Origin of the sequence: Magnetospirillum sp. WYHS-4, from assembly GCA_039908345.1 — a bacterium.
Classification (GTDB): domain Bacteria; phylum Pseudomonadota; class Alphaproteobacteria; order Rhodospirillales; family GLO-3; genus JAMOBD01.
This window is the reverse complement of sequence record JAMOBD010000002.1, coordinates 56,503-157,366: the sequence shown is the minus strand read 5'-3', so window position 1 is coordinate 157,366 and position 100,864 is coordinate 56,503. Positions and strand designations below refer to the sequence as shown.

Annotated in this window: 103 protein-coding genes and 1 tRNA gene (1 of these 104 cut by a window edge); 44 read left to right on the top strand and 60 right to left on the bottom strand. The window is 65.8% G+C overall.

Annotated elements, in window-relative coordinates; genetic code table 11:
• On the bottom strand, positions 1-1,022 hold a 1,022-nt coding region (argJ, locus tag H7841_02025), incomplete at its 3' end, for a bifunctional glutamate N-acetyltransferase/amino-acid acetyltransferase ArgJ (protein MEO5335661.1).
• 22 nt (positions 1,023-1,044) lie between these two features.
• Positions 1,045-1,815 carry a peptidyl-prolyl cis-trans isomerase gene (locus tag H7841_02020; GenBank protein MEO5335660.1) on the bottom strand — a complete coding sequence of 257 codons (771 nt, stop codon included), beginning with the start codon at positions 1,813-1,815 and terminating at the stop codon, positions 1,045-1,047.
• Positions 1,816-2,003: 188 nt separating this feature from the next.
• On the opposite strand from H7841_02020, the gene H7841_02015 reads away from it, so the two are divergent.
• From H7841_02015 to H7841_02005, 3 genes are read left to right on the top strand one after another with little or no spacing between them, the layout of a single operon-like run.
• Positions 2,004-2,993: a cytochrome C biogenesis protein CcsA gene (locus H7841_02015; GenBank protein ID MEO5335659.1), complete on the top strand. Its 990-nt coding sequence runs from the start codon at positions 2,004-2,006 to the stop codon at positions 2,991-2,993.
• Positions 2,990-6,247, top strand: coding sequence for an EAL domain-containing protein (locus tag H7841_02010; protein ID MEO5335658.1), 3,258 nt, complete (start codon positions 2,990-2,992; stop codon positions 6,245-6,247). The genes H7841_02015 and H7841_02010 overlap by 4 nt, the downstream gene beginning before the upstream one ends.
• A complete protein-coding gene (locus H7841_02005) occupies positions 6,244-7,272 on the top strand; it encodes a hypothetical protein (protein MEO5335657.1) in 1,029 nt (342 codons plus the stop codon). The genes H7841_02010 and H7841_02005 overlap by 4 nt, the downstream gene beginning before the upstream one ends.
• Here H7841_02005 and H7841_02000 read toward each other — a convergent pair.
• From H7841_02000 to truA, 16 genes are all read right to left on the bottom strand, one after another.
• Positions 7,267-8,211, bottom strand: coding sequence for a response regulator (locus tag H7841_02000; protein ID MEO5335656.1), 945 nt, complete (start codon positions 8,209-8,211; stop codon positions 7,267-7,269). The two genes, H7841_02005 and H7841_02000, sit on opposite strands and share 6 nt — an antisense overlap.
• 138 nt (positions 8,212-8,349) lie before the next feature.
• Positions 8,350-9,180: a dihydropteroate synthase gene (gene folP, locus H7841_01995; protein MEO5335655.1), complete on the bottom strand. Its 831-nt coding sequence runs from the start codon at positions 9,178-9,180 to the stop codon at positions 8,350-8,352.
• Entirely contained in the window at positions 9,180-11,105 is a 1,926-nt protein-coding gene (gene ftsH / locus H7841_01990) for an ATP-dependent zinc metalloprotease FtsH (protein ID MEO5335654.1), read from the bottom strand. Before ftsH ends, folP begins: the two co-directional genes overlap by 1 nt.
• Positions 11,106-11,146: 41 nt before the next feature.
• Complete coding sequence (gene tilS / locus H7841_01985) at positions 11,147-12,226, bottom strand: tRNA lysidine(34) synthetase TilS (GenBank protein ID MEO5335653.1); 1,080 nt, start codon at positions 12,224-12,226, stop codon at positions 11,147-11,149.
• Complete coding sequence (ybgF, locus tag H7841_01980; protein MEO5335652.1) at positions 12,223-13,287, bottom strand: tol-pal system protein YbgF; 1,065 nt, start codon at positions 13,285-13,287, stop codon at positions 12,223-12,225. Before ybgF ends, tilS begins: the two co-directional genes overlap by 4 nt.
• A gap of 175 nt (positions 13,288-13,462) precedes the next feature.
• Positions 13,463-13,978: a peptidoglycan-associated lipoprotein Pal gene (pal, locus tag H7841_01975; protein ID MEO5335651.1), complete on the bottom strand. Its 516-nt coding sequence runs from the start codon at positions 13,976-13,978 to the stop codon at positions 13,463-13,465.
• A 178-nt stretch (positions 13,979-14,156) separates the two neighbouring features.
• On the bottom strand, positions 14,157-15,500 hold the full coding sequence (gene tolB, locus H7841_01970; GenBank protein MEO5335650.1) for a Tol-Pal system beta propeller repeat protein TolB: 1,344 nt from the start codon (positions 15,498-15,500) through the stop codon (positions 14,157-14,159).
• A 43-nt stretch (positions 15,501-15,543) separates the two neighbouring features.
• Positions 15,544-16,449 (bottom strand): TonB C-terminal domain-containing protein, encoded by a 906-nt coding sequence (locus H7841_01965; protein MEO5335649.1) that lies wholly within the window; start codon positions 16,447-16,449, stop codon positions 15,544-15,546.
• A 5-nt stretch (positions 16,450-16,454) separates the two neighbouring features.
• Positions 16,455-16,931 carry a protein TolR gene (tolR, locus tag H7841_01960; protein ID MEO5335648.1) on the bottom strand — a complete coding sequence of 159 codons (477 nt, stop codon included), beginning with the start codon at positions 16,929-16,931 and terminating at the stop codon, positions 16,455-16,457.
• The gene (gene tolQ / locus H7841_01955) at positions 16,931-17,662 is read right to left on the bottom strand and encodes a protein TolQ (protein MEO5335647.1); all 732 of its coding nucleotides are present in this window, start codon (positions 17,660-17,662) and stop codon (positions 16,931-16,933) included. The genes tolR and tolQ overlap by 1 nt, the downstream gene beginning before the upstream one ends.
• 13 nt (positions 17,663-17,675) lie before the next feature.
• Complete coding sequence (gene ybgC, locus H7841_01950) at positions 17,676-18,083, bottom strand: tol-pal system-associated acyl-CoA thioesterase (protein MEO5335646.1); 408 nt, start codon at positions 18,081-18,083, stop codon at positions 17,676-17,678.
• Positions 18,076-19,125 carry a Holliday junction branch migration DNA helicase RuvB gene (ruvB, locus tag H7841_01945; GenBank protein MEO5335645.1) on the bottom strand — a complete coding sequence of 350 codons (1,050 nt, stop codon included), beginning with the start codon at positions 19,123-19,125 and terminating at the stop codon, positions 18,076-18,078. Before ruvB ends, ybgC begins: the two co-directional genes overlap by 8 nt.
• Positions 19,122-19,751 (bottom strand): Holliday junction branch migration protein RuvA, encoded by a 630-nt coding sequence (gene ruvA / locus H7841_01940; GenBank protein MEO5335644.1) that lies wholly within the window; start codon positions 19,749-19,751, stop codon positions 19,122-19,124. The genes ruvB and ruvA overlap by 4 nt, the downstream gene beginning before the upstream one ends.
• Entirely contained in the window at positions 19,748-20,242 is a 495-nt protein-coding gene (ruvC, locus tag H7841_01935; GenBank protein ID MEO5335643.1) for a crossover junction endodeoxyribonuclease RuvC, read from the bottom strand. The genes ruvA and ruvC overlap by 4 nt, the downstream gene beginning before the upstream one ends.
• A 38-nt stretch (positions 20,243-20,280) precedes the next feature.
• On the bottom strand, positions 20,281-21,033 hold the full coding sequence (locus H7841_01930; GenBank protein MEO5335642.1) for a YebC/PmpR family DNA-binding transcriptional regulator: 753 nt from the start codon (positions 21,031-21,033) through the stop codon (positions 20,281-20,283).
• A 142-nt stretch (positions 21,034-21,175) separates the two neighbouring features.
• Positions 21,176-21,913 carry a tRNA pseudouridine(38-40) synthase TruA gene (gene truA, locus H7841_01925; protein ID MEO5335641.1) on the bottom strand — a complete coding sequence of 246 codons (738 nt, stop codon included), beginning with the start codon at positions 21,911-21,913 and terminating at the stop codon, positions 21,176-21,178.
• A gap of 78 nt (positions 21,914-21,991) precedes the next feature.
• Between truA and H7841_01920 the strand changes: the two genes are divergently transcribed.
• A complete protein-coding gene (locus H7841_01920) occupies positions 21,992-23,056 on the top strand; it encodes a hypothetical protein (protein ID MEO5335640.1) in 1,065 nt (354 codons plus the stop codon).
• Positions 23,053-24,330, top strand: a complete 1,278-nt coding sequence (locus tag H7841_01915) for a DUF3422 domain-containing protein (GenBank protein ID MEO5335639.1) — start codon at positions 23,053-23,055, stop codon at positions 24,328-24,330. Before H7841_01920 ends, H7841_01915 begins: the two co-directional genes overlap by 4 nt.
• A gap of 6 nt (positions 24,331-24,336) precedes the next feature.
• Here H7841_01915 and H7841_01910 read toward each other — a convergent pair whose 3' ends face one another.
• From H7841_01910 to H7841_01900, 3 genes are read right to left on the bottom strand one after another with little or no spacing between them, the layout of a single operon-like run.
• A complete protein-coding gene (locus tag H7841_01910; GenBank protein MEO5335638.1) occupies positions 24,337-24,861 on the bottom strand; it encodes a gamma carbonic anhydrase family protein in 525 nt (174 codons plus the stop codon).
• Between the two features lie 3 nt (positions 24,862-24,864).
• Entirely contained in the window at positions 24,865-25,557 is a 693-nt protein-coding gene (locus tag H7841_01905) for an alpha/beta hydrolase (protein ID MEO5335637.1), read from the bottom strand.
• A complete protein-coding gene (locus H7841_01900; protein ID MEO5335636.1) occupies positions 25,557-26,099 on the bottom strand; it encodes a hydrolase in 543 nt (180 codons plus the stop codon). Before H7841_01900 ends, H7841_01905 begins: the two co-directional genes overlap by 1 nt.
• 197 nt (positions 26,100-26,296) lie before the next feature.
• On the opposite strand from H7841_01900, the gene H7841_01895 reads away from it, so the two are divergent.
• Positions 26,297-26,635, top strand: coding sequence for a hypothetical protein (locus tag H7841_01895; protein MEO5335635.1), 339 nt, complete (start codon positions 26,297-26,299; stop codon positions 26,633-26,635).
• 37 nt (positions 26,636-26,672) lie between these two features.
• Here the strand turns inward: H7841_01895 and H7841_01890 are convergent, their stop codons facing one another.
• The 6 genes from H7841_01890 to H7841_01865 form a co-directional block, all read right to left on the bottom strand.
• Entirely contained in the window at positions 26,673-27,053 is a 381-nt protein-coding gene (locus tag H7841_01890) for a DUF86 domain-containing protein (GenBank protein ID MEO5335634.1), read from the bottom strand.
• Complete coding sequence (locus H7841_01885) at positions 27,046-27,339, bottom strand: nucleotidyltransferase family protein (GenBank protein MEO5335633.1); 294 nt, start codon at positions 27,337-27,339, stop codon at positions 27,046-27,048. Before H7841_01885 ends, H7841_01890 begins: the two co-directional genes overlap by 8 nt.
• 17 nt (positions 27,340-27,356) lie before the next feature.
• Positions 27,357-27,707, bottom strand: a complete 351-nt coding sequence (locus H7841_01880; GenBank protein MEO5335632.1) for a rhodanese-like domain-containing protein — start codon at positions 27,705-27,707, stop codon at positions 27,357-27,359.
• Between the two features lie 136 nt (positions 27,708-27,843).
• The gene (locus H7841_01875) at positions 27,844-29,634 is read right to left on the bottom strand and encodes an ABC transporter ATP-binding protein/permease (GenBank protein ID MEO5335631.1); all 1,791 of its coding nucleotides are present in this window, start codon (positions 29,632-29,634) and stop codon (positions 27,844-27,846) included.
• 145 nt (positions 29,635-29,779) lie between these two features.
• A complete protein-coding gene (locus tag H7841_01870; GenBank protein ID MEO5335630.1) occupies positions 29,780-30,517 on the bottom strand; it encodes an OmpA family protein in 738 nt (245 codons plus the stop codon).
• Positions 30,514-31,344, bottom strand: a complete 831-nt coding sequence (locus H7841_01865; protein ID MEO5335629.1) for a MotA/TolQ/ExbB proton channel family protein — start codon at positions 31,342-31,344, stop codon at positions 30,514-30,516. Before H7841_01865 ends, H7841_01870 begins: the two co-directional genes overlap by 4 nt.
• 125 nt (positions 31,345-31,469) lie before the next feature.
• On the opposite strand from H7841_01865, the gene H7841_01860 reads away from it, so the two are divergent.
• Positions 31,470-32,300 carry a hypothetical protein gene (locus H7841_01860; GenBank protein MEO5335628.1) on the top strand — a complete coding sequence of 277 codons (831 nt, stop codon included), beginning with the start codon at positions 31,470-31,472 and terminating at the stop codon, positions 32,298-32,300.
• Here the strand turns inward: H7841_01860 and H7841_01855 are convergent.
• On the bottom strand, positions 32,279-34,645 hold the full coding sequence (locus tag H7841_01855) for a hypothetical protein (protein MEO5335627.1): 2,367 nt from the start codon (positions 34,643-34,645) through the stop codon (positions 32,279-32,281). The genes H7841_01860 and H7841_01855 overlap by 22 nt on opposite strands.
• 215 nt (positions 34,646-34,860) lie before the next feature.
• Here H7841_01855 and H7841_01850 point away from each other — a divergent pair, with 215 nt between their 5' ends.
• From H7841_01850 to H7841_01820, 7 genes are all read left to right on the top strand, one after another.
• Positions 34,861-36,138, top strand: a complete 1,278-nt coding sequence (locus tag H7841_01850; protein ID MEO5335626.1) for an FAD-dependent oxidoreductase — start codon at positions 34,861-34,863, stop codon at positions 36,136-36,138.
• A 31-nt stretch (positions 36,139-36,169) separates the two neighbouring features.
• Complete coding sequence (locus H7841_01845; GenBank protein MEO5335625.1) at positions 36,170-38,449, top strand: FAD-dependent oxidoreductase; 2,280 nt, start codon at positions 36,170-36,172, stop codon at positions 38,447-38,449.
• A 3-nt stretch (positions 38,450-38,452) separates the two neighbouring features.
• On the top strand, positions 38,453-39,061 hold the full coding sequence (locus H7841_01840) for a 4Fe-4S dicluster domain-containing protein (protein MEO5335624.1): 609 nt from the start codon (positions 38,453-38,455) through the stop codon (positions 39,059-39,061).
• Between the two features lie 3 nt (positions 39,062-39,064).
• Positions 39,065-39,967 (top strand): CoB--CoM heterodisulfide reductase iron-sulfur subunit B family protein, encoded by a 903-nt coding sequence (locus H7841_01835; protein ID MEO5335623.1) that lies wholly within the window; start codon positions 39,065-39,067, stop codon positions 39,965-39,967.
• Positions 39,968-40,125: 158 nt separating this feature from the next.
• Complete coding sequence (locus H7841_01830) at positions 40,126-40,593, top strand: hypothetical protein (GenBank protein MEO5335622.1); 468 nt, start codon at positions 40,126-40,128, stop codon at positions 40,591-40,593.
• A gap of 137 nt (positions 40,594-40,730) precedes the next feature.
• Positions 40,731-44,210 (top strand): DNA polymerase III subunit alpha, encoded by a 3,480-nt coding sequence (gene dnaE, locus H7841_01825; GenBank protein ID MEO5335621.1) that lies wholly within the window; start codon positions 40,731-40,733, stop codon positions 44,208-44,210.
• Position 44,211: 1 nt separating this feature from the next.
• On the top strand, positions 44,212-45,312 hold the full coding sequence (locus tag H7841_01820; GenBank protein MEO5335620.1) for a PAS domain S-box protein: 1,101 nt from the start codon (positions 44,212-44,214) through the stop codon (positions 45,310-45,312).
• Between the two features lie 39 nt (positions 45,313-45,351).
• Here the strand turns inward: H7841_01820 and H7841_01815 are convergent, their stop codons facing one another.
• From H7841_01815 to H7841_01795, 5 genes are all read right to left on the bottom strand, one after another.
• Entirely contained in the window at positions 45,352-45,720 is a 369-nt protein-coding gene (locus H7841_01815; GenBank protein MEO5335619.1) for an Mth938-like domain-containing protein, read from the bottom strand.
• Positions 45,717-46,655: a protein translocase subunit SecF gene (secF, locus tag H7841_01810; protein MEO5335618.1), complete on the bottom strand. Its 939-nt coding sequence runs from the start codon at positions 46,653-46,655 to the stop codon at positions 45,717-45,719. The genes H7841_01815 and secF overlap by 4 nt, the downstream gene beginning before the upstream one ends.
• An 8-nt stretch (positions 46,656-46,663) precedes the next feature.
• Positions 46,664-48,241, bottom strand: a complete 1,578-nt coding sequence (gene secD, locus H7841_01805) for a protein translocase subunit SecD (protein ID MEO5335617.1) — start codon at positions 48,239-48,241, stop codon at positions 46,664-46,666.
• Positions 48,242-48,269: 28 nt separating this feature from the next.
• Positions 48,270-48,713, bottom strand: coding sequence for a preprotein translocase subunit YajC (yajC, locus tag H7841_01800; GenBank protein ID MEO5335616.1), 444 nt, complete (start codon positions 48,711-48,713; stop codon positions 48,270-48,272).
• 394 nt (positions 48,714-49,107) lie between these two features.
• Positions 49,108-49,581 carry a CreA family protein gene (locus H7841_01795; protein MEO5335615.1) on the bottom strand — a complete coding sequence of 158 codons (474 nt, stop codon included), beginning with the start codon at positions 49,579-49,581 and terminating at the stop codon, positions 49,108-49,110.
• 415 nt (positions 49,582-49,996) lie between these two features.
• Here H7841_01795 and H7841_01790 point away from each other — a divergent pair, with 415 nt between their 5' ends.
• From H7841_01790 to H7841_01775, 4 genes are all read left to right on the top strand, one after another.
• Entirely contained in the window at positions 49,997-50,293 is a 297-nt protein-coding gene (locus H7841_01790; GenBank protein ID MEO5335614.1) for an ETC complex I subunit, read from the top strand.
• A gap of 16 nt (positions 50,294-50,309) precedes the next feature.
• Positions 50,310-50,386 (top strand) — tRNA-Arg (locus H7841_01785).
• Between the two features lie 149 nt (positions 50,387-50,535).
• Positions 50,536-50,934 carry a hypothetical protein gene (locus tag H7841_01780; protein ID MEO5335613.1) on the top strand — a complete coding sequence of 133 codons (399 nt, stop codon included), beginning with the start codon at positions 50,536-50,538 and terminating at the stop codon, positions 50,932-50,934.
• Complete coding sequence (locus H7841_01775) at positions 50,931-51,443, top strand: hypothetical protein (protein ID MEO5335612.1); 513 nt, start codon at positions 50,931-50,933, stop codon at positions 51,441-51,443. The genes H7841_01780 and H7841_01775 overlap by 4 nt, the downstream gene beginning before the upstream one ends.
• Before the next feature lie 1,008 nt (positions 51,444-52,451).
• On the opposite strand, the gene H7841_01770 is transcribed toward H7841_01775, so the two are convergent.
• From H7841_01770 to arfB, 4 genes are all read right to left on the bottom strand, one after another.
• Positions 52,452-54,455, bottom strand: a complete 2,004-nt coding sequence (locus tag H7841_01770; GenBank protein MEO5335611.1) for a hypothetical protein — start codon at positions 54,453-54,455, stop codon at positions 52,452-52,454.
• Between the two features lie 4 nt (positions 54,456-54,459).
• Positions 54,460-54,972, bottom strand: a complete 513-nt coding sequence (gene pal / locus H7841_01765) for a peptidoglycan-associated lipoprotein Pal (protein ID MEO5335610.1) — start codon at positions 54,970-54,972, stop codon at positions 54,460-54,462.
• Positions 54,965-56,071: a radical SAM protein gene (locus H7841_01760; protein ID MEO5335609.1), complete on the bottom strand. Its 1,107-nt coding sequence runs from the start codon at positions 56,069-56,071 to the stop codon at positions 54,965-54,967. Before H7841_01760 ends, pal (H7841_01765) begins: the two co-directional genes overlap by 8 nt.
• A 79-nt stretch (positions 56,072-56,150) precedes the next feature.
• Positions 56,151-56,573: an aminoacyl-tRNA hydrolase gene (gene arfB / locus H7841_01755; GenBank protein ID MEO5335608.1), complete on the bottom strand. Its 423-nt coding sequence runs from the start codon at positions 56,571-56,573 to the stop codon at positions 56,151-56,153.
• Positions 56,574-56,718: 145 nt separating this feature from the next.
• On the opposite strand from arfB, the gene H7841_01750 reads away from it, so the two are divergent.
• Together H7841_01750 and H7841_01745 are read left to right on the top strand one after the other, a co-directional pair.
• On the top strand, positions 56,719-58,056 hold the full coding sequence (locus H7841_01750; GenBank protein MEO5335607.1) for a GH1 family beta-glucosidase: 1,338 nt from the start codon (positions 56,719-56,721) through the stop codon (positions 58,054-58,056).
• The gene (locus H7841_01745) at positions 58,053-59,135 is read left to right on the top strand and encodes a DNA polymerase III subunit delta' (protein ID MEO5335606.1); all 1,083 of its coding nucleotides are present in this window, start codon (positions 58,053-58,055) and stop codon (positions 59,133-59,135) included. Before H7841_01750 ends, H7841_01745 begins: the two co-directional genes overlap by 4 nt.
• A gap of 25 nt (positions 59,136-59,160) precedes the next feature.
• On the opposite strand, the gene H7841_01740 is transcribed toward H7841_01745, so the two are convergent.
• Positions 59,161-59,745 (bottom strand): hypothetical protein, encoded by a 585-nt coding sequence (locus H7841_01740; GenBank protein ID MEO5335605.1) that lies wholly within the window; start codon positions 59,743-59,745, stop codon positions 59,161-59,163.
• Between the two features lie 187 nt (positions 59,746-59,932).
• Between H7841_01740 and metG the strand changes: the two genes are divergently transcribed.
• Positions 59,933-61,498, top strand: coding sequence for a methionine--tRNA ligase (gene metG / locus H7841_01735; protein ID MEO5335604.1), 1,566 nt, complete (start codon positions 59,933-59,935; stop codon positions 61,496-61,498).
• Positions 61,499-61,523: 25 nt separating this feature from the next.
• Here metG and fmt read toward each other — a convergent pair whose 3' ends face one another.
• The 3 genes from fmt to H7841_01720 all read right to left on the bottom strand — a co-directional run bounded on the left by fmt (position 61,524) and on the right by H7841_01720 (position 63,389).
• The gene (gene fmt / locus H7841_01730; protein MEO5335603.1) at positions 61,524-62,432 is read right to left on the bottom strand and encodes a methionyl-tRNA formyltransferase; all 909 of its coding nucleotides are present in this window, start codon (positions 62,430-62,432) and stop codon (positions 61,524-61,526) included.
• 8 nt (positions 62,433-62,440) lie between these two features.
• Positions 62,441-62,965, bottom strand: a complete 525-nt coding sequence (gene def / locus H7841_01725) for a peptide deformylase (GenBank protein MEO5335602.1) — start codon at positions 62,963-62,965, stop codon at positions 62,441-62,443.
• A gap of 67 nt (positions 62,966-63,032) precedes the next feature.
• Positions 63,033-63,389: a metalloregulator ArsR/SmtB family transcription factor gene (locus H7841_01720; GenBank protein ID MEO5335601.1), complete on the bottom strand. Its 357-nt coding sequence runs from the start codon at positions 63,387-63,389 to the stop codon at positions 63,033-63,035.
• Positions 63,390-63,640: 251 nt separating this feature from the next.
• On the opposite strand from H7841_01720, the gene H7841_01715 reads away from it, so the two are divergent.
• The gene (locus H7841_01715; GenBank protein MEO5335600.1) at positions 63,641-64,570 is read left to right on the top strand and encodes a histone deacetylase family protein; all 930 of its coding nucleotides are present in this window, start codon (positions 63,641-63,643) and stop codon (positions 64,568-64,570) included.
• Between the two features lie 53 nt (positions 64,571-64,623).
• On the opposite strand, the gene aroC is transcribed toward H7841_01715, so the two are convergent.
• From aroC to H7841_01675, 8 genes are all read right to left on the bottom strand, one after another.
• Positions 64,624-65,691, bottom strand: coding sequence for a chorismate synthase (aroC, locus tag H7841_01710; protein ID MEO5335599.1), 1,068 nt, complete (start codon positions 65,689-65,691; stop codon positions 64,624-64,626).
• Entirely contained in the window at positions 65,688-66,509 is an 822-nt protein-coding gene (fabI, locus tag H7841_01705) for an enoyl-ACP reductase FabI (protein ID MEO5335598.1), read from the bottom strand. The genes aroC and fabI overlap by 4 nt, the downstream gene beginning before the upstream one ends.
• A 136-nt stretch (positions 66,510-66,645) precedes the next feature.
• A complete protein-coding gene (locus tag H7841_01700; protein ID MEO5335597.1) occupies positions 66,646-67,386 on the bottom strand; it encodes a TlyA family RNA methyltransferase in 741 nt (246 codons plus the stop codon).
• Between the two features lie 234 nt (positions 67,387-67,620).
• Positions 67,621-67,911 (bottom strand): helix-turn-helix domain-containing protein, encoded by a 291-nt coding sequence (locus tag H7841_01695; GenBank protein ID MEO5335596.1) that lies wholly within the window; start codon positions 67,909-67,911, stop codon positions 67,621-67,623.
• Between the two features lie 82 nt (positions 67,912-67,993).
• A complete protein-coding gene (dxs, locus tag H7841_01690; protein MEO5335595.1) occupies positions 67,994-69,916 on the bottom strand; it encodes a 1-deoxy-D-xylulose-5-phosphate synthase in 1,923 nt (640 codons plus the stop codon).
• A 13-nt stretch (positions 69,917-69,929) separates the two neighbouring features.
• Positions 69,930-70,763 (bottom strand): polyprenyl synthetase family protein, encoded by an 834-nt coding sequence (locus H7841_01685; protein MEO5335594.1) that lies wholly within the window; start codon positions 70,761-70,763, stop codon positions 69,930-69,932.
• 64 nt (positions 70,764-70,827) lie between these two features.
• Positions 70,828-71,079, bottom strand: a complete 252-nt coding sequence (locus H7841_01680; GenBank protein MEO5335593.1) for an exodeoxyribonuclease VII small subunit — start codon at positions 71,077-71,079, stop codon at positions 70,828-70,830.
• A 203-nt stretch (positions 71,080-71,282) separates the two neighbouring features.
• The gene (locus H7841_01675; GenBank protein ID MEO5335592.1) at positions 71,283-72,248 is read right to left on the bottom strand and encodes a substrate-binding domain-containing protein; all 966 of its coding nucleotides are present in this window, start codon (positions 72,246-72,248) and stop codon (positions 71,283-71,285) included.
• A gap of 78 nt (positions 72,249-72,326) precedes the next feature.
• Here H7841_01675 and H7841_01670 point away from each other — a divergent pair, with 78 nt between their 5' ends.
• On the top strand, positions 72,327-73,106 hold the full coding sequence (locus H7841_01670; GenBank protein MEO5335591.1) for a transporter substrate-binding domain-containing protein: 780 nt from the start codon (positions 72,327-72,329) through the stop codon (positions 73,104-73,106).
• 183 nt (positions 73,107-73,289) lie between these two features.
• On the opposite strand, the gene H7841_01665 is transcribed toward H7841_01670, so the two are convergent.
• Complete coding sequence (locus H7841_01665; GenBank protein ID MEO5335590.1) at positions 73,290-74,531, bottom strand: methyltransferase domain-containing protein; 1,242 nt, start codon at positions 74,529-74,531, stop codon at positions 73,290-73,292.
• A 1-nt stretch (position 74,532) separates the two neighbouring features.
• Complete coding sequence (locus H7841_01660; protein ID MEO5335589.1) at positions 74,533-75,381, bottom strand: carbohydrate kinase family protein; 849 nt, start codon at positions 75,379-75,381, stop codon at positions 74,533-74,535.
• Between the two features lie 114 nt (positions 75,382-75,495).
• Here H7841_01660 and H7841_01655 point away from each other — a divergent pair, with 114 nt between their 5' ends.
• The 3 genes from H7841_01655 (at position 75,496) to H7841_01645 (ending at position 77,836) form a co-directional block, all read left to right on the top strand.
• Positions 75,496-76,626, top strand: coding sequence for an MFS transporter (locus H7841_01655; GenBank protein MEO5335588.1), 1,131 nt, complete (start codon positions 75,496-75,498; stop codon positions 76,624-76,626).
• 335 nt (positions 76,627-76,961) lie between these two features.
• Positions 76,962-77,387 carry a hypothetical protein gene (locus tag H7841_01650; protein MEO5335587.1) on the top strand — a complete coding sequence of 142 codons (426 nt, stop codon included), beginning with the start codon at positions 76,962-76,964 and terminating at the stop codon, positions 77,385-77,387.
• Positions 77,384-77,836: a DUF192 domain-containing protein gene (locus tag H7841_01645; protein MEO5335586.1), complete on the top strand. Its 453-nt coding sequence runs from the start codon at positions 77,384-77,386 to the stop codon at positions 77,834-77,836. Before H7841_01650 ends, H7841_01645 begins: the two co-directional genes overlap by 4 nt.
• Before the next feature lie 42 nt (positions 77,837-77,878).
• Here the strand turns inward: H7841_01645 and H7841_01640 are convergent, their stop codons facing one another.
• The gene (locus H7841_01640) at positions 77,879-78,544 is read right to left on the bottom strand and encodes a hypothetical protein (GenBank protein MEO5335585.1); all 666 of its coding nucleotides are present in this window, start codon (positions 78,542-78,544) and stop codon (positions 77,879-77,881) included.
• A gap of 104 nt (positions 78,545-78,648) precedes the next feature.
• On the opposite strand from H7841_01640, the gene H7841_01635 reads away from it, so the two are divergent.
• A complete protein-coding gene (locus H7841_01635; protein ID MEO5335584.1) occupies positions 78,649-79,497 on the top strand; it encodes an ATP-binding protein in 849 nt (282 codons plus the stop codon).
• Between the two features lie 23 nt (positions 79,498-79,520).
• Here the strand turns inward: H7841_01635 and H7841_01630 are convergent, their stop codons facing one another.
• Positions 79,521-80,396 carry a DMT family transporter gene (locus tag H7841_01630; GenBank protein ID MEO5335583.1) on the bottom strand — a complete coding sequence of 292 codons (876 nt, stop codon included), beginning with the start codon at positions 80,394-80,396 and terminating at the stop codon, positions 79,521-79,523.
• A 136-nt stretch (positions 80,397-80,532) separates the two neighbouring features.
• Between H7841_01630 and H7841_01625 the strand changes: the two genes are divergently transcribed.
• Positions 80,533-80,901 carry a rhodanese-like domain-containing protein gene (locus H7841_01625; protein ID MEO5335582.1) on the top strand — a complete coding sequence of 123 codons (369 nt, stop codon included), beginning with the start codon at positions 80,533-80,535 and terminating at the stop codon, positions 80,899-80,901.
• Between the two features lie 348 nt (positions 80,902-81,249).
• Here H7841_01625 and recR read toward each other — a convergent pair whose 3' ends face one another.
• Both recR and H7841_01615 read right to left on the bottom strand, forming a co-directional pair.
• The gene (gene recR / locus H7841_01620; GenBank protein MEO5335581.1) at positions 81,250-81,843 is read right to left on the bottom strand and encodes a recombination mediator RecR; all 594 of its coding nucleotides are present in this window, start codon (positions 81,841-81,843) and stop codon (positions 81,250-81,252) included.
• A 9-nt stretch (positions 81,844-81,852) separates the two neighbouring features.
• Positions 81,853-82,176, bottom strand: coding sequence for a YbaB/EbfC family nucleoid-associated protein (locus H7841_01615; protein MEO5335580.1), 324 nt, complete (start codon positions 82,174-82,176; stop codon positions 81,853-81,855).
• 55 nt (positions 82,177-82,231) lie between these two features.
• Between H7841_01615 and H7841_01610 the strand changes: the two genes are divergently transcribed.
• Positions 82,232-83,062: a 3'-5' exonuclease gene (locus H7841_01610; protein ID MEO5335579.1), complete on the top strand. Its 831-nt coding sequence runs from the start codon at positions 82,232-82,234 to the stop codon at positions 83,060-83,062.
• On the opposite strand, the gene H7841_01605 is transcribed toward H7841_01610, so the two are convergent.
• From H7841_01605 to H7841_01595, 3 genes are read right to left on the bottom strand one after another with little or no spacing between them, the layout of a single operon-like run.
• The gene (locus H7841_01605) at positions 83,059-83,718 is read right to left on the bottom strand and encodes a DUF4276 family protein (protein ID MEO5335578.1); all 660 of its coding nucleotides are present in this window, start codon (positions 83,716-83,718) and stop codon (positions 83,059-83,061) included. The two genes, H7841_01610 and H7841_01605, sit on opposite strands and share 4 nt — an antisense overlap.
• Positions 83,718-85,055 carry an AAA family ATPase gene (locus H7841_01600; GenBank protein MEO5335577.1) on the bottom strand — a complete coding sequence of 446 codons (1,338 nt, stop codon included), beginning with the start codon at positions 85,053-85,055 and terminating at the stop codon, positions 83,718-83,720. The genes H7841_01605 and H7841_01600 overlap by 1 nt, the downstream gene beginning before the upstream one ends.
• A gap of 58 nt (positions 85,056-85,113) precedes the next feature.
• A complete protein-coding gene (locus H7841_01595) occupies positions 85,114-85,608 on the bottom strand; it encodes an ankyrin repeat domain-containing protein (protein MEO5335576.1) in 495 nt (164 codons plus the stop codon).
• Positions 85,609-85,841: 233 nt separating this feature from the next.
• Between H7841_01595 and rpsB the strand changes: the two genes are divergently transcribed.
• The 15 genes from rpsB (at position 85,842) to lpxB (ending at position 100,026) form a co-directional block, all read left to right on the top strand.
• Positions 85,842-86,639, top strand: coding sequence for a 30S ribosomal protein S2 (gene rpsB / locus H7841_01590; protein MEO5335575.1), 798 nt, complete (start codon positions 85,842-85,844; stop codon positions 86,637-86,639).
• A gap of 63 nt (positions 86,640-86,702) precedes the next feature.
• Entirely contained in the window at positions 86,703-87,599 is an 897-nt protein-coding gene (tsf, locus tag H7841_01585; GenBank protein MEO5335574.1) for a translation elongation factor Ts, read from the top strand.
• A gap of 96 nt (positions 87,600-87,695) precedes the next feature.
• Positions 87,696-88,415 (top strand): UMP kinase, encoded by a 720-nt coding sequence (pyrH, locus tag H7841_01580; protein MEO5335573.1) that lies wholly within the window; start codon positions 87,696-87,698, stop codon positions 88,413-88,415.
• A 49-nt stretch (positions 88,416-88,464) separates the two neighbouring features.
• On the top strand, positions 88,465-89,010 hold the full coding sequence (gene frr / locus H7841_01575) for a ribosome recycling factor (protein MEO5335572.1): 546 nt from the start codon (positions 88,465-88,467) through the stop codon (positions 89,008-89,010).
• Between the two features lie 8 nt (positions 89,011-89,018).
• Positions 89,019-89,753: an isoprenyl transferase gene (locus H7841_01570; GenBank protein ID MEO5335571.1), complete on the top strand. Its 735-nt coding sequence runs from the start codon at positions 89,019-89,021 to the stop codon at positions 89,751-89,753.
• Complete coding sequence (locus H7841_01565; protein ID MEO5335570.1) at positions 89,734-90,432, top strand: phosphatidate cytidylyltransferase; 699 nt, start codon at positions 89,734-89,736, stop codon at positions 90,430-90,432. Before H7841_01570 ends, H7841_01565 begins: the two co-directional genes overlap by 20 nt.
• Positions 90,423-91,607, top strand: a complete 1,185-nt coding sequence (locus H7841_01560; protein MEO5335569.1) for a 1-deoxy-D-xylulose-5-phosphate reductoisomerase — start codon at positions 90,423-90,425, stop codon at positions 91,605-91,607. Before H7841_01565 ends, H7841_01560 begins: the two co-directional genes overlap by 10 nt.
• A gap of 12 nt (positions 91,608-91,619) precedes the next feature.
• Positions 91,620-92,774, top strand: a complete 1,155-nt coding sequence (gene rseP, locus H7841_01555) for an RIP metalloprotease RseP (protein MEO5335568.1) — start codon at positions 91,620-91,622, stop codon at positions 92,772-92,774.
• A 32-nt stretch (positions 92,775-92,806) separates the two neighbouring features.
• Positions 92,807-95,074, top strand: coding sequence for an outer membrane protein assembly factor BamA (gene bamA, locus H7841_01550; protein MEO5335567.1), 2,268 nt, complete (start codon positions 92,807-92,809; stop codon positions 95,072-95,074).
• Positions 95,075-95,100: 26 nt separating this feature from the next.
• Positions 95,101-95,724, top strand: a complete 624-nt coding sequence (locus H7841_01545) for an OmpH family outer membrane protein (protein MEO5335566.1) — start codon at positions 95,101-95,103, stop codon at positions 95,722-95,724.
• Positions 95,725-95,729: 5 nt separating this feature from the next.
• On the top strand, positions 95,730-96,755 hold the full coding sequence (lpxD, locus tag H7841_01540; GenBank protein ID MEO5335565.1) for a UDP-3-O-(3-hydroxymyristoyl)glucosamine N-acyltransferase: 1,026 nt from the start codon (positions 95,730-95,732) through the stop codon (positions 96,753-96,755).
• Positions 96,756-96,758: 3 nt separating this feature from the next.
• The gene (gene fabZ, locus H7841_01535; protein MEO5335564.1) at positions 96,759-97,217 is read left to right on the top strand and encodes a 3-hydroxyacyl-ACP dehydratase FabZ; all 459 of its coding nucleotides are present in this window, start codon (positions 96,759-96,761) and stop codon (positions 97,215-97,217) included.
• Positions 97,218-97,221: 4 nt separating this feature from the next.
• Positions 97,222-98,028: an acyl-ACP--UDP-N-acetylglucosamine O-acyltransferase gene (gene lpxA / locus H7841_01530; protein MEO5335563.1), complete on the top strand. Its 807-nt coding sequence runs from the start codon at positions 97,222-97,224 to the stop codon at positions 98,026-98,028.
• On the top strand, positions 98,015-98,848 hold the full coding sequence (lpxI, locus tag H7841_01525; GenBank protein MEO5335562.1) for a UDP-2,3-diacylglucosamine diphosphatase LpxI: 834 nt from the start codon (positions 98,015-98,017) through the stop codon (positions 98,846-98,848). Before lpxA ends, lpxI begins: the two co-directional genes overlap by 14 nt.
• The gene (gene lpxB / locus H7841_01520) at positions 98,845-100,026 is read left to right on the top strand and encodes a lipid-A-disaccharide synthase (protein MEO5335561.1); all 1,182 of its coding nucleotides are present in this window, start codon (positions 98,845-98,847) and stop codon (positions 100,024-100,026) included. The genes lpxI and lpxB overlap by 4 nt, the downstream gene beginning before the upstream one ends.
• Here the strand turns inward: lpxB and H7841_01515 are convergent.
• Positions 99,967-100,476 carry a hypothetical protein gene (locus H7841_01515; GenBank protein MEO5335560.1) on the bottom strand — a complete coding sequence of 170 codons (510 nt, stop codon included), beginning with the start codon at positions 100,474-100,476 and terminating at the stop codon, positions 99,967-99,969. The two genes, lpxB and H7841_01515, sit on opposite strands and share 60 nt — an antisense overlap.
• An 11-nt stretch (positions 100,477-100,487) precedes the next feature.
• Positions 100,488-100,864, bottom strand: the 3' portion of a protein-coding gene (locus tag H7841_01510) for a hypothetical protein (GenBank protein ID MEO5335559.1). The gene runs 82 nt beyond the window's last position; the window shows 377 of its 459 coding nt (coding positions 83-459); its start codon lies beyond the right edge, outside the window; its stop codon occupies positions 100,488-100,490.

The window sequence follows — 100,864 nt, the reverse complement described above, 5'->3', positions numbered from 1 at the left end:
CGGTCGGCGCGCTCGCCGGCCTTGCCGACGGCGGCGACGATGCGGCCCCAGTTGGCGTCCTCGCCGGCGATGGCCGTCTTGACCAGGGGCGAATTGGCGATGGCCTTGGCGATGCGCCGGGCGGCGCCGTCGTCGGCCGCGCCCGATACCGAGATGGCGACGAACTTGGAGGCCCCTTCGCCGTCGCGCACGATCTGCTGGGCCAGGTCGATCGACAATTCCTCCAGCTTGGCCTTGAAGTCGGCCAAGCGGGGATCGCCGACGTCGGCCACCGGGGCGTTCCCGGCCTGGCCGGTGGCGAACAGGATCAGGGTGTCGCTGGTCGAGGTGTCGCTGTCCACCGTGATGCTGTTGAAGGAACGGTCGGCGGCCGGCGCCAGCAGCGCCTGCAGGACGGCGGCGGGCAGGGCGGCATCGGTGCAGACGTAGCCCAGCATGGTCGCCATGTCGGGGGCGATCATGCCGGAGCCCTTGCAGATGCCGTTGATCGTCACCGTCGTGCCGTCGATGCAGGCCGTCCGGGTGGCGCCCTTGGGGAAGGTGTCGGTGGTCATGATGGCCCGCGCCGCGTCCGCCCAGGCTTCGGCCTTGAGAGCGTCGCGCAGGGCGGGCAGGCCGGCGATCAGGCGCTCGACGGCCAAGGGCTCGCCGATGACCCCGGTGGAGGAGACGAAGACCGTGCTGGGGCGGCAAGGCAGCAGGTCGGCCACCGCCTCGACGGTGGCCTTCACCGCTTCCTCGCCCAGGCGGCCGGTGAAGGCGTTGGAATTGCCGGAATTGACCACCAGGGCGCTGGCCACCCCGCCCTTCAGGTGTTCGCGGCAGGCGAGCACGGGGGCGGAGGCGGTCAGGGACTGGGTGAACACCCCGGCCACCGTGGTGCCGTGGACGAATTCCATCAGCATGACGTCGGTGCGGCCCTGGTAGCGGATGCCGCAGGCCCCGGCCGCCAGGCGCACGCCGGCGACGGGGGGCAGGTCGGGGAAAGTCGCGGGTGCCAGAGGCGATACCTTGCCGCCCATGTTCATGTCTCCCTGTTCCGGTTCAGCGTTCGCCGTTCATCACCTTGATTTCCGCCTTGGCCCTGAGTTCACGCAGCAGGGCCGCGCCAACCTCGCGGGTCATTTCGGTGCGCAGTTCCTCCTCCACCTCGGCGAAGGGCTTGGCCTTGGCGATGCGGCGGTCTTCGACGCGGATCACGTGCCAGCCGAAGGCGCTTCTCACCGGGGCGGCCGAGACCTTGCCTTTTTCCAGGGCGAAGGCGGCGCGGGCGATGTCGGGGTGGACCTCGGCCTCGGTGAACCAGCCCAGGTCGCCGCCACCGGCCAGTTCGGCGAAATCGGCGCCCTTGGCGAGGCGCTCCAGGATGGCGCGGGCCTCGCTTTCGCTGTCCGCCACGATGTGGCGGGCCCGTACCTCGGGCTTGCCTTCCCGTTGGGCGTTGTGACGCCGGTAGCGGTCCTTCAGGGCCTCCTGGGTGACGTGGGCGCGGATCTGGCGATCGAGGAACAGGCGTTCGAGGATGCGTTCCTCCAGTCCCGCCATCTGGTGCTTGAATTCCGGGTCTTCCGCCAGACCGGCCTTGCGGGCCTCGGCGGCCAGCAGATGGGTGTCGATCAGGCTGCTCAGGATCAGGGGCGTGATGGCCTTCTCGGGCATTTCCCGCAACTGGTCCGGCAGGCGGGGGCGCGCTTCCTCGATCTCGCTGCGCAGGATTTGGCGGCCATTCACCACCGCGACGACGGGATCGGCTGCCACCACCGGGCTTGCGGCGACGAGGCCCAGGATGAATGCCCAGGCATGCTTCGGGATCATGGCGGCCTCCCTTGTTCAGCGATGGCATCAGGGATAAAGGACTCGCCGCCCGTCGACAAGGGGGGGCGCACCATTGCGGCCTTGCCCTGTCCACGCCAAAGGCTTTACAGTCCACGACAAAGAGCGGTCGGGGGGCCGTCTTAAGTCAAGCTGGGAAGCTTGCGGCACGACAGAAGGCCGGAGGAGCAATGATCGGGAGGATTTCGCGCCACCTGTCTGTGGGGGGGCTTGCGAGTGTCGCCGCCGTGGTGCTCGGTGTCCTGTCGGCACCGGCGGCGGGGCAGGTCGAGTTGCGTCAGGAGCCCATTCGGCCGATCCCGCTCAACCACGACGAAGACCAGGGAAAGGTGGACCTTGGCCGTCGCCTGTTCGCCGATAAGCGTCTATCGACGGCCGGCGATTTCAGTTGCACCCAATGTCACGATTTCAGCCTTGCCGGAATCGATGGCCGGGCGCGCGCCCGCTTCCGCGAGAAGGAGGGGGAGCGCAACGTCCCCACCATCTTCAACACCCGCTATAACGTGGCTCAGGTTTGGGACGGCCGATTCCTCGATGTCGAGGCCGATATCGAAGCCACCGTCGCCTCGCCGCATAGCTTCGCCTCCCATTGGCCGAGCGTGGTGGACCGGCTGCGGGGGGTTCCCGAATATGCGGAGGTCTTCTCGAATCTCTACCGCGAGGGCTTGACCAAGAAGACGGTGATCGACGCTGTGGCCGTCTACCTGCGGGCATTGACCACGCCCAACTCGCGCTTCGACCGCTACCTGCGCGGCGACGAAGGCGCCATCGGGGCCGAGGAAAAGGAGGGCTATGCGCTCTTCAAATCCTACGGCTGCATCGCCTGTCACCAGGGGGCGGCGGTGGGCGGCAACATGTTCCAGCGCTTCGGGGTGCTGGGTGACTATTTCGCCGACAAGGCCGGCGAGGCAGTCCCGGACCTCGGGCGCTACAATGTCACCGGCCATCCCGACGATCGCTTCGCTTTCAAGGTGCCCAGCCTGCGGCTCGTGGTAAGGACGGCGCCCTATCTGCACGACGGCAGTGTGGCGACCCTTGAGGAAGCGATCCGCATCATGGCCAAATACCAGCTTGGACGGGCCATTCCGGCCGAGCACATCCATCTGATCGTCCGCTTTCTGGAAAGCTTGGTGGGCGAGCACGGGGGAAAGCCCCTGTGACCGGCGACAGGTCTCTCTTCGCTGGGTTCGTCTTGCTGGTCGGGCTGGTGGCCGGAATGTTCCTGGCCGACCGCTCCCACGTCGCGGACCTTGGCCGCTACGAGGAGGCGGTTGTCGTCTTCCGGCGGGTGGGCGAACTGGAGAGCGATATGGAGCGCAGCATGCTGCTGCTGCGCGGCGGCCACACAAGCCACTATGACGACATGGTGACGCTGGTAGGGGACCTGCGGCGCGAACGCCGCCGTCTGGAATCGGCCGTCCACCGTGGACCTTCCGACATCTTGCCGCTGCTGCGCCGTTACAGCCAAGCCAGCGAGGAACGCATCGCCATCCTGGAACGCATCAAGGCGCGCAAGGCCCTGATCGCCAATTCCCTAACCTATTTACCGGTGGTCGAGCGCGATCTGCGGGACGATCCCGGCGCTTCCGGTGACTTGCGCCGCTTGGCCGAGGAAGTCTTGCATCGCGTCGTCGTCTTCGCCGCCGGCAGCGATGCCCGGTCCCGTTTCGAGTTGGAGGACAGCCTGGCCCGCCTGTTCGCGGCGGTCGGCGAAGCGAGGGAGGAAAGCGCCGCCTCGTCCGTCTTGCGCCACGGACGGGTGGTGATGGAGGAATTCCAGGCACTGCTTGCCGATGTCGATTCCTTCCTGCAAGGCCGTCCCAATGCCCTGCTCGACGCGATCGGGCAGAGCCATCAACGCCATCTGCGGCACCGCATGGATGGCGAGGAGACCATCCGCCAGGGTCTCATCCTTCTCTCTGCCCTGCTGGTGATCGGGATGGGCTATACCTTCCTGTCCCTGCGCCGGGCCCGGCAGGCGGAGGCGCGCGGTCGCGGCCGCATGCTGGACGCCATCGAGAATTTCGCCGAAGGATTCGCCCTGTTCGATGCCCAGGACCGGCTCTTGATGTGGAACGACAAGCTGCTGCAGTTCTTTCCCGGCGGCCGCGCCGCGTTGTCCGGAGCGCCTACCTTCGAGACCTTCATGCGGGCGGCGGTCGGCGCGGGGGACATCCTGGTCGGCGAGGACGGCACCGAATCCTGGATGCAGGAACGGCTGCGCCGCCATCGCAATCCCAGCGGCATGATCGAGATATGCAAGCGGGACGGCCGCACCGTGGAAATCCGGGAACGCCGCACTGCCGAGGGCGGCGTGGTGGTGACCTATGCCGACGTCTCGGAGCGGGTCGCCATCGCCGAAAAGCTGAAGCGCCACCGCGCCGACCTGGAACGGGCCCAGGAACTGGCCCACATGGGAAGCTGGAGCTACGATCTGGCCACGGCCGAGTTTTCCTGGTCGCCGGGGCTCTATCGCATCTTCGGCCGCGATGCCGCGACCTTCCATCCCACGCCGGAAGCGGTCCTGGAAAGCGTCCATCCCTTCGACCGGCAACGGGTGCGTGAAGACCTGGAACGACAGGTGGTAAGCCCCGGCACCCATACCGCCGAATACCGGATTTTGCGGCCGGACGGCACGCTCTGTTACCTCCGTTCGGTGCGCGAAGTGCTGGCCGATGCGAATGGCAAACCGGTCATGATCACCGGCATCGCCCAGGACATCACAGGGCGCCGGCGGTCCGAGGAAACGCTGGACCGCCTGTTCCAGGCCATCGAGCAAAGTCCCGTCTCGGTCGTCATCACCGACGCCCACGGCAATATCGAATACGTCAACCCGGCCTTCGTGCGGGTAACCGGCTACACGCCGCTCGACGTGATCGGTGCCAATCCGCGGGTTCTCAAGTCGGGCTACAATTCGCCATTGGTCTACAAGGAGCTTTGGGAGACCATTCTGGCCGGCAGGGAATGGCGCGGGGAACTGCATAACCGCCGGAAGAACGGCGCCCTGTTCTGGGAGTCCGTATCCATTTCGCCGATCAAGGACCCGGATGGCGCCATTACCCACTTCCTCGCCATCAAGGAAGATATCACCCAGCGCAAGGCCATCGAGGATAAGCTTCTGCGCCAAGCGAACTTCGACGACCTGACCGATCTGCCCAACCGCGTCCTCGCCATGGACCGCCTGTCCCAGGCCCTGGCCCAAGGGTCCCGCGAGCGGCGCCTGGTCGCCGTCATGGTCGTCAACCTGGACGATCTGAAGAAGATCAACAACACCCTGGGCCTTGCCGCGGGCGACACGCTTCTGGTGGAGGCTTCGCGGCGATTGGCCGCCTGCGTGCGCGACGGCGATACCATCGCCCGCCTGGAAGGGGACCAGTTCCTCATCGTCCTGCCCGACTTGACACTGACGGTCTTCGCCGAGGTGGTGGCGCAGAAGCTCCTGGCGGTCTGCAACCGGCCTTTCGTCCTGGACGGCCAGGAGGTTTTGGTGACCGCGCGTCTGGGGCTTACCATTTCGCCGACCGACGGCAGCGATCCGCAGGTGTTGCTGCGCAATGCCCAGGCGGCGGTGAGCCGGGCCAAGGAGATCGGCGGCAACACCTATCGCTTCTTCACTCCGCGCATGAACGAGGTGGCGATCCGTCGCTTGGCCGAGGAGAACCTGCTGCGCCAGGCGTTGGACCGCAACGAGATGTACCTCGTCTACCAGCCTTTGATCGAAACCGGTACTGGCAGGGTGGTGGCGGCGGAAGCCTTGTTGCGGTGGAACAATCCGCAACTTGGCTTGGTGCCGCCGGATCAGTTCATCGCCACCGCCGAAAAGACCGGGATCATCGTGCCGGTCGGCGAATGGGTGCTGCGCCGTGCCTGCCGGACGGCCAAGGACTGGAACGACCAGACTGGACGTTCGGTCCGCATCGCGGTCAACGTCTCCTTCCGCCAGTTCAAGGGCGGTACCCTGGTGGATATCGTGGCCCGTGCCCTGGAGGAGACGGGGCTTCCCGCCGAATGCCTGGAACTGGAAATCACGGAAAGGGTTCTGATCGAGGACGATCCGGAAACCGGCGTGATCCTGAACACCCTGCATGAAATGGGCGTGCGATTGTCCATGGACGATTTCGGCACCGGATATTCGTCGCTCAGCTACTTGAAGAAGTTTCCCTTCGATACCATCAAGGTGGACCGGTCTTTCGTGCGCGACGTCAACGACGATCCGGACGACGCGGCTCTGGCGTCGGCGATCATTGCCATGGGGCATAGCCTGGGGCTCCGGATCATCGCCGAAGGCGTCGAGACGCCGGCACAACTCCAGTTCCTCAAGGAACGGGGTTGCCACATCATCCAGGGCTACTATTTGAGCCGTCCCCTGGCCGAAGTCGATTTCGCATCCTTCCTGCGGCGGAGCGATGGATGATAGATCGCCTGCCCGCCGTCCCGCCTCACGTCGATGTCGATGCCCGCACGCGCGAGACCCTGATCGGAGCCGTCAAGCTGGTGCTGGGACGCATGAAGCAGGCAGGCCTGCTCGACAACTCGATCGAATATCCCCATTTGCTTGGGGATGCCCGGCGGATGGCTGACTTTATCCGTTTGTTCAAGAACAACCGCCGGCTGGCGCAGGACCTCGCCCTCGACATCAAAGGTCGGGCGGTGGAAGCGGACGACGAAAGGCTGGTCTGCGGCGTCACCCTGGCCCAAGTCGAACGCATGCTGGTCTTCACCTGCGCCAAGCGGGTCTTTCAGGACGGTGGCAAGGAGACGATTCCTCCCGGCATCGAAAGCTACATCGCCTTCGCTTGGCAGCTTCCCCTGCTGGAGGCCTACAAGGTTTTATTGTCACCCGCCCACATCAAGATCCTCGATGCGAATCTCCTGCTGCTCCGCGATATCCGTTCGATCCGGGCGGTGGCCGTCGGCGACCCGTCGCGGTTGCGCCAAGCCATGGATGTAGCCGGGCCGCGCTTCGCCGAGGCCATCGCGGCCAATCCTGACTGTTTGGCCGGCCTGGGAAGGGTGGAGAAGGCGGTCTTCGACCGCCTCGCCCGCTACGCGGGGCCGCGCATCTGGGACACTTTGGCCCATGAAGCTCAGGTCGTCGCCGAACTGGCCGGGCGGCCGCCGGAACGCCTCAAGGCCCTGGGGCCAAGCATGGGCGACATCTGCCTGGCGGCGCTGCTCTTGCTGGACGACGTGCCGTCCCACCTGTTCGAGCCCTTCATGGAATCCTTCCGGGCCATCCTGGGACCGGAGGGTGGCGCGCTGCTCGGCGACGAAGCCTTCGTTCGGGAAATCCTGCGGGAGGTGGTGGAGCGCTTCCGCAGCCTGAAGGACATGCCCGAAAACAAACGAGGCAACATCGCCGAGATCGCCGATCTGAAATGGAGCGCCCTGGCACCTAAGATCGACGCTTGGCGGGCCGGACGTCCGGCGGCTTCATGACGCGGTGACGGGCGGCGATTCTTCGGCATCGCAGCGGTTCTCCAGCGGAGCCCGCATCTGGTCTCCGGGCGGCAGGACCAAGCGGCCGATCAGGCCGGGCAATTGCTCCAGGTGCCGAAGATCGTCTTCGTGCGGCGCATCGAATTCGGTGAGCACGCGATCCACCAGATCGATCAGGCTCAGGCACATGGCAGCTGCCGGCAGATGGCGGGTGGACTTGATGCGCCGGCCGATGTCTCGGGAAACCTGCGCCAAGTGCTGGAGGTATTCCCGCGCCTCCGTCTTGTCGCCGGTGCCGTTCAGGCCGGGCAGGATGCGGTCGACCAGATAGCCGATCTGGTAGGCATCGCGTTCCACCTTCTGTTCGTTGATGCGCGCCGCCGCGCTTTCGACCATTCGCTTCATGCGGAATGGGTCGACTTGCCCCATGGCCCGGCATTGCAGCGGATTGGGCACGTCGAAGACCTGGACGACCTGCGTGCCCGGACGTGCCTGGAGCCGGCGGTCCGGTCCAACATATTCGCTGGTCACGACGAATCTCTTGCGCTTCTCGATCAACTGCATGATGCGGTCGACCAGTTGCTCGGGCGTGAAGGGCTTGGTGAGGACGGCATCGGTTCCGGAATCGATGATCCCGCGCATCATCGGCAAACTCGGGTTGGACGCCAGGGTGATGGCGACCAGGAATGGATTGGACCCCAATACACCGTGCCGCACATCTCGGATGACCTCGCTCAGATTTCCTTCCGGCAGGATGGTGTCTCCCACGAGCAGATCGACCGTGCCCTGCTCGATCGCGTTACGGATGGCGAGGAGATTGCCGGTGGATTGGATGGTATGGAAGCCGTGCTCGTGAAGCGCTTCTTCCAACTGCCGGCGAACGGTGACGTTGGGCTCCGCCAGAAGCAGGCGGATGTTGGCCAGATCGTATGTCAGCATACGCTTTCCTCTCGCCCGGCCCCATGTCCGGCTACCGAAAACCGGAACCTTGCCACCGGGACGGCGACCCCATAGATCGTTTCGGTATTTGATTGATGCAATGTCGCCGCAAGGAGCCGTGAAGTCAATGGCCGCAGGTTAGGAGCCAGTGGCGGCCAGTCGGGTCCAGACGGCCAGTGCCTGGGCCGTGTCGGCCACATCGTGGACCCGCAGCACATGGGCGCCCCGGGCCACTCCGGCCAGGGCGGCAGCCAAGGAGCCGGGCAGGCGGTCGGTGGGAGGTTCCCCGCGGCTGAGGCGACCGATGAAGCTCTTGCGCGAAACCCCCAGCAACAGGGCGCAGCCGAGTTCGGCAAAGCGCTCCAATCCGGCGACCAGCGCCAAATTGTGATCGACCGTCTTGCCGAAGCCGATGCCCGGATCGACGGCAATGCGTTCGGGCGGGATGCCCGCCGACCGACAGGCATCCACCCGGTCGGCCAGGTAGCCGAAGACTTCCGCCACCACGTCGTCGTAGCGGGGATCGTCCTGCATGGTGCCTGGTTCGCCCCGCATGTGCATGAGCACCACCGATGCGCCGCTCCCCGCCACGGCGGGCAGCGACCCCGCGTCGCCCTCCAGGGCGGTGATGTCGTTGACGATACGGGCGCCCGCGGCCAAGGCTCCCTTCATGACCGCCGCGTGGCGAGTATCGACGGAAACCAGGGCGCCTTCTGCCACCAGGGCTCGGACGACCGGAATGACGCGGCGGAATTCCTCCTCGACGGAAACCGGGGCGGCACCGGGCCGGGTGGATTCGCCGCCCACGTCCAGGATGTCGGCCCCCTGGGACATCAAGGACCTTCCGTGGGCGATGGCGGTCTCGGGCCGGAAATACAGCCCACCGTCCGAGAAACTATCCGGGGTGACGTTGACGATGCCCATCAGTCTCGGGCGATCAAGGGTCAGTCCGGCGAAGCTCGACGCCATCAGCCGCCCGGCTGCGGCTCCGCCCCGAAAGGCGGCGACGGCTTCTTGCCGCTGGAAGGCACCGAAGATTTGCGGCCACCCGGCGGCATGTCCTTGGGCCAGCCGTTTTCTTCCGGCCGGGTGATGGTCTCGCCGCGCAAAAGGGCCTGGACCTCGTCGCCCGACAGGGTTTCGTATTCCAGCAAGGCGTTGGCCAGGATATCCAGATCGCCGCGACGTTCCGTAAGGATGCGCCGCGCTTCCGATTCCGCCTCGTCGATCAGGCCGCGAATTTCCTCGTCGATCAGCCGGGCCGTGGCGTCGGAGACGTTCTTGTGCTGGGTTACCGAATGCCCAAGGAAGATTTCTTCCTGGTTGTCGGTGTAGCGTAGCGGCCCCAGCTTCGACGAAAATCCGTATTCGGTCACCATGCGGCGCGCCATATCGGTGGCCTGCTTGATATCGTTGCCGGCACCGGTGGTGACGTTCTCGCGGCCGAAGACCAGTTCTTCCGCCACCCGGCCACCGAAGGTCATGGCAAGTCGCGACTTCAACTCGGCGATCGAGAAGCCGTAGCGGTCGCGTTCCGGAAGGGACATGGTAAGCCCCAGGGCGCGGCCGCGTGGGATGATGGTCACCTTGTGCAGGGGATCGTGCTTGGGCACCACCAAGCCGACGATGGCGTGGCCGGCCTCGTGGTAGGCGGTGAGCTTCTTCTCTTCGTCGGTCATCACCATGGAGCGCCGTTCGGTGCCCATCATGACCTTGTCCTTGGCGGCCTCGAAGTCGGCCATGGTGACCACGCGCTTGCCGGCGCGGGCAGCCAACAGTGCCGCCTCGTTCACCAGGTTGGCCAAGTCGGCACCCGAAAAGCCGGGAGTGCCGCGGGCGATGGTGCGGGCATCGGCGTCGGGAGCCAGCGGCACCTTCTTCATATGGACCTTGAGGATCTTTTCGCGGCCCAAGATATCCGGGTTGGGCACGGTGATCTGGCGATCGAAGCGGCCAGGGCGAAGCAGCGCCGGGTCGAGCACGTCGGGACGGTTGGTGGCGGCGATCAAAATGACGCCTTCGTTGGACTCGAAGCCGTCCATCTCCACCAGCAACTGGTTGAGGGTCTGCTCGCGCTCATCGTTGCCGCCGCCCAGGCCGGCGCCGCGATGGCGGCCGACCGCGTCGATTTCGTCGATGAAGACGATGCAGGGCGCGTTCTTCTTGGCCTGCTCGAACATGTCCCGGACGCGCGACGCCCCGACGCCGACGAACATCTCGACGAAGTCGGAGCCGGAGATGGTGAAGAAAGGCACGTTGGCCTCGCCGGCGATGGCGCGGGCCAGCAGGGTCTTGCCGGTGCCCGGCGGGCCGACCAGCAGGCAGCCCTTGGGGATCTTGCCCCCTAGGCGCTGGAACTTGTGCGGGTCCTTGAGGAACTCGACCAGTTCCTCCAACTCCTGCTTGGCCTCGTCGATGCCGGCCACGTCCTCGAAGGTGACGCGGCCCTGCTTCTCGGTCAGCAGCTTGGCGCGCGACTTGCCGAAGCCCATGGCCTTGCCGCCGCCCGACTGCATCTGGCGCATGAAGAAGATCCACACGCCGACGATAAGCAGCATGGGGAACCACGAGATCAGCACACCCGACAGGGTGGGGGCGTTCTCATCCCAGGGGGTGGCCTGGATATGGACGTTCTGCTGGCGAAGCGTCCCGACGATGTTGGCGCTTTCCGGAACGTAGGTGACGAAGGAACGGCCGTCGCGGTAATGGCCCGTCAGGTTGGGGCCCTGCATCACGACGTCGCGCACTTCCCCGGATTCGACCGAGGCCATGAAGTCGGAAAAGGCAACGATTCCGTGGGGGCCGCGCGGGGCGGCGCCCTGGAACAGATTGAACAGGGCGAAAACCAGAAGCCCGATGATGACCCAGAGCGCCAGGTTCCTGCTGAAATTCACGTGTCGAGTTCCTCTCGCGCCGGAAAAGCCGGTTCTTGCCTCTAAGACATAGTACGTTCCCGCCAATCCGCAACGGCAAATCCGAGGATCGCGGGCGGATGTGGCCGGGCGCCACTATAGCGGACCCCGACGGCGGGGAGAACAGCCTCGTGGCGACGCGGCCCCTCCGGCTCGATACGCAGGCGCCCCCGCCAGGGTCGCAGGCGGCAGCCGCCCAAGGTCCGCAGGGCGATGCCGCCGCCTTCGGCAAGCGCCGCCCGCAGGCGCTCCAGGCGGTCTCCGCGCGGCGGATAGGCCGCCTTCCCCACGGCCATCAGCAATCGTTCCAGGGCCCGGCGGGCCACGTCGGGAGGCACCGAAACCAGGGCGGCGCCGTCAACCAGGGCGAAGCCATCCGGGTGGAAGGCGGCGGAACAGGCCAGGAAACGGGCAACTTCGGCCTCGGCGGCGGTCCGATTCCTGCCTGCCCGACTTGCGGCTTCCGCCGCCGCCAGGCTGGCGATTCCATCGTGGCGCAAGCGGGCGCGGGCGAATCGGAGGTCGCGGTTGCTGGGGTCTTCGATCCAGGGGTGGTCCGCAGCGAGGAGGGTAGCTCGCAGGCGCTCCTTGGGAATATCGAGCAAAGGGCGGAGAAATCTGACCGCCGGGCGCTCCACCACCGACGCCATGCCGGCCAATCCGTCGGGGCCGCTGAGGCGGGCTTGACGCATCAGGTAGGTTTCCGCCTGGTCGTCGTGGTGATGGGCCAGCAGCAGGTGCAGGACGCCCTCGCGTCGGCACCAATCCTCCAGGAGGGTATAGCGGGCCTGGCGGGCGGCCTTCTGAATGCCGGTGGCCGGCTTTTCGCCTTCCCAGCGGAGGACCCGATGGCCGATTCCCAAGGTCGCCATCCAGTCTCCTACCCGGGTGGCCTCGGCGGATGATTCGGGCCGCAGGCCGTGATCCACGGTAAGCGCAGTGACACCGCCGCCCCTGGCTTCGGCCCAGACGGCGGCAAGTCGGGCGAGGGCGAGGCTGTCGGCGCCGCCCGAGACCGCCACGGCCAAGCGCGGCCGCCGCTCGAAGGGGCCGACGGTCGCCATCAGGCGGCCGAATTCCTCGGAAACGAGGGGGAGGGTCACTTGCAGCCGAGCCGAGTCTTCTCGCCGTCCACCTTCTTCTTGACCACGGCCGGGGCGTCGGGGAATTCCCGCGTCAGCTTCCCGAAGGTGGTGCAGGCCTGGTCCTTCTTGTCCAGGTTGGACAGGGCCATGCCCAGCTTGAGAAGGGAGTCCGGGGCCTTGCCACCCTTCGGGGCGGCACCGTAGGCCTTGAGAAAGCCCTCGGCGGCCTTCACGTAGTCGGCTCGTACGTAGAAGGTCTCGGCCAGCCAGTAACGGGCGTTTTCGGTCAAAGGATCGTTGGGATGGGCGTCGACGAAGGCCTGGAGAGCCAATTCCGCCTGGTCGTACTGGGCGCGCCGCAGCAGATCGAATGCGTGGTTGTATTGGTCCTTGGTCGATCCCTCGGGCAGGGCGGCGGTCTTGGCGTCGCCTTTGCCGGTGATGAGCGTGGTGCCCTGGCCGGAAGCGTCCACGCCCGCCGGGCCCTTGGCCGCCAGCGGCTGCGGGGCCTTGGCGGCCGGGTCGGCCTGCTTGATGGTGGCGGGGGAACCGAGCGGCAGCACGCCCTTGCCTAGATCCTGGGCCGGCCCGGTGGGGGCGAGTCCGCCCGCTCCCTGCGGGGGGGCGCCCATGGCCGGGGGCTGGGCCGCGGCTCCGCCCTTTTCCAAAGTTCCCAGGCGGTATTCGATGTCGCCGACCGCCTTGTCCATGCGCGTGTGGGCTTGGTTGGCCCGGTGCATGGCTTCTTCGACCTTGCCGGTAAGGCCGCGGATCTGTTCCTCCAGGTCGCCGATGCGGTCGTTGAGCCTTGCCACGCCGGCACCGGAGGGGGGCGCGGAACCGCCCTCGTTGACCGACAGGGGGGTGGCCGGCGCATTGCCGCCGCGGGCGACCTGAACGTTGAGGGTCCGGATGTCCCGTTCCAGGCGGTCGATGCGGTCCATCAGGGCCCCCATTTCGCGGTCCTGGGCCAAGACACCGCCCGACGGGGCCGCGATGCCGATCAGGAGCACCGTTCCCGCCGCCGCACGGCGCAAGCCCTCGAAAGAGAAAATCCCGTGGTGGTCGAAGCGACTCATGATCCCAATCCCCTCGATGATCCCAACAAACACTCAAACGCCGCGCGAGGGCGTCCCCGGCGGCCCGACAGGAAGCTGAAGGACATTTTAGGCAGAATTAGGGCGCTTGCCCATCCCGGCCTTCGCCGGGCGAACAAGCGCCCAAAATCCTAGGCCTCCAAGCCGCGGCTGCGACTTAGTTGGCCGGAGCCCCACCGGTGATGGCGGACACGCCACGGCGATTCTGCGCCCAGGCGGCCTCGTTGGAGCCCATGGCGACCGGACGCTCCTTGCCATAGGAGATCGTCTTCACGCGGTCCTTGCTGACACCCAGGCTGACCAGGTAGTCGCGAGCGGCGTTGGCGCGACGCTCGCCCAGGGCCAAGTTGTATTCGCGGGTGCCGCGCTCGTCGCAGTGACCTTCGACGGAGAGGGTCACGGCCGGGAACTTCTTCAGCCAAGCCGCCTGCTTCTCGAGAGTGGCGCGGGCATCGGCCTTCAAAGAGAACTTGTCGTAGTCGAAGAACACACGGTCGCCGACCTGGGTCTGGAAGTAGGCCACAGAATTCTCGGCGGGAGCCTTCGCAGCGGTGGAGCCGGCACCAGCGCCAGCGCCAGCGCCAGCGCCGCCCGTGGTGGCGCCGGTGTCGGAAGCGGTTTCGCAGGCGGCAGCCAGAACCAGAGCCGCCAGCAGAGCAGTGATCTTGCGCATAAGAGTCCCCCTTACGGAGTGTACAAACAGCCATTCGCCGGACATTCCGGCCGAGGCCTAGGATTGAAACCTTTGGACAAAGCCGCCCTGCAACGAAGACGGCACACCACCGGGCCCTAAGGCCCGTTGGCGGCGCGGACTATATTATGATTGTTTCAAGGTTTCAAGGCCCTTTTCGTCACGGGTTCAAGGGCGACCATGCCGGGTCCGACGCATCCATGGGCGTCACGACCTCGCGCTCGTTATGGCCGGTGAGGTCGACCGAGTAAAGGCGGGTGACCCCGTTCTTGCCTCCGTTGAAGGGCTGCTGGCGGAAATACATCAGGACGCGGCCGTTGGGGGCCCAGGTCGGGCCTTCGACCAGGTAGTCTTCCACCAGCAGGCGTTCGCCGCTGCCGTCGGGCCGCATGACGCCGATGTAGAAGCGGCCCTTGGACATCTTGGTGAAGGCGATCAGGTCGCCGCGCGGCGACCATACGGGCGTGCCGTAGCGGCCATCGCCGAAGCTGATGCGCTGCACGTTCTCGCCGTCCGCATCCATCACATAGAGCTGCTGAGTGCCGCCCCGGTCCGAGTTGAAGACGATCTTGCGGCTGTCGGGGGCATAGCTGGGCGATGTGTCGATGCCTGGGTTATTGGTCAGTTTGACCACCTGCCGGGTGCGCAGGTCCATGGAATAGATTTCCGAATTGCCTTCCTTGGCCATGCTCATGATTACCGACTTGCCGTCCGGCGAAAAGCGCGGCGCAAACGTCATGCCGGGGAAATCGCCAAGCACTTCCTGGCGGCCGGTGTCGATGTTGAATATGTAAACCCTGGGGAGATTGCCGTGGTACGACATGTAGGTGATCTCTTGCAGGGTCGGGCTGAAGCGCGGGGTCAGCACCAGCGAGCTGCCGTCCGTGAGGAACCGGTGGTTCTCGCCGTCCTGGTCCATGATGGCCAAGCGCTTGACCCGCTTGTTGTGGGGGCCGCTTTCCGCGATGTAGACGACGCGGGTGTCGAAATAGCCCGATTCGCCGGTGACGCGCTTGTAGATGGCGTCGGCGACGATGTGGGCGACGCGGCGCCAGTTGTTGGGCACCGTGTAGTAGGCCAGCCCGACCATCTGCTGTTCGGCGAAGACGTCCCAGAGACGGAATTCGACCCGCAGCCGCCCGTCTTCCACCTTCTGGACCCGGCCCTGGACCAGGGCTTGGGCATTGAGAACCCGCCAGTCGCCGAAGCGCGGCAGGGTGTCCATGCTGGGCTGGGCCTGGATGAAGGCCTTGGGATCGACCGGCCGGAACAGGCCCGAACGCTCCAGGTCGGCGGCTACCACGCTGGCGATGCCTTGGCCGACGCGGGATTCCTCATCCTGGGTACCGATGAAGGTGGTCACCGCGATCGGCATGGGTTCGACCACGCCCTTGGTGATGTCGATGCGCAGTTCGGCGCGGGCTTCCGGAGCGGCGGCGGCCAGCACCAGGACGGCGGCCGCCAGGATGCGGCGGAGCGGGGAAACGCGGTTGGTCATCATCATCCTCCTCGGAACGAATCGCCGGGCATTGTAGCGCGAATTGTGTTCAAAGCATGTCTTTCGGATTGAAGGCGAGCGTCATGGTCTTCCAGCGGTCGTACTTGTCGGCGGGCAGCTTGAAAGGCTGGCAGGCCGGATTGTTGACGGCCCGGATGGCGCTTTCGGCGGCGGCCCGGTAGTAGGTGTCGGCGAACATGCGCATCTGGTCGACCACCTTGGACGAACGCACGGTGCCGTCCGGGTTCATCTCGACCTGGATTTCGACCACCAGATCCTTGGCGTCCTTGGCGCCGGCCGGCACGTTCCAGCAGCGCTGGATCTGTTGGCGCACCAAGTCGATCTCGCTGATGGATAGCGGCATGGCCGGATTGTAGTTACGCTGGCCAGGGCTGCCGATGGCCTTGGCGATATCCTCCTGGAAACTATCCTTCCTGGGTGCCGGCTTGTCTTCGGTTTTCGGCTGCTTCTTCTTCAGATCCTCCAGCGTCTTCAGCACCGAGGTGAAATCATCCGGCGGTTTCGGCTTGCGTTTCACCTTGGCTTCGGCCAAGCGCTGGGGAATCACCGCCTTTTCGGGCTCCGGCTCCTTCTTGGGCTCGGGTTTCGGCTCGGGCTTGGGTTCCGGCTTCTTAGGCTCCGGCTCCTTCTTGGGTTCGGGCGGCGCCGGTTCCACTTTCTCCGGTGGCGGCGGAGGAGGGGGCGGTGGTGGTGGTGGCGTGGGCTTCGGCGGCTCCGGCTTCGGCGGTTCGGGCTTGGGCGGTTCGGGCTTGGGTTCCTCCGCCTTTTGCGGCGGCGCCGTGGGCACGTTGGTCTTTTCCGCCACTTGGGCGATCTCGACCACGATGGGTTCCTCGACCACGACCGGCTCGCGCAGCAGATGCGGCAGTCCCAGGTAACCGAAGGCGATCACCAGGGCGTGCAGCAGGACGGAAAGCGGGATGCCCCAGCGCATGATACCTACCTGCCGCCCTTGGCCTTGGCCTTCGGGACGGGCGGAGCGTTGTCCTTGGAGGCCGTTATCAGGGCCACCTTGCGAAAGCCCGAGGCGTTGATGGCGCCCATCACTTCCATCACCCGGCCGTAGTTCACCCCCTTGTCGCCGCGCACGAAGATACGGGCTTCCGGGTTGGCGTGGGTGATGGCCATCAGGCGGGCTCCCAAGGCTTCCAGGTCGGTCTCGGCTTCCATGATGTAGACCTTGCCGGTGGCGTCAACCGACACCGCCAGGGGTTCGTCCTGGCCGGGAATGGCCGTTGCACTGGTCTTCGGCAGGTCGACCTGGACGCCCACCGTGAGCAGCGGTGCGGTGACCATGAAAATCACCAGAAGCACGAGCATCACGTCCACGAAGGGCGTGACGTTGATCTCGCTCATCGGCTGGGCCTTGCCTCGCCGTCCGCCGGAACGGACGCTCTTCTGGATCGAGGCGCCCATCAGTCGCGCTCCATCTGGCGCGACAGGATGGCCGAGAACTCGCCGGCGAAGCCGTCCAGGCGTCCGGCGTAGCGGTCGAGCTCCTTCGACAGCTTGTTGTAGGCCAACACCGCCGGGATGGCCGCCAGCAGACCCAGCGCCGTGGCGAACAGGGCCTCGGCGATGCCGGGGGCCACCACGGCCAGACTGGTATTCTTCGACAGGGCGATGTTCTGGAAGCTGTGCATGATGCCCCAGACGGTGCCGAACAGGCCGATGAAGGGAGCCGTCGAGCCGGTGGAGGCCAGGAAGGTCATGTAGCGTTCGGCGCGGTCCATCTCGCGGTTCATGGTGATTTCCATCACCCGGTCGATGCGGTCGGAAAGTCCGGCGCCGGAGGTCTCCGGCCCGACCGCGCCGCGGGTCACCGCCAAGCGCCATTCCCGCATGGCGGCGCCGAAGACCGCCGACATGGGATCGCGTGGCGTATTGCCGGTGCGGTCGAAGAGTTCGTCCAGCGAGCGGCCGGACCAGAACGACCCCTCGAAGTCGTCGGCCTTCTTGTTCAACCGGCGGATGACGAAGGTTTTCTCGAAGATGATGGCCCAGCAGCCGACCGAGGCGACCACCAGCAGGAGGATCACCCCCTTGACGATCAGGTCGGCCTTCATGAACAGGTTCAACATGGAGAAGTCGGCGGGATTGAGTTGCGACCCTCCCATCATCACGGCTTGGACGGCGGTAGTCTCCATGGCGTTCGACCTCTCACTCGGATATGTCTTTGAAACGGGCCCGCAAGTCCGCCGGCAAGCGCCCCGGACCTCCGGTAAGGCGCATGCAGGCAAGGTGGATTTCCATCCGCACAAGATCCTCGTCGCCCCGCCGGACGATCTGTTCGGCCCGCAGGGAGGCCCCGCCCACTTCCATGATTCGGGTGTGGATTTCAAGCCAATCGTCGAGAACGGCGGGTTTCAGGAATAGGGCGGTGCAACTGCGGACGGCGAGGGCGATGCCATGTTCGGCCTGCAGGCGCGAGCTTTCGAATCCGGCGCCGCGCATCATCTCGGTGCGGGCCCGCTCGGCGAAGCGCAGGTAGTTGGCATAGAAGACCACGCCGCCCGCGTCGGTGTCCTCGTAGTAGACCCGGATGGGATGGACGTGGGGTTCAGCCATCGGCCGGCTCCGCCAGGGACAGCAGGTCCAACTGGGCCGGTGCGCGGGCCGGCACGACGATCCCCAGGTGCCGATAGGCGGCGTCGGCCAGCATGCGGCCGCGCGGCGTGCGCATCAGGAAGCCTTGCTGGATCAGATAGGGCTCGATGACCTCTTCGATGGTGTCGCGCTGTTCCGAAAGGGCGGCGGCCATGGTCTCCACTCCCACCGGCCCGCCGCCGTAGTTGTCGGCGATGCAGCGAAGATAGCGGCGGTCCATGGCGTCCAGACCGCGGCCATCGACTTCCAGCCGGTTGAGGGCGGCGTCGGCCACGCCCGCGTCGACCGGGCTGTGGCCGGCCACGGCCGCGAAGTCCCGCACCCGGCGCAGCAGGCGGCCGGCGACGCGGGGGGTTCCGCGCGAACGCCGGGCGATCTCCATCGCGCCTTCCGGCGTCAGGTCCATGGCCAGCAGGCGGGCGCCGCGCCGCACGATTCGTTCCAATTCCTCGGGCGAGTAGAACTGCATGCGCATGGGGATGCCGAAGCGTTCCCGCAGGGGCGTGGTGATGAGGCCGGAACGGGTGGTGGCGCCCACCAGGGTGAAGGGCGGCAGGTCGATGCGCACGCTGCGCGCCGCCGGGCCTTCTCCGATGATGAGGTCGAGTTGGAAGTCCTCCATGGCTGGATAGAGGATTTCCTCTACCGCGGGGTTGAGCCGGTGGATCTCGTCGATGAACAGCACTTCGCGGGGTTGCAGGTTGGTCAGGATGGCCGCCAGGTCGCCGGCGCGGGCGATCACCGGGCCCGACGTGGCGCGGAACCCCACCCCCAGTTCCTGCGAGCAGATCTGGGCCAGCGTGGTCTTGCCCAGGCCGGGGGGGCCGTAGAACAGTACGTGGTCCAGGGCTTCGCCGCGCCCGCGCGCCGCCTGGATGAAAATGCGCAGGTTGTCGCAGACCTGGCGCTGGCCTACGAAGTCGTCCAGCGAGCGCGGCCGCAGGCTGGGATCGGAGACGTCGACCTCGATCTTCTCGGGGGTTACCATGCGGTCGGCCGTCATCGCCCGCTTCCCTGCATGAGTTCGGCGAGTCCACCCTTGATCAGCGCCTCGACGGAAGCTTCGCCGCCCAGCTTGGTCGAGGCCCGCGCCGCGGCGCCCAGGGCTTCGGAACGTCCATAGCCCAGGTTGACCAGGGCGGACACCGCGTCGGCCAACGCGGGCGCCAGGCCGAGGGGAGCCGCCGAGGCCGGGGCGGGCCCGCCGAAAGCCGCCGGGCCCAGGGCGATGCCGCCGGTCTTGTCCTTCAGTTCGCTGACGATGCGGGCCGCCAGTTTGGGGCCGACGCCGGAAGCCAGGCCCAGGGCCTTTTTGTCCTGGGCCGCCACGGCCTGCACCAACTGATCGACCGAAAGGGCGGAAAGGATGGCCAGCGCCACCTTGGACCCCACGCCCTGCACGGTGAGCAGCAGGCGGAACCAGTCGCGTTCCGCCACATCGCGAAAGCCGTAGAGGGCGATCCGGTCCTCGCGCACCTGGGTTTCGATCTGTAGCGCCACCGCTTCACCTGGGGCCAGCCGGCCCAGGGTGCGGCCGGAACAGAAGACCAGGTAGCCCACTCCGCCCACATCCAGGATCATCTGATCCTCGCCCACCGAATCGACGACGCCTTTCAGCTTGCCGATCATCGTGCCCCCACCAGCCTCAGCGCCGTGGCGCGGTGGTGGGCGTGGCAGATGGCGACCGCAAGCGCGTCGGCCGCGTCGGCACCCGAAGGCAGGCAGCCGGGCAACAGCATGCGCACCATCGCCTGCACCTGCTCCTTGCCGGCGGCGCCGGTGCCGACCAGGCTTTTTTTGACCAGGCTCGGCGCATATTCGTGCACCGGTACCCCGGCCAGGGCCGGAGCCAGAAGCGCCACGCCGCGCGCCTGGCCCAGCTTCAGGGTCGTCTCGGGATTGCGGTTGACGTAGGTCTGTTCCACCGCCGCCTCGGCCGGGCGGTGATGCCGGACGACATCGACCAGGCCCTCGTACAACTGCGCCAAGCGTTCGGCCAGCGACAGGGTTTCGTCGCTGCGCACCGCGCCGTCGGCGACATGGGCGAGGCGGTTGCCTTCCACCTCGATCACGCCCCAGCCGGTGGTGCGCAAGCCCGGGTCCAGTCCAAGAAGCCGCATTATCCTCTTTGTCCGTCTGTCCCGGCGCCCATGGATGGTCAGGCGTCCAGGCGTTCCATGATCGCATCGGGGACGTCGAAATTCGCCGCCACCCGTTGCACGTCGTCGTTGTCGTCCAAGGCGTCCAGCAGTTTGAACAGGGTGCCGGCGACCGCTTCGTCGGCGACCGGCACGGAATTCTGCGGCTTCCAGTCCAGGCGGGCCGCCGCCGCGTCACCGAACTTGGCAGACAGGACGTCGCGCACCACGGACAGGTTGTCGGGGGCGCAGGTGACGACATGGCCGTCGTCGGTCGATTCCACGTCGTCGGCGCCCGCTTCCAGGGCCGCGTCGAACATGGCCTCGGCTTCCGCGGCCGCCGTCGGATAGTGGATCAGGCCGACGCGCTGGAACATGAAACTGACGCTGCCCGTCTCGCCCATGGTGCCGCCGTTCTTCGAAAAGGCGGTGCGCACTTCGGAAGCGGTGCGGTTGCGGTTGTCGGTCAGGGCCTCGACGATCACCGCGACGCCGCCGGGGCCGTAGCCCTCGTAGCGCACTTCCTCGTAAATGGCGGTGTCCTCGCCGCCCACCGCGCGCTTGATGGCGCGGTCCACGGTGTCCTTGGGCATGTTGGCCGCCCTGGCCGCCAGGATGGCGGCGCGCAGGCGCGGGTTGGATGCGGGATCGGGCAGGCCGCTTTTGGCGGCCACGGTGATTTCACGGATGCACTTGGCGAAAACCTTCGCCCGCTTGGCGTCCTGCGCGCCCTTGCGGTGCATGATGTTCTTGAACTGGGAATGGCCGGCCATCGCTTGCCTGTCTCGCCTGTCTGAATGTGTTCTGGACCGAATGAAGCGCGGGCAAGCCCGCGCGGGGAAGGAGCATCCTTCCGTTGGCACCGGAATATGGCAAGATTCGGGCGACAGGGAAACAGGACAATCTGCGCGAGGGCTAATACCCGACCCCGGTCAGGTAGAGCCCGGACGCCGGGGCGGTGGGGCCGCCCTGGGCGCGGTCGCGGGCTTCCAGGGCCCGGCGGACGTCGGCGGGCGTCCACTTGCCTTCCCCCACCAGCTTCAGCGTCCCCACCATGTTGCGCACCTGGTGATGGAGGAAGGAACGGGCGCGGGCGACCACGTGGATTTCCTCGCCCCGCCGCGACACCTCCAACTGGTCCAGGGTGCGCACCGGCGAATTGGCTTGGCAGAGCGCGGCGCGGAAGGTGGTGAAGTCGTGCCGGCCCAGAAGTTCCCGTGCGGCCTCCGCCATGGTCTCGGCGTTCAGCGGCGCGCTCACCCACCAGACCCGGTCCCGGTCGAGGGCCGGCGGGGCGCGACGGTTGAGGATGCGGTACAGGTAGGTTCGTTCGACGGCCGAGAAGCGGGCGTGGAAACCGGCATCCGCCACCTCGGCCCGCAGCACCGCGATGGACCGCGGTTTCACCCAGTAGTTCAGGGCGTCGCGCACCTTGTCGGGGGGCCAGTCCTTCTCCAGGTCGAAGTGGGCCACCTGGCCCAGCGCGTGGACGCCGGCATCGGTGCGCCCGGCCACATGCAGGCGGACTTCCGTCCCGGCAAACCGGGCGACGGCTTCTTCCAAGGTCTGCTGGACGCTGGCGCCCGCGGCTTGGCGTTGCCAGCCGACGAAGCCGCTGCCGTCGTATTCCACGGTGATGCGATAGCGGGGCATGGCGGAGTTTTGCCCTCTTAGCGTTTCGTTAGCAACATGGTAGTAGGGAATGGACTGGGGAACGACAGGACTTTCCGTATGACCGAGCAGCCCGCGCCGGTAGCGCTGGAGATCAGCGAAGAGGACTGTGATTCGCTGCATATCCTGCCGCTCGCCATCCTGCCCATCCAGACCCCCGCCCTGAAACGCGCCCGCCTGATCAAGAACATCCGACTGGAGACGATGGTCGAGATCTTCAAGAGTTCCGAGTCCGGCAGCGGCCAGTTGGGCGTCGAGGATCTGGCCCACGAGTTCGGCTGGCCGACCAACGATCCCCATCCCGACCTGATCCTGCTGCGCAAGCTGGCCTTGATGCCATCCTACGACGTCTATTCCCTGCGGGTGCTGTTGCGCCAGAACGGCATTCCGGTCAACGACATCGCTGCCTTGAAGCTGTCGCCGGCGAAGAACCGCGAACTGACCGAATACATGGCCCGCTTCACCCGGCCGCTCATCTTGCAGATCTACGGCGACGAGGACCTGAGCATCCAGAGCTTCGAAGACGTGATCGGCCTGTTCCGCGACCCCGACATCCGCAAGGCCAGGCAGAAGCTGGAAGTCATGGCCGGCAAGTTGGGCATCAAGCTGGAAGAGGTGCCGCGGTTCCTGGAGGACTACGGCGACATCTTCCTGTCTCTGTCTTACTACCGGAAGTGCCTGGACGACATCACGCCTTCCATCGACCAGTTTCTCGATTCCCTGGACGAGATCCGCAAGAACTGGCAGCTCAAGGCCGACCCCGGCCTGATGAAGACCTGCACCCAGGTGCAGGCCACCTTCAACAACCTGATGGCCAACATCTCGGGGCGCTTCGAGAACTTCGACCGCTCCACCGAGAAGATGTGGGACAACATCACCGGCGCCAAGTTCCGCAAGGTCCAGCAACTCATCGAAAGCTACCATACGACCATCGGCGGCGTGCTCTGCTCGCTTACGGTCAAGATGGACGCCTGGACGGCTCTGTTCCCCAAGCCCGAGATCGGCGGACCGGTCAAGCGTGCCGAATTCGTGATGACCGAGATGAAGCAGGGCATCGAGCGCATCCTGCGCATCGAGGACGCGGCGCCCATGCTGGCCGAACTCGACAACGACGAAGCCCCGTGAGCCCCCGACTGCCCCCGGAACATCCGCAGCGCCGGCTACTCGCCGATGAAATCCACGCCCGTCCGCACGAGAGCTTCTCCACCCCGGCCCGAGCGTCCCATTTGGCGCTGCTTGGCTGCGACCCGGATGCCGAACGCCGTCAGGTGGCGGAGCTTTGCATCCGGCTGGGGGCGCCGACGCCGGCTGGTGATGCCGTCCACCACGCCGCCGACCTGGGGCCCTTTCGACTGCGCTGGGAGCGCCATACCGAGTTCTCCTGCTATACCTTCCTGGTTCCCGGCCCCTTCGCCGAGCCCTTCCAAGGCAGCGCCCTGGACGTCGTGCCCGGCGACTGGCTGGCCTGTCTGCCCGGCGAAGTTCTGGCTGCCCTGCATGTGGTCTTCGAGACGGGAGAGCGGTCGCCCGAGAACCTCCAGGTCCTTTTCGGCGGGCATTCCCTCTGCGGCAGCCGCATCGCCGGGGCGGCGGCCTTGGCCACCGACTTCCGCATCCATACAGACGGTTTCGGCCGTGCGCTGGTGCGCGACGATGGCCTGACTCGCGGCCAAGCCGGGCGCGTGCTGCAACGGCTGACCGAGATCGAGACCTACCGCATGATGGCCTTGCGCGCCTTGCCATTGGCCCGCGAGTTGGCTCCGACCGTCGCCGAGCATGGCCGGTTGTTGACCGGCATCACCGACAGCTTGGCCGACCCCAAGGACGGCAACGACGACCGCGCCCTGCTGGATCGTCTGAACCGCTTGGCGGCGGACTGCGAGCGGCTGGCCTCGGCCTCGGCGGGGCGGCTGTCGGCCTCGCGGGCCTACCACGCCCTGGTACAGGCGCGCATCGCGGACTTGCGGGAAGACCGCTTGCCCGGCCTGCAGACGGTGGCCGAATTCATGCATCGGCGCCTGAGCCCCGCCATGGCGACCTGCGAGTCGGTCTGGCAGCGCCTGGAATCCCTGTCGGCGCGCATCGACCGGGCCGGCGACCTGCTGCGCACCCGGGTCAACATCGCGCTGGAGGAAAAGAACCGCGACCTGCTCAAATCCATGGACAAGCGGGCCCACCTCCAGTTGCGGCTGCAGGAAACCGTGGAAGGTCTGTCGGTGGTGGCGATCAGCTACTACCTGGTGGGCCTGGTGGGATATGCCGCCAAGGGCCTGAAGTCGGCAGGCTTGCCGGTCGATCCGGACATCGCCGCCCTGGTGGCGGTGCCGGTGGCGGTGGGGATGGTCTGGACGGGTGTCAAGCGCCTGCGCCGCGTTCTGGGAGACGGACCCCGCCGATGACGCCGGCTATCCGATCTCCTTGAGGTACTGACGGGCCAGTTCGACGTAGTGGGGGACGGTGGCGGCCATGGTCCGGCGGTCGGATTCCGTGAGGTCGCGTACCGGCTTGGCGGGCATGCCGGCCCAGAGCTGACCGGGCGTGACCACCTTGCCGGGCGGCACCAGGGCGCCGGCCGCCACCATGGCGCCGACGGCGACCACCGCCCCGTCGAGCACCGTGGCGCCCATGCCGACGAAGCAGCCGTCTTCCAGCATGCAGGCGTGGATGATCGCTCCATGCCCGATGGTGACGTCGGAGCCGATATAGGTGGGATTGGCGCGGCTGGAGACGTGCACGATCGTGCCGTCCTGGATATTGGTCCGCTCACCGATGCGGATCGCGTTGACGTCGCCCCGGAGGATGCAGCCGAACCAGATGCCGCTGTCGGTGCCGACCTGCACGTCGCCCGCCACCACCGCCGTCGGCGCGACGAAGGCCCCGGGTGCGATGCGGGGCAGGACTCCGTTATAGGGATAGATCAGGCCTGCCATGGCTCAGGCCTGTAGCCAGTAGCGCAGCAAGGCGCTGACCGTCCGGGGCCGTTCCAGGGGCGCCAGGTGGCCGCAGTCCTCGATCAGCACCAGGGCGGCCTTGGGGATGCGGGCCGCCATTTCCACTTGCAGGGCGGGCGGGGTGAGTTGGTCCTGCCGGCCGGCGACAACCAGGGTCGGGCAGGCGATGCCACCCAGGTCGCGGGTGCCGTCGGGCCGGTTCATGATCGCCGTCTGCTGGCGGATGAAGGCTTCTTTGCCCACTCGTTCGGCCATGGCCATGACGGTTCCGGTCAAGTCCTCGTCGCCTAAGCGGGCGTCGTGGATGAGCATCGGCAAAAGCCGCGAGGTGACGCCGCGGAACTGCCCGTGCCGGGTCATCTCGATGAACTCGCGGCGACGCACGGTCTGTTCCGGGCTGTCGGCCAGATAGGACGTATCGATCAAAGCCAGGCGCTCCACCCGGTCGGGGGCCTGGCGCAGGATCTCCTGGGCCACGTAGCCGCCCATGGACAAGCCGGCCAGCGCGAAGCTGTCCGGTGCCTCGTCCAGCACCCGGCGGGCCAGAGCCGCCATGTTGTCGTCCCGCGTCAGGTCGGCGACCTGCACCCGTGCGACGTCGGCCAGGGTCTCCGCTTGGTGGCGCCATAAGGCGTCGTCGCAGAGCAGGCCCGGCAGGAAGATCAGCGGGGTCATCATTTCACCAGTTTGCTGATGTCCTTGAATTCCGGCGTGCCGGCCCTGGCCAGCCATTCGAAGGCGACCATCTCGGCGGTGACGATGCGGGCGCCGGCTTGGCGCATGCGCTCCAGGGCCATCTGGCGGCTTTCCTCGGTGCGCGAGGAAACGGCGTCGGCCACCACGAAGACCTCGGTCCCCCGGCCCAACAGGTCCAGCACCGTCTGCAACACGCAGACATGGGTCTCCATGCCGACGACCACAGCCTGGGACCGGCCCAGTTCGCCGAAGCGCAGGCAGAATCCGTCGTCGCCGACACAGGAGAAATGCATCTTCTCCACCACCGCACCCTTGGGCAGCAGCGCCGCCACCGAGACCTCGGTATGGCCCAGGCCCTTCGGGTATTGCTCGGAGGCCAGGACCGGGATAACCAGGCGTGCAGCCGCCTTGAGCAGCAGCGTCGCATTGGCGATCACCCGCTCCGGCGCTGCCATGGCGGGCAGCAGCCGGTCCTGGATATCGACCACCAGAAGGCAGGAACGGTCGGCCTTGATCAACATGGCGAGCCCTCGCGCGTATCCGGAAACCCGGCGAGGGTAGCGCATTCGGCAGCCGATGGGCAATCGCCCACCCGTTCGAGCCGGCAGTTCTCAGTATGGGGTTGCCATGCCTTAAATGGCACCCCGCGGGACGTTTGGCCCGCATTGCCCTGGGCATGGGGAGACACTATACTCCGCCCCGCAGCAAGGGAGCCGACATGTTCGAAATCGCGCACGGGATCGTGACCATCGCGGGGTTGAAGCTGACCTTCGCCCAGGCCGGGATTATCCTCGTTGTCTTCGTGGCGATCGGGGTCTTGGGGGAGGAGGTGGCCCGCTACAAAGGGCATTCTCCTATTCTTTGGCTGGCGATCTGTTCGCTGATGCCCTTGGCCCTGCTGGCCATCCTGGTCATGCCGGCCAAGCCCAAGAAGGGCGCTGCCGCCAAGGCGGTCAAGCGCTCCGCCCGCTCGCGTCCCGGTTCCGAGGAGGACGACGGGGGGGAGACGGTCCCCAAGGTCAAGGTTGCCACCAAGGTCGCGAAGGCACGCCGCTGATTCGGCTTGGAGGCGATCCATCTAAGGCCGGAATACTCTATCCGCGCCGCTCGCGCCGCGGTTCGCTCCGTAGGGCTTTGATCAGTGCCGGCCGGAGCGGCGGAAGGTTGCGGGTGGCCGTTTCCCAGACCAATCCCCGGTCCACGCCGAAGTATTCGTGGGCCAGGTAGTTCCGGAGCTTGCGCAGCTTGTCCCAGGGGATGCCGCCGTTTTGCTTCTTGACGGCGCCCGGCACGTAATGGGCGGCCTCGCCGATGATCTCGATATTGCGGGTGACCGCGTCCACCGTGCGTTCGTCGGCGACGAAGGCATCGCGGCTCAGGCCGGCGATGTAGGACTCGATGCGTTCCAGCGAGTGGAGGATGTCGTCGATGCGTAGCTTCCAGTCACGCCTTTTCAGTTCCTTGAGTCTACGCATCGATACACTCCAGGAGAATCTTCTCCTTCATGGACCGGTGCAGCATCTCGGGCGTGGCGAGGTCGACGCGCCGGCCCAGCAAGGCCTCCAGGTGCTGCTGCAGATCCATGAATTCGAACAGACCCATGGGGCGGTCCAGTTCGACCAGCACGTCCACGTCGCTGTCGGGGCGCTGTTCGCCGCGGGCGAACGAGCCGAACACCCGGATACGCAGGACGCCCATCGCGCGGAGATGCGTTCGGTCCTGGTCGATCCGCTTGCGGACGTGGGAGAACTTCAGGAGCATGGGACGAGTATCGCCGACTAGATCGAATAGTCGAGGGATTCATGCTTGCCGCCCTGGGTCTCCAGGCCGGCTTGCTTCCATGCGGCGATGCCGCCTGTCAGGTTGTAGACGTTGGGCAGGCCGAAATCGGCCAATTGCTTCTGGGCCGCCGCGGCGCGCTTGCCCATGGCGCAGATGACCACGACCTTCTTTTCGAACAGTGCCGGGGCGCGGGCCGGGTCCAGGAAGGACAGCGGCAGCAGAACCGAGCCGGGGATGTTTTCGTACTCGAATTCGTGGGTTTCCCGGACGTCCAGCAGGATGGCCTCGCCGGCTTTCTGCCAAGCCAGGGCGGTCGCGGAATCGATTTCGGGGAGGGATGTGGACATGGCCGGATTTCCTTGACGCCCGGCGCCGCCCGGACTCTGGCCTCAGCATAAGGCGAGGAGCGGCTTCCTGTACAGGGGCGGGATGACCGGTTCCGCCGTTCCGGATTCCCACCCCAACGTGGCAAGAACGCGCCGGCTATTCTCCGTCTCCCGACTCCTCGGGAGCCAGTTCCTCCACCACGTCGCCGTTCGTCAGGGCCAGGGAACGGGGGTGGAATCGGTCCAGGTTGGAATGGTGGCTGACGGTGATGATGCCGGCGTCGGGGAATTCGTCGGCGACCAATTGCATCATGTCGATGCGTTCCTGGGGCTCAAGGGAGTCGAGGGCTTCCTGGATGAAGATCCAGTTGGGGCGGAACAGCAGCAGGCGGGCGAAGCCGAGGCGCTGCTGCTCGCCCACCGACAGCACGTCCGCCCACTGTTCGATGTCGTCCAGGCTGGGGAACAGATCTTCCAGGCCGACGCGCCGGAAGGCGTTGGCGATCTCCACCACGCCATAGGTTCCCGGGGGGGCGGGGTAGGTGAGGGCGTCCTTGAGGGTCCCGAGAGGCAGGTAGGGTTGCTGCGGCATGAAGAAGATGGGGCCGTTGCAGGGCAGCCGCAGGCGTCCGCCGCCCCAAGGCCACAGGCCGGCCACCGCCTTGCAGATCTTGAGGCAGGTGCCCGGATCGCCCGAGATCAGCACCCGCTGGCCGGGCAGGATCTCGCCGGAGAATCCTTCCACCTCGGTCTCGCCGTCCTGGTCGGCGATGGACAATTCATCAAAGGACAGGACTGGGCGTTCGCCGACTTCGACCCGGATCATCCGTGCCCCTTCCGGGTTGACGCGCTGGGCGACTTCGTCCAGGGCGTCGTGCAGGCCGAGGACCCGGTCGACCGAGGCCCGCCAGTTGGCGACGTTGGCCAGATTGTCGATGGGCCAGGACAGCGCCCCCACCATCTGCTGGAAAGCCTGGGAGGTCTGCATAAGGACGCCCAGGGTGATGGTGCCGCCGATGTAGCGTGGCGCGGCGACCAGGACCGGGAAGACTTGGGTCAGCACCGACCAGCTCGAAGTGAAGAAGAACAGGCTCGCCAGGGCCTTGGTCTGTCTGTTCCATGCATCGACCGCTCCCTTGAACAGGGTCAGCAGATTGCGCCGCTCGCCGGCCTCGCCGCGCTGCAGGGCGATTTCCAGGGAGTATTCGCGGCTATGCGCCAGCCCGAAGCGGAAGTTGGCCTCGTGTTTCTGGCGCCGGTTGGCAGCGCCGACCAAGGGCTGGCCCAGCAGCCAGGCGACGGTGGTGCCGGCCCCCGTATAGAGCAGGGCGATCCACACCAGATGGCCGGGCAGGTAGATGTCGTACCCTCCGAAATGTAGCTCGGGATCTCCCGACAGGTCCCAGAGGATGGCAGTGAAGCTGACCAGGAGCAGCAGGCAGTAGAGCAGGGAATGGGCCAACTCGACGGCCGTCTCGGTGGCGATGCGCACGTCCTCGGCGATGCGGCCGTCGGGATTGTCGTGTTCGCCGGGCCGATAGCCGAGTTGGTAATGGCGCCCCGACGCCATCCATTCGCCGAGGATCCGGTGGGTCAGCCAAGCTCGCCAAGTCACCTGCAGCTTGCGCTTGACCCAGAGATGGGTGACCACGATGACCACGTTGACGGCGATGATAAGGCCCAGCACGCCGATCAGGAACAGGAATCGGTCCATCGCCTTCTGTTCGAGGGCGTCGAAGAGCCGTTCGCTCCATTTGTTGATGGCGATGGGGATGCCGACCTGGATGACCGTCAGCGCGGTCAGCGAGGCGCTCTGGATATGGGCCTGCCAGCGGGTATCCGGGTTCGTCCAGTAGGGGCCGGCCAGCCGCAGGAACTGGGCGAAGAACGCCGCCCACTTCCTTGTGGTGGTCCGCAATCCCTTCCTCGACGAGGCGGTCCCGTCCATCCCGCTCCCCTGCTGCATGCTCCCCGGTGGATAAGGGATAAACCACGTTCCTGCCCGCCACGCCAGAGGGAACAGCGGAATGGCGGTCCCGCGAGGAACGGCGAGGCAGGTATCGATGGAGGAAGTAAGCGAGTCGCCGAATCCGCTACCGGATGTTGGCCTTGAAGGGCTTGCCCAGGTTCTCGGGGACCTGGATCACGATGTCGACCCGGCGGTTGAGCGCCCGGTTCTCGGGGCTGCTGTTGGGCGCCACCGGGCGGCTGTCGGCGAAGCCCTGGGCGGTCAGGCGGTCGCCCGGCACCCGATTGCGCTCGATCAGGTGGTGAACCACCGACACGGCGCGGGCCGCCGACAGGTCCCAATTGGACCGGAAACGCGCCGTCGCGATGGGGACGTCGTCGGTATGGCCGGCGACCAGGACCTGGCCCTTGACGTTCAGTAGAACCTGGGACAGGCGATCCAGGATGGGAGCCGCCAACTGGGTAAGGTCGGCGCTTCCCGAGGCGAAGGCGGTGGCGTCGGGAAGGCGGATGATGATCTCGCGATCCCGTTCCACCACGCCGATCTGGCCCTGCTGGATCTCCTTCGCCAGGGCCGTGCGGGTCTGGTAGAGCACGTTCTCCTTCCACTCGACGATCTCGACCGGGATTTCATCCTCTTCCTGCAAAGGCTTGACCACCTGCGTCTGGGCCACCGGCTCGACGATGTGGAAGGCGTGGCGCATGGGGCCGGCCACGTTCGTGAACTTGTCCGGGTTGAAATCGGCGAAGCTGAGCAGCATGACGAACATGCAGAACAGCAGCGACATCAGATCGCCGAAGGTCAGCAGCCATTTGGGCGCACAGTTGGGCTTCTTGGACTTGGGGGAGATTTCGTCAATCATCGCTTGACGACTTTTTGGCCGCCACCGCCGCCTGTCTTGTCGCGGTTGACGGTGTAGGAATCCTTCTGCCAGGGGGCTCTTTGCTTTTCGGGCAGGAAGGGCTCCAGGATCTCGCGCATCGAAGTGGGGTTCTGAAGTTGCTGGATCTGGAACACGCACTCGATGATCAAGGCGCGCGTGGCGCGTTCCTCCTCGCTCTTGGCTTCCAGCTTGTCGGCGATGGGGATGGCCAGCAGGTTGGCGATCAGCACGCCATACAAAGTGGTCAGCATCGCCACCGCCATGCCGCGGCCGATGGTGGTCGGATCGTTCATGCTGGAAAGCATCTGCACCAGACCGACCAGGGTGCCGAACATGCCGAAGGCGGGCGCGAAGTCGCCGATGGCGGCGAAGACCCTGGAACTGAGTTCGTCGCGCTGGATGGACATCGCCATCTCGCGGGTCAGGATGTTGCGGATGTATTCCAGGTCGCGCCCGTCGGCGCACATCTGCACGCCTTTGGCGAAGAAGGGGTTGTGCAGCTTGACGCCTTCCAGGCTGACCAGTCCGCTCTTACGCGCGCGCTTGCAAAGTGCGACGGCCTGCTCGATGTAGTCGCGCGGCCGGTCCTTCTGATAGGTGAAGGCGGCCTTGAGGCCCAGGGGAAAGGCGACGAACACGCCACGCAGAGGGAACTTGACCAGAGTGGCGGCGAGGGTGCCGCCGAACACGATCAGGATGCTCGGCAGGTCGAGGAAGATGATAAGGCTGGACCCGGTCATGATGGCCAGAAGGACCACCGTGATGCCGATCAATAGCCCGGCGATTGTCGCGATATCGATGCCCAAGAGCCTTCCGCCTCCAGTCCGGTTCCCGTCGAGGGGAAAATCTTATAACACGCTTTTTCCCAAGATTTGATAATCTGTTGGCCGGCGCAACGACGGCCGTCACAGGGGCCGGGGGAGAAGCGGGCATGAGACTGTTCCGAGTGACGGCGGTCCTTCTTCTATCGGCGGGAGGGGCGGACGCCGGCGACTCCGCCGGGCGGACCTGGGCCTGGGCAGAATCGGCCCTGCGGGCCGAATTGACGGCCGAACGGCCCGATCTCAACAAGGTGGCTTCCCTGTCCTTTCCCCTGGCGACCCGCTATCCCAGGTCGAGTGCGCTCGACAAGGCGGCCGTTTTCCTTCGCCGCCAGGACCCGGAAAGGCTGGCCTGCGGCGATCTGGCGGATTACCTCCTGATCGCCGGCTTCCTGGCGGGCAGCGGCCGCAAGCTGGATTCCCGGGCGGCGGCGGCGCGCTTCGCCGGCTGCCGCCGTGCCACCAGCCTGTTCGATTTGGCGGGCGGCTTGTTGTTCGATTGCCGCTTCGGCGGTTCGGGGAAGGCCGATCCGCGCGACGTGGCGCGACTGGCCGCCGGCCAGCGTCCCGACGGCAGCTTCGCCGAAGCCGATGGGCGCAGCAATTTCTACCTGACTTCCCATGCCACTTTGGCGCTGTTTCATTGCCAGGGACCGCCGGTGGCGGTGCGGCGCGGCCAAGCCCACCTCGAATGGGGACTGCCCCACCTGAGGCGGGCCGGCATGTTGGACGAACTGGCCGAGGCCCTGGTCTTTTTGCGCTGGATGGGTGTGGCGGCTGCCCAGTGGGACGGCCACGCCGCTCACGTTCTGTCCCGCGCCCGGCCCGACGGCGGCCTGTGCCTGCTCGACGCCCCCGGTTGCCCCGCCCACTGGCACGCCACCAGCCTGCTTCTGGAATTGGGCGGGCTGATGACCGATCAGGGTAAGGGCAAGGAATAGGGGCCGGCGCAGCCAAGGCGGAAGTGGGTGCAGTCGAACCAGTAGGGGGTCTCCTCGGCAAACGAGGAGCCGGGGAAGCGCTTGTGCAGTTCCTGGAATGCGGCGCGGGAATAGGTTCCGTGTCCCCCTGCCCGCTGGCAGCCGTGGCGGGTCGACTGGACGGCTAGGGCCAGGGCTTCGGCCAGGCCCTTGTCCTGCCCCAGCAGTCGTGACAGCAGGTTGCTGGACTTGGCCCAGGCCACCGTCCTTTCGGACAGGAATTGGGGGCCGCCGGGAACCAGGGCTAGGGCCGCCAATTCACTTTCGTCGACAAGCCGCAGAACCGGATGTTCGGCGAGAGTGCGTTCACGGATATCCGTGAGCGAGAGGTCTCCTTGCGGTATACCGACCGGTCGGTCGTATAGGTTCCGGACGATCAGGCGCGCTTCCCGATCCGGCTCTACCGGGCACCACCAGTTGTTGTCGCTGGGATTGAAGTGGTCGATGGCCTCGGCCCTCAGTTCCCGTGCCTGGCCGTAGGGCGACCAAAGCCCGCCCGCCAAGCGCAATCCCATGCGGGGGGTGCGCAACAGGAACAGCAGGGCGCGGTTCTCGCGGTGGCGTAGCGTCCAGCCTTCCTTGATCTTAGACAGCCGGTAGGCAAGGCGCTGGTCGGTCTGGGCGATCAGCGGCGATAGCTTGATGGCGGCATCCACGCCTCGCAATACGAAGGCGCGGGTCCAGGCCATGCGGGCGATGGCGGCGCGATGACGGACGGGCAGGCTAGGCGATGCCGCCGCTTCGGCCAAGCGGGCGACCGGCAGGCGGTTGAGCACCGCGATCGCGCCAGGCGAAAGCACATTCGGATTTTCCGCCGCCAAAAATTCTCCCAGGTCGCGGGCCACCAGTTGGCGGAGCGCCGTCTCGTGGCGCAAGACCGGCAGGACGGCCAATCGGCGGGCGAGATCGAGCCGCCCGCGGGCGATGGACCACTGCAGCAGACGTCTGGCCGCCCATTCGGACAACAAGGGCGGTGCCCTTTCCGCTTCCTCTTCGATCCATGTCACGGCGCTCTCGGGATCGCCTCCGAGGGCGAGCAGGCGCACGGCGTGCAAGAGAAGCAGCGGATGATCGGCTGCCTCGGGCAGGGTCAGGCGGCAGGTGACGGCCTTGCGGTGCTGTTCTTCCGCCAAGGCCAGGAGGCTGGCGGTGCGGGGATGGCTGGGGCCCATGAAGGCCAGGGCCGCCGTGGCCCAGGGAAGCCCCTCGCCCCCGTCGAAGCGGGACAGGGATTCGGCGATCAAGGCTTCGTCCTGGCCGTCGCCCCGCGGGGCAAGCCAGTCAGAGACGGTCTCGCGGGCCTGGGCTTGGCGGCGCAGTCGAAGCCATTGCAGGAAGGGAACTTCGACGGCCGACTTCTCCAGGACCGCCGCATGGGGGCCGCCGCCGCCCAGCAGGGGCAGAAACCAAGTCAGGTCCTCGCGTGCAGCGGCGAAGGACTTGGCAAGACCGGCCTCTCCATCGATGGCGTCGGCCGGCAGGGTCAGCACGTGGGCGATCTCGGCCAACTGTTCTTCCAGCAGGTCGGGCTTGCGCAGCCACCAGGCCATGATGTCGTAGAGTTGGCGGGCGATGCGATGGACCGGTGCCAGGCTGCGGTCGGCCAGGATGCGGTCGACCGCTGCCATGACCGGCTTTACCTTGGCCACTCGGTCCGAGCTTTCCAGGGCTTCCATGAGGCGGAGCAAGGCTACCATGTAAGCGGCTGCCGGGCGATGCGGCGACTTGCGGTCCGCGGCGATGGCGGCGAAGGCGGGGCGTACCCCTTCCTCGCCGAGGTAATAGGAGCGGGAGGCTTCCTGGTAGGCGCGGTCGGCCTTGGCAAGGGCGTCGACCTCTGCGCCGTAGCCGGAGGCCGGCTCGATCTCCGCCTCCTCGTCGCCGCCCCAGAGCCGGCAGGATTCGAAGACCGCATGCTGGTTGCGCAGCCAGATTTCCAGGTAGGGATGGTCCGGGCCCAGGCGCCGCTTGCGCTCGGCCAGAACCTCCAGGGCGTAGTCGAACTTGCAGTCGCCGTAATAGACTCCTTCGGGGATGGACTGGCCCAGGGCCGTCGATTCGTTCCGCCATCGGCGTTGCGGGCTGTCTTCCCGTCGTCCGGCCGCCGCGGGAATCCCCAGCCCCTTCGCGGCGCGGTAGACCAGCGCCAAGTCGTCTGCCGCTGCCGGCAGGGGGCCGGAGGGAAAGACAGTCGCCAGCGCCTCTCGGGTCGGGCCGCAGGAGTCCGAGCCGAGGGCTTGGGAGGCCGCCGACAGGAAACCGAGGACGAGGACGATAAGAATGTACATGACGAGACTATATATCATTCATCCGCTTATCCGCGCCGGGGCTGGGGGCCGTCGGCGACAGGTTTCCGCCGCGCGTGGCGAAAATGTCGATCTTGCGCCGCCGCGCAACTTTGTTGCGCCGCACAATAACCCTACGAAAAATTCTATTTTTCTAATATACCCTGGCTGTGCTAAGACTGCGGCCTCAAACGGAACCCCGGATTCCGTGACCCATGACAGATTGGTGAGGTACCATGTCGAACGGAGGGCCTAGCAGCCAGACGATTCTGGTGGTTGGCGGCGGTATTTCCGGCGTCAGCGCAGCCATCGAAGCGGCCGAGGCGGGATACGACGTCATCCTGCTGGAGAGCAGCGCCACCCTGGGCGGGCGCGTCGCGCAGCTCAACCGCTATTTCCCCAAGCTGTGCCATCCGACCTGCGGCTTGGAAATCAACTACCAGCGCATCAAGAAGGCCCGCAACCTGCGGGTGATGACCATGGCCACCGTGGCCGCCGTCGAAGGCGGGCGCGGCGATTACAAGGTCACGGTCAGGACCCAGCCGCGCTTCGTCAATTCGAAGTGCACGGCATGCGGCGACTGCGCCAAGGTGGCGGAAAGCGAGATTCCCAACCCGTTCAACTACGACATGGACAAGGTCAAGGCGGCTTACCTGCCCCATGAAATGGCCTTCCCCATGCGCTACGTGATCGACGCCAGCGTCGCCGGCACGCCGGAAGGCCAGAAGATGAAGGACGCCTGCAAGGTGGGCGCCGTCGACCTGGACGAGAAGGAAGCCACCTTCGATCTGAACGTCGGCGCCATCGTCTGGGCGACCGGCTGGCGTCCCTACGACGCCAAGAAGCTGACCTCCTACCACTACGACACCCAGGCCAACGTGGTGACCAACGTCGAGATGGAGCGCATGGCCTCCCACGACGGCCCGACCCACGGCAGGATCGTCCGGCCCTCCGACGGCAAGGAAGCCAAGAAGGTGGCGCTGATCCAGTGCGCCGGCTCGCGCGACATGAACCATCTGGCCTACTGCTCGCGCATTTGCTGCCTGGCCTCGATGAAGCATGCCTCCTACGTTCGCCAGCAGTACGCGGACTCGACGGTGGACATGTACTACATCGACATCCGGGCCCACGATAAGCTGGAGGCTTTCTATCGCCGCCTGAAGAACGATCCCCAGGTCAACTTCGTCAAGTCCAAGCCGGCCGCCATCGTGGCGGGCGAGGGCGACAACCCGGTGGTCAAGGGCGAGAATACCATCACCCGCGAGCTTTATGCCGAACCCTACGATCTGGTGGTGTTGGCTGTGGGCATGGAATCCTCCACGGCCGGTTACGCTCCCCCCGTCAAGCTGACTCAGGACGATTATGGATTCATCGTCCCCGAGGAAGCCGACGAGGATAACGGCATGATCAGCTGCGGCGTGGCCTCGGGCCCGCTGGACGTTTCCATGTCGGTGCAGTCGGCGACCGCCGCGGCGCTCAAGGCCATCCAGGCCGTTGGCGGCCGGGCTCGCTGATCGTAACGCCGGATCGAAAGGATCGAGGACCATGACGGCTGAGAGCAAGATCGGCGTTTACATCTGCAGCGGCTGCAGCATCGGCGAGTCGCTGAACGTCGGCAATCTGGAGAAGGTGGCGACCGGCGAATACAAGGTGCCGGTCTGCAAGACCCACGGCACCCTGTGTAGCGACGAGGGCGTCAAGCTGGTGGCGGACGACATCGCCGCTGGCAACGTGAACAAGGTGGTGGTCGCCGCCTGTTCGTCCCGCGTGATGACGGACCGCTTCTGGTTCGACGGCATCCACACGGTGCGCGCCAACCTGCGCGAACAGGTGGTGTGGAGCCACAAGCCCCAGGACGAGGACACCCAGTCCTTGGCGGAGGACTACCTCCGCATGTCCATCGTCGAGACCCAGAAGACCCAGAACCCGGAAGCCTGGATCTCGGGCGATTATTCCGAGACCGTGCTGGTGGTCGGCGGCGGCTATGTCGGCCTGACCGCGGCCAACGAGGCGGCCCGCGCCGGCCATCCGGTGATCCTGGTCGAACAGCAAGACAAGCTGGGCGGCAGCACCCGCGACTGGGTGAAGGTCGTCCCGGCCCGCCCGCCCTACCGCTGGCCCGAGACCAACCCGGTCAAGGAGCTGATGGGCAAGGTCGAAAAGAACGCCAACATTCGCGTCAAGCTGGGCACCACGGTCGCCAAGACCGCGGGCATGCCGGGCAAGTTCGCGGTCGATCTGTCGGACGGTTCCACCGAGACGGTGGGCGCCATCGTCGTGGCCACCGGCTGGCGGCCCTACGATGCCGGCAAGCTGGGTCATCTGGGCTACGGCGCTTCGCCCGACGTGGTGACCGGCGTCGAACTGGAAGCCATGCTGGCCAACGGCGGCGTCAAGCGCAAGTCGGACGGCAAGGCGCCCAAGACGGTGGCCTTCGTCCAGTGCGCCGGTTCGCGCGATCCTGATCACCTGCCTTATTGCTCGTCGGTCTGCTGCGCGGCATCGATCAAGCAGGCGCTCCAGATGATCGAAGCCGACCCCGAGGCCATGTGCACGGTCATCTACGAGGAACTGCGCACCCCCGGCGTGACGGAAGAATTCTACCGTTCCGCTCAGGAAAAGGGCGTGGTCTTCGTCAAAGGCAAGGTGGCGTCCGTCGACGGCAGCCTCAAGGTCACCTATCACGACGACCTGCTGGGCAACGACATTCCGCTGGAAGGCATCGACATGGTGGTGCTCGCCACCGGCATGGTGCCCAACTCCACGGTGCCCGGTTCCGCCACGCCGGAACTGCCGGACGAAAAGCTGGTGCTGGGCAAGAGCGACATCAATCCCGTCGCGCCCTTCGCGGTGGCCGGCTACAAGGACGGCGTCGCCGCGCCCTCGCCCTGCCAGACCAAGGACGTGGGCGTCGCGGAAGGCCTGCCGGTGCTGAACCTGCAGTACCGCCAAGGGCCGCACATCCCGATGCTGGCCGACGGCTTCTCGGACAGCCATTACATCTGCTTCCCCTACGAGACGCGCCGCACCGGCATCTACGCCTGCGGCCCGCTGCGCCGTCCCATGGACATGGAAGAAGCCGCCAAGGACGCGGCGGGCGCCGCCATGAAGGCGATCCAGGTCATCCACAGCGTGAAGCTCGGCCGCGCCGTGCATCCGCGCTCGGGCGACCTGTCGTATCCGAAGTTCAACTTCAACATCTGCACCAAGTGCCGCCGCTGCACGGTGGAATGCCCGTTCGGCGCCATCGACGAGGACGAGAAGGACTTCCCGTCCATCAACCCCTCGCGCTGCCGCCGTTGCGGCACCTGCATGGGCGCCTGTCCGGTCCGCGCCATCAGCTTCGACAATTACTCGGTCGAGATGCTGGTCGCGATGGCGAAGTCGGTGAAGATCCCCGACGAGTTCTCGGGCAAGCCGCGTATCCTGATCCTGGCCTGCATGAACGACGCCTATCCGGCGCTCGACATGGCCGGCATCCATCGCACCGAATGGAGCGCCCACGTGCGTACCATCCCGGTGCGCTGCCTGGGGTCGGTGAGTATGCTCTGCATTTCGGACGCCTTGTCCGTCGGCTACGACGGCGTGATCCTGATGGGCTGCAAGTCGGGCGACGACTACCAGTGCCACTTCGTCAAGGGATCGGCGCTCGCCAAGGAGCGCATGGGCAAGGTCGAGGAAACGCTGAAGAGCATGATGCTGGAAAAGGAGCGCGTCACCAGCATGGAAGTCTCCATCGCCGACTCCGCCGCCGTGGGCAAGATGATCGACGATCTGACGGCCCAGATCCTCAAAGTCGGTCTCAACCCGTTCAAGGGATTCTAAGCCATGAACGCTCCGACCCCGACCCGCAAGTACGACCTGTCGTTCGCCCGCTGGGTGCGCGACAACATCGACGGCGGCGACCGCATGAACATGTGCATGCAGTGCGGCGTCTGCTCGGGCTCCTGCCCGATCGGCACCAACATGGACAACGGCCCGCGCAAGACCTTCATGATGGTGCGCGCCGGCATGAAGGAGGAGGTGCTCAAGTCCACCACCCTGTGGAACTGCGTCTCCTGCTACAACTGCGTGGTCCGCTGCCCCCGCAAGGTGCCGGTCAAGTACATCCTGCACGGCCTGCTCACCTACGCCATCGAACAGGGCTACCAGGAGGCCGACAGCACCGACAACGCGAAGTTCGGCAAGGCCTTCTGGTGGACGGCCGCCAAGTTCGGCCGCACCGACGAACGCCTCTTCACCGCCAAGTTCTACTTCTCCTACGGCCTGGGTGGCGGCATCAAGAAGGCGCTGGCCAACCAGAAGATCGCGCTGTCCATGATAAAGGCGGGCCGCATGGCGTTGTTCGCTCCGCCCCATTCCATCAAGGATAAGGGCGGCCTGCAGAAGATCTTGGCCAAGGCGGCCGAGATCGAGAAGCGCAAGTTCGGGAGCTGAGCCATGACCAAGAAGTTCACCTACTACCCCGGCTGCAGCTCCGAAGCCAGTGCGGTGGCGCTCGACAAGAGCATCCGCGCCATCGCGCCCAAGCTGGGGTTCGAGCTGGAAGATATCCAGGACTGGAACTGCTGCGGCGCCTCCGTCGGCCATCTGGGCGGCGGCATGACGCCCAACTCGGCACTCTCGGCCCGCAACTTGGCGCTCGCCCTTCAGCAGGGCCAGCGCGACGTGGCCACGCCCTGCGCGGCCTGCTACCTCAACACCCACGAGGTCAACGAGAGCATCCGCGAGCACGAGGGCTTCAAGGCCGAGATGAACGAGTCCCTGGCCGCCGACGGCAAGTCCTACGACGGCTCGCTCCAAGTGCGCCACATCTGCGAGGTGCTGGTTACCGACGTGGGCGTCGACAAGATCAAGGAACAGGTCGTCAACCCGCTGACCGGCCTCAAGGTGGCCGGCTATGTGGGCTGCCAGACCGTGCGGCCGTTTGCCAACACCGAACGGGCCAACAAGTACGACACCTACGACGATCCCGAATTCCTGGACAACTTCACCAAGGCATGCGGGGCCGAGGTCGTGGACTTCCAGAACCGCACCGCCTGCTGCGGCGGTTCGGTCGCGGTGATGAGCCCCGACCGCACCCTGCACCTGATGAAGGGCATTCTGGAAGAAGCGCAAGCCAAGGGCGCCGACGTGATCTCCACGCCCTGCCCGCTCTGCCAACAGAACGTCGAAATGTACCAGGCCCAGATCAACAGTCAGTTCGGGACCAACTTCAGCATCCCGGTGGTCTACTACAGCCAGCTGATGGCGGTGGCCTTCGGCATGGACCCGGACAAGGACGCTGGCCTCAATCACCAGATGATCCCGGCCGACGCCCTGAAGGCCAAGGCCAAGAAGTAATCCGCTACCCGTTTCGGGCCTGGATGCGGAACCCGCCTCCCCCAGGGGGGGGCGGGTTTTTTCTTGTCGAAAAGAATGGGACGCGACGCTTGTCTTCACTTTTTCCGGACTCTGTATATGATGGCGGCCGTCTCGATTAATGAACCATGGAGGGCGTCATGCGGGGGCGGGTTTTCCTGACCATTCTTGCGGGCGGGTTGGCGGTGGCAGGCTGCGTCACCGGTCCCGGGCTGGGCGAAGCGCGAACGACCTGCGAGCAGCAGTTCGCCGTCCTCAAGGATCAGATCGGCTGCCAGAAGAAGATGATGGAGCCCAACCGGCAGAACCCCTTCGCTAACATGTCGGCGGTGGATTCCTACTTCAATTTTGCCGACCTGGTGGCGCGGAAGGTGGAAGCGCGGGAAATTTCCGAGGTCGAGGGCCGCCTCAAGATCAGCGAGATGTTTACGCAGATGCGCATGCTGGATCTCCAGCAGCGCCAAGCCGATCGGCAGTGGCAGATGCAGCAGGACCTGCTGGATTCCCAGATGCGGGCCGAACAGGACGCCCGCATGCGGGCGAACGCGCCGCGCACCTACAACTGCACCCCCCGCTACGGCGGCACCTACGACTGTACGAGGTGGTAGTTCAGCCCCTTGGTGCGCTTGATGTCACACATGGCGTAATCGGTTTCGGCTGGGGATGTCCTTCGGAGCCACTTTGCTGTGGATAAGCCGGTGTCGGGTTGGTGACACCGCGGGCCGGCTGTGGAATCCTGAAGTCCATGGCGCATGCCGGGTTCGTCCATCTGCGGGTGCATACCGCCTATTCGCTGTCCGAGGGCGCCATCCGCGTCAAGGACTTGGCGAAGCTTTGTCAGAAGGCGGCCATGCCGGCGGTCGCCATGACCGACACCAACAATCTGTTCGGTGCCCTGGAATTTTCCGAATCCTGCGCCAAGGGCGGTATCCAGCCCATCGTCGGCTGCCAGTTGGACATCGCCCGCGAGGAGGCCGAGGCCCGTGTGCCCGGGCGCCTGCCGGGGGCCGGCGGGCCGAAGTCCGACCCGCTGGTGCTGCTGGTGCAGAACCGGGAAGGCTACGGCAACCTGCTGAAGCTGTTGGGCGAGGCCTACATGGGCAGCGCCGATGCGTCCGAGCCCAAGGTGTCGCTGTCTTTCCTGGAATGCCATGCGGGCGGCCTGATCGCGCTCACCGGCGGTGCCGCGGGCGCGGTGGGGCGGCTGTTGGGCGAGGGGCAGGCGGAAGCCGCCGAGGCTCTGTTGCTGCGCTTGGCGGCGGCTTTTTCGGGACGACTCTACGTCGAACTGCAACGCCACGGCACGGAAGCCGAGGCGGCCGTCGAGGATGCCCTGATCGACCTCGCCTATCGCCACGGCCTGCCGCTGGTGGCCACCAACGAGACCTTCTTCGCCAGCCGCGACATGTACGAATCCCACGATGCGCTGCTTTGCATCGCCGGGGGAACCACGCTTTCGGCCGCCGAACGTCGCCGCCTGACGCCCGAGCACTACTTCAAGTCGGCCGAGGAGATGCGCAAACTCTTCGCAGACCTGCCGGAAGCGGTGGACAACACCCTGGTGGTGGCCCGGCGCTGCGCCTTCATGGTCGAGACGGTGAAGCCCATCCTGCCGCCCTTCGACTGCGGCGTGGGCCGGGACGAGGCGGACGAGTTGCGGGCCCAGGCCCAGGCCGGCCTGGAACGGCGCCTGGAGACCCAGGTTTTCACGCCCATGATGACGGAAGCGGAACGCGAGCAGGCTGCCCGCACCTACCGGGAACGCCTGGACTACGAACTGGACGTCATCGTCAAGATGAAGTTCCCCGGCTACTTCCTGATCGTCGCCGACTTCATCAAGTGGGCCAAGGCGCAAGGCATTCCGGTGGGGCCGGGGCGCGGCTCGGGCGCGGGTTCGGTGGTCGCCTGGGCGCTCACCATCACCGACCTGGACCCCTTGCGCTGGGGCCTGTTGTTCGAGCGCTTCCTCAACCCCGACCGCGTGTCGATGCCCGACTTCGACATCGACTTCTGCCAGGACCGGCGCGACGAGGTGATCCGCTACGTCCAGGAAAAATACGGCCGCGACAAGGTGGCCCAGATCATCACCTTCGGCAAGCTCCAGGCCCGCGCGGTGCTGCGCGACGTGGGCCGGGTGCTGGAAATGCCCTACGGCTACATCGACAAGATATGCAAGCTGGTGCCCAACAACCCGGCCAATCCGGTGACCCTGGAACAGGCGGTCCAGGCAGAGCCGCAGTTGCAGCGTCTGATCGACGAGGATGCGGACGTCAAGCGCCTGTTCGACATCGCCAAGCCGCTGGAAGGGCTCTACCGCCACGCCTCGACCCATGCCGCCGGCGTGGTGATCGCCGATAGGCCGCTGGACGAACTGATCCCGCTTTATCGCGATCCCCGTTCCGACATGCCGGTCACCGGCTTCAACATGAAGTACGTGGAATCGGCCGGCCTTGTGAAGTTCGACTTCCTGGGCCTGAAGACCCTGACCGTGCTGTCGACCGCCGTCGACCTGATCCGCGATGGGGGGAGGCGGATCGATCTCACCAATCTGCCGCTCGACGACCGTCCTTCCTACGAGATGCTGGGCCGCAAGGAATCGGCCGGCGTGTTCCAGCTGGAAAGCACGGGCATGCAGGACGTGCTGGGCAAGCTGAAGCCCGACACCTTCGAAGACATCATCGCCGTGGTGGCGCTCTATCGCCCCGGTCCCATGGACAACATTCCCAGCTACATCCGCCGCAAGCACGGGGACGAACAGCCCGACTACCTCTATCCGACCCTGGAAGGCATCCTGAAGGAAACCTTCGGCATCATGATCTACCAGGAACAGGTCATGCAGATCGCCCAGGAACTGTCGGGCTACAGCCTGGGCGGCGCCGACCTGCTGCGCCGCGCCATGGGCAAGAAGATCAAGGAGGAGATGGACAAGCAGCGCGCCACCTTCGTGGCCGGCGCCGCCGCCAAGGGGGTGCCCGAACAGAAGGCATCGGACATCTTCGACCAGGTGGACAAGTTCGCCGGCTACGGCTTCAACAAGTCCCACGCCGCCGCCTACGCCCTGGTCGCCTACCAGACCGCCTACCTGAAGGCCAACTATCCGGTGGAATTCTTCGCCGCGTCGATGACGCTGGACATGAACAACACCGACAAGCTGAACGGCTTTCGCGAGGAACTGCGCCGCCTGAACGTGCCCTTGCTGCCCCCCGACATCAACGCTTCGGGCGTTGCGTTCACCGTGGAACGGGACAAGGAAGGCAAGGCCAAGGGCATTCGCTACGGCCTGGCGGCGGTCAAGAACGTGGGCGCCGCCGCCATGGCGACGCTGATCGCCGAACGCAAAGCCAAGGGCCGCTTCAAGACCCTCGCCGATCTGGCGAACCGGCTGGATGCCCGTGCGGTCAACAAGCGCCAGTTGGAAAACCTGGTGCGGGCAGGCGCCCTGGACGGCCTGAATCCGAACCGCCGCCAAATGTTCGAAGGTCTGGAAATCCTGCTGCGCCACGCCCAGGCGGCGGGGGCGGAACGGGACAGCGGCCAGATCGGTCTGTTCGGAGGAGGCGGGGGGGAGCCGCCCGCGCTCAAGCTGCCCGAAGGCCCCGACTGGCCCTACATGGAACGGCTGAACGAGGAAGCCGACGCCATCGGCTTCTATCTGTCGGGCCATCCGCTGGACGCCTACGCCAAGAGCCTGGAACGCCTGGGCGTGCGCCGGGTGGCCGACGTGATCCGCGACGGCCATGCCGGCCCCGTCGCCCTGGCCGGGACGGTGATCGGGCGCAAGGAACGCACGTCGGCCAAGGGTAGCCGCTATGCCTTCGTGCGCCTGTCGGACGTGTCCGGGGTCTTCGAGGTGACGCTGTTCTCCGAGGTTCTGGCCACGGGGCGCGACATGCTGGAAGCGGGCAATTCCATCTTCGTCAAGGGCAGCGTGCAGTTCGAAGGCGAGACGGCGCGCTTCACCGCCAATTCCATCGAACCTCTGGACCAAGTGACGGCGCGGGCGGCGGCCGGGCTCAAGGTGGCCTGCGACGGCATCCCCCCGCTGGCGCCCTTGCGCGGTGCCCTGGCCGCCGCCGAAAAGCGAGGCCGCGGCCGGGTATGCCTGGTATCGCGTATCGACGGGCTGGAGGTGGAAATCGATCTGGGCGACCGCTTCGCCATCTCGCCCTCCGTCCTGGCCGCCGTGCGCGCCATTCCCGGCCTGGGCGGGGTGGAGGAAATCTGAGATGACCGGCGACGGCGACCTGCGCAAGTTCAAGACCGCCATCGAACAGAGCCCGGTTTCGGTCATCATCACCGACATCGACGGGCGTATCGAATACGTGAATCCGAAATTCTGCGCCGTGACCGGCTATGCCGCCGCGGAAGTTCTGGGCCAGAATCCGCGCATTCTCAGAAGTGGCAAGACTTCGGCCGAGGAATACGCCTTGATGTGGCGCACCCTGCTGGCGGGGCGGGAATGGGCGGGCGAGTTCCTCAACCGGCGCAAGGGCGGGGAGCTTTATTGGGAATTCGCCACCATCTCGTCCTTGCGCGACGAATCCGGCGCCATTACCCACTTCGTGGCGGTGAAGGAGGATATCACGCTGCGTAAGCACTACGAGGAAGGGCTGCGGCGTACCGTCGACGAACTCAGCCGCTCCAACTCGGCGCTCGAACAGTTCGCCTACGTGGCGGCCCACGACCTCCAGGAGCCCTTGCGCGCCCAGGTCAACTTCGCCCAGTTGGTGGAAAAGCGCTACGCGGACCGTCTGGACGACCAGGGCCGCGACGACCTGCGTCTGATCGTCCAGAACGCCCGGCTGATGAAGACCCGGGTGGGCGACCTGCTGGAATACTCGCGCATCCATTCCGGTTCCCACAGCCAGCGTTCCGTCGACACCAACGACCTGCTGGGCAAGCTGCTGGACGAGATGAAGGAAGGCGTAAACAGGGCGGGGGCGCGGGTGATCGTCGACGGCCTGCCGTCCGTGGTCGGCGACCCGGCCCAGTTGCAACTGGTCTTCCGGCACCTGATCGACAACGCGCTCAAGTTCCATCATTCCGACCGCCCGCCCGAGGTGCGCATCTCGGGCGAGACCATCGCCGAAGGCTTCCGCTTTTCGGTGGCCGACAACGGCATCGGCATCGCGCCCGAGTACGCGGACCGCATCTTCGTCATGTTCAAGCGCCTGCACACCCAACAGGCCTACCCTGGCACCGGCATCGGGCTGGCCATCTGCAAGCGGGTGGTCGAACGCCACGGCGGTCGCATCTGGCTGGAAGCCAGCCCGGAAGGCGGCTGCGCCTTCCGCTTCACCCTCCGGAACCGGCCGGCGGAGGGGTGAGCCCCTGCCGTGCCCGGCCCCAGGCGACACGTCGCATATCTATTCCACGGCGATCAAGGCGGCGGCCGAGGGGCGGTCTTCGGATTGCAGCAGGTTGAACGTGCGGCAGGCGGCGCCGGTGTCCATCCATTCCAGCGCCCAGCCGCGCGCCTTCAGCGCTTCGCCGAGGCCGGCCGGAGGAAGGGTGAAGCGGGCGCCGCAGCCCACCACCAGGATGCCGGGTCCGTAGCCGACGGCGGCCAGGGTGTCGAGGGTTGCCTCGGCGGCCGGCCAGGGGCGCACCTCGCCGCCCAGGATCAGGACCGAGCCTTCGTGGACCCGGCCGGCGATACCAAAACGACCCTCGCCGTAGGACTGGACGACCGGCTTGCCCTCCAGGGGCAGGGGATTGACGGTGGTGCCGCTCACGGGGCCGTCTGTTCGACCGCCGCTTCGCCTTCCTCCGCCGCGGTGGGCCGGCGGAGCTTCAGGTAGAGCAGCAGCGGCACCGCCACGCAGACCGTGGAATAGGTGCCGGCGATGGTGCCCCAGACCATGGCGACGGAAAAGCCGCGCAGGGTCTCGCCGCCCAGGAACAGCAACGCCAGCACGGTCAGGAACACGGTGCCGGCGGTCATCACTGTGCGGGGCAGGGTTTCGTTGTTGCTCTTGTTGAGCAGTTCCGGGATCGGCATGGTCTTGTACTTGCGCATGTTCTCGCGCACGCGATCGAAGATCACCACCGTGTCGTTGATGGAATAGCCGGCGATGGTCAGCACCGCCGCCAGGATGGTCAGGTCGAACTGCAGGCCGAAGATGGAAAACAGACCCACCGTGGTCACCACGTCATGGGCCAGGGCGGCGACGCCGGCTAAGGCGAACTGCCATTCGAAGCGGAACCAGACGTAGGCCAGGATCGCCAGCAGCGACACCACCACCGAGATGATGCCGCCGATCATCAGTTCGCGGCCCACCTTGGGGCCCACCACCTCGGTGCGCCGGTATTCGACGCTGGTCCCCAGGGCTTCCTTGACCTTGTTGACCGCGCCTTGTTGTGCCGCCTCGCCACCCGGCTGCTGCGGCAGGTTGATAAGGAAGTCGGTGGGGCCGCCGAATTGCTGCAGGGACACGTCCCCCAGGTTCAAGTCGTTCAGCTTGGAGCGCAGGGCGCCGATGTCGGCCGCTTCCTTGGTGCGGATGTCCATCATGATGCCGCCGCGGAAGTCGATTCCCAGTTCCAGCCCCTGCACCGCGATGGACAGGAAGGAAGCCAGCACGATGAAGGCCGAAACGGCGATGAACAGGATACGGCGGCCGATGAAATCGAAGTTGACGTCGTGGCGGACGAGGACGAGCCGGCGCATGGGATACCTCAGACGTTCAGGGCCTTGGGCCGGGTCCGGTCGTACCAGAACAGGACCACCAGCTTGGTGAAGGTGACGGCGGTGAACATCGAGGTGGCGATGCCGATGCTCAAGGTCACCGCGAAGCCGCGCACCGGGCCGGACCCGAAGATGTAGAGCAGGAAGGCGGCGATCAGGGTGGTGAGGTTGGAATCCAGGATGGTGGTGAAGGCGCGGTCGAAGCCGGCGTTGATCGCCGAAATGGGCGAACGGCCCAGCCGCGTCTCCTCGCGCATGCGTTCGAAGATCAGCACGTTGGCGTCCACCGCCATGCCCATGGTGAGCACGATGCCGGCGATGCCGGGCAGGGTCAGGGTGGCGCCCAGCACCGACATGGCGGCCAGCAGCAGCATCAGGTTGACGATCAGGGCCGCATTCGCCATCACGCCGAACCCGCCGTAGCCCAGGACCATGAAGATCACCACCAGCACGGCGCCGGTCATGGTCGCGATGGTGCCGGCGCGAATCGAATCGGCACCCAGGCCGGGGCCGACGGTGCGTTCCTCGATCACCGTCAGGGGGGCGGGCAGGGCGCCGGCACGCAAGAGCAGGGCCAAGTCCTGGGCCTCCTGCACGGTGAAGCTGCCGGAAATCTGGCCGGAACCGCCCAGGATGGGTTCGCGGATCACCGGGGCGCTGATGACCTTGCCGTCCAGCACGATGGCGAACAACTCGCCCACGTTTTTCGCCGTCACCTCGCCGAAGCGCTTGGCCCCAACGGAATCGAAGCGGAAGTTGACGATGGGCTGGTTGGTGCGCTGGTCGAAGGAAGGCTGGGAATCCACCAGCGAGTCGCCGCTCACCATGACCCGCTTCTGGATTACATACTGGCGAGGCCGGTTGTCGGGGCCGCGTTCCAGGGACTGCATCAGCACGCTGCCCGGCGGCACCTTGCCGGCCTGGGCGTCCAGCGGATTGGCGGTCTTGTCCACCAAGTGGAAGGTCATCTTGGCGGTCTTGCCGAGCAGGGCCTTGATGCGTTCCGGATCGTCGATGCCCGGCAGTTGGACCAGGATGCGGTCGTCGCCCTGGCGCTGGATGGTCGGCTCGCGCACGCCGGTCTCGTCGATGCGGCGGCGCACGATCTCGATGGACTGGTCGACGGCGGCGCGGCGCCGTTCCAGCATGGCCTGCTCGGTGAGCGCCAACACGATGCGCCCGCCTTCGACGGTGGTGGCGATGCCGGCGTCCTGGCCGCGCAGCAGGTTGCGGGCCTCGTCGATACGGGCCGCGTCCAGGATGGTGACGGATATGGCATGCCTCTCGATGCCCAGGCCCTGGTACTTGATCTGGGCCTTGCGCAGTTCGGTGCGCGCCGCATCCACCATCGCTTCGAGCCGTTCCTTGATGACCGTCTCGACTTCGACTTCCAGCAGGATGTGCGAGCCGCCCTGCAGGTCGAGCCCCAGGCTGATCTGGCGCTTGGGCAACCAGTCTGGGAGGGCGTCGGCGGTCTTCTGGCTGACGAAGTTGGGCGCCAGGAAGGCCAGCCCGGCCACCAGCACGATCGCCACCAGGGCGATCTTCCACTTGGGGAATTGGTTCATGGCAGGGCGGCTCCCGCTAGCACTGGACTCAGGACTTCTTGCCGCCCAGCAGATTCTTCAGGGCGGCGCCGGCGCTGGCCGGCTTGGCGGGCTTGTCCTCGCCGCCGGCCGGCCCGTCGTCCTCGCCGGAATCGTTGGCGGGCTCGTCCTTGACCGGTTCGGTCTTGGCTTCGACGGAGGCCACGGCCTCGCGCTTGACGCGGACGCGGATGTTCTCGGCGATCTCGACCGTCAGGTGCTTGTCGTCGATGACCTTGGTCACCGTGCCGACGATGCCGCCCACCACGATGCGGTCGCCGCGGCGGATAGCCGCCAACATGTCCTTGTGCTTCTTCATCTGCGCCGTCTGGGGGCGTATGATAAGGAAATAGAAGACGCCGATCAGCGCCAGCATCATGATGAAGAAGGGCATGCCGGCCGCGTCCTGCGGAGCGGCGCTAGCGGCTTGGGCGAAAGCCGGCGAAACGAACATGGATAGCCTCGCGTACCTAGAGACGATGGGCCCGGACTATAGCCCGCCCGCCGCGCGATGCAAACGGTATGTCTGCGATCGTGATCGGCGGTCAGGTCATCGCATCGCAAGATGATCGCGATGCTGTGGCGGGCTTGACCGGCGGATCGGAACCGCCCTATGGGATCGCAGGCCCCTGAAGGAGAGGTACGCCATGGCCGATGTCTTGCTGGTGGGGCTTGTTGCGTTCGCGGTGTTGCTGGTCGTCAAGCTGAGGCAGTTGAACAAGAGATTCCCTGGAATTTTTGGGGAAAGGGTTGGGCGGTTGCTGAGCCTGGGAGGCGAGCGGCGAAATCCCCCTCGTTGATATGGGCGGGGCGGTGAGCCGTTGCGCTTGCCGGGACAACGTTCCGGTTCACTTGGACTGCCAGGGCATGATGGGAACGGTGGAGACGGAATTCTTCGGCGAACCGTCGATGAGCTTGTCCGAGTAGACCAGATACACGAGGGTGTTGTTCGGCTTGTCGTGGAATCGGACCACCTGGAGTTTCTTGAAGAGCCAGGACCGGCTTTCCTTGAAGACGTCCTCGCCGTCCTTGATTTCGGCCCGCATGGCAATAGGACCGACTTGGCGGCAGGCGATCGCGGCGTCCGAGGTATCCTCCGCGAGCCCGACGGAGCCCTTCACGCCGCCGGTCCTTGCCCGGCTGACGTGGCAGACGACGCCGTCAACCTTCGGGTCCTTGAACGAGTCGATGCAGATCTTGTCGGATCCGAGCACCCTGAAGGATGTCGTGACGCAGCCGACCTCTTCGGCCGTGACAACCGTAGAACCTGAGAAAACGGCCGCAATCGCGACGAAAGGCAGCAGCGAGGGCGATCTTGTCATCGGCGTCATTCATCCCACGAACTGGGCGACGGGCGGACGGACCCCAATCAGCATTTCCCTTCCGCGCCGGGCTTGACGTTGGACGTTCCGCAACCGGCGCCCTTCGAACAGCTTCCGCATCCGTGCCCGGATGCAGGGGGGCGGAGCATGTTTCTGACTGCATGCACCGCGTAGGCCAGGCAAATCGCAAGGGCCACACCCAGGACCAACACGTCCATCTCGGTTCCTTCCCGTCCTGACGATTCTCCGGCCCGAACATCCCCTGTAGGGGGCCGGCCGACGGTATTAAGTTTCCCGCTTCTGTCGGGGGCATGTCAACGGCCCGATTTCTCTCCTGACGCTAGGCGGCCGACGCTTGTTTGCCAAGCTTGGTAAGGCTAACATCCCTGTCATCCTTCGCCAACGAGAGGTTGCCATGATCGAGGCCCGCATCTTCCAGCCGTCGCGTAACGCCATGCAGTCCGGTCAGGCCAACGGCCGCCGTTGGCTCCTGGAGTTCGCGCCCGAGGCCGCCAAGGACATCGACCCGTTGATGGGGTGGACCGGTTCGTCGGACACGCGCCAGCAGGTCCGCATGAGATTCGAGACCCGTGACCAGGCGGTGGCCTTCGCGGAACGGCATGGCTTGGCCTTTCGCGTCGAGGAGCCGCAGGCGCGCCATGTGCGGCCGAAGAACTACGCCGACAAGTTCGCCTGGGATCGGGTTTCCTGATCCACCGGGTCCATGGGCGCCCGTAGCTCAGCCGGATAGAGCACCCGCCTTCTAAGCGGGGGGTCGCAGGTTCGAGTCCTGCCGGGCGCGCCATTCAAAATATCCATCCATATGAAACGGGAAGGAGACGGGAGAAGTCTACCGTTGCTCTTTCCGCTTGATTGGCAATAGGATGTGGTAATGCTCGACACATTTTACTCGCCTTGCACCAAAGGGGGGCCATCTGAGTAACTGTGGAAAGTATGGGCTTCTTCATGCGGCCCGAAAATAAGCTAGTGATTCGAGTGATTTCCGCCTGGGGGGCCCTGGCGGTCGCATTTTGCTGCTTGTTTGCCCTGACTGCCTTGTCGGAGCGCGATGCCGTTTTGAGCAGAGCGGAAGCGAAGGTTCGAGACCTGACGCTGGTTGCCGCCACTCACGCGAGTCACGTTTTTGAATCTACCAATGTCGCCCTGATGGCAACCGTGGACAGGCTTGGGAAAAGCCCGGACTGGAATCGTGTAGAGGCTGACCGGGAAGTCTGGGAAAACCTGAAATCCTGGGCCACGTCCCTGTCCTTTGTTCCGCGCATTCTGGCGATAGACGGAAACGGGACCATGGCTCCGCCATGTTTGTGGGGGCCCCTATCGTCGGCAAAGTGAGTGGGCAGTTCGTCATTCCATTCGCCCGACGGGTCGAAAGCGCGAATGGTGATTTTTCCGGTGTCGCCCTGGTCAATATTCTGCCCGAGACCTTTTCCGACTTTCACCGGAGTCTGGACCTTGGGCCATCGGGGCATGTGACACTGCAGCGTGGCGACGGGCTCATTCTGGCGCGTTATCCGCACCATCCCGAGGCCATCGGGACCACCGTCGATAACGCCACCATATTTCCCGATATTGCGATGGGAATGCGGGACGGCGTGGCATCAACCATTTCCCCAGTGGACGGAGTGACAAGGATTACTTCCTTTCGCCGCATTCCTGGGTTCGACCTATTGGTAGTGGTGGGAGTGGGGCGCGACGCCGTGCTCGCCGATTGCTCGGCACCGGCCTTCTTGCCGCCTTTCTGGATCGCCGACGGCGGGACGGGAAGTCGCGGCAAGCCCTCCGCGAGCAGACGGAATTCATCCAGTCGGTCATGGAGTCACTGCCCGGCGTGTTCTATGTGATCGACGAAGGGGGGCATTTCCTCCTGTGGAACCGGGCGCTGGAAAAGGTGAGCGGATACACGGCGAGCGAAATTGTCGCCATGCATCCCCTGGACCTCGTTGCCGATGCCGACAAGTCCACCATCGCCGACGCCATCGGCGAGGTTTTCGCAGAAGGAGACGTGGTCGTCGAGGCGCTCTTGATGCCCAAGGGAGGAGGGCGGATACCCCACCTCTTCACCGGCCACCGACTATGGACAGACAAGGGAGCCCGTCTGGTCGGGATGGGTCTCGACATCTCCCGGCTCAAGGATATCGAGAGCTCCCTGCGAGCCTCCAACCGGGAACTGGAGGCCTTCGCCTACGTCTCTTCCCACGACCTGCGCGAACCGCTACGCAACGTGACCGTCTATTCCACCCGCCTTGTCCGGCGGCTGGAGGGACGTCTGGATAACGACGAGAAGGAGTTCCTGGCCTTCGTTCACGATGGCGCACTCCGCATGGACAGCCTTATCCGCGATTTGCTGAACTTTTCGCGGGTGGGGCGCCAGAGCGAACCGATGGCGCGGATTTCGCTTCGGGCGGCGATCGACACCGTTCTCGCGAACCTTCGGGTTCAATTGACCGAAAACTCGGCCGAGGTCGAGATCGCGTCCGATCTTCCCGCCGTCGTGGCTAGCCGTGACGAATTGGAGCGCGTGCTCCAGAACCTGATCGGCAACGCGCTCAAGTATCGGGCTCCGGATCGACCGCCCCGCATCGCCGTCGGCTGCGTCCGCGACGGGGCTGCGTGGCGGTTCCATGTTCGCGACAACGGCATCGGTATCGAACTCGGTGGCGATTACGTGGCGGCACGGGTATCGGGTTGGCGGTCTGCAAGAAGATCATCGAGCGGCACGGGGGACGTATCTGGGTCGAGTCGACGGGGCAGAACCAGGGCTCGACATTCTTCTTCACCCTACCTGCTGCCGAGATATTCCGGGAAGGGGGGCGTGTTTCCTGACCGCCGGCAGGTGGAAGCGAGACTCTTCATTGTTGATAGGGCTCTCCGGTTGGAGTGGCCGGTCCGATTTTCGCCTCGCCGTCCGACACGTGCACGGCTGTTGTCTGGCGACCCGTCTCGACATCCCAGAGGATCGCGGTGCCGTCGTCGGTGCATCCGACCAGGAAGCGGCCATCGGCTCCAAAGGCCAGGGAAGAGAGGGGGCGCTCGCCCACATCGAGAACCAGCGAGGAGTTGGGTTCGGCACCCGGCGCAGGGGAGAGGATCAGGCGCACCGGACGCGAGGCGACCGCTTCGGCGAGGAGGCGCCCATCCGGGCTGACGGCGAGGGCCGTAGGGCCGCTGGCGGCCGGGCTGTCTCCCGTGCCGCAGGGGATCGTGGTGCCGCTGTCGCGGTTCCAGGCTATGACGGAGCGCGTGGTATGGTCGAACATATGCTCGATACCGACCACCCAGGATGTCCCCGCCACCGCCGCCAGGCGGTCGACTTGGGAAGCCGTGTGGTATCGCACCGCCCGCGCCCCGTCCCATCGCCCAGAGGAAGCGAGGGCCGCGATCTGGACCTGGGCACCCAGGGCCCGGGAAACAGACGGATTCCAGGGATCGGCCTCCAACTCCTGGCGGGCGGTGCGATAGCCGAAGACGATCCCGCCATCGTGAAGGAAGGCGGCGTCGACGGCATCGCCGCCGGCGGAGCGGTGGCTGGGCGATGGGCCCTTGACAGGTTCGAACAACAGGCAACCGCTGTCGCCGCAATCCCGGACCACGACCAGGGCGCGGGTGCCCTCGGGAGCCACCGCCGCCGAGCAGGCGCGGCCCACGAAACCGGTCGCCGTGCAGAGCCGGTGACCATGCTCGACATCCCAGATCTCGACGCCTCCTTCCGCCGCCACAACCGCCAAGGTTCCGCCCAAGGCGAAGGCGATAACCGGCCCGGCGAGACCGCTATCCAGCCGAGTGACACGGCCGTCGGCCAGTTCGACCCGCAACAGCAGGGGCTTGCCCGCTTGGCCGCCGGCCAAGATCAGCGCGCGGTTGTCCGGTGTCAGGGCGGCGCCGGCCAGGGTAGCCGGAGCGGCGGCGGGCGTGTCCCGTCGCCGGCCATCGGTGATCGACCGGACTTCCACCTCCGTCTCGGAGGCAAGGGCCAGGGTTTCGCCATCGGGAGCGAAAGCCAGGGCGGCCACATGCCCGCCGCTTGGCGCGAGGCGGTGCAGGATTTCCCCGGAGCGGACGTCGGCGATGACGAGGTGGGCAGGCTCGTCGCGGTTGCCGCTGTCCTCGACATAGGCGAGACGCCGGCCGTCCGGAGATAGGGAATAGGCGCGTCCCCGGACGGCGGCGAAGGTGTGCGGAGGCCCATCTTCCAGCCGGCCGGCCATCAGCTTCGAAGTCGTGAACACCGCCAGGGTCCCGCCATCGGCCGAAAGGGTGGCGTCCCAGGGATATTCTTCCAGCGGCCAGCGGGCCAGCCGGACGGTGCCGCGCCGGATATCGACGCCGGCGGCGTCCCAATCGTGGACGACCTGGATGCCGCCGGGGTGCATCGCTATCGCCGCTTGAGACGCCTCCGTCAGATCGACGGCGAATCCATCCCTTCCGCGCCGCCACCGGCCTTCGAAGGTTCCGAAGCCGGATTTCGGTGCCAATGCCATCCAGACTTCGTCCTCGCCCCGGTAGGCCAGGTTGCGGGCGGCCGGCACCCAGCGGAGTTTGGGCGGTTTGGGCAAGGGAGCTACAGTGCCGGCTGCGATCCCGATCTCGACGGCGTCCAGGTCCTCGACGATGGTGTCGTCGGCTACCGAGACGGAGATGAAGCCGGCCGAGGCCAGCCGCCGGCCCGAGGGCGAGAAGGCGAGGGCGGTGACCGGCCCGCGGTGGGGGCTGAGGGACATCAGCTTGCGGCCGCGGCACGCTTCCCAGATCACCACCTCGCCCTCGGTGGTGCCGCCGGCCAGAAGGCTCCCGTCGGCGCTGAAGGCCAGGCGGACGACCTTGGCGACGGCGGTTTGGGGGACGAACCGGCCCATGGGGCTAGCGCGTGGGGCCGGGGACCGTCACCGCACGGCGGTTCCGCGCCCAGGATTCCTCACCATGGCCGGGGTCGAGGGGGCGCTCCTTGCCGTAGGAGACGGCCTGGATGCGGCCCGCCGCGACGCCCTGCACGACCATGTAGTTCTTGACCGACGCGGCGCGGGACTCGCCCAGGGCCAGGTTGTATTCCCGCGATCCCCGTTCATCGCAGTGGCCTTCGACCATGACGGCGAAGTCGGGGAAGCGGCGCAGCCAGGCGATCTGCCGATCGAGGATCGCCTTGGCCTCCGGGGTCAGGGCGCGCGATCCGGTATCGAAGCGGACTTCGCTGCCGACCGCGGCGTTGAAGTGTTCGACGGTGCCTTCCGGGGCGCGGGCCGGCGGTCCGTAGACGACCCTTGCGCGGGGATCGTCGATCTTCTGGACCTCGGGGACCGTCTCGCAGGCGGTGCCGGAGGCGGCAAGCGCCGTGGCGGCGAAGCGCATCAGGAAATCGCGACGGGTGTCATTCATGGCCTTCTCCCATTTCCCCGATCTTGGCGAGACCGCAGGTGGCCGTCGCGGAATCCTCGGGGTCGAATAAATGAAAACCTCCGCCTTCGCAGAGATACCAGTGCTCGCAGGACCGGCAGGCTTCCGGCGCCTGGGCGCGGCGCCCCTTGCGGAAGCGGGCGAAGCCCTTGTCCCAGAGATCGAGAAAGGGAGTCTCGCGGATGCTGCCTTCGGAAAAGCGGCGCGAGACGCTGGGGCAGCCGGTGACCGTGCCGTCGTGCAGGATCGAGGCGATGACGGTGCCTGAACCGCAATAGTGCAGCCCGTCGCGCACCCGGCATTCCCAGTTGGGCCCCCAGTAGCCTTCCTCGCTCAGGGTGACGACGATGTCTCCGCGGCCTTGCCGGGCCTGGGCGATGAAGGCCAAAAGGTGCCGGTAGTCGTCGCCGGACAGCATGAGGCCCGAATCCCGCCCGGCGCGCCCCCGCGAAAAAACGGGCGTGAAGCGGACCTGCGGCACGCCCAGCGCCGCCAGATGCTCGACGAAGGGCGCCAGTTCGCCGATGTTCAGGCGGTTGACGCAGCAGATGACGTCGAAGCCGGCATGGAAGGGATCGGCCACTAGGCGTTCCAGGGCGGCATTGACCTGACGGAAGGCCCCGTCGCGGCGGCGCAGGGTGTCGTGCGCCGTCTCCAGGCCGTCCAGGCTGACCGAGATGGTCGACAGCCCCGCCGCCTTCAGGGAGGCCAGGCGGGGCGCGTCGAGCAGCAGGCCGTTGGTGGTGATGCCCCAGGCGAAACCGAGGCCGGCGGCATGGGCGCCCACATCCTCGATGTCGCGGCGGATCAGCGGTTCGCCGCCGATGATCGCCAGGGTGATGCCTTGCGGATCGTGGCGGCCGGCGATGGCCGACAACTCGTTCTTGATCGTCTCGGGGGAAAGTTCGCGGTCGCGGGTGGTGTTGTCGCGGAAACAATCGCTGCCGCAATGGCGGCAGGCCAGGTTGCAGCGCAGGGTCGCTTCCCAGAACAGGTAGCGCAACGGATGCCCGGCGGCCAAGACGGCCTTGGCGGCGATGAAGCGCTCCAGGCCGTCGGCGAGAGATTCCTGCCCTGTCACGATGTCCCCCTTATTGCCATTCAACCATGCAATCCGGCATGGGCAAAGTGGCGGAAGTGAGGCGGCCGGGAAAGGCGGGTCAGGGGCCGTCGTCGATCTTTCCCCGGCCGGCCTTGATCTGGCTCCGGCGGCGCTTGCCTTCCAGGCGCCGGCGCTTGGCGCCCAGCGTCGGCTTGGTGGGCTGGCGGTGCTTCGGAGGAACGGCGGCTTGGCGGATCAAGGCGATCAGGCGCTCGAGGGCATCGCGACGGTTCCGTTCCTGGCTGCGGAACCGGCTGGCGGTCAGGACGATCACGCCCTCCCGGGTCATTCTGTTTCCGGCGACGGCGACCAGGCGACGATACACGGGGTCCGGAATGGCCGGACTGTTCGCCGCGTCGAACCGCAGTTGCACGGCGGTTTCCACCTTGTTGACATTCTGCCCGCCCGGTCCGGGGGAGCGGATGAACCGTTCCTGGATTTCGTCGTCGGCCAGGACGATCAGCGGCGTGACATGAATCATGATCCAGGTTCCAGGCGCCCGAATATCGGCGGGCGGCCGATATCCGTCGCGCGAACGATACCGAATTCCCTGCGGCTTGCATCGGGAAATCGGCGATAATACATTGGCAAGCGAGGCATTTTGTCTTTCAGGGGAGCGACGCGCTATGGCGAAGAAGGCGACGAAGGCGGGCTGGCCGAAGGGGTTCGTCTGGGGAGCTTCGACTTCCAGCTACCAGATCGAGGGGGCGGTGGCGGAAGACGGACGCGGCCCCAGCATCTGGGACACCCGCTGCCAGTTGGGCAAGATCGCCAACAAGAACACCGGCGACGTCGCCTGCGACCACTACCACCGCTATCCCGACGACATCAAGCTGATGCAGGACCTGGGCATCCAGGCCTACCGCTTTTCCGTCGCCTGGCCGCGCGTGCTGCCGCGCGGGCGGGGCGCGGTCAATCCGAAGGGCCTCGATTTCTACGACCGGATCATCGACGGCTGCCTGGAAAAGGGCATCGAGCCCTGGCTTTGCCTCTATCACTGGGACCTGCCGCAGGCCCTGATGGATCTGGGCGGCTGGATCAACCGAGACACCGCAGGGTGGTTCGCCGACTATGCGGTGCTCTGCGCCCGGCGCTACGGGGACCGGGTGAAGAACTGGGCGACCTTCAACGAATTTTCCGTCTTCACCATGTTCGGCTACTGCATCGACTGGGGCGCGCCCGGCATCGTCGACAAGCCGGCCCATCTGCAGGCCATCCACCACGTCAATCTGGCCCACGGCATGGGGGTCGATGTGATCCGCGACCTGGTGGCGGGGGCGTCCATCGGCGGCGTGCACAACTTCACCCCCATCGTTCCCGAGAAGGACACGCCGGAAAACCGCCAGGCCACCACCATCATGGACGAGCACTGGAACCTGGCCTTCCCCGATCCGCAGATCCTGGGCCACTATCCGCCCAACTTGGCGCGCGACATCGAACCCTACGTGAAGCCCGGCGACATGGCGCGCATCTGCCGGCCGGTGGACTGGTTCGGGCTCAACCACTACGGCCCCATCTTCTGCAAGGCCGATCCGGCTTCCATGTACGGCTTCGGCTGGGGATCTGCGCCCGAGGACGCGCCCAAGTCGGACATCGGCTGGCCGATCTTCCCCGACATGTTCCGCGAAACCCTGCTGAACCTGGACAAGCGCTATGGGCTTCCGGTCTACATCACCGAGAACGGCTGTGGCGGCCACGGCGACGTGCCCGACAAGAAGGGCAAGGTCGACGACAAGCACCGGGTCAGCTACCTGAAGCAGTACACGGCGGCCATGGCCAAGGCGATCCAGCAAGGCGCCGACGTGCGCGGCTACATGGTCTGGTCGCTGCTCGACAACTTCGAATGGGGCTCGGGCTATACCCAGCGCTTCGGCATCGTCTTCGTGGACTTCGAGACCCAGAAGCGCTACCCGAAGTCCTCCTACTACTGGTTCCGCGACCTGATCGCCGGCAAGGCCGGATGACCGCCCCGGAGCCGCGCGCCAATCCCCATCTCGCGGGGCACGAGGCGGCCGAACGGGCCCTGCTGGACGCCTTCAACTCCGGCCGCATGGCCCATGCCTGGCTGATCTCCGGCCCCAAGGGGATCGGCAAGGCGACGCTGGCCTATCGCTTCGCCCGCTTCGTTCTGGCTCGGGGCCGGGGAGTGGCAGGCCCCAGCCTGTTCGGCGGTGCCCCTCCGGCCCCCGCCAGCCTGGAGGTGCCGCCCGGCGATCCGGTCTGCCAGCGGGTGGCCGGGGGTGGGCATGCCGACCTGTTCACCGTCGAACGTCGCGTCGACGAGAAAACGGGCAAGATGAAGGGCGAGATCGTCATCGACGACGTGCGCGGCATCGGCGGCTTCATGAGCATGACGGCGGCCGAGGGCGGCTGGCGGGTGGCGGTGATCGACGCCGCCGACGACATGAACACCAACGCCGCCAACGCCGTGCTCAAGGTGCTGGAGGAACCGCCCAAGGGGGCGCTGCTGCTTCTGGTCTGCCACAATCCGGGACGGCTGCTGCCGACCATCCGCTCGCGCTGCCGCAAGCTGGTGCTGTCGCCCTTGCCAACGGGGATGGTGGCGGACCTGCTATGCCGCTACCGGCCCGAGACCGCGCAAGCCGAAGCCCGCGAACTGGCCGACCTGGCCGAAGGCAGCGTCGGCCGCGCCCTGGCCCTGGCGGAAGAGGGGGGGCTGGAGCTTTACCGGCGGGTCGCCGGCCTGCTGGCCGGCTTGCCGCAACTGGACGTGGAAGCCCTGCATGCCCTGGGCGATCAGGTGGCGCGGGCGGGCGGGGAGGGGGCCTTCGCCACCCTGGGCGACCTGTTGCGCTGGTGGATGGCCCGCTTGGCCCTGGCGGCGGCAAGAAGCGACACGGCCTCCCTGCCGCCCGCCGACCGGGCGTTGGCCGAACGGCTGCAGGCGGCGGGGACTCTCGATCGCTGGCTGGAGAACTGGGAAAAGACCAACCGCCTGCTGGCCCGGTGCGAGGACATCAACCTCGACCGCAAGCAGGTGGTGCTCAACATCTTTGCAGGATTGGAGGGGGCGGCGAGATAAGGGCCGGCTTGTCGCGCCGTCCCGATCAGGCCGAGAAATCGAACAGCGAACCCCGCCTGGCGTTTCTCGTCTGCGCATTCTGCGCCGCCAGCGCCTGGACGACGCGGTCTCCTTCGGCCGCCGCAGCCCTGGCCGCCGCAAGCTGGTCGGTTACCGCTGCCTTCGTCGTCGCCTTCTCCTGGCTCGCCTTGTCCAGGGCCTTGGTATCGGCCGCTTGGGTGGCAGAAACTTCCAGCTTGTCCTTGAGGGTGGCGCTCTGCTGGGCGGAGGACTTCTTCGTCGTCTCGATGACGGAGCGCAGTTCGGCCTGCTTTTCGGTCAGTTCCTTGGCCTTTCTGGTGTCGCCCCGCTCGGCCGCCGTTTTGATTTCCTGGGTCAATTTCTCGTCGGCCTTGGCCAGGACGTCCTGGGTCTTCTGGCCGGCCTTCGCCACCGCGCCCTGAAGAGCCTCCCGCGGTGCGGGACGCTGGGGCTCGGCCGGCGCCGTCTTGGTCGCCGCCTTGGCCTTTGAGTCGGTTGCCTTCTTCTTGGCGTCCGGGCGGGTAAGCCCACGCTGGGCGTAGTAGTCGTCTACGGTCTTGTTTCCCAATGCGTTGAGCGATGAAGCCATGATCCCACCCGTCGAATTGACGCTAAATCCCCATGCAGCCCGATAGTCCCTGCGCTTCGTAGAATAGAGATATCCGCACGGAAAGTCACCCGTTTTCCACAGTGGCATCCGCAGCCCCGGAATTTCTTGACCGGGTGGGAGGGCCCCTATACCAGTTGATGTGTCGGCAATGAGCCCGGAGCGGTCCATGAGCGCGTCCAAGCGTTTCTACATCACCACGCCCATCTACTACGTCAACGACGTGCCCCACATCGGCCATGCTTACACTACGCTGGCCTGCGACGTGCTGGCGCGGTTCAAGCGCCTGGATGGCTTCGACGTCAAGTTCCTCACCGGCACCGACGAACACGGCCAGAAGGTGGAAAAATCCGCCAAGGCCTCGGGCATGGACCCCAGGGCCTTCACCGACAAGGTTTCGCAGAATTTCCGCGACTTGGCGAAGGCGATGAATTTCTCCAACGACGACTTCATCCGCACCACCGAGGAACGGCATCTGCGTTCCTGCCAGCATCTCTGGAAGGTGCTGGAGGAAAAGGGCGAAATCTTCCTGGGGTCCTATGCCGGCTGGTACGCGGTGCGCGACGAGGCCTTCTATGCCGAGGGCGAACTGGTTTCCGGTCCCGGCGGCAAGAAGCTGGCCCCCACGGGCGCCGAGGTCGAATGGGTCGAGGAGCCCAGCTACTTCTTCCGCCTGTCCGCCTGGCAGGAACGTCTGATCGCCTACTACGAGGCCAACCCGGACTGCATCCTGCCCAAAAGCCGCTTCAACGAGGTGATGAGCTTCGTCAAGGGCGGGCTGCAGGATCTTTCCGTGTCGCGGACTACCTTTTCCTGGGGCATCCCGGTGCCCGGCAACGACGCCCACATCATGTACGTCTGGCTGGACGCCCTGACCAACTACATCACCGCCGTCGGCTATCCGGACACGGAAGCGGGAGAATACAGGACCTACTGGCCCGCCGACGTCCACATGGTGGGCAAGGATATCCTGCGCTTCCATGCCGTCTACTGGCCGGCCTTCCTGATGGCGGCGGGCCTGGAGCCGCCCCGGCGCGTCTTCGCCCACGGCTGGTGGACCAACGAGGGCCAGAAGATATCCAAGTCGGTCGGCAACGTCATCGATCCGTTGGCGCTGATCGCCAAGTATGGCCTGGACCAGACCCGGTATTTCCTGCTGCGCGAGGTGCCCTTCGGTAACGACGGCGATTACTCCCATGCCGCCATGGTGCACCGGATGAACAGCGATCTGGCCAACGACTTCGGCAACTTGGCGCAGCGGGTGCTGTCCATGATCGCCAAGAACTGTGCCGGCACGGTGCCGATGCATCGCGAGTTCACGGACGACGACCGCGAGATGCTGGGCAGTGCCCATGCCTTGTTAGGCAAGATCCGCCATGCCCTGGAGGTGCAGTCCTTCCACGAGGCCCTGGACACCCTGTGGATGGTCGTCCGGGCGGCCAACGGCTATGTCGACCACCAGGCTCCTTGGAAGCTGAAGAAGGAGGACCCGGCCCGCATGGGGACCGTGCTGTACGTCCTGGCCGAGACCATCCGGCACTTGGCCCTGCTGGCCCAGCCCTTCGTGCCGGATTCGGCGGGAAGAATGCTCGACCAGTTGGCCGTGGCGCCCCTGCACCGGACCTTCGCCTACCTGGGGGCCGAGCACGCCTTGGTTCCCGGAATTTCCCTGCCGCCCCCGCAAGGCGTCTTTCCGCGCTTCGTGGAAGACGGGGAAAAAGACAAGACTTGCTAAGCTGTTATCACCGTTCCCGATGAATCTACTTTAATCTCCTGCCGACGGGCAGGGGGCTGCCGCGCAGGAAGGTTTCGGCATCCAGGGCCGATTTGCCTTCCTTCTGCAGGCGGACGATGCGTAGCGCTCCGGTGCCACAGGCGATGGCCAAGTGGCTATCGAGGACTCGGCCCGGCTCGCCGGAGCCCTGGGTGGGGGTGACGGAAAGGATTTTCAACCGTACCCCTTCGTCTTCGCACCAGACGCCCGGCCAGGGATTGAGGGCTCGCACCCGGCGTTCGATCTCGACGGCTGGCAGGGTCCAGTCGATGCGGCCCTCGTCCTTATCCAGCTTCTTCGCGTAGGTGACGCCTTCCGTCGGCTGGGGGACGGGCTCCAGTTCGGGCAGGTGGGCCAGCGCCTCGACGATCAGCCGCGCCCCCAGGGCAGCCAGGGTGTCGTGTAGGCCCGACGCCGTGGTGTCGGCGGCGATGGGCACTGTTTCCCTAATCAGCATGGCTCCGGTATCCAGGCCTTCGTCCATCCGCATGATGGTGATGCCGGTCTCGCGGTCGCCGGCCAGGATGGCCCGTTGTATGGGCGCCGCGCCGCGCCAGCGCGGCAACAGGGAGGCATGGACGTTCAGGCAGCCTAGGCGGGGCGCCTCCAGCACCTTCTTGGGCAGGATCAGCCCGTAGGCAGCCACCACCGCCAAGTCGACCCCCAGGGCGGCGAAAGCGGCTTGAGCTTCCGCATCCTTGAGGCTGCGCGGGGTACGGACCGGCAGTCCCCTGCCGGCGGCGAAGGCATGGACGGGGCAGGGGCGTTCCTTGTGGCCGCGCCCGGCCGGTTTGGGGGGCTGGGAATAGACGCAGGCGACGTGGTGTCCGGCTGCCAGTAAGGATTCCAGGATGGGGACCGAGAAGTCCGGACTGCCCATGAAGGCGAGGCGCAAGGAGGAACTCACAGGACGCCGGCCGCGGAACCCTTCCGCGCCTTGGTCAGGCGGCGCATGATCATGCTCCGCTTCAGCATGGAGATGCGATCGACGAACAGGGTGCCTTCCAGATGGTCCATCTCGTGCTGTAAACAGACCGAGAGGATGCCCTCGGCCTCCAGTTCGCGTTCTACGTTATCGTGGTCCAAGTAGCGGACCCGAATGCGGGCCGGGCGGGTGACCTCGGCGAACTGCTCAGGTAGGGAAAGGCAACCTTCCTCGCGGGTCGACAGGTCGTCGGAGGCCCAGACGATTTCCGGATTGGCCATGTAGAGCGGCATGGGGTCTTCACCCTCGCGGGCAACGTCCAGCACGATCACCCGCTTGGACACGGCCACCTGCGGGGCCGCGAGGCCGATGCCGTGGGCTTCGTGCATGGTTTCCATCATGTCGTCCATCAGCCGACGGACGCCGGCGTCGACCTTATCGACGCGGGCGGCCTTCTTCTTCAGGCGGGGGTCGGGGGCGACAAGGATCTCGAGGAGGGCCATGGAAGCAAGGAATCCCAATCGGTTCTTGCCTTCCACATAGGGCGGAAGAGGGCGGCCGTCAAGCCGCTCAGCAGGAAGCCGCTGGACGGGCGGGCAGGGAATCGGGAATGCCGGCGGCACGGGATTCCGGGGTGCCGCAATAAAGCGCGTAGAGGGTCTCGATGACCGCGCTCGCCTCTTCCCCCGACAGGGAATAGAAAATGGTCTGTGCCGACCGCCGGGTATGCACCAGATCGTCCCGGCGCAGCCGCGCCAAGTGCTGGGACAGGGCCGACTGCGACAGGCCGATCATCTTTTCCAGTTCGCTGACGCACTTCTCGCCGGTCGCCAGTTGGCAGAGAATCAGCAGGCGGTGCTGGTTGCTCATGGCCTTGAGAAGCACGCTGGCTCGGCGGGCGTTCTCCTGAAGCTTGTCGAGGTCGATCGACATATCGAGCCTTCCTTATATGAGATAAGGTTAAATTACAGGAATGAAGCTGGCTTAACCAGCCCCTTTTTCCAAATTTCAGTGTGCGGCGCACAATCGATTTTTGTCGGATTCCGGACGATTATTTTTCGCATCCACCAAATTGGCGGGGCTTCTCGCGTCGCCGTGATGTTGCGCTGCAATAATTCATGTCTGCGATAGCGAAAGCGCATTGGCAGGACATGCCGGTCTGTCGCAGAATGCGGTCCATGCCGACCTTGCTGATCACCCACCCCATCTGCCTCCTGCACGAGATGGGCGAACATCACCCCGAAAGTCCCGACCGCCTGCGGGTCATCCTCCAAGCCCTGGAGACCCAGGAGTTCGTCTACCTGGTGAGGATGGAGGCGCCGCTCGCCGACCGTGCCGCGCTGGAGCGGGTGCACGATCCGGCCTATGTAGCCGACATCCTGGACAATGGCCCCGCCACCGGACACCGTCATCTCGATGCCGATACCGGCATGAGTCCGGCTTCGGCCGAGGCCGCCCTGCGCGCCGCCGGAGGCGCCTGCGCCGCCGTCGACGCGGTGATGACGGGCGAGGCGCGCAACGTCTTCTGCGCCGTCCGTCCGCCCGGCCACCACGCCGAACGGGCTCGGGCCATGGGATTCTGCCTGTTCAACAACGTGGCGGTGGCCGCCTACCATGCCCGCGCCGCCCACGGCATCCGCCGGGTGGCGGTGGTCGACTTCGACGTCCATCATGGCAACGGCACCCAGGATGAATTCTGGGAGGACGGTTCGTTGTTCTATGCCTCCAGCCACCAGTGGCCCGCCTATCCGGGTACCGGGCGCGAGCACGACCATGGCGTGGCCGGCAACATCGTCAACGTTCCCTTGGCGCCTGGTTCGGGCTCGGAGGAGTTCCGTCGCGCCTATTCCGAAATCATCCTTCCGGCGTTGAGCAACTTCAAGCCCGAGTTGCTGATCATCTCGGCCGGTTTCGACGCGCACGCCCGCGACCCGTTGGCCTATCTGCGCGTCCAGACCGAGGATTTCGGGTGGGTGACGCGCGAGTTGCTCAAGGTGGCCGACGCCTGCTGCAAGGGGCGGGTGGTCTCCTGCCTGGAAGGCGGCTACGATCTCCAAGCCCTCTCCATGAGTGTCGCCGCGCACATGCGGGCGCTGATGGGGCATTGAGCGGTGGCGGCAACGTCGCCGATTTCGAGTAATATTGAAGGCCCTGGCCGTCCTTAATTTCGTGCCTTCTGGCGCAGCAGGTGGTCGGCCAGCACCAGGGCCATCATGGCTTCGGCCACGGGAACGCCCCGGATGCCGACACAGGGGTCGTGCCGACCTTTGGTGACGATCTCGGTGTCCTGTCCATCGACGGTCACCGTGCGGCGTGGCGTCAGGATGGAACTGGTGGGTTTGAGCGCCAGGCGCGCCACCACGTCCTGCCCGGTCGAAATACCTCCCAGCACTCCGCCTGCATGGTTGGACAGGAAGGCCACTTGTCCGTCTTGCATGCGCATCTCGTCGGCATTTCCCGGACCCGTCAGGCGAGCGGCGGCGAATCCCTCGCCGATTTCCACGCCCTTGACGGCGGGAATGCTCATCAGGCCTTTGGCGATGTCGGCGTCCAGGCGATCGAAGATGGGTTCCCCCAGGCCTGCGGGCAGGCCGGAAGCCACCACCTCGATTACCGCGCCGACCGACGAGCCGGCCTTGCGGATGCCGTCCAGATAAGACTCCCAGGCCTTGGCGGTCTGGGCGTCGGGGGAGAAGAAAGGATTGTTGGCGACTTCCGCCCAGTCCCAGCGGGCGCGGTCGACTTCGTGGGGGCCGATGGCGACCACGGCGCCGCGGATGGATATTCCGTCGCCCAGTACCTTGCGGGCCACGGCGCCGGCCGCCACCCGCATGGCCGTCTCGCGGGCGCTGGCCCGTCCGCCGCCCCGATGGTCGCGGATGCCGTACTTCTTCCAATAGGTATAGTCGGCGTGGCCGGGACGGAACTTGTCGGCGATCTCGCCGTAGTCCTTGGAGCGCTGGTCCTGGTTGCGGATCAGGAGCCCGATGGGCGTGCCGGTGGTCAGGCCCTCGAACACCCCGGACAGGATCTCCACCGTGTCCGGTTCCTGGCGCTGGGTGGTGAAGCGCGATTGGCCGGGCTTGCGGCGGTCCAGTTCCTTCTGGATGTCGGCCTCGCACAAAGAAAGACGCGGCGGCACTCCGTCGATCACGCAGCCCAGCGCCGGCCCGTGGCTTTCGCCGAAGGTCGAGACGCGGAACAGGTGCCCGAAGGTGCTGCCGGTCATTCCTGCCCGTTGCCGTTCTTGTTCACCGATATGTCCGGAGCATCCACCGCCTTCATGCCGACGACATGGTAGCCGGAATCCACGTGGTGGACCTCGCCGGTCACGCCGGAGGACAGGCCGCTCAGCAGGTAGAGCCCCGCCCCGCCGACGTCGTCCAGGGTGATGTTGCGGCGCAGGGGAGAATTGTACTCGTTCCATTTGAGGATATAGCGGAAGTCGCCGATCCCCGCCGCCGCCAGGGTCCGCATCGGACCTGCCGACATGGCGTTGACTCGGATGCCCTGCTTGCCCAGGTCCTCGGCAAGGTAGCGCACGCTAGCCTCCAGGGCCGCCTTGGCGACACCCATGACGTTGTAATGGGGGGTCACTTTCTCGGCGCCCAGGTAGGTGAGGGTTAGCAGGCTCCCGCCTTCGGTCATCAGGCGCTCGGCCCGCTGGCAGACCGAGGTGAACGAATAGCAGGAGATGTTCATCGTCATGGCGAAGTTGTCGGGCGTGGTGTCCAGGTAGCGGCCCTTGAGCTGTTCCTTGTCCGAATAGGCGATGGCATGGACCAGGAAGTCCAGTCGGCCCCACCGTTCGGCGATGGCGTCGAAGACCGCGTCCAGGGACCCGGCATCGGTCACGTCGCAAGGCATTACGAGGTCGCAGCCCAGGGATTCTGCCAGCGGCTTGACCCGCTTCTGCAGCGCTTCGCCCTGGTAGGTGAAGGCCAAGTCGGCCCCCTGGGCATGGACGGCCCTGGCGATGCCCCAGGCGATGGAGCGATCGTTGGCCACGCCCATGATCAGGCCCTTCTTGCCCGCCATCAGCGGCACCGAGAACGTCATGAATTCCTCGCTCGGTTGTTGGTCTTGAGGTACGCGGTTCAACCGGATACTACCCGAATGCCGGAAACGCCGATAGCCGCCCGGCCGGGCAGGTAGACGTGCCTATACCCCGGAGCGTCGGGCGTCAACCGTCCAGACGGCCGGCGATGAGGAATTCCTTGTTGCCTTCGGGGCCGGCGATGGGGCTTTCGGCGATTCCCAGCACGGTCCAGCCCTGCCGCGCCGCCAACCATGCACGGATGCGCTCGCAGACTTCGGCATGCAGGTCCGGGTCGCGCACCACGCCCCCCTTGCCCACCCGGCCCTTGCCAACCTCGAACTGGGGCTTGACGAGGGCAACCAGGTGGGCGCCGGGGGCCGCCAGGGCGAGGGGAGCGGGTAGCAGGGTTTCCAGCCCGATGAAGCTGGCGTCGCAGACGATCAGGCCGATGGGTTCCGGCACCTGGCCGGCGGTCAGGTGCCGGGCGTTGGTTTCCTCCAGCACCACGACGCGCGGATCTTCCCGAAGCTTCCAGGCCAGTTGCCCGCGCCCCACGTCGACCGCATAGACCTTGGCCGCCCCGTGGGTCAGCAGCACATCGGTGAAGCCGCCGGTGGAAGCGCCCAGGTCCAGACAGACCAAGCCGTCGGGATCGATGCCGAAATGGGCCAGGCCGTGGGCCAGCTTGACGCCGCCCCGCGACACCCAGGGATGGTCGCGTCCCTTGACCTCCAGGGCGATGTCCTCGGGCAAGGCCGTACCGGGCTTGTCGAGCCGCCTTGTGCCCGAATACACCAGCCCGGCCATGACGAGCGCCTGAGCCCGGCTGCGGCTTTCCACCAGCCCGCGGTCGACGAGGAGTTGGTCGAGGCGTTTCTTGGTCATCCCAAAGGCGGCTTTCCGTTGGCGCGACGGATGATGGCAGCGAGACCTCGGACCCGCTCCCGCAGATCGAGAACATCCAGCTCGACGCCCTTCTCGCAGGCCTTGCGCGCCAAGTCCATCTTGTTCGGCGTCCGCTTCTTCCCGTCCGCCCATGGCCCGTCACCCTTGATGGCGCTGTGATTTCCGACAGCATGCCATGGGTTGCGTATGGGGCAACAGGGAACTGACGGACGATCAAGGGATCAGGTCGTCGACCTCGACCCCGAGGGCCGAGGCAATGGCCTTCAGGGTCTCGACGGAGCCGGTGCGCTTGCCCCGCTCGATCTGGGACAGATAGACCGGATTGATGTCCGCCTTGGCCGCCAGTTCCTTCTGCGTCAGGCCCCGGTATTCCCTGTAGGCCTTGATACGATTGGCGCCACTTACCAAGGACCGCGCAAGAGACTCCGGAAAGACCTCTTCCGTACCGGTAAGCACCCGCGCCAGAACTTCTGCTACTCCAAGTCCATCCCTCGCGACACCCATCAGGCACTCCCGCAAGTTCGAACAGCGAACCACCAAGCCCCTTTCCTTGGTGTCTTTGTGCCGTGGTGGTGGAAGGGGCTTGCTAGGCCCTTACCGCCGCGGCCTCGTCCGCGCGGCCGAGGGCGGAAAGCGCGGTGGCGACGATGTTGGGGGCGGTGAGGCCGGCCGCTTCCAACTGCTTGTCCGGGCTGTCGTGTTCCTGGAACACGTCGGGCAACGTCAGCGGGCGGAACTTGAGGCCGTTGTCCAGCAGGCCTTCCGAGGCCAGGAACTGCATGACATGGGCGCCGAAGCCGCCGGCCGAGCCTTCCTCGACGGTCAAGAGAACCTCGTGCCCGGTCGCCAGGCGGCGGATCAGGTCGGTATCGATGGGCTTGGCGAAGCGGGCATCGGCCACGGTGGTGGACAGGCCGCGCCCCGCCAGTTCCTCGGCCGCCTTCAAGGCTTCCTGGAGGCGGGTGCCGAGGCTCAGGATAGCGACCTTGGAGCCTTCGCGGATGATGCGCCCCTTGCCGATGGGCAGCACCTGCCCTTCCTCGGGCAGATCGACCCCCACGCCTTCGCCACGCGGATAGCGCACCGCGCTGACCCGGTCGTCGATGGCCGCCGCCGTGGCGATCATATGGACCAGTTCGGCCTCGTCGGACGGGGCCATGACCACGATGTTGGGCAAACAACAGAGGAAGGCCAGATCGAAGGCGCCGGCGTGGGTGGCGCCGTCGGCCCCCACCAAGCCGGCCCTGTCGATTGCCAAACGCACCGGCAGCCCCTGCAGCACCGCATCGTGCATCACCTGATCGTAGGCCCGCTGCAGGAAACTGGAATAGATGGCGCAGAAGGGCTTGAAGCCTTCCACGGCCAAGCCGGCGGCGAAGGTGACCGCATGCTGTTCGGCGATGCCGACGTCGAAGAAGCGCTCGGGAAAGCGTTCGGCGAAATGATCGAGGCCCGTGCCGGCCGGCATGGCGGCCGTGATGCCCACGATCTTCTCGTCCTTCTCCGCCACCTTGACCAGGGCCTTGGCGAAGACGTCGGTATAGGACGGGGCGTTGGCCTTGGGCTTGACCAGTTCGCCGGTCACCAGGTCGAACTTGCCGACGCCGTGATACTTGTCGTGGGCTTCCTCGGCCGGCGCATAGCCGTGGCCCTTCTCGGTCACCACGTGCAGCAGCACCGGGGCCGGGTCGAGATCGTCGCGCAGGTTCTTCAGCACCGGCAGCAGGTGTTCCAGATTGTGGCCGTCGACCGGGCCGACGTAGTAGAAGCCCATCTCTTCGAACAGGGTGCCGCCGGTGACCATGCCGCGGGCGTATTCTTCCGCCTTGCGGGCGGCGATGCTGAGCGAGCGCGGCAGCTTGTCGGTGATGTCGCGGGCGAAATGGCGCAGCGAGCGGAACGACTTGGACGAGATCACCCGCGACAGGTAGGCGCTCATGGCCCCCACCGGCGGCGCGATGGACATGTCGTTGTCGTTCAGGATGACGATCAGGCGCGATTCCATCGCGCCGGCGTTGTTCATCGCCTCGTAGGCCATGCCGGCGCTCATGGCGCCATCGCCGATCACGGCGATGACATGGTTCTTCTCGCCCTTGCGGTCGCGTGCCACCGCCATCCCGAGTCCGGCCGAAATGGAGGTCGAACTGTGCCCGGCCCCGAAGGGATCGTAGATGCTTTCCACCCGCCGGGTGAAGCCCGAAATGCCGCCGCCCTGGCGGAGCGTCGGCATGCGGGCGCGCCGGCCGGTGAGAATCTTGTGGGGATAGGCTTGGTGGCCCACATCCCAGATCAGGCGGTCGTCCGGGGTATTGAAGATATGGTGCAGGGCGACCGTCAGTTCGACCACGCCCAGGCTCGCCCCCAGGTGGCCCCCGGTGCGCGAGACGACGCGAATCACCTCGCGACGAATCTCCTCGGACAGCTGCTCGAGCTGTTCGACCGAGAAATGCCGGATGTCCGCTGGCTCCCGGACCAAGTCCAGGAGAGGAGTCTTGTGGTCGTGGGTCACGCGCGTTCTCGCCTCAGGATCGCCGCTTCAGGATGAATTCGGCAAGGCCCCGCAAAGGGTCCGCTTTTTCGGCGAAGATTTCAAGGTGCCTGACGGCTTGGTCGCCAAGAAGACGCGCCTGCTCCCGCGCCCGCTCGATTCCCAGCAAGGAGACGAAGGTGGCCTTTCCGGCCTTGGCGTCCTTGCGGACCTTCTTGCCGACTTCCTTTTCGTCGCCTTCCACGTCCAGCAGATCGTCGACGATCTGGAAAGCGAGCCCCAGGTCGTGGGCATAGGCCTTGAGGGCCTGGCGGGCCTGGGGCGGCGCCTTGCCGAGAATCGCCCCCGCTTCGCAGGAAAATGCGATCAGGGCGCCGGTCTTCATGCGTTGCAGGCGGGTGATTCCATCCAGGGACAGCGGATTCTTCTCGGCCAGCAAGTCCATCATCTGCCCGCCCACCATACCTTGGGGGCCGGCGGCCTTGGCCAGTTCGACCACCAGGTCGGCCCGCACCAGCGGGTCGGAATGGGTGGCGGGGTGGCCCAGCACTTCGAAGGCCTGGGTCAGAAGGGCATCGCCGGCCAGGATGGCGGTGGCCTCGTCGAATTTCTTGTGGCAGGTGGGCTGGCCGCGCCGGAGGTCGTCGTCGTCCATGGCCGGCAGGTCGTCGTGAACCAGGGAATAGCAATGGATCATCTCGACGGCGGCGCCGGTCCGCAGCGCGCTTTCCTCGGCCACGCCGAACAGACGGGCCCCGGCCATCACCATGAAGGGCCGGATGCGCTTGCCGCCGGCCACGGTGGCGTAGCGCATGGCTTCCAGCAGGCGGCGCTCGGGGATGTCGTCCACCGGCAGCAGGCTGTCCATGAATTCGGCCACCCGGGCGGCGGCCACGGTCAACTGTTCGCGGAAGTCGGTCACGAAGGAATCCTCATTCGGCATCCATGGGCTCGGTGCCCGGCTCGCCGCCGGGCCCCAAGACTATTCGTTCCACCCGCATGCGGGCCTCCTTCAACTTGGCCTCGCAATGGCGCTTGAGCTGCGCGCCCCGTTCGGCGGCTGCGATGGCCTCCTCCAGCCCCTCGGCACCTCCCTCCAAGCGGCGCACGATGGCCTCCAGCTCAGCCAGGGCCTCTTCGAAGCTCAGACGGGAAATATCGCGTGGCAGCTTGTCTTCGACCATGGCTCCCCCTTCGGGCATCCCGAAGAAAGGGCCGGAGTTTAGTGGCAGGAACCCGCCAGGGCAATGGCTTCGTCACGGGGCCCAGGGCTCCGAACCCAGGTTGACGCGGCTTTACGTCTTGCTGTGGGGGTGATTCTTTGAGTCGTCGATGACAGAAACGGCCAATTCCTGTGTGATGTCGCTATCGACAGGTGGGGAAAGCCTCACCGTGCCAAGGGAACGAGCCCCAAGGGCAACAGGTATCCTTCGGGACCGATGGCAGCGGGCGAGGAAAACTCCTCGACGAATTTCCCCAGGCCCGGCACGCTCCCCAAGTGATCCTTCTTGACGTAGAGGTAGAGATCGCGAGCCAGGGGGTAGTTACCCAGGCCGATGGATTCGGCCGTGGGAACGATGCCTTCGACGGGAACGCCGCGGACCAGGTTTCCGTGGCGCAGCACGGCGCCGAATTCGACAACGGCCAATGCTTCCTTGTCGGCCGCCACCCGGCGGATCGCCATCTCATCGTCCTCGCCCACTTCGACATAGGCCCCGTCCTCGCGCAAGCTTTCACAAGCTTCGCGATGCTTCTCCGCCGGCAGGTCGCGGACTTGGCGGAAGGCGGAGCAGCCTCCTTCCAAAGCCACCTGGGCGAAGACATCCCGCGTTCCCGAGGTGGGCGGTGGGCCGTAGACCCGGATCGGAGTGTCGGGCAGGGTCGGATCGACATCGCTCCACCGCCGATGGGGATTGGCCGCCAAGCGGCCGCCTACCGGAACTTGGCGCGCCAAACCCAACCAGAGATGACGCCGGGTCAGGGCCATGGCGGCCCCCCCGCGCGCCTGGGCCAGCACCACCGCCCCATGGCCGAGCGCCACTTCGGCCAAGGCTGAAACCCCATTGGCCCGGCAGGCTCCGGCTTCGGCCGGAAGGATGGGACGGGAAGCGGTCACGATGTCGGGCGTATTCAACCCCACCCCGGCGCAGAATATCTTGAATCCCCCGCCAGTCCCCGTCGACTCGACGACCGGAGCCCGGAAGGGAGAACCGCGCCGGAAAGCTTCGGCAACCGCCGAAGAAAAGGGAAACAAGCTGGAAGACCCAACAACCCGCAGGATATCGCGATCCGCAGCCCCGGCCGGAGCGGCCGCCAGAATCCCGATCGCCGCCGCCGCCGTCCATCGGTTCATGGAGTCGTCCTCCCTCGTTGCCTTACTTCCTTCTAACCCCATTGGCATGGGGTGCCAAGGCCGCTACAGTCCGGCGCCATGACCCGCCGCCTCGTCCTCACCGCCCTGATTCTTTTCCTCGCCCTGCCGGCCTTCGCCGCCGAGAAGCCCCTGAGGGTCGCCGTCAACTACTTCTTTCCGCCCTTCAGTTGGGTGGTGGGCGGCAAGACCCTTGTTGGATTCGACGTGGATCTGGCCAACGCGCTCTGTGCCGCCATGGGCCGCGAGTGCAAGCTGCGCGCCGTGGCGCCCGGCGACCGGGTGCCCGGCCTGATGCTCAAGCGCTTCGACATCCTGGCGACTCCGACCTCGGGCGCAGATCCCTGGACCGATGCCGTCGCCCTCAGCATTCCCTATTGCCGGACCGCCTCCGTCTTCGTCGCCGGCCCTGGCTTCGCGGGCGAGCCGACGGCTGAAGCGCTGCGGGGCCGGCGGATCGGCGTCAAGCACAACTCCCCCAACGAAGCCTGGGTGAAGCGCCTGACGGCCGGCGGCGCCAAGATCGAGGGCCACTATTCCATGGCCGACGTGCTGGACGACCTGCAAAAGGGCCGCCACGACTTGGCCTTCGTCCCCATGTTCCCCGCCGCCGACTTCCTGAACAAGTGGGGCGACAAGGGATTCCGCGTGGTCGGGAAGCCCATCGCCGAGGACGGGCTGGGCGAGCCGTTGCGCATGGCGGTCCGCAAGGAGGACAAGGCCCTTCTGGTGGCCCTGGACGCCGCCGTCGCCAAGTTGCTGGCGGACGGGACTTACGCCGACCTGACCGCCAAGTACTTCCCCGAAAGCCTTCGCGCCGCCATCGCCCCGGCACCCTGACGCGAAAAAAACCGCTGCCCGGCGGACCGGACAGCGGTTTAGGAGGCTCGCACATGCAACAAACGGGGGAAGAACCGCTTGATGTCGGATGAACATATCAGGAGATGCTGATACTCGCGCCACTTCATCGGGTGGCGGCATGGAAAAACAATGGGTAGTTCATTCCGACCCGAACGGGTGGCATCAAGAAATCCGGCGGCCCCAGACGGCGAATACCGGATCGGAAACCGTTTCTTGGGGGAAATAGCCATCGTCGGCCGGACGCGGCAGGCCGCGCAGGGACTCGCTGCCCAGATCGGCGAAGAAGCCGGATTCCCTCAGGCATTCCAGGACGAACCCGGTCCTCTCGAAGGGATGAAGTTCGGTCCAGAGGCCCGTCACCTTGGGAGGGAACCAACGGTGCGAGAAGGTCAGTACGAAGGGCGAGTCGGGACGCAGCACGCGGGCCACGTCCCGGAAGACATCGACCGGATGCCGCATGTATTCCACCGAAACGGTGCAGACGCAGGCATCGAAGGCTCCGGTGCCGAAAGGCAGGCGTGGATTGGCGTTCAGGTCGTGCACCACATGCCCGGAAAGTTGCGGATTGCGCCGCATCTCCTGCTCGTTCAAGCCAAGGCCGATGACCTCGCCCAGGCCCTCGTCATCGGGCAGGTGGGAACGGAAGGAACTCATCAGGTCGAGCACCTGCATCCCCGATGAAAGCTGGCGCCGGTAGATATCGGTCACCGCCGCCAGGGCCCGGGAGTCCAGATGCACCGCCATCCGGGGCTTGGCATAGAACGATGCGTCATCGTTCTCGACTGCCCGGCGAAAGCCTTCCGGCTGCCAGAAGTCGGTCGGCTGCCCCAGGTGGCGCGCCTGCATGCCGGGGCCGTCGGTCAGAAATTCGGTCCAGTCCTGGCATCGTCCTCCCCCTTGGCCGGAGTCCTCGGTCACGGAAACGATCTCGGTTTCCAAGCGGGCCGCCCGCCCGGCAAAAGGAGAGTTGAGATCGACGGTCAGCGTCTCGCCATCGATACGGACGATACGGCAAGGGCGGTTGTTGGCCTTGAACAGACCGGGCAGGCCATCGGAAATCATGCCTTGCGGGAAATAGCGCCCCCGCGCCGGAACCAGGAAGCGATCCGGAATGAAGTTGCTGTCGAACTTGGCGGCCGGCAATCTCGCCACCTTGGCCGAGTCGGGGGGCGGCACCAAGTCGCCCGGCCCGAAATCGATCGTCGCCTTGTCACCCGCCCGCCGTCCCATGAGGGCCGCATCGAGGCCGCGCGGGAAAATGTCGAGATCTAGGCGTACCTTGGGCGCGAAGCGGATATCGCGGTGACGCACCCCGTCCGCCTCCCATTCCAGGGAGAAGATCGCTGCCGCCGTGGCGGTTGCCGAAATCGCCGAACCCGCGCCCGGCCGTGCCGTACCGTCCATGTCATCCTCCCAGGCGAGCTACCGCCTCAGCAGGCAAGGCCGACGTTGGCCAACGGACCGCCTCGGCGCCCCAGCGGCAAGCCACGCCCAAAGCCTCTCCCATGGCGTGGCCCCCGGTCAGGGCATGAACCAGTCCCGCTGCGAAGGCGTCGCCGGCACCCGTGGAGTCCACGGTCTCGACATGGGGAGCCGCCGCCGTGAGCACAAGCCCTTGCGGGCCGTGCGCCGTTGCCCCCTCCGGCCCGCGCGTCACCACGACCCACTCCAGAAGGTTTCCGGCCACCCGGAATCCGGTGGCGAAGGGATCGGCCAAGTCGGCGGGCGGCAGGTCCGATTGGGAAGCCACCAGAACCTGGGCCGGTCGGCTTCCCTCTTCCAGCGGCGGCATGTGGGCGACCACCAGGCAGCCCTGCGCCTTCTCCGCCAATAAGGGAGCCAGATCGAGGGCCCGGCTGCGGACGTAGAGACAGTCGGCGGCGATGGACAACAGGCGGCGAGGGGGCTCCGGTTCGTGGGTCCGGTTCAGGTTGACGATGGTGCGCTCGCCTCCCTGGGTCACCAGGACCAGGGACCAAGTGCTGGCACCGGGCACCCGGCGCACGGCCGACGTCTCGACTCCGGATGCCGCCAACTCCGCCAGCAGTTCGTCGCCGAGGGCGTCGGTGCCCAAGGGCGCCACCAGAATGGCCCTGTGGCCGGCGCGGGCCAGAGCCACCGCCGTGTTGGCCCCGCCGCCGCCCAGCCGGCTGCCGCGCGCCTCTCCTTCCAGGTGCGCTCCTTCGCGTAGCGGCTCGTGCAACGCCGCCACCTCGTCCCGCGCCACCGATCCGACCACGACAATCGCCGCCATCGTCCTTCCTCCGCGACGCCATCCGGCATATCCCGGCGATCCCGAAGACTACCGTCTTCGTTCGGCCGCGCAAGGCCGATTGAAAGTGCCGCGCGGCCGGCGTACCCATGGGGCATGCAGTCTACCGCCCTCCGCCTGTCTCTCTATTACGGCGTCCTGTTTCTGGCGATCGGCGTCTATACTCCTTTTTGGCCGCTGTGGCTGGCGTCTCGCGGCCTGGACGCCATCGAAATCGGCATCGTGTCCGCAATCGGAATCGCGGTGAAGGCCGTATCCAGTCCTTTGGCCGCCCATGTCGCCGACCGTAGCGGAGAGCGGCGGCGCCTGATGGGGTGGTTCGGAATCGCCACCCTGCTCGGGTTCGGATTCCTCGGATTCGCGCACGGGTTCTGGCCGGTGCTCCTGCTGACCGTCCTCTACATGGTATTCTGGTCACCGATTCTGCCGCTTGGGGAAAGCCTGGTCATGATGGCGATCCGCGACAGCGGACTTCATTACAGCCGGCTGCGGGTCTGGGGGTCCATCACCTTCATCCTGGCTGCGGCGGGAACCGGGCATCTCCTGGTGGACGGCGATCCAGACCTCGTCTTCTGGCTCCTGCTCGTGGCTCTCGGAGGCCTGGCTGCAGTCATCGGCGTCCTCCCCGACGAGCGCGCCCCGAGGGCGGTCGGACACCTGCCGTTGGCCGCCATGGCGAGGGATCGCCGCTTCCGACTCTTTCTGCTGGCCGCGGCCCTGATCCAGAGCAGCCATGCCGTCTACTACACCTTTGCCACCCTTCACTGGCAAAAGGCGGGTTATTCGGCGGATCTGATCGGCGCTCTGTGGGCCGAGGGCGTGATCGCCGAAATTCTCCTATTCACCTGGGGGATTCCCCTCGTCCGACGCCTGGGCCCCGAACGACTTCTGATTTCAGCCGGCTTGGCTGCCGTGCTGCGCTGGCTTGTGCTGGGAACGACCACGGCCCTTGCGCCACTGCTCGTCAGCCAAGCCCTGCATGCCTTCACCTTCGGGGCGGCCCACCTGGGGGCGATTCACTACATGGCCCGCCATGTACCGCCCCAGCTGTCGGCCACGGCCCAAAGCCTCTATGCAGCCCTGGTCATGGGGCTGGGATTAGGAATCGCCGTTCTGGGCGGCGGACCGCTGTTCGCCGCCTGGGAGGGCGGCGCCTTTGCCGCCATGGCGGTCCTGGGAGGAGGCGGAGCCATCGCAGCCTTTCTTCTCTCTCGCAAAACCGGTTGATAGCGAACTCGAGGGCAGTCTGCTCTGGCAATACGACGTGGATGTCGGAATTGCGGCACGTTTAGGTTTATCGCGGTTCCTCCGAATCAGTGACGATTCGAACAATCATACGCACAGCAAGCCGTAAACCGCGTTAACCTGAGCCCGGAGCCCTGGGGCCTTTCCCATGTCGCTTTGCTTTTGCGGCGGTTCCGTGATATTAGCGGCTAGGCGGATGTCGAGACCTCTGGGGGGCATCGACGCCGCGCGTTCCAGGTGGATGGGATGCCGAGCCGGTGAAAAGCTGCCTGTTGTGCCCGAGGGGAACCCGTTGTCGCGGGTATATCCTGCATATCTTGATTCTGAAGCTGTACGATGCGATGGAACATCGTGACAGTCTCGACACCATCGTGCGCGAGTTGTCGCGCGAGGACATGCTCTTGCTGGCGGATCAGGGCGCTAGCGCTCGCGAGACCTGCTGGGGCAAGGGCTTTGTCATGGTCGTCGGGCGAAAGATCGCCGATATCGCCAAGACCGCCACGAACGACGCGCAGATGCGCACCAGCGTCGAACGGACCATCGTGCAGATGGACGCCTTGTTCACCAAGCTTCCAAAGGGGATCAGCATCGATCTCTCGGAACTGGCCATGGAAGTCTTCAACCAAGCCTGCGAGTTGTTGGCGAAGGAGGGCAGCAAGGCCTTCGTATCCGCCAATGTGGTCGGCCAGGCATGCGGGGCGGTCAATCTGCGCAAGCAACAGGCCAAGGCCAAGAAGAAGTGAGGCGCGGGGTCGTCGGTCTTCTTTTGGCTGCGGCCCTTGCGGTGGGGTCGGCAGCCCGGGCGGAGACCTTTCGCGGTTCCACCCTGGCCGTGCTGAGCGGCGGTGCGCAATACCGTTTCACGGTGGAACTGGCCGAGACGCCCTTGCAGCGCGCCGAGGGCCTGCAACACCGAAAATCGATGGCCGCCGACGCCGGTATGCTGTTCGATTTCGGCCGCATCCAACCGGTCTCGATGTGGATGAAGAACACCTTCATTCCTCTCGACATGCTGTTTCTCAGGGCCGACGGGACCATCGCCGGCATTGCCGAGAACACGGTTCCCCATTCTCTCGATATCATCGCCGCGCCGGAACCTGTGCGTGCCGTCCTGGAACTGAACGCCGGCACGGTCCAGCGCCTGGGCATCAGTCCCGGCGACCGGATTTTCCACTGGATATTTGGGCCGTAGAGCCTCTTGCCGCGCGGGCCAAGGCGTGCGCGGCGGCCGCTGCTACCGGCTTTCCTCCGGCCTCTGCGACGAAAGGGCGAGGACTTCCTGGGCGGCGGCACTCTGTTCCAGGTAGTTGATGGCTCCCGTCGCTACGGCCTTGCGGAAATGGGCCAGGGCCTTGTCGCGTTCGCCCTCGATCAGGCGGCGTTGGCCCAGATAGAAATGGGCCTCGGCCAACAGGCCGGCTTGGCTGTCCGCGTTTTCTCCGACGGCGCGAGCGAGGACCGCGTCCTCGGAGGCCGTGCCCATCAGAGTGGCGCCTAGAATACCCGGCCAGCCATCGAGATCCAGGTTTCGTTCACGCAGTCCCGCCAACAGTTCGCCGTCGCCTTCTGCGCCGCTCCGGCGGCGCGCCATGTAGCGCCAGAACAGCATGTACGGGTCGCCCCCCAGGGACAAGCCTTCGGAGAAATCCTGGGCGGCCTCGTTGAACCGGCCCAGGAAGAACAGCGAGTAGCCCCGGTAGAAGAAAGCGCGTTGAAAGCCGGGCTGCGCCGTCAGGACGTCGTCGAAGCGGGCGAGGGCGGTCTCGTGGTCGCCCGCGATCATCTGGCGGAATCCCACACGCCAGGCTTCCTTGGCCGGATCATAGGGCCAATGGCGTATCGCCATGATGCCGATCAGCAGCACGAGGACGAGGTCGATGAGGCGAAGGCGGAACCGCATGGACTCATCCTATCATGGCTTCTCTGGCCGATGAGGCCAATAACTTGTAAATCCATATGGCTTGATCGAGCCGTTGCTACCGCCCTGCCGCCCAGGAGGATGCCTTGACCGATCCCGATCTTCTCGCCCGTATTGCCGCCGCCCTGGAGCGCCTGGCCCCGGCTGCCCCGCCGCCCGCCGACCTGGAGGCGGCCGACGCCTTCGTCTGGCATGGGCCGGAAGCGCGCCTGGAGCCGGTGGCGTCGGTCAACCGGGTGGCTTTGGACCTGCTGAAGGGTGTGGAGGACCAGCGGGCTGCGTTGCTGGATAATACCCGTCGCTTCGCCCGGGGCTTGCCGGCCAACAACGCCCTGCTGTGGGGCGCCCGGGGGACGGGCAAGAGCTCCCTGGTCAAGGCCGTCCATGCCCGCCTGAACGAAGAAGCCCCCCGCTGCCTGGCGCTGATCGAGATACACCGCGAGGACATCGCCACCCTGCCGCGCCTGCTGGCGGTGCTGCGGGGCAGCGGGAGGCGCTTCCTGGTGTTCTGCGACGACCTGTCCTTCGACGGCGGCGACACGTCTTACAAATCCCTGAAGGCGGCCCTGGAAGGAGGCATCGATGGGCGCCCGGCCAACGTGCTGTTCTACGCCACCTCCAACCGCCGCCACCTGATGCCCCGCGACATGATCGAGAATGAACGTTCCTCGGCCATCAATCCCTCGGAAGCGGTGGAGGAAAAGGTTTCCCTCTCCGACCGCTTCGGGCTCTGGCTTGGCTTTCATGCCTGTGACCAGGATACCTATTTCGCCATCGTCGAGGGCTATGCGAGGCGGTATGGCCTGAAGGTGTCCAGGCGCCGGCTGCGGGCGGCGGCCCTGGAATGGTCGATGGCGCGCGGCGCCCGGTCGGGGCGTGTCGCCTGGCAGTTCGTCCAGGACTTGGCGGGGCGGCTGGGGAAGACCTTGGATTAGGCGCTACGGCTTCATGGCGTTTCTTAATATGCATCCGGTCGGCCGCGCAGCACCGACGCGTTGGCCGCCAGGATCAGGGCGGCTCCGGCCAGGGTGGTGGGGCCGATGGCCTCACCGAACAGCAGCCAGCCGGCCAGGGCCGCAAGGACGAGTTGGAGGAATTGCGCCGCCATGACCGGGGCCACGTCGCTCCAGTAGAAGGCGCGGCTCACCGCCGCCTGGGCGAGCGTCGCGAAAGCCGCCAAGCCCGCCAGCCACGCGAGGCCGGCAGGGGACGGGGATGTCCAGACCGTCGCCGCCGGGGCCGCCGATCCGGCGGCCATCACCAGGGTGACCCAGACCACGTTGGTCCAGGTGGATTGGCGCCCGGACAAGGACTTCAGCAGGACCAGTTCGACGGCTCCGAACAAGGCGGTCGCCAGTGCCAGCAGGACGCCTAGCATGGAAACGTCGGGGCCCAGGGGATCGGGCGCCGCCACCAGTAGGGCACCACCAAAACCGACGGCCACCGCGGTCCAGCGGCGATAGTCGACCCGTTCCTTGAGAAACAGGGCGGCCCCCAGAGTGGTGAACAGGGGGCCGGTAAGGGTAAAGGCGATCAGCGCCGCCAGGGGCAGCATCAGGGCGGCGGAGAAATAGGACAGCATGGTCACCAGGACCATGGCCCCGCGCGCCACCTGCAGGCGCCATTGGCCGAGCGGAATCCGCCAGCCGTGCTGCGGCAGGTACCAGGGCAGCAGCAGCGGCAAGGCCAGCAGACAGCGCAGGAACCCGATCTCAAGGGGATGAACGTCTCGTCCCACGAAGCGGATGCAGATCAACATGCCCGTTCCTGCCAGCGTGGCGAAGGCCATCCAGAAGACGCCGCGCAGAGGGTCGTTTCCGGGGGTCGGAACCATGGCTGGGACTATAACGGGGTCGGGCAGTCGCCATATAAAACAAATGTATTGTGTGATGAAAATATGTTTGACACGCGAAACGTGGTCTTTTATGTTAATCAACACATCGACAAACGATAATCTTTCGAGGCTAGCCATGAACGTCTCCGTCTCCGCTCACAAGCCCGCCGTGGATGAGGCCATCACGTTGCGCGAACCCACCGAGGTCGACCCCGCCCAGGTCCATAGCTGGATGCAGGCGGGCGAGGTGCTGCTGGTGGACGTGCGCGAGGCAAGCGAATTCGAGAACGAGCGAATCCCCGGTGCTCTGCTGATGCCCCTGTCGTTCTTCGATGGACAGAACTTCCCTCGGCTTCCGGGGCTGCGCGTGGTGCTTCATTGCGCGGTCGGCAAGCGCTCGGCTGCGGCGGCCAAGCAGCTCCTCAAGGCCGGATTCGGCGAAGGAATCAGCATGCGCGGCGGATTGAACGCCTGGAAGGCGGAAGGGTTCGCCGTCGAAAACTGATCTGACGAGAGCGACAATACCTGCCACCCCGGGTCGCCGCCCCCCGATCTCTCTTCGATGGCGTCCCGGGGTGTTTTTTTGCCCTTGACGGTAGGACTCGGCGAGGGACGCTTTTCCACATAAACCGAAGGAACGCCAGGAAAAGCGGGGCTATCGGCCCGGTCGACGAAAGTTGGCGAAACGCCATCGAAACAATGATAAATTATCAATATTTATCAATATATTGAATTTTAGACGCATGGGAGATCAAGGCGTTGAACGGTGCGGCAAAGCCTTGGTCCAGGCGACTTGCAGGGCCATCGCCACCCTTCCATCCCCAGACTTATCCCCAATCGCCGGGATAGGGGCTCAGACCGGGCGGCGGGCCTTGAGGGCGGCGGTCAGGGTGCCGTCGTCCAGGTAGTCCAGTTCGCCCCCCACCGGGACGCCATGGGCCAGACCGGTGACGATGACGCCGCAATCCTTCAGTCGCTCGGCGATGTAATGGGCGGTGGTTTGACCGTCCACGGTCGCGTTGGCGGCGAGAATCACCTCGGCGATTTCCGGCGCCTTGGCGCGGGCCACCAGACGCGGGATGCCCAGGTCGTCCGGCCCCACGCCGTCGAGGGCGGACAGGGTTCCGCCCAGCACGTGGTAGCGGCCGCGAAAGAGCGCGGAGCGTTCCAGGGCCCAAAGGTCGGCCACGTCCTCCACCACGCAAAGCGTCGAAGGATCGCGCCGGGCGTCGGCGCAGATGGGGCAGGGGTCGGCCATGTCCAGGTTACCACAGACCGAACAGGTCCGCACCGCGCGGGCGGCCTCGGCGAGGGCCTGGGCCAAGGGAGTGAGCAGGGCTTCGCGCTTCTTCAGAAGGAACAGAGCGGCGCGGCGCGCCGAACGCGGTCCCAGGCCCGGCAGGCGGGCGAGAAGCTGGATCAGGTGCTCGACGGGGCCGACCGCCATGGGGGCCGATCAGAAGGGCAGTTGGAAGCCGGGCGGCAATTGCAGCCCGCCGGTGACCTCGGCCATCTTCTTGGCGACTTCCGACTCCACCTTGGTGCGGGCGTCGTTGTGGGCGGCGACGATCAGGTCCTCCAGGACCTCGGCCTCGCCCGGCGCCATCAGGGCTGGGTCGATCTTGAGGCCGCGCAACTCGCCTTTGCCGGACACCCGGACCTTGACCATGCCGCCCCCTGCCGAGCCTTCGGCCTCGATCAGCGTCATGTCCTGCTGGAACTGGGTCATCCGGCTCTGCAATTGTTGAGCCTGCTTCATCATCTGGCCAAGGTTCTTCATCCGGGTCTCCTCTTGCGAACGTGCCTCGTGTATAGCAGGGGAAGGAGAACGAGTCATGCAGCACCGGACGCTCTTCGTCTTCGACATCGAGACCCTGCCCGATACCGACGTGGTGCCTAATCTGACGGGCTTTTCCGAGCCCGGCGTGGCGGCCCGGCGGGCCGAATTGGAGCGCTATCACCTGGAAATCACCGAAGGCCGCAATCCCTTCCCCCGGCAGCCCTTCCACAAGGTGGTGGCGATCGGCTTCCTGGAGGCCGACATCGAGCGCGACGGCACGGGCGAATCGTACGTGCTGCGCGAATTGCGTTCGGGCGGGCGGGCCGACTACGACGAAAAGACCTTGCTGCAGGGATTTTTCCAGCACTTCGAACGCCTGAAGCCGCGCCTGGTCAGCTTCAACGGCCGCAGTTTCGATCTGCCGGTGCTCAAGTACCGGGCCATGGTGCACGGCATCTCCGCCCCCTACCTGCACCAGGCGGGCGACAAGTGGGCCAGCTACAACAGCCGCTATGCCGCCGACTGGCATTGCGACCTGCTGGAGGTGCTGTCGGACTACGGCGCCTCGGCACGGGTAAAGCTGAACGAGGTCTGCGCCGCCCTGGGGTTTCCCGGCAAGTTCGGCACCGAGGGCTCCCAGGTCGCCCAAATGGTCGACGAGGGCCGTATCCAGGAGGTGCGCGACTATTGCGAGACAGACGTGCTCAACACGTACTTGGTATATCTGCGCTGGAAGCTGCATACCGGGACCCTGAGCGCCGACGGCTACAACCGCGCCGCCGCCGATGTGGTCTCATACATCCAGGCGGAAATGGAAAAGCGCCCCCACCTGGGCGCCTTTCTTGACGCCTGGGGCCTGGCCTCGGGCAACCGGTTCCTGCTTTAGGAGGGGGCAATACAGCCGAGATCCGCCAATCCGCCCCGCAACGCGCCTTCGAACGATCGAAAAGACGCCGCCCCGCGAAGGCGATCGATGGCTTGTCTCTGGGCGATGGCGGTGAACAGGTCTGCATCTCCGCGACAGGCGCGGCGGTTCCGAACCGCGTTTACGGCATTTTTCAAAGTCGCCTTGGGATCGACAAGGCGTTCCGCTTCGTCGGCATCAGCCGGCAGGGCCAGGGCTTGCCGGCCGCCCCGGAAACCGAGCGCCCCCAGGACGGCATCGGGATCGGCCATGACCCAGGCTTCCGTTTCGTGGCGCGGTTCCATGACGATGCAGCGGGCCGATCTCAATGAGCATCGCGCTTCGACGGCGGCGCAATAGGCTTTTCCCCGGCTGTCCAGGGAGGACGATTGCGCGCGTCCCCCCGAGTCCGCGTGGATGAACAGCAGGTGGAAGGCCTCGGCATTGGCGCAGGCCTCGGCGGCAACCGCTGCGACTTCGCGGTTCTTCAGGCCCAGATGCACGGCCGCCGCGTTCGGAATGCTGACTTGGCGCAGTCCGTCGGACAGGGTGATCTCTTCCATGATCCGCGGCAGAAGGACGTCGAAATACGCTCGGTCGCTGCCGCCTTCGTAGTAGGCTGCCCACGCCAGATGCATCAGGCCTCCCCGCTCTGGCGCTTGAGCAGTGCGGCGACTTCGCCCCGGGTCAGGTCGGTTTCGGGATTGAGGTCGAGTTCGGTCTTGACGCCAGTCCGCATTCTGGTCTTGACCGCCTTGGTCCGGCTTTTCGGATCGATATGGCTGACCGAATCGGCGGCAACGATTTCCTCGTCTTGCAACGCAGCCATCACCGCCGGGGAATGGGTATTGACCAGGACTTGGAACAGACGGTCGGTGCCGATGGCTTCCGGACGGGACACCGCCTTGCGGAGAAACTCCACAAGCATGGGGATGCGGCCCTCGTGGACGCCGTTTTCCGGCTCCTCGAAACAGAGTATTCCTTTGCGGTTCGGATCGTCCAGCACGGCAAGCAGCGCCAGGAGCCTGAGGGTGCCATCCGAGATGACGCGCGAACTGAATTGCAGCTGTTCCGACATGGCTACGCCGAACGAATATTCCTTCGTATCCTCGTCGTCGAAGACCTTTACCGACCGAACCGACGGCACCAGCGAGGCCAAGTCGGCCGAAATATCCGCGATGATGCCTTCCGGGCGGTCGTCGGCGGCCGTGATCTCCTTGAGGCGGGCGAGAACCGCCGACAGGTTGGAGGCATCCGGCCGCAGGTCCCGGCTTTCGAAGCGGTCGCTCGATCGCCGTGCGGCTTGGGGATTGATTTCCAGGAACTGGGTGGAAACGAAAAGGTCCTTCAGCGCGTAAAGGTGCGGAAACTCGGCCGTGGAGATGGTCGATAACGCCGTCCGAGAAGCCTCCGCTGCCGGCAGCGTCACCGGCCGCCCACGTTTGGTCGCCCCATCCTGGCGGATTTCGAAGGCCAACGTCTGGCCTTTTTCCTTTTTTGTGAGAAGAAAGGGCCGGGAAGTCGGGGCCAGATACTTGATGCTGGGGAAAGTAACCTTTTCCTCCTTGCGCGGGATGGCGCGGCATTCTTCCCCCGTCACGAAAATGCCTCGCGGTTGGCCCTTGCTCCCGTGCTTGATGGTAATCTCCACCTCGTAATGCAGCCTCTGGGCCTTGATCTCGAACTGGCTGCCAAAGGAATCGGTGCCTTCGGCGTCCAGCAGGATCTGCACCGCGAACCTCATACGCGAAGCCCGGCTGGCCTCGGTACGCCGGAACAACTCCTCGGGTTCCCCGCGAAGCTGCTGCATGGCGGTCCTTACGTCATGTCTGGCCAGAAGCGAAAGGAACCGAATGGCATCGAACAGGTTGGACTTGCCGCTAGCATTGGGACCGACGATGGCGGCAAAGGGTTTCAGGTCGAGAGCAAAATTCTCGAAAGTCTTAAAGCCATCGATTTCGATCCGAGTCAGCATGTCGCCAGATTACCTGCGAAGACGGCGACCGGCAATGTCGCTTTCGCGGAACTCTCCGCTAACCGCTTATCTGTTCCAGGAACTCCGCGATGGTATCCCGGTGCTTGCTCCGGGCCAGGGCCAGCGGTGTGGTGCCGTCGGAGTCGGTGCGCCGGGGATCGGCCCCGGCTTCGACCAGGAGGCGCACCACGTCGAAACTGCCGCCCGCCACCGCCCAATGGAGCGCCGTGCCGCCGTCATGGTCGGCGGAATCGGGATCGGCGCCCTTGGCCAGGAGCGCACGGACCAAAGGCGGGATGCGCTTGCGGGCGGCTTCGATCAGGTTGGCTCCCAGGCCGTGGCGATGGTCGAACGAGCCTTGGCCCTGCAGGCGGAGTTCCCCTTCCTCCACCCGGTAGATGGCCGGGGTGTAGGTGGTGGACAGGGTGTCCACCACATGGGCGCCATTCCCGAAGGCCACGGCGGCCGCTTCGGCGCCCGCCAGGTTCTCGTAACCGGCGGCGGTGACGTAATCGGGGGAGATGGTGTAGAAGCGGCGGCGGGGAGCGTTCATGGCGGGCGTCCGGTTTCTGGCGTTCCTCATCATGTTTGCATCGGCCGCCCGGTTTCAAGCCTCGACCATCGGGGCTTGCAATCGCCGTCCGTCTCCACTATGTACACGGCCTTCATCACGCACGCGGGCGTGCGGCGGGTGGGGGAGACATCCCCATGCGTCGCTCCGGTGTCCAACTCCACGGTGGGGTCGGACGTGGCCCGCGGAGGACCAACCGGAAAAGGAAACCGACCATGTCCCCGAATCTGCCCGTATTCTCCATGCGCCAGCTCCTGGAAGCCGGCGTGCACTTCGGCCACAATACCCGTCGCTGGAACCCCAAGATGTCCTCCTATCTCTTCGGGGAGCGCAACGGCATTCATATCATCGACCTCCAGCAGACCGTGCCCATGCTGCACCGGGCTCTGCAGGCCGTCCATGACGTGGTGGCGGGCGGCGGCCGCGTGCTGTTCGTCGGCACCAAGCGCCAAGCCGGCGAGCGCATCGCCGAAGCGGCCAAGCGCTGCGGCCAGTTCTATGTCAACCACCGCTGGCTGGGTGGCATGATGACCAACTGGCGCACCATTTCCAATTCCATCAAGGTTCTGCGTGATCTTGACGAGCGCCTGGGGCTGGAGCAGACCGGCCTCACCAAGAAGGAAACCCTGGTGATGACCCGTGAGCGCGACAAGTTGGAGCGCGCTTTGGGCGGTATCAAGGACATGGGCGGTCTGCCCGATATCCTGTTCATTATCGACACCAACAAGGAAAAGATCGCCATCGCCGAAGCGAACGTGCTGGGCATTCCGGTTGTCGCCGTGGTGGACAGCAACTGCGATCCGGCCGGCATCACCTTCCCCATCCCGGGCAACGACGACGCCATCCGCGCCATCAATACCTATTGCGACCTGATGACCGCCGCCGTCCTGTCGGGCATCCAGGACGAGATGAAGCGCGGTGGGGCCGATCTGGGCAAGGCGACCGAGGTTCCGGTCGAGGCCCTGCCCAGCGCGGGAATCGAGGAAGTCGCCGAGGTGGCTGAGGGCGCGTAAGCGTTCTTGAGCTTTCCTGTCGAAACAAGTCGTTATACGGATTTCCTGAGAAGGTAGATCGCCATGGCTGAGATTACCGCCTCCCTGGTCAAGGAGCTGCGCGAGAAGACCGGCGCCGGCATGATGGACTGCAAGAAGGCGTTGGGCGAGACCGGCGGCGACCTGGAACAGGCCGTCGACTGGCTGCGCAAGAAGGGCTTGGCCGCCGCCGCCAAGAAGGCGAGCCGCGTCGCGTCCGAAGGTCTGATCGGCATCGCCGTCGAGGGCGGCAAGGGTGCCCTGGTCGAAGTCAATGCCGAGACCGATTTCGTGGGCCGCAACGATAAGTTCCAGGACTTCGTCCGGACCGTGGCCAGGTTGGCGCTCGCGGTGGGGGACGATGTCGAGGCTCTGAAGGCCGCCGCCTATCCGGGGACCGGCCGGACGGTGGCCGACGAGTTGACCGCGCTCATCGCCACCATCGGCGAGAACATGAGCCTGCGCCGCGTCGCGGTGCGCGAGGCGGGCGTGCTGGGTTCCTACCTGCACAGCGCCGTTGCGCCGGGCTTGGGCAAGATCGGCGTGCTGCTGGCTTTGGATGGCGGCGACGCCAAGACCCCGGATGTCGCCAAGCAGGTGGCCATGCACATCGCCGCCGCGGCGCCGATGTCGGTGTCGCGCGACGACCTCGATCCGACCGCCATCGAGCGCGAGCGTCAGGTCCTGATCGGCCAGGCCAAGGAATCCGGCAAGGCGGACGCCATCATCGAGAAGATGGTCGAAGGTCGCATCCGGAAGTTCTACGAGGAAGTCTGCTTGCTGGACCAAGTCTACGTGATCGACGGCGAAAGCCGTGTTTCCAAGATTCTGGAAGGTGTCGGCAAGCCGAAGGTGTTGGGCTTCGACCGCTTCAAGCTGGGCGAAGGCCTGGAAAAGAAGCAGGACGACTTCGCCGCCGAAGTCGCCGCGATGGCCAAGTAAGGCCGCAAGATTCCCGGAGACCCGCCGGCCGGCCTTGGTGTAGGATCGACGCCGGCCGGGGGGTGCCCCAGGGAGTCCAAACGGACGGGAAAAGCCATGGAGAGCGAGCCGCGATACCGGCGGGTTCTGCTCAAGCTGTCGGGTGAGGCGCTGGCCGGTGCCGACGGTTCGGGCATTGATCCGGACGTTCTGCACAAGTTCGCTGGAGAGATTGCCGCCGTGCACCATCTGGGCGTTCAGGTGGGCTTGGTGATCGGTGGCGGCAACTATTTCCGCGGCGCCAAGGGGGTCGGCATCGAGCGGGCCACCGGCGACTACATGGGCATGCTGGCTACCGTGATGAACGCGCTCGCCATGGGCAACGCCCTGGAACAGCGTGGTGTGCGCGCCCGCGTCCTGTCGGCCTTGCCCTTGGGACCGGTTTGCGAGTCCTTCGACCGCCGCGCCGCCCTCGGCTATCTGGACGAGGGCCGGGTCGTCCTGTTCGCCGCCGGCACGGGCAATCCCTACTTCACCACGGACACCGCCGCCACTCTGCGCGCCATCGAAACCGGCTGCGATGCCCTGTTCAAGGGGACCCAGGTGGACGGCGTCTATTCCGCCGATCCCAAGAAGACCAAGGACGCAGTGCGCTACGATCGGGTGAGCTATAGCGAGGCCTTGGCCAAGGATCTCAAGGTCATGGACGCCACTGCCATCGCGCTGGCCCGCGAGAACGCCATTCCCATCGTGGTCTTTTCCATTCACAATCCGGGGGCTTTCGCCGAGGTGGTGGCCGGTCGCGGCCGCTTCACCGTGGTCGGCGAGGGGGCCTGAACACTAGAGAAAGCAGGGGAGATCGATCGTGTCCGCCGACTTCAAAGCCATGAAGAAGGACCTCGAGCACCGCATGGAGGGATCGCTTGGGGTGCTGCATAAGGAGTTCGCCGGTCTGCGTACCGGCCGTGCCTCCACCAGCCTTCTGGAGCCCATCACCGTCGAGGCCTATGGCAGCCCGATGCCGATGAACCAAGTCGGCACCATCGGCACGCCCGAACCCCGGATGCTGACCGTCCAGGTCTGGGACAAGGGCTTGGTCAAGGCAGTCGAAAAGGCCATCCGCGACGCCAACCTGGGGCTCAACCCGCAGACCGATGGCCAGTTGGTACGGGTGCCCATTCCGGCGCTCAACGAGGAACGCCGCAAGGAACTGACCAAGGTCGCCGGCAAGTATGCCGAGGAAGCCCGGGTCCATGTCCGCAACGTTCGTCGCCACGGCATGGACGAATTGAAGAAGCTGGAAAAAGACCACAAGATTTCCGAAGACGAGCATCGCACCTTCGGGGAGGAGGTCCAGAAGCTGACCGACTCCTACATCAAGAAGATCGACGAGGCGCTGCACGCCAAGGAAAAGGAAATCATGCAGGTCTGATGTCCCAAATGACCGCCGCGCCCCAACCCCAGGATCCATCGCCGTCGCCCGTGCACGTCGCCATCATCATGGATGGCAATGGCCGCTGGGCGCGTGCCCGCGGCTTGCCGAGAGTGGCGGGGCACCGGCGGGGGGCCGAGGCGGTGCGGACGACCATCCGGGCGGCCGTGGATTCAGGTGTCAAGTATTTGACTCTTTACGGCTTTTCCTCTGAGAATTGGAAAAGGCCAGCGTCCGAGGTAGCGGACCTGATGGGCCTGCTGCGCCTCTACCTTCGCAACGAGATCGCCAGCTTGCACGAGGGCGGCGTCTGCCTGCGCATCATCGGCGACCGCACCAAGCTGTCCGACGATATCGTGACCCTGATCGAGGACGCCGAGCGCTTGACGGTCGATAACCGGCAACTGGTGCTGACCATGGCTCTCAGCTACGGAGGCCGGGCCGAAATCGCCTGCGCCGCCCGCCGTCTTGCGGAGAAGGTCAAGGCCGGGGAACTGGATCCCGCCGCCATCGACGAAGACTCCTTCGCCCGCCACCTGTTCACCGAGGGGCTTCCCGATCCCGACATCCTTATCCGTACGTCGGGGGAGAAGCGGATCAGCAATTTTCTTCTTTGGCAACTCGCCTACACCGAGTTCGTGTTCGTCGATACCCTATGGCCCGACTTCTCCCAGCAGGACTTCAGAAACGCCTTGGGCGAATATCGGCGACGCGAGAGGCGTTATGGTCGAACCAACGGGTGAGCCGCGCCTTGGCAATCTTACGGTCCGTATTCTGTCGGCTCTGGCGCTGGCCCCGCCAGTACTGGCGGCGGTCTGGTTCGGGCGCCCCTACTTCGAGATACTGGTGGTCGTTTCCGCCGCCGTCATGCTCTGGGAATGGCAGCGTTTGGTCAGGCCGGCGCCGGCCCGTGTGGTTTGGCTGGCGGGGGGAGTCGCCTACGTGGTCCTGCCCTGTGCCGCCCTGATCTGGCTGCGCGCCGATGCCGAAGCCGGGGCCTTGGCCATTCTCTGGCTTCTCGCTGTCGTCTGGGCCACCGATACCGGGGCTTACGCCTTCGGCCGCCTGATTGGGGGCCCAAAGCTGGCGTCCGCCATCAGCCCCAAGAAAACCTGGGCCGGTCTGTTGGGCGGGATGGCCTGCGCGGGCGGTGCCGGCGCCGCCGTCGTCGTCGCGGGCGGGACCGAGGCTGCGGGGGGCTTGGCATCTCCGGCCCTGGCCGGGGCCCTGGTGGGGGGGCTTTCGCAGGGCGGCGACTTGTTCGAATCCTGGGTCAAGCGACGTTTCGGGGTAAAGGACTCCAGCAATATCATTCCAGGCCATGGGGGGCTGCTCGACCGGGTGGACGGCCTCTTGGCCGCCGCCTTGGCAATGGCCTTGATCCGGGTGGCCGGCGGAGGCAAGGTGCTGCCATGGTCATGATCCATTCCCAGCCCCGGCGCGTCACCGTGCTCGGGTCGACGGGTTCCATCGGCACCAGCACGGTGGACCTGCTGAAGCGCAATCCCGATTCATTTCAGGTGGAGGCCCTGACGGCCAACCGCAATGTGGCACTGCTTGCCGAACAGGCGCGAACACTGAAGGCCCGCCTGGCCGTGGTGGCCGATCCGGCGCGCTATGGCGAATTGAAGGCGGCACTCGACGGTTCGGGGATCGAGGGCGCCGCCGGGCCCCAGGCCGTGGTGGACGCCGCGGCGCGCCCGGCCGACTGGGTGATGGCCTCCATCGTCGGCGTGGCCGGGCTGGACCCCACCCTGGCTGCGGTGCGGCGGGGCGCTATCGTCGGCTTGGCCAATAAAGAGGTGCTGGTCTCCGCCGGCGCGGTGATGACCGCCGAGATCGCCCGCCACGGCGCGACCCTGCTGCCGGTCGATTCCGAGCATAGCGCCATTTTCCAGGTTCTCGACCGCGATCAACCGGAACGTATCGCCCGCATCATCCTGACCGCCTCGGGCGGCCCCTTTCGCGATCGCGGCCTGGAAGAGATGGCCGCCGTGACGCCGGAACAGGCGGTGGCCCATCCCAACTGGGACATGGGGGCCAAGATTTCGGTCGATTCCGCCACCATGATGAACAAGGGCCTGGAGCTGATCGAGGCCTACCACCTGTTCCCGGTTTCCGAGGACCGCATCGAGATCCTGGTTCACCCCCAGTCGGTGGTGCACAGCCTGGTGGACTACGTGGACGGGTCGGTCCTGGCGCAATTGGGGACGCCGGACATGCGCACCCCCATCGCCTACGCCCTGGCCTGGCCGAAACGGATGGAGACTCCGGCGGCGCGCCTGAAGCTGGAAGAGATCGCGACCCTGACCTTCCGGCGCCCCGACCTGGAACGGTTTCCTGCCCTGCGCCTGGCCCGCGAGGCCTTGCGGACCGGTGGTTCCGCCCCCACTATACTGAATGCGGCCAACGAGGTCGCCGTCGATCGCTTCCTCAAGCGGAACATCGGATTCCTGGACATCGCGCGGACGGTCGAGGAAACCCTGGCCGCCATGCCGACGCACCGGCTGGACTCGCTGGAAGACGTCCATGCCGTCGATGGCGAGGCGCGCCGCGTCGCCCAGGATGTCATCGACCGCCGCCAACGACGGCCATAGGAAGGACCCGAAATGGGATTGGATAGCATCACCGGCTTTCTGGGCAACCTGTGGGACTACGGCGTGCCGTTTCTGGTTACGCTCAGCGTGCTGGTTTTCGTGCACGAACTCGGCCACTTCTGGGTTGCCCGGCGCAACGGGGTGAAGGTCGAGGTCTTCTCCATCGGCTTCGGGACGGAGCTGTTCGGTTTCAACGACCGCCTGGGGACTCGCTGGAAGTTCAGTGCCGTGCCGCTGGGCGGCTACGTCAAGATGTTCGGCGAATACGATTTCGACGAGGAAAGCCCCGATCGTCCCCCGATGACCGACGCCGAGAAGGCCGTGTCCTTCCACCACAAACGCCTGGGGCAGCGGGCGGCCATCGTCGCCGCGGGGCCGATCGCCAATTTCCTGTTCGCCATCGCGGTGTTGGCCCTCATGTTCATGACGGTCGGCAATCCCCATCATCAGGCGGGAGTCGGCCAAGTGCAGCCCGGTAGCTCGGCCGAACAGGCCGGGTTCCAGAAGGGCGACTTGATAACGGCCATCGATGGCGAACCGACGCCCCGCTTCGAGGACTTGCGGCGCATAGTTTCGGCCCATCCCGGCCAAGGCCTGTCGTTCCGCTTGGTGCGCGACGGGGCCGAGATGACGCTTCAGGCGGTCCCCAAGGCTTCGGTCAGGGCGGACGAGGATGGCCGGACGCGGGAAGTCGGCCTGTTGGGCGTGCTGCCCGATCCCGCGCGGGTGGTCTACGAGCGCCATAATCCCCTGAGTGCCTCCTGGATGGCCGTGGAGAAATCCTTCGGCTTGGCGACCCGCATCCTTCAGGAAGTCGGCCTCATGGTCAGCGGCTCCCGCAACGCCGAGGATTTGGGCGGTCCCCTGCGCATCGCCCAGATGTCGGGCAAGATGGCGGAAAGCGGATTCGTTAGCCTCGTATTCTTCATGGCCGCCCTGTCGGTCAATCTCGGGTTGATCAATTTGTTCCCCATTCCGGTATTGGATGGGGGGCATCTCCTGTTCTACGCCGCCGAAGCCGTCCGTGGCCGGCCGCTGGACGCCCGCTATCAAGAATACGGTTTCCGCTTCGGCCTGATTCTGGTATTGCTGTTGATGATCTTCGCTACCTGGAACGACTTGGTCCACCTGAGGGTTTTCGAGTTTATTAAGAACTTCCTGTCATAAATCAGACCGACTGGGGACCCAGGGGGATCGCCTTGACTGGATTGATTCGAATCGCCGTACTGATCGCGAGCTTGGTCCTTCCGGGAACGGCGGCGCTTGCCCAGTCGGGCGGCATCATTCGTCAGGTTCAGGTGGAAGGCGCCCAACGTGTCGAGCCGGACACCGTCCGCTCCTATCTACTGATCCAGCCCGGCGACGCCTACGAACCCAGCCGTATCGACCGCTCGCTCAAGAGCCTGTTCGCCACCGGCCTGTTCGCCGACGTGACGCTGAAGCGAGAAGGTGACGTGCTGGTTGTCAGTGTGGTGGAGAATCCGGTCATCAACCGGGTTGCCTTCGAAGGCAATCGGAAGCTCGAAGACAAGGATCTGGAGACGGAAGTCACCCTGAAGCCGCGCATGATTTATACGCGGGCCAAGGTGCAGCAGGACGTGAAGCGTGTCCTCACTCTGTATCGGCGGAGCGGCCGTTTCGCCGCGACGGTCGAGCCCAAGGTTATCCAGTTGCCTCAGAACCGTGTCGACCTGGTCTTCGAAATCGAGGAAGGAGACCCCACGGCTGTCCGCAGCGTGCGCTTCGTCGGCAACGGCGAATTCGGCGATGGCCGCTTGCGCGAGGTGGTCCGTACGAAGGAGAGCCGCTGGTATCGCATGTTCAGTTCCGACGATACCTACGATCCGGACCGCCTGACCCTCGACCGCGAATTGTTGCGCCGCTTTTACATGGACAAGGGGTTCGCCGATTTCCGCGTGGTTTCGGGGATCGCCGAACTGACCCCGGACCGCAAGGCCTTTTTCATCACCTTCACCGTCGAGGAAGGCAACCGCTACGCGCTCGGCAAGGTGGACGTGGACGTGCGCTTGCGCGACGTCGATCCGCAGATGTTGCGCGACCAGATCGAGATCGAGACGGGCGATTGGTACAGCGCCAAGCTGATCGACAAGACCCTCGATACCCTGAGTATGGCCATCGGCGACACGGGCCTGCCCTTCGCCGACGTGCGCCCGCGTATCAACCGGGATCGCGAGAAGCGGATCATCGACGTGGTCTACGAGGTGAGCGAAGGACCGCGAGTGTTCGTCGAACGCATCGATGTCACGGGCAACATGCGCACCGTGGACAACGTGGTCCGCCGCGAGTTCCGCATGGTGGAAGGCGATGCGTTCAATTCCGCCAAGCTGAAGCGGTCCAAGACCCGTCTGCAGAACCTCGACTTCTTCGAGAAGGTCAATGTCGAGCAGTTGCCGGGCAGTGCGCCCGACAAGACCGTGATTGCCGTCGATGTGGCGGAAAAGTCGACGGGCTCCCTGACCCTGGGGGCCGGCTATTCGACGGCGGTCGGTCCCATGGGCGATGTGGGGGTGCGCGAGCGCAATCTCTTGGGCAAGGGGTATGATCTCAAGTCCAACTTCACCCTGTCGGCCAAGAGAAGCTCGATCGACGCCGGCTTCACCGATCCCTATTTCATGGATCGCGAGGTGGCGGGTGGCGTCGATGCCTTCCACTTTACCCAGGACAACCAGGATACCAGTTCCTACGATTTCAAGAAGACGGGTGGCGCGTTGCGTGCCGGGTATCCCATCACCGAAAACCTGCGGCAGAACTGGCGCTATACGTTGGCGAAGAGCGAGATGACCAACGTCGCCGCCAAGGCCTCCCAGGCGATCAAGTCGCAGGAGGGAACCACGACCATGTCGCAGGTCACCCATGGGTTGGCCTACGACCGCCGCGACAGCAAGGTGAAGCCGACCGAAGGCTACGTCGTCAGACTGACCAACGACGTCGCGGGCCTGGGGGGGACCACGCATTTTCTGCGCAACAAGATCGACGGGACGAAGTACTACGAACTCCACGAGAACTGGATATTGTCCGTCAAGGGAGCCGTCGGCCATATCGTCGGCTTGAGCGAGGACGTTCGCGTCATTGATCGCTATTTCGTCGGTGGCGACGACCTGCGCGGGTTCGCCATCGGCGGCGTCGGGCCGCGCGACAAGTCCACGGGAGATTCGCTGGGTGGCGAGTGGATGTACACGGCTTCCGCCCAGGTTGCCTTCCCGCTTGGCCTTCCGGAGGAGTTGGGAGTGGCGGGACATATCTTCATGGATGCCGGCAGTGCGGGCAAGGGCGGCGTCGACAACGTCGTCGTCAACGATACTGGCGCTATCCGCGCCGCCATCGGTGCGGGCGTTACTTGGGCATCCCCCATGGGGCCGATCGGCATCGACTTCGGCATTCCCATACTCAAAGAATCCTTCGACAAGACCGAAAGCTTCCGGTTCCAGTTCGGAACCAAGTTCTAGCAACGCCTTATAGGCAGGAGAGACCCTTGAAAACCTTTGCCAAACTGATTCTGGGCGGCTTGGCCGCCGCCGTCCTGTTCGCCGCTCCCGCTGTGGCCCAGGACAAGGGAGGCGCGGCTCCGGCCGCCGCCAAGCCCACCGTGGTCAAGGTCGCCGTCCTCAATGTCGAGGAAATCCTTCGCAAGTCGGCGGTGGCCAAGAACATCCGCGAGCAGATCAAGAAGCAGCGCACCGAGTTCCAGGCGACCATCCAGAAGGAGGAGGAACAACTTCGCGCCGCCGACCAGGAGTTGAAGCGCAAGCGCTCCCTGTTGTCTCCCGAGGCTTTCGCCGACGAGAGCAAGAAATTCCAGGAGAAACTGGGTGCCGTGCAGCGCCGCCTGCAGGACCGCAGCCGCGACTACGAGAAGGCCGACGGCGAGGCCATGAAGAAGGTCCAGGACGTGGTTAACGAGATCGTCGTGGACTTGGCCAAGCAGGAAGAAATCACCATGATCATGCGGGCCGAGGCTCTGATCTTCTGGGTCAAGCCGCTCGACATGACGGCGGAGGTGCTGAAGCGCCTCGACACCAAGCTGCCGAGCTTGGTGGTGACTGTGCCGGCGCCGTCTTCCGGGGCCGCCAAGCCCGCCAAGGAAGGCCAGAAGTAAGTCGGATGGCCGATCCGCGGTTCTTTCCTTCCGCCGGTCCGCTGGCTCTTGGCGAGCTGGCGGAAATCGCCGGGGCGGAGCTGGAAGGCACCGCGGATTCCGGGCTAGCCTTCGACGACGTGGCGCCCCTCGATACGGCGGGGCCACGTCATGTCGGCTTTCTCGACAACAAGCTTTACACCGAGTCTTTCCGGAACAGCCGCGCCGGCGCCTGTCTGGTCCATCCGGACATGGTGCGTCTCGCGCCATCGGGCATGGCGCTCCTCGTGACCCGTGAGCCGTATCATGGCTACGCCAAGGTGGCGCGCGCCTTCCACCCGGAACCGGCCCTGGTGCCGGGTATCCACCCGGTCGCCGCCGTCGATCCCACTGCCCGCCTGGGGGCCGGCTGCCAAGTCGATGCCGGGGCGGCGATCGGTGCCCGGGCCGAAGTCGGCGCCCGCTGCCGGATCGGGGCCAACGCCGTGATCGGCGATGGGGTGGTGGTGGGCGACGACTGCCGCATCGGTCCCCGGGTGGCCCTGGCCTGCTGTCTGGTGGGGCACCGCGTCACCATCCATGCGGGGACCAGCATCGGCCAGGACGGCTTCGGCTTCGCCATGGGGCCGAAGGGCCATCTCAAGGTGCCGCAACTGGGGCGGGTGATCGTCGAGGACGACGTGGAGATCGGCGCCAACTGCGCCATCGACCGTGGCGCCGGACCCGATACGATCATCGGCGCCGGAACCAAAATTGATAATCTGGTCCAGATAGGCCATAACGTCCGCCTGGGGCGCAACTGCGTGATCGTCTCCCAGGTGGGGATCTCGGGCAGCACCACGGTGGGCGACTTCGCCATCATGGCCGGGCAGGCCGGCTTGACCGGCCACCTGACCATCGGCAGCGGCGCCCGCATCGCCGCGCAGGCCGGGGTGATGCGCGACGTGGCGCCCGGCGAGACGGTAGGCGGTTCGCCCGCCATGCCGCAGCGCGAGTGGCTGAAGAGCGTGGCGATGATCGAACGCATGGTCAGGAAGAAGAAGGGGGCTTGACGGATGTCGGACGGCGATGCGAACCAGGTGATCGACATCAACCGCATCATGCGGATGATTCCGCACCGTTACCCGTTCCTGCTGATCGACCGGGTGGTGGACGTGGTGCCGGGCGAAAGCGCCGTCGGCATCAAGAACGTGACCATCAACGATAATTTCTTCCAGGGCCATTTTCCGGAACGGCCGATCATGCCGGGTGTGCTGGTCATCGAGTCCATGGCCCAGACGGCCGCCGTGCTGGTGGTCCATACCATGGGGCCGGATGCCGAAGGCAAGCTGGTCTATTTCATGAGCGTCGAGGAAGCGCGCTTCCGCAAGCCCATCGGGCCGGGCGACACGGTGCGCATCCATGTCGCCAAGCAGCACAGCCGGGGCAAGGTCTGGAAGTTCAAGGGCGAAGCGCGGGTCGACGGCGCGCTCATGGCGGAAGCGACCTATACCGCCATGATCGTGGACGGCTAGCCCGATGGCGACTTCCATTCACCCCACTGCCCTGATCGATGCCGGCGCCGCAATAGGCGAGAACGTTTCCATCGGGCCATTCTGCACGGTTGGTCCCCATGTCGTCCTTGAGGACGGCGTTTCCTTGGTTTCCCACGTGGTCGTGGGCGGGCGCACCCGCATCGGCGCCAACAGCCGGGTCTGTCCCTTCGCTTCCATCGGCTCGCCGCCCCAGGACCTCAAGTACCGGGGCGAACCCTCGGAACTGACGATCGGGCGCAACAACGTCATCCGCGAACACGTCACCATGAACCCGGGCACCGAAGGCGGCGGCATGCTGACTTCGGTCGGCAACGACTGCCTGTTCATGATGGGGGCCCATGTCGCCCATGATTGCCGCATCGGCGACCATGTGATCCTGGTCAACAGCGCCACCCTGGGCGGCCACGTGACCATCGAGGACTGGGCCATCGTCGGCGGCCTGTCGGCCGTGCACCAGTTCGTGCGCATCGGCAAGCACGCCATGATCGGCGGCTGTTCGGGCATCGAGAACGACGTCATTCCCTACGGTTCGGTGACCGGCAACCGGGCCAAGCTGCAGGGTCTCAACATCGTCGGCCTGAAGCGGCGCAACTTCACGCGCGAGCAGATCCACGACCTGCGCCGTGCCTACCGCCTGGTTTTCGCCGAGGAAGGCACCCTGGCGGAGCGTCTGGAGGACGTGGCGGAACTGTTCAAGGACCACGAACCGGTCATGGACATCCTGGACTTCATCCGCGCCGATTCCAAGCGGGGCATCTGCTTGCCCGCCCACGTGGATGACGGGGTCTGAGGCGAAGCTGGGCATCCTGGCCGGCGGCGGCGACCTGCCGGCCCGCCTGATCGACGCCTGCCGGCGCTCGGGGCGGCCGTATTACGTCATCGCCTTCGAAGGCCAATGCGACCCGGCGAGCGTGGCCGGAGCGCCCCACGCCTGGGTTCGTCTAGGGGCGGCGGGGACCACCCTGAAGCTGCTGCGCGACGCCGGGGTGGCCGAACTGGTCATGGCCGGCGGTATTCGGCGTCCATCGCTGGCCGCGTTGCGCCCCGATGCCTGGGCCGCGAAATTCCTGTTGAAATCAGGGGCTATGGCCTTGGGCGACGACGGACTTCTCAAGGCCCTGATCCGCGAGTTGGAACAAGCCGAAGGCTTCTCTCTGGTGGGAGTGGAAAGTCTGTTGCCTTCCTCTATGGCCGGCGAGGGGGTCCTTGGCTCCTTGCGGCCGGATGACGCGGCGCTCGCCGACGTGGCGCGCGGCGTGACGGTAGCCAAGGGCCTGGGCGCGCTGGACGTGGGGCAGGGGGCGGTGGTCCAGCAGGGCCTTGTCTTGGCGGTCGAGGCGGCGGAAGGCACCGATGCCATGCTGGAGCGTGCGGGGACCCTGCGCCGGGAAGGCCCCGGCGGCGTGTTGGTCAAGGTCAAGAAGCCCAACCAGGAAGGCCGTGCCGACCTGCCGACGATCGGCGTCGCTACGGTTCGGAAGGCTCATGGCGCGGGATTGCGCGGCATCGCGGTGGAGGCGGGCGGCGCCCTGATCGTCGATGGCGAGGCCGTGGCCCGCGCCGCCGATGCCGCCGGATTGTTCCTTCTGGGGGTCAGGGTCGATCCATGACCGGCCCCTTGATCTTCCTGGTCGCCGGCGAGCCTTCGGGGGATGCCCTGGGGGCCAGTCTGATGGCGGGACTGAGGAAGCTGCGCCCCGACGTCCGCTTCGTCGGCGTCGGCGGCGAGCGGATGTGCGCCGAAGGGCTGGAAAGCCTTTTCCCCATGGCGGACCTCGCGGTGATGGGCCTGGCGGAGGTGGTGCCGCGCCTGCCCAATCTGGTCCGCCGCATCCGCCAGACGGCGGCCGAGGTGGAGCGCTTGCGCCCCGCCGCCCTGGTGACCATCGACGCTCCCGACTTCTCGTTCCGGGTTGCCCGAAAGTTGAAGGGCAAGGGGATTCCCCTGATCCACTACGTGGCGCCCACGGTTTGGGCCTGGCGGCCGGGGCGGGCGCGCAAGATCGCCCGCTTCCTCGACCACCTTCTGGTGCTTCTGCCTTTCGAACCGCCCTGGTTCGAACGTGAAGGCCTCGGCTGCACCTTCGTCGGCCATCCGGTGGTGGAAAGCGGGGCCGACCGGGGCGACGGGGCGCGCTTCCGCGCCGCCCACGGTATTCCGGCGTCGGCGCCGCTGCTCTGCGTCCTGCCGGGCAGCCGCCAGGGGGAGGTGATGCGTCTGCTGCCGGTTTTTGCCGCGACTCTGGAACGCCTGCGTGCCAGCCATCCCGACCTGCGGGTGGTGGTGCCGACGGTGGCCAACGTCGCCGCGACGGTACGACGGGCCACATGGCCGGTACCGGCCGTGGTGGTGGACGGGCAGGCGGAAAAATACGACGCCTTCGCCGCTGCCGATGCGGCCCTGGCGGCATCGGGAACGGTCGCCCTGGAACTGGCCCTGGCCGGCACGCCCACGGTCGTCGCCTATCGGGTCAACCGCCTGACCGCCTGGCTGGCCAGGCGCCTGATCCGGGTGCGCTGGGTCAACCTGGTCAATATCCTTTTGGACCGGGGCGCGGTGCCCGAGCTGCTGCAGGAGGCGTGCTCGCCCGACCGGCTTGCCGACGAACTGCGGAGTCTGCTGGATGACGAGGCGGCCCGCCAAGCGCAACGGGATGCCGGCGGTCTGGCCTTGGCGATGCTGGGCCGTGGCGGGGTGTCTCCAGGCGACCGCGCGGCGCGCGCGGTGCTACAACAGGCGAATCAGTTGCTTGGCGAAGGTGATGGCGGCCAGGGCGCCGAGACCTAATCCCCCGATCACCAGGATGTAGAGGATGATCTGGGTGCTGATGCGCGAGGCTTTGGTCTTGGCTGCGGCCGAAGGGGGGCGGCGCGCGGCGTCCTTGGCCGGCACGGACGGGATCGGCTTGGCCGCCGGACGGGGAGCTTGTTGCGGAATAGGGCGGCGGGGCAGATTGGGGATGACCGGTGTCGCCGCCGGGCGTGGGACCGGAGCCGTCTTGGGTTTGGCCGGTACGGCGCGGACGGTCCCATCCCTGTCGATACGGTGGATGATTTTGCCCTTGGGCTTGCCGCCGGGGACCGGTACGAGTTCGACCACCCGCACCGCGGCGATATTGGCCCGATCTTCGATCAGCATCGCGGCGGAGGCGATGGACAGTTCCCGTTCGTCATAGACGGATTCCATCCGCCACTTTCCCTCGACCTGGGAATGGACCTCGTAGGCGGTGTCGGCCATGGCCCTTTCCCCTACGCGTCCGGCGGCTGGATCTTGCAATTGGCGGCGCCGATCAGGTAGCCGATGGCTCCCCTGCCATCGTCCAGGGGCAGGATGATACCGCGGAACTTCACGGTACAGCCGCTGGCGTCAACAAAGTTTCCTCCATGCGAGATGGGGACCCCCTTTTCCAAGACCTGTTCGTAATAGGCGGTCGCCTGGCCCAGCAGACTTGCCGCCGGGACGGCCGAGACGGCCAAGCCGATCGGAGATCCGTCGAGATCAAGGGTAAGGGTGCGGCCTGCGCCTTCGACGACGGGTTCGCGGTCGCGCCGCAGGCGCAGCAGGAACAGCGCGGGCCGGATATCTTCGAGATCGCGCGCCGACAGGGCAGCGAAGGTGGGCAAAG

What these genes read in the sequence shown, in the direction of transcription:
- H7841_01700 (MEO5335597.1), bottom strand. Translation starts at nt 67,386, where the DNA reads ATGACCAAGAAACGCCTCGACCAACTCCTCGTCGACCGCGGGCTGGTG.
- ruvC (MEO5335643.1), bottom strand. Translation starts at nt 20,242, where the DNA reads ATGCGGCTTCTTGGACTGGACCCGGGCTTGCGCACCACCGGCTGGGGC.
- H7841_01910 (MEO5335638.1), bottom strand. Translation starts at nt 24,861, where the DNA reads ATGGCAGGCCTGATCTATCCCTATAACGGAGTCCTGCCCCGCATCGCA.
- H7841_01880 (MEO5335632.1), bottom strand. Translation starts at nt 27,707, where the DNA reads ATGTCCACATCCCTCCCCGAAATCGATTCCGCGACCGCCCTGGCTTGG.
- H7841_01670 (MEO5335591.1), top strand. Translation starts at nt 72,327, where the DNA reads ATGACCCGCCGCCTCGTCCTCACCGCCCTGATTCTTTTCCTCGCCCTG.
- H7841_02020 (MEO5335660.1), bottom strand. Translation starts at nt 1,815, where the DNA reads ATGATCCCGAAGCATGCCTGGGCATTCATCCTGGGCCTCGTCGCCGCA.
- secF (MEO5335618.1), bottom strand. Translation starts at nt 46,655, where the DNA reads ATGCGCCGGCTCGTCCTCGTCCGCCACGACGTCAACTTCGATTTCATC.
- H7841_01570 (MEO5335571.1), top strand. Translation starts at nt 89,019, where the DNA reads ATGACCGCCGCGCCCCAACCCCAGGATCCATCGCCGTCGCCCGTGCAC.
- truA (MEO5335641.1), bottom strand. Translation starts at nt 21,913, where the DNA reads ATGCCCCGCTATCGCATCACCGTGGAATACGACGGCAGCGGCTTCGTC.
- H7841_01920 (MEO5335640.1), top strand. Translation starts at nt 21,992, where the DNA reads ATGACCGAGCAGCCCGCGCCGGTAGCGCTGGAGATCAGCGAAGAGGAC.
- H7841_01770 (MEO5335611.1), bottom strand. Translation starts at nt 54,455, where the DNA reads ATGGGCCGGTTCGTCCCCCAAACCGCCGTCGCCAAGGTCGTCCGCCTG.
- lpxI (MEO5335562.1), top strand. Translation starts at nt 98,015, where the DNA reads ATGACGGGGTCTGAGGCGAAGCTGGGCATCCTGGCCGGCGGCGGCGAC.
- arfB (MEO5335608.1), bottom strand. Translation starts at nt 56,573, where the DNA reads ATGATTCATGTCACGCCGCTGATCGTCCTGGCCGACGACGAAATCCAG.
- ruvA (MEO5335644.1), bottom strand. Translation starts at nt 19,751, where the DNA reads ATGATCGGCAAGCTGAAAGGCGTCGTCGATTCGGTGGGCGAGGATCAG.
- H7841_01560 (MEO5335569.1), top strand. Translation starts at nt 90,423, where the DNA reads ATGGTCATGATCCATTCCCAGCCCCGGCGCGTCACCGTGCTCGGGTCG.
- H7841_01830 (MEO5335622.1), top strand. Translation starts at nt 40,126, where the DNA reads ATGCGGGGGCGGGTTTTCCTGACCATTCTTGCGGGCGGGTTGGCGGTG.
- lpxB (MEO5335561.1), top strand. Translation starts at nt 98,845, where the DNA reads ATGACCGGCCCCTTGATCTTCCTGGTCGCCGGCGAGCCTTCGGGGGAT.
- H7841_01565 (MEO5335570.1), top strand. Translation starts at nt 89,734, where the DNA reads ATGGTCGAACCAACGGGTGAGCCGCGCCTTGGCAATCTTACGGTCCGT.
- H7841_01615 (MEO5335580.1), bottom strand. Translation starts at nt 82,176, where the DNA reads ATGAAGAACCTTGGCCAGATGATGAAGCAGGCTCAACAATTGCAGAGC.
- H7841_01625 (MEO5335582.1), top strand. Translation starts at nt 80,533, where the DNA reads ATGAACGTCTCCGTCTCCGCTCACAAGCCCGCCGTGGATGAGGCCATC.
- ybgC (MEO5335646.1), bottom strand. Translation starts at nt 18,083, where the DNA reads ATGGCTGAACCCCACGTCCATCCCATCCGGGTCTACTACGAGGACACC.
- dnaE (MEO5335621.1), top strand. Translation starts at nt 40,731, where the DNA reads ATGGCGCATGCCGGGTTCGTCCATCTGCGGGTGCATACCGCCTATTCG.
- H7841_01905 (MEO5335637.1), bottom strand. Translation starts at nt 25,557, where the DNA reads ATGACCCCGCTGATCTTCCTGCCGGGCCTGCTCTGCGACGACGCCTTA.
- H7841_01895 (MEO5335635.1), top strand. Translation starts at nt 26,297, where the DNA reads ATGTTCGAAATCGCGCACGGGATCGTGACCATCGCGGGGTTGAAGCTG.
- H7841_01820 (MEO5335620.1), top strand. Translation starts at nt 44,212, where the DNA reads ATGACCGGCGACGGCGACCTGCGCAAGTTCAAGACCGCCATCGAACAG.
- lpxD (MEO5335565.1), top strand. Translation starts at nt 95,730, where the DNA reads ATGGCCGATCCGCGGTTCTTTCCTTCCGCCGGTCCGCTGGCTCTTGGC.
- H7841_01860 (MEO5335628.1), top strand. Translation starts at nt 31,470, where the DNA reads ATGAGACTGTTCCGAGTGACGGCGGTCCTTCTTCTATCGGCGGGAGGG.
- H7841_02005 (MEO5335657.1), top strand. Translation starts at nt 6,244, where the DNA reads ATGATAGATCGCCTGCCCGCCGTCCCGCCTCACGTCGATGTCGATGCC.
- H7841_01680 (MEO5335593.1), bottom strand. Translation starts at nt 71,079, where the DNA reads ATGGTCGAAGACAAGCTGCCACGCGATATTTCCCGTCTGAGCTTCGAA.
- frr (MEO5335572.1), top strand. Translation starts at nt 88,465, where the DNA reads ATGAAGAAGGACCTCGAGCACCGCATGGAGGGATCGCTTGGGGTGCTG.
- tolB (MEO5335650.1), bottom strand. Translation starts at nt 15,500, where the DNA reads ATGATGATGACCAACCGCGTTTCCCCGCTCCGCCGCATCCTGGCGGCC.
- H7841_01835 (MEO5335623.1), top strand. Translation starts at nt 39,065, where the DNA reads ATGACCAAGAAGTTCACCTACTACCCCGGCTGCAGCTCCGAAGCCAGT.
- rseP (MEO5335568.1), top strand. Translation starts at nt 91,620, where the DNA reads ATGGGATTGGATAGCATCACCGGCTTTCTGGGCAACCTGTGGGACTAC.
- ruvB (MEO5335645.1), bottom strand. Translation starts at nt 19,125, where the DNA reads ATGACGGCCGACCGCATGGTAACCCCCGAGAAGATCGAGGTCGACGTC.
- aroC (MEO5335599.1), bottom strand. Translation starts at nt 65,691, where the DNA reads ATGACCGGCAGCACCTTCGGGCACCTGTTCCGCGTCTCGACCTTCGGC.
- H7841_02015 (MEO5335659.1), top strand. Translation starts at nt 2,004, where the DNA reads ATGATCGGGAGGATTTCGCGCCACCTGTCTGTGGGGGGGCTTGCGAGT.
- H7841_01900 (MEO5335636.1), bottom strand. Translation starts at nt 26,099, where the DNA reads ATGTTGATCAAGGCCGACCGTTCCTGCCTTCTGGTGGTCGATATCCAG.
- H7841_01850 (MEO5335626.1), top strand. Translation starts at nt 34,861, where the DNA reads ATGTCGAACGGAGGGCCTAGCAGCCAGACGATTCTGGTGGTTGGCGGC.
- pal (MEO5335610.1), bottom strand. Translation starts at nt 54,972, where the DNA reads ATGAATGACACCCGTCGCGATTTCCTGATGCGCTTCGCCGCCACGGCG.
- H7841_01605 (MEO5335578.1), bottom strand. Translation starts at nt 83,718, where the DNA reads ATGCATCTGGCGTGGGCAGCCTACTACGAAGGCGGCAGCGACCGAGCG.
- pal (MEO5335651.1), bottom strand. Translation starts at nt 13,978, where the DNA reads ATGCGCAAGATCACTGCTCTGCTGGCGGCTCTGGTTCTGGCTGCCGCC.
- metG (MEO5335604.1), top strand. Translation starts at nt 59,933, where the DNA reads ATGAGCGCGTCCAAGCGTTTCTACATCACCACGCCCATCTACTACGTC.
- tolQ (MEO5335647.1), bottom strand. Translation starts at nt 17,662, where the DNA reads ATGGAGACTACCGCCGTCCAAGCCGTGATGATGGGAGGGTCGCAACTC.
- H7841_01840 (MEO5335624.1), top strand. Translation starts at nt 38,453, where the DNA reads ATGAACGCTCCGACCCCGACCCGCAAGTACGACCTGTCGTTCGCCCGC.
- H7841_01855 (MEO5335627.1), bottom strand. Translation starts at nt 34,645, where the DNA reads ATGATATATAGTCTCGTCATGTACATTCTTATCGTCCTCGTCCTCGGT.
- H7841_01750 (MEO5335607.1), top strand. Translation starts at nt 56,719, where the DNA reads ATGGCGAAGAAGGCGACGAAGGCGGGCTGGCCGAAGGGGTTCGTCTGG.
- H7841_01795 (MEO5335615.1), bottom strand. Translation starts at nt 49,581, where the DNA reads ATGACAAGATCGCCCTCGCTGCTGCCTTTCGTCGCGATTGCGGCCGTT.
- folP (MEO5335655.1), bottom strand. Translation starts at nt 9,180, where the DNA reads ATGGCGTCGAGCTTCGCCGGACTGACCCTTGATCGCCCGAGACTGATG.
- H7841_01845 (MEO5335625.1), top strand. Translation starts at nt 36,170, where the DNA reads ATGACGGCTGAGAGCAAGATCGGCGTTTACATCTGCAGCGGCTGCAGC.
- H7841_01665 (MEO5335590.1), bottom strand. Translation starts at nt 74,531, where the DNA reads ATGGACGGTACGGCACGGCCGGGCGCGGGTTCGGCGATTTCGGCAACC.
- H7841_01640 (MEO5335585.1), bottom strand. Translation starts at nt 78,544, where the DNA reads ATGCGGTTCCGCCTTCGCCTCATCGACCTCGTCCTCGTGCTGCTGATC.
- H7841_01890 (MEO5335634.1), bottom strand. Translation starts at nt 27,053, where the DNA reads ATGCGTAGACTCAAGGAACTGAAAAGGCGTGACTGGAAGCTACGCATC.
- H7841_01715 (MEO5335600.1), top strand. Translation starts at nt 63,641, where the DNA reads ATGCCGACCTTGCTGATCACCCACCCCATCTGCCTCCTGCACGAGATG.
- pyrH (MEO5335573.1), top strand. Translation starts at nt 87,696, where the DNA reads ATGGAGAGCGAGCCGCGATACCGGCGGGTTCTGCTCAAGCTGTCGGGT.
- tolR (MEO5335648.1), bottom strand. Translation starts at nt 16,931, where the DNA reads ATGGGCGCCTCGATCCAGAAGAGCGTCCGTTCCGGCGGACGGCGAGGC.
- H7841_01965 (MEO5335649.1), bottom strand. Translation starts at nt 16,449, where the DNA reads ATGCGCTGGGGCATCCCGCTTTCCGTCCTGCTGCACGCCCTGGTGATC.
- H7841_01930 (MEO5335642.1), bottom strand. Translation starts at nt 21,033, where the DNA reads ATGGCCGGCCATTCCCAGTTCAAGAACATCATGCACCGCAAGGGCGCG.
- recR (MEO5335581.1), bottom strand. Translation starts at nt 81,843, where the DNA reads ATGGCGGTCGGCCCCGTCGAGCACCTGATCCAGCTTCTCGCCCGCCTG.
- H7841_01870 (MEO5335630.1), bottom strand. Translation starts at nt 30,517, where the DNA reads ATGATTGACGAAATCTCCCCCAAGTCCAAGAAGCCCAACTGTGCGCCC.
- rpsB (MEO5335575.1), top strand. Translation starts at nt 85,842, where the DNA reads ATGTCCCCGAATCTGCCCGTATTCTCCATGCGCCAGCTCCTGGAAGCC.
- H7841_01790 (MEO5335614.1), top strand. Translation starts at nt 49,997, where the DNA reads ATGATCGAGGCCCGCATCTTCCAGCCGTCGCGTAACGCCATGCAGTCC.
- secD (MEO5335617.1), bottom strand. Translation starts at nt 48,241, where the DNA reads ATGAACCAATTCCCCAAGTGGAAGATCGCCCTGGTGGCGATCGTGCTG.
- H7841_01875 (MEO5335631.1), bottom strand. Translation starts at nt 29,634, where the DNA reads ATGGACGGGACCGCCTCGTCGAGGAAGGGATTGCGGACCACCACAAGG.
- yajC (MEO5335616.1), bottom strand. Translation starts at nt 48,713, where the DNA reads ATGTTCGTTTCGCCGGCTTTCGCCCAAGCCGCTAGCGCCGCTCCGCAG.
- H7841_01655 (MEO5335588.1), top strand. Translation starts at nt 75,496, where the DNA reads ATGCAGTCTACCGCCCTCCGCCTGTCTCTCTATTACGGCGTCCTGTTT.
- H7841_02000 (MEO5335656.1), bottom strand. Translation starts at nt 8,211, where the DNA reads ATGCTGACATACGATCTGGCCAACATCCGCCTGCTTCTGGCGGAGCCC.
- H7841_01610 (MEO5335579.1), top strand. Translation starts at nt 82,232, where the DNA reads ATGCAGCACCGGACGCTCTTCGTCTTCGACATCGAGACCCTGCCCGAT.
- H7841_01885 (MEO5335633.1), bottom strand. Translation starts at nt 27,339, where the DNA reads ATGCTCCTGAAGTTCTCCCACGTCCGCAAGCGGATCGACCAGGACCGA.
- H7841_01695 (MEO5335596.1), bottom strand. Translation starts at nt 67,911, where the DNA reads ATGGGTGTCGCGAGGGATGGACTTGGAGTAGCAGAAGTTCTGGCGCGG.
- H7841_01740 (MEO5335605.1), bottom strand. Translation starts at nt 59,745, where the DNA reads ATGGCTTCATCGCTCAACGCATTGGGAAACAAGACCGTAGACGACTAC.
- tsf (MEO5335574.1), top strand. Translation starts at nt 86,703, where the DNA reads ATGGCTGAGATTACCGCCTCCCTGGTCAAGGAGCTGCGCGAGAAGACC.
- fabZ (MEO5335564.1), top strand. Translation starts at nt 96,759, where the DNA reads ATGTCGGACGGCGATGCGAACCAGGTGATCGACATCAACCGCATCATG.
- H7841_01745 (MEO5335606.1), top strand. Translation starts at nt 58,053, where the DNA reads ATGACCGCCCCGGAGCCGCGCGCCAATCCCCATCTCGCGGGGCACGAG.
- def (MEO5335602.1), bottom strand. Translation starts at nt 62,965, where the DNA reads ATGGCCCTCCTCGAGATCCTTGTCGCCCCCGACCCCCGCCTGAAGAAG.
- H7841_01685 (MEO5335594.1), bottom strand. Translation starts at nt 70,763, where the DNA reads ATGGACAGCCTGCTGCCGGTGGACGACATCCCCGAGCGCCGCCTGCTG.
- H7841_01600 (MEO5335577.1), bottom strand. Translation starts at nt 85,055, where the DNA reads ATGCTGACTCGGATCGAAATCGATGGCTTTAAGACTTTCGAGAATTTT.
- H7841_01515 (MEO5335560.1), bottom strand. Translation starts at nt 100,476, where the DNA reads ATGGCCGACACCGCCTACGAGGTCCATTCCCAGGTCGAGGGAAAGTGG.
- H7841_01780 (MEO5335613.1), top strand. Translation starts at nt 50,536, where the DNA reads ATGGGCTTCTTCATGCGGCCCGAAAATAAGCTAGTGATTCGAGTGATT.
- H7841_01630 (MEO5335583.1), bottom strand. Translation starts at nt 80,396, where the DNA reads ATGGTTCCGACCCCCGGAAACGACCCTCTGCGCGGCGTCTTCTGGATG.
- H7841_01595 (MEO5335576.1), bottom strand. Translation starts at nt 85,608, where the DNA reads ATGAACGCTCCCCGCCGCCGCTTCTACACCATCTCCCCCGATTACGTC.
- lpxA (MEO5335563.1), top strand. Translation starts at nt 97,222, where the DNA reads ATGGCGACTTCCATTCACCCCACTGCCCTGATCGATGCCGGCGCCGCA.
- H7841_01675 (MEO5335592.1), bottom strand. Translation starts at nt 72,248, where the DNA reads ATGAACCGATGGACGGCGGCGGCGGCGATCGGGATTCTGGCGGCCGCT.
- ybgF (MEO5335652.1), bottom strand. Translation starts at nt 13,287, where the DNA reads ATGAGTCGCTTCGACCACCACGGGATTTTCTCTTTCGAGGGCTTGCGC.
- H7841_01660 (MEO5335589.1), bottom strand. Translation starts at nt 75,381, where the DNA reads ATGGCGGCGATTGTCGTGGTCGGATCGGTGGCGCGGGACGAGGTGGCG.